An 82,749-nucleotide genomic window follows, 5' to 3' on the forward strand; every position below is an offset into this window, starting at 1 on the left:
GCCCCTCGCCCGCGGCGTCACGGCCGAAGAGTGACCACGCCCCGGCACACCCCGACCGTGCCGCGGCAGCCCCGACCGCCCTCCGGTCGCACCCCGACCGCCCTGCGGCCGCGCCCCGGGTCCGCCCCCGCTCCGGTCACAGCGCCGGGGTGAGCGGCTCGGCCGGGCGCGCGCCGTACGAGCCTCTCGTCCTGGCCTCGGCGATGCGCTCCACGGCCTCCTCGACGACCTGGGGCGGCTGGGTGAACGGCAGGCGCAGGCGGCTCTCCAGCGTGCCGTCCACGCCGAACCAGGTGCCCGGCGCGAGCCGTACCCCGTGGCAGGCCGCCGCGTCGGCCAGCGGGCCCGCGGCGGGCCCGTCGAGCCGGACCCAGAGCGACCCGCCGCCCTGCGGGACCGTGAAGGACCACTCGGGGACCCGCTCCCGCAACGCGGCGACCAGGGCCTGCCGCGACGCGCCCAGGGAGCGCCGCCGCTCGGCCCTGGTCTCCTCGATCCGCTCGAACAGGCGGGTCACGACCAGCTGCTCGAACAGCGGGCTGGCGATGTCCACGGCCGCGCGGAGCACGGCCAGGCGGCGGACCGTGGCCGCGGTGGCGCGGATCCAGCCGATGCGCAGGCCGCCCCACCACAGCTTGGAGGCCGACCCGACGCTGATCACCCGGTTGTCGGTGTCGAACGCGCCCAGCGGCGCGGTCCGGGGCACCTCGTCGATCGCCAGCTCGCACCACGTCTCGTCCACCACCAGCGTGGTGTCGTTCCTGCGGGCCGCGCCGACCAGCCCGGCCCGCGCGGCGTCGTCCATCAGGTGCCCGGTCGGGTTCTGGAAGTCGGGGATCACGTAGGTCAGGCGGGGAGCCGACTGGCGCATCGCGCTGGCGAACAGGTCCAGGTCCCAGCCCTCCTCGGGGATGCCGACCGGGACGATCCTGGCCCCGCGCATCCTGGCCAGGTCGATCGCGTGCGGGTACGTCGGCGACTCGATCATCATAGCGTCGCCCGGCGCGAGCACCATCATGATCACCAGGTGGATCGCCTGCTGCGCGCCCGTGGTGACGAGGATCTGCTCGGGCAGGGTGGCCAGGCCCCGGGCGGTGTAGCGGGCCGCGATCGCCTCGCGCAGCGGCCCGATGCCGACCGGATCGTAGCCCATGCCGAGCCCGTAGCGCGGGTAGTGCTCGCTCGCGTAGGCGATCGCCTCCGGGAGCCCGGCGGTGGCGTGCGGCGCGGCGCAGTGCAGCGGGAGCAGGCCGTCGTCGCCCGCCGCGATCCACGGGTTCTCGGTGCCGAGCGCGCCGGGATCGGGCAGCGCGGTCCAGCTCCCCGCGCCCTGCCGGCTCTCCAGGTAGCCCTGCTCGCGGAGACGGTCGTAGGCGGCGGTCACGGTGGTGCGGCTGACGCCCAGGGCGTCGGCGAGGTGGCGCTCGGCCGGCACGCGCACCCGGACGGGGAGCCGCCCGTCGAGGATCAGCGACCGCACGGCCCCGGCCAGCGCCCGGTAGTAGGGCCGCGCGCCGGGGTCGATCGCGACGAGCCTGGCCAGCTGGTGTCCGCTCAGATACCGGTCCATACAGCACAGCATAAGGCCATTTATGTTGATTGGACCTTTTATCCCTGCCGGGCAGCCGCGACGATTGACCGTGTTATGAGCGAACTCTCCCTTTCCACCCGCACCTCCCTCCCCAACCGTCTCGTCCGGCTCTACGCGGGCCTGATGCTCTACGGCGCCGGCATCGGCCTGCAGATCGAGTCCCACCTCGGCAACGACCCCTGGGACGTGTTCCACCAGGGCCTGTCGGTCCGCTTCGGCCTGTCGATCGGAACCTGGATCATCATCGTGGGCGCCGCCGCGATGCTGCTGTGGATCCCCCTGCGCCAGAAGCCCGGCATCGGCACCCTCAGCAACGTCGTCTTCCTCGGCCTGTTCGCCGACGCGACCATATGGCTGGCCCCCACGCCGGACTCGCTCGCCGTCCGGTGGGCTTACCTGCTCTTCGCCGTCGTGGCCATCGCCGCGGCGACGGCGCTGTACATCGGCGCGGGCCTGGGCCCCGGCCCCCGCGACGGCATCATGACCGGCCTGGTCCGGCTGGGCCTGTCGATCCGCCTGGCCCGGACCCTCATCGAGGTGACCGTGCTGGCGGCCGGCTGGCTGCTCGGCGGCACCGTGGGCGTGGGCACCCTGGTCTTCGCCGTCGCCATCGGGCCGCTCACCCAGTTCTTCATGCCGCGGCTGCGGTTCTCCGGCGCGCAGGCTCAGGAGCAGACTCAGGAGCAGGCCCGGGAGTAGCCCCGCGACCGGCCGGGCGGAGCGGGGCGGGCGCATCCGGTCCACCGTACCCGGCCGGCAAGCAGACAACCTCCGGCCGGAGGACTGACGGCGGGCCCCCCGGGTATTAGCGTCGGATCATGCGGATCGAGGACTACGCCCTCATTGGCGACATGCAGTCGGCGGCCCTGGTCGGCCGGGACGGTTCCATCGACTGGCTCTGCCTGCCCAGATTCGACTCCCCCTCGTGCTTCGGGGCGCTCCTCGGCGACGAGGACCACGGGCAGTGGTGGCTCGGTCCGGCCGAGGGTGGGCGACGCCCCTCCGACCGGCGGCGTTACCGGGGTGACACCCTGGTGCTGGAGAACGAGTGGGACACCTCCGGCGGCACCGTCCGGGTCATCGACTTCATGCCGCCCCGGCAGACGAATCCCGACCTGGTCAGGATCGTCGAGGGGGTGTCGGGCACGGTGGACATGTCCACCGAGATCCACATCCGTTTCGACTACGGCCGGACCGTTCCCTGGGTGCGGCGCACCGGCGACCTGCTGCACGCCGTCGGCGGCCCCGACTCGGTCTGGCTGCACTCCCCCGTGCCGCTGCACAGCGTCGGGTTCTCGCACGAGGGCTCCTTCCGGATCTCGGAGGGCGAGCGCGTGGCGTTCACCTTCACCTGGCACCCGTCCCACGAGGATCGCCCCATCGAGATCGACCCCTTCGAGCAGCTGACCGAGACCGAGGCCCTGTGGCTGGAGTGGGTCGAGCAGTGCTGCTACAAGGGCCCGTGGCGGGACGCCGTGGTCCGCTCCCTCATCACGCTCAAGGCCCTCACCTACTCCCCCACCGGCGGCATCGTCGCCGCCCCCACCACCTCCCTGCCCGAGGACCTGGGCGGGGTCCGCAACTGGGACTACCGCTTCTGCTGGCTTCGCGACGCCACCATGACCCTGGACGCCCTGATCGGCGCCGGATACCTGCAGGAGGCCCGCGACTGGCGGGCGTGGCTGCTGCGCGCCATCGCCGGCCGGGCCGAGGACCTGCAGATCATGTACGGCGTCGCCGGGGAGCGCCGCCTGCCGGAGCTGGAGATCGGCTGGCTGCCCGGCTACGAGGACTCCCGGCCGGTCCGGATCGGCAACGGCGCGGTCAACCAGCTCCAGCTCGACGTCTACGGCGAGGTGATGGGCTCGCTGTATCTGGCGCGCACCTCCGGCATGGAGGCGGACGACCGCGCCTGGACCATCCAGCGGCAGCTGATCGACTACGTCGAGGCCCACTGGGACGAGCCCGACGAGGGCCTGTGGGAGGTGCGCGGCCCCCGCCGCCACTTCACGCACTCCAAGATGATGTGCTGGGTCGCCATGGACCGCGCGATCAAGTACGTGGAGGTCCTCGGCCACAAGGGCGAGGCGGAGCGGTGGCGGGAGGTCCGCGACCGGATCCACGCCGAGGTCTGCGAGAAGGCCTACGACCCGGTGCGCAACACCTTCACGCAGTCGTACGGCTCCCAGGAGCTGGACGCCGCCCTGCTGCTCATCCCGATCGTCGGTTTCCTCCCCCCGGACGACCCGCGGGTGATCGGGACCGTCGAGGCGGTCGAGCGCGAGCTGCTGGCGGACGGGTTCGTGCTGCGCTACCCGGTGGCCAGGGACAACGACGTGGACGGCCTGCCGGGCGGCGAGGGCGCGTTCATCGCGTGCAGCTTCTGGCTCGCCGAGGCCCGGGCGATGATCGGCCGCCGGGACGAGGCGGTCGAGCTGTTCGAGCGCCTGCTGGCCCTGCGCAACGACGTCGGCCTGCTCGCCGAGGAGTACGACCCGCGCTACGACCGCCTGGTCGGCAACTTCCCGCAGGCGTTCAGCCACGTCCCGCTGATCCACACCGCCCGCGCGCTCGGCTGAGCCCGTCCGTGAGGCGAACCCGTCCGGGACGGGCGGCGGCGTGTCACCGGGCGCCGATCACGGAGTACACCCTCACCGGGACCGGGTGACCGCTCCGGGGGCCCGGAAGGCCCTTTCACCGGGTGCCGGGAGGATCTCAGAAAAATCTTGGAACTGACTGTAACAATCCCCCGGGATCGCCTCTCTTATCTGACGACCGACACGATGAGGGGAACGGGAACCACGATGAGCGGCGACTTCTACGTCACGACCACCGACTACTACGACACCGACGGCGACGGCGGCACCGACGTCCAGCTCATCGACACCGACGGCGACTACGTGGCCGACGAGGAGCGCTACGACACCGACGGCGACGGCGTGACCGACGTGGTCTACCTCGACCACAACGGCGACGGCTACACCGACGAGGTGCGCGTCGACCTCAACGGCGACGGCGTCTCCGACTACACCGAGTACCAGGGCCCGTTCCCGACCGCCTGACCACACCATCCGGCATGAGCCCGTGCGACCCCCGGCCAGGGGAGAACCCGGATCCGGGCCGCACGGGCCGCCGACGAGGAAGGCCACCGATGAGAGACCGACGCGCGCTCCTTTCCCTGCTGCTCCTGGGCTGCCTGGCACTGGCCGGGTGCGGCCAGGCGGCGGGGCTGGGCGGAGACGCCGCGGCTCCGGGCGGGGAGGCGGCCAGCACCGCTCCGCCGTCGGCGTCCGCCGGGAAGGGCCAGGGCGGCCAGGACGACGTGCAGCGCCTGCGGCCCAAGGAGCAGAACCGGCCCGGCGCGGCGAAGACGCCGGGCGGGGCCGGATCGGCCGGAGCCTCGGGGGGATCGGGCACGGACGACGAGGCCGGCGGGCAGGACGAGTCCGGCGCGGGGGGCGCGCCGGGTCCGTTCGGGCCCGTCACCCTGGCGCTCGCGCTGGCGGCGGGGGCTCTCGCCCTGATCGCCGCGGGAGTGCTGCTGTGGTTGCGCAACCGCAGGGCCGCGTCCGCTCCCGCCGAGCGGCGGGACGGATCCGGCGTCGCGGGAGCGCCCGGCCCGGTGGCTCCGTTCCCCTCCGCGTCGCCGGCCGCGCCGGCAGGTCCGGTCACCGGGCCCGTGACGGGGCCGGTCACGTACCGGGGACCGGAGGAGGCGACCGCGCAGGTGCGCGCCGTGCCGGCCGGACCGGCGGCGCCGCCCGCGCCCGCCGCACCGTCAGGACCGTCAGGACCCGTCGCGCCGCCGCCCGCGGAGGCCGCGCCGGCCGGGCCGTTCCCGGCGCCGGCCGCGCCGTCCGGATCACCCGCGACGCCTGCGGAGTCGCCCGCCGCCCCTTCGGAGCAGACCGGGACGCCCGTGTCGGGCCCGATGGAGGACGCCCTGGCCGAGGTGGCCGGGAGCGGGATCAGCCAGGCGCTCACCCAGCAGGTGGAGCGTCTTTTCGCCGGTGGGGGCCCCGGCCGGGAGGCTCTGATCGAGGCGTGCATCGGCTACCGGGACCAGATCGCCGAACGGCATCCCCGGCTGGCCGCCACGCTGCTGGAGGGACTGAACCGGGCGGGGGTGCGGGAGATCGTCGCCGACGGGCAGCGCTTCGACCCGCGCCTGCACGAGGCGTTCGGCACCGAGCCGACCGACCGGCCGGAGCTGCACGACGTCGTCGCGGAGACCATCAAGCAGGGGTACGCCGACGGCGACCAGGTGATCCGCGTGCCGCAGGTCGCCGTCTACCGGTACGGGGCGGGAACCCCCGAGCGGCCGGAGAGCCACGGGCCGTCCGGAGGCGACGAGCCGTCCGGGACGGAGGACGCGCGATGAACGTCTCCGCCCGGAGCGCGGCCCGCGGCTCCTCAGGCGAGGCCGGGCTCCGCGAGCTCGCTCTGGAGCTTCTTCCTCGCGCGGTGGATCCAGACCTTCACCGTGTTGAGCGGCACCCCGATCGAGGCCGCCACCTGTTCGTAGGTCAGGCCGCCCGCCCACAGCAGGAGCGCCTCCCGGTGGGAGCCGGGCAGGGTGGACATGGCCCGGCGCAGGTCGGTCAGCTCGGCGACGGTGTCCTCGAAGGGGTCGGTGACCACCGAGTCCTCCGCCAGCTCGTCGAAGATCCCGCCCGCCGGGGAGCGGCGCCGTATCACCGCCAGGGCGGCGTTGCGCGCGATGGCCAGGACCCACGCCCGGAAGGGGGCCTTGCCCTCGAAGGTGGCCAGCCCCTTCCAGGCCGCGAGCTGGGTGTCCTGCAGCGCGTCGAGCGCGTCCGCCCGGTTCTCGGTCAGGTGGTAGCAGACGCCGAAGGCCGGGCGCTGCGCCGTGGCCCACAGCGTGGCGAAGGCGTTCTCGTCACCCGCCCTCGCTGCGACGACGAGCAGGCTCTCGTCGTCAACGGCACCGCTCAGGGACCCACTCGTCATCGGTCGCCATCCTCCCGAGGTGGAAAATCAGCCAATGACATCACGCCGCACGTTTCGCCCGGTATGAGGTAGTCACCCATGATATTGGACCGTAACAATACAGAGTTCGACCCGGCCGGGGGAGAGGCAGACGACCTGGCTGAGCTGCACCGACTTCTTTTCGACACGGTGCCCGCACCGACCGAGGAGGAGAGCGCGGAGATGCTGGCGGAGACGTTCTCCGCGGACGACGCCGACCTCTCCCTGCTGCCCGACTCCGGTGTCTTCTCCGACGCCGGCGCGGACGCCGCAGCCGCCGACGAGCCCGGCCCGTTCGACGCGGACGGCCCCTTCGGCGCCGAGGACCACTGGGACGCCCTGGGCTCCGGCTCCGGCGACGCGGACGGCGCCGACCACGGTGAGGACTTCCACGCGCAGGACGACTCCTACGACGCCTGGGACCCGCTCTTCGGCGGTGACGTGTGACGGCCGTGGCGGCCGGGCCCGCGGAGCTGCTGCGCCGGCTGTGCGACGCCACCTCCGCCCGGCTCGCCGGGGCGGAGCTGCGCGAGCGGGTGGCGCGGATCCGCGCCGACCTCGACGCGCCGCTGCGGGTGGCGGTGGCCGGCGCGGTCAGCAGCGGGAAGTCCACCCTGGTGAACGCGCTGCTCGGGCTCCCGGTCGCCCCGGTGGACGCGGGCGAGTGCACCTTCGTGGTCACCCAGTACGAGTACGGCGCGGACGACGGCCGCATCACGATCGAGCTGACCGACGGCGGCGTGGCCCACTCCCGGCTGCTGCCCGGCCACCGGCTCCCGGACGACCTCGGCGTGGAGGTCTCCCGGATCCGGCGGCTGCGCGTCGCGCTGAACCTGCCGGCGCTCCGCACGGTCACCATCGTCGACACCCCCGGCATGAACACGGTGACGGCCGTCAACGAGCGGGCCGCCCGGAGCATGCTGTTCGGCTCGGGCGAGGAGGACGACCGCGCGCAGGCGATGATCTACGTTCTGCGCTACGTCCAGAAGTTCGACGACACCACCCTCGCCGAGTTCCGCGGCCTCACCGACGCGTGCGGCATGAGCTGCGTCAACACCCTGGCCGTGCTCGGCCAGATCGACCGGCGCGGCGACGAGGACGACCCCTGGCCGACGGCCCGGCGGCTGGCCGCCGGGGGCTACCAGGACCTGCGCACCTCGGTCTTCGACGTGGTCCCGGTGATCGGCCTGCTGGCCGAGACCGCGCGCGCCCACCCGCTGGCCGACGACGAGGTCGCCGCCCTGGTCCGCCTGGCCGCGATGGACGAGGACGACCTGGAGGACTACCTCCTGGACCTGGACGACTTCCGCACCGCGTCCGACCTTCCCGTCCCGGCGGAGGCACGGCGCCGCCTGGTCGAGCGGCTGCACCGCTACGGCATCCGCGCCGCGGTGGAGGCGCTGCGCCGGGGCGAGGCGTCCGACGCCGCCTCCCTCGCCGACCACCTGCTCCGCTGCTCGGGGTACGCCTCGGCGGGCCGGGCCGCGACCGGCTCGGTGGCCGCGGGCCTGGCGCACTTCGCCCGCCGCGCCGACCAGCTGAAGGCGCTGGACGCCGTGACCCGGCTCCGCAAGCTCGCCCGCTCCCCCGCCCTGGGATCGGACCGCGCCACCCTGGACGCGCTGGCGGCCCAGCTCGACGAGAACAGGCCGATCGCGACCGCCCTGGGCGGTCTGCGGATCTTCGCCGCGGCCGAGGCCCTCGGCCGCGGCACGCTGGTGCTGAACGAGGAGATGACCGCCGAGCTGCTGCGCCTGTCCCGCCACGACGACCCCGCCGAGCAGCTCGGCCTGGTCGCGGGGGCCACCCGGGAGGAGATCGCCGCCTCGGCCACCGCCGCCTCCACGCGCTGGCGCACGCTCGCCATGATGAACGAGGGCCGCACCGCCGGCCACCGGGCCAGGGACGTGCTGACCGTCCTGGAGGACATGGCCATCGCGGCCCTGGAGGCGCCCGCCGACCCGGCCGCCGGGAGCGGCGCGCCCCTTCCTCCGGTCCGGGTCGACCCCGCCGCGATCGAGACGCTGCGCACCGCCCCGATGGTCCCCGCCGGGGACAAGCGGGCGCTGGAGCTGCTGCTCGCCGGGACCGAGCTGGCGGCCCAGCTCGGCGCCCCGCCCGGGGCCCCGCGCGCCGAGATCGCCGGCTACGCCGCCGCCCTGAGCGCCCGGTTCCGCGTCCTGACCCACCGGCCGCTCTCGCTGCGGCAGCGGCGGGCGGCGGAGACCCTCTGCGACGCCTACGAGGCCATCTGGTCGCAGCACCACCAGGACGGTTCCCACCCCCGGTGACCGGTCGCCCGGCACCAGATCCCCGACAGGAGAGACGACGATGACCACCCCTGACCCCAACGGCCCGGTGGCCCGGCTGCTGCGCTACGCCAACGAGGTCCACTCGCTGGCCGGCCGGTGCGGCAGGGCGGACCTGGCGGAGGTGCTGGCCGCCGCGGCGGCCCGCTGGAAGGACGAGTGCACCGACATCGTGGTGGCCGGGGCGCAGAAGCGCGGCAAGAGCCGGCTGATCAACACCCTGGTGGGCCACCCCGACCTGGTCCCCGTCGACGCCGACGTGGCCACCAACTGCTTCCTGTCCCTGCGCCGCGGTCCCAAGCTCGCCGCCGTCGTCCACCGGAGCACCGAGGACGGCCCGGTGCGGACGCCGATCACCGTCGAGTCGATCCCCGACTACGCCTCGATGCGCGGCGACGCCGGCAAGCGCCGCGACGTCGTCAGCGTGGACATCACCCTCGACAACCCCCTCCTCGACGGCCTGCGCCTGCTCGACACCCCCGGGGTGGACAGTCTGACCGTGGGGCACCGGCAGGTGACCGTGGCCATGCTCCAGCGGGCCGACGCCCTGCTGTTCACGCTCAGCGCGCAGGACCAGCCGGTGCTCCGGCACGAGCTGGAGTTCCTGGCCGAGGCCGCCGAGCGGGTCCAGGCGATCGCGTTCGTGCTGACCAAGGTCGAGGACTCCGCCAACTGGCGGACCCTGATGGAGGAGAACCAGGCCCGCCTGAAGACCTTCGTCGCCGACGCCGTCGCGGAGAACCCGGCCCGGTCGACCACGCTGACCCCGCTGCTGTCGGCGCCGTGGATCCCGGTGAGCTCCAAGCTCGCCGAGGCCGCCGAGGCCAAGCGGCGGGAGGGGCGCCAGGAGCGCGCGGACGCGCTGCGCTCCCGCAGCGGAATGGACGCGCTGGAACGGCACCTGCGGGGGTTCGCCGACGGCCGGGAGTTCGCGCGCGGCGCCACCGTGGTCAACGCCGCGCTGTCGGTCCTGGGCTCGCTGGGCACCGGGGCCAAGGACGACGTCGCCGCGGGCTCCGACGACGAGAACGACGTGGCGGCCCGGCTGGCCCAGGTGGAGACGGGGCTGGAGGAGCTGACCGAGCTGGCCGCCCGCCGCCGGGCGGGCGCGGTGGCCAACACCTTCCTCGGGCGCGAGGTGGCGGGCATCGTCGCGGCGCGGGCGGCGGAGATCCGCCAGCCGTACGAGAACGCGATCGCCACGCTGAAGAAGCAGGACCAGATCGACCGGTACATGGCGGAGCTGCCGATGAGCGTGCAGCGCTCGCTGGAGGCCGCCTGGTCGCAGATCGTCTACGACGTGGAGGTGCTGGCGCGCACCACCCTGGACGCCTTCGCCCGCGATCTCGGCCTGGACCCGGTGGACCTGGCCGCCGACCGGCGGATGATGCCCAGCTTCTCGCAGGTCCAGGTCAAGGGCGACGTGGGGCCCGAGGCCCCGGAGCAGGTGGACATGGTCCGGGACGTGCTGCCCTCGGCCTCGATCGGCCTGTCCCTGGGCGGCTTCGCCGCGACGCTGCTCGGCCCGGTGGGCTTCATCCTGGTCGCCCCGGCGATCGGCGCGGCCATCTTCATGGGACGCCGCTCGATGGAGAAGGTGCAGCGCAACCAGGCGGCGCTGCGCACCGCGCTCCGCGACCAGTTCTCGCTGGTCTCCCGGGAGATGACGCTCGACCTGGAGCGGATGGTCGCCACCTGGCGGGTGAACGTGGAGCAGGCCGCGGACGAGAGCCTGATGCGGCGCCGCAAGGAGCTGGAGACCCGGCGCGCCGAGCTGAAGGCCGCCTCCGCGCGCTCGGCCGAGGAGCGCAGGAAGGCCCGGCAGTCCGGCCAGGACCGGATGACCTCGATCGACACCCTCACCGCCCGCGGCCTGGAGCTCCGCAAGGAGCTGGCCGCCGCGGTGGCCGCCCTGGGCCGCTGAGGCACGGCTCGCAGAACGGCCCGCGGCACGGCGGGCGGGGCTTTCGGCAGCAGGCCCGTGGACGGGCGGTCACGTCCCCGGGCCTGCTGCCGGAGCCCCTTTTCAGTTCATGCAGTCCTGCCCCTTGAGGACCAGGGCCATCTGGGAGACCTTCCGGCCCGACAGGAGGAAGTAGTAGTGGGCGTTCGGGTTCCTCGGGACGGCGGCGATCGGGAACCCGCTCCCCGCCGTCTCCAGATCGGGGTAGGCCCTGCGCAGCTGACGCCGGGTGGAGCCGATCCCGATCCCCCGTGAGGTCTTGACGCCCTCGCCGACGATGATGACGGCCACGCCGTGCCGCCTGGAGATGAGCACGTCCGGTCCGCCGCGGTGCCGCGGGCCCGTCCTGAACTCCCATTCCGAGCAGTTCGCCCAGTTGCCCGTGCGCACGAGCTTCCCGGTCGCGCGGGCCTGCTCGACGCTCATCCCCAGCTTCACGCCGCGGTGTCCGAACGCCCCCAGTTTCCTCTTCCCGTCCGCGGGCGCGGCCTCCGCCGCCGGTACGCCGCCGGTCAGGAGCATCCCCCCGGCCAGCGCCGCCACCAGCGCCGGACGGCTCAGCCGCCGGGCAGTCGCATGCTTCATCGTGATCCCCCGTGATTACGATCGGACGCTCCAGTCCCGTCCGCCGGAGCGGCACCTGAGCGGACTTTCACGTGTTCCTGTTTGCGCAGGTTAAGCAGGGGATGCCGGTGAAGGCGGGTTCTGGCCCGGCGTGTCGCCGCTGACCGCCCGGCGCGGTCCGTCAGAGCGGCAGGTGCACCAGGGTGGCGGGCTGGTCGCGGACGTTGCCGGCCGCGTCGTCGGGGTGGTGCAGGCACAGCAGGCCCGTGGGGATCCGGGCGACCGGCTCGAACGTCCCCGAGGTGCGGTGCACCTCCCGCGCGCCCCCGGGGGTGACGTGCAGCAGACGGCTCCGCCCCGCGTCCCGCATGGTCATCCACATGGAGTCGCCGTCGGCGACCATCCGCGGGCGCTCCCAGCGGTGGCGGGAGGTGAGGTGGCCCGACAGGGTCGCCGACTGCTTGCCCATCAGGAAGTCCACCGCGTGGGTCCGCTCGTTGAAGACCCCGACCGACCAGCCCCGGGCAGGGCTCACCTGGTCGGCGCTGATCGCGTAGATGTGGTTGCCCGCCGGGAACCAGCGCAGCGCGCCGGCCCGCGGGCGCGGCATGACCAGCGTGGTCCGGCCGTCGGCGGTGTCGGCCTCCAGCCCCGCCGAGCTGGCCGTGAACCACCGCCCCTTGTGCAGGACCACCTGGTGCAGCCAGCTGCGCCCGGGCTCGCGCACGGTCGGGCGCACGACGCCGCCGGGATCGATCAGGCAGAGCACCTGCCACGGCCGGAAGCCCTCGTGGCGGTTGCCGAACAGCGGCTTGTTGCTGCCGAACTGGCCGAGCACCACGGTGCAGCCGGGCGCGCCCACCGAGGGCGCGGGCTCGGTGCCGCTGGGTCCATCCTGGTCGACCAGGCGCCGCATCCGGTTGTCCTCGTTGACGAACCACTGGGCGTAGGGGCCGAGGTCGCGCGGGACGGGCTCGGGGAAGAACCCGCCGCCCAGGTTGAGCTCCATCATCGCCAGATGGCCGGTCTCCCCCCAGGGCAGGCCCATCGTGCCGTCCACCGCGATGACCTGCCGGGGCTGGTAGAAGACCCACGCGACGGGACCGTGGGCCAGGACCGTGGGGTTGCCCCACATCTGCAGCGGGTGCGTGGTCCGCACGGTCAGCTCCGGGGTGAGCGTGCGGACCAGCACCTGCGCCGGTCCCACCTGCTCCACCGCGGCGACGCCCTCGCCCGTGGCGGCCCACTCCACCAGCCTGCCGAAGGGGATCTCCCGGTCGTGGCGCCCGCCCAGGCCGTCCAGCCTGCGCAGGAAGTGGCCGCTGGGGAACGCCTGGTGGACGAAGATCCGGCCGCCCTCGGCGCGGGCCTCCAGGACCCCGTCCATGATCTTCTCGATCCCCGGGACCGCGGGGCCGTCCGCTCCGGCGACCCTGGCCGGGCCCACGGCGTGGCCGGTCGACGGGAGGGGGTGGCCCCCGGTCTGCCTGCCCGCGGGGAGCTGGTGGCCCCCGGTGTGCCCGGCGGCCGGGAGGGGGTGGCCTCCGGTGTGCCCGGGCAAGGAGTGGCCCCCGGTGGAGCGGCTGGGGTCGACCTTGAGCTTCCAGGCGAGCTGGGCGGCGCCGTACGCGACGACGATCTTCGGGTCGTCGTAGGTCCGCACCAGATCGCCGTGGCGCTCGCGCACCACCTGCTGGACCAGCGGCATCCGGCTGGCGCCCCCGGTCATGAACACCGCGCCGAGCTCGTCGGCGCCGATCCCGGCGCCGCGGATGGTCTCGTCCAGGATGTCGACCGTCTTGACGATCTCATCCCCGATGAGCCTCTCCAGGTCCACCCTGGTGATGTGCACGTCCTCGTTGATGCCGACCACGTAGTGGGAGGAGGTGTCGAACTTCGACAGGGCCTCCTTGGCCTCCCGGGCCATCTTGAACAGGTCGGCGGCGTAGCTCGCGTAGCGGCGCTCGGGGTTGGTCGTCACCTGCGTCCACCACTCGGCGTCGAAGCGCTCGATCTGCTCCCCGAGGAAGGCGAACACCCGCTCGTCGAAGCCCTCGCCGCCGATCTCGTCGCTGCCGCCCGGCTCGCCGACGACCTTGAAGTCGCTGCCGTCCACGGTGAGCACGGCGGCGTCGAAGGTGCCGCCGCCGAGGTCGTAGACGGCCAGGTGCGAGCCGGCGGCCACCCGCCCGGCGGAGGCGAAGTAGCGGGCCGAGGCCACGGGCTCGTCGATGAGGACGATCCGCACGCCGCGCACGACCTTCCTGGCGGCGGCCACCAGCACCGCCTTGCGCTCCTCGCTCCAGGCGACCGGGTGGGTCAGCGCGATGCAGTCGGGCGTCGCCCCGTCGAAGCGCCGCCGCCCCTCGCTCACGAACAGCTCCAGCAGCGCCGCCATGGCGTCCACGACGTCCACCGGGACCCCGCCGAGCAGCATCTTGCCGCGGCCGACATACCGTTTGGGGTTGCGCTCGACGCGCTCGGGATTGATCGCGATCCCCCGCTGAGCGATCCGCCCCGCCACGAGGTTTCCGCGCTCGTCGAGCATGACCGCGGAGGGGATGCGCCTCTCCCCCTCCACCTCCAGGATGTCGAAGCGCCCCTCGGCGGCTATCACCCCGGCGGAGAAACTCGTCCCGAGGTCGACACCGAGGCACCACTGCGCCATTTCTCACTCCTCGTCGATGCGAAACCGATCATCCCGCATCCACCGGCCGGTCCCTTCGCGGGGGGCGGGGACCCGGGGAACGGTCCAGGGTGCGCGAAAGGAGCGTCGGAGTGGATCCGGAACAGCAACCATCTTCCTACGACCCACCGAGAGCTCAGGATGTTTCCGCTTTTGGCTGCTTTTTTCAGCTTCTTGCGGTTCCCCCGTCGGGGCGGGAGGCCAGGGCCGCCAGGACCCGGGCGAACTCCGGCGGCGGGGCCACCACCAGCCGGGTCTGTCCCTCCTGGCTGACCAGGTCGGCCCTGATCAGGGTCAGCCGGCCGCCGTGCCACCAGTAGACGTGCGGGCTGAGCGGGTCGTCGCCCCGCTCGAACTCCCGCAGGGCCAGCAGCCGCAGCCGCTCGATCGCGCGGACGACGCCGATCCCCTCGATCGGGTGCACGATCAGGGTCGCCGGGTCGGGCAGCACGACCAGCACGCCGTCGGCGGGGACGGGCAGGTAGTCGTCCAGGCGGCGCAGGTGGGCGGTGGCGCAGGCGGTGGGCCCGGTCAGCCGCCGCACCGGCACGCCGCCGAGGTCCTCCTCGATGACCATGAGCCGCTCGTCCAGGCGGGCGTTGTCCAGGGCCAGCTCCAGCGCCTGGGCGGCGGTGACCGGCCAGCAGCGGACCTCCTCCGGGCGGACCGGGCGCCCGGAGGCGCCGTACCCGACCGTCAGGACCTCGACCAGGTCGGCGGTGATGTGGCGGCCGACCACCCGGGCCGAGGCCAGATCGTCGTCGGACTGGATGCGGGTCCGCAGCAGCGGGCGGACCTGGGACAGGTCGCAGGCGTCCAGCGGTTCGTCCAGCGTGGCCAGGGTGTGCGCCAGGTGCTCGGAGACGAGCATCGGCCAGTCCTCACGGGAGCGGCGGCCCGCCTCGGCGCGCAGGCCCGACAGCCGTACCGTGACCTCGCGCGGGCCGGACAGGGTGAGCGTGCCGCCGTCGGGGGCGAAGGAGCAGGTGTAGCCGAGGGACTCGGCGACCAGTCCCAGCAGGGAGTCGAGGTCGACGTCCTCGATCCGACGCGGGGGCGTCTCGGCCCTCCGGTCGCGACGCCGCCGGAACAGCCTCACGCGTGCATCCCCTCTGCCGGTTTCCTTCCACCCGTACCTTCTAGCGTGCCCCCTCCCGATTGCGGATCGAACAGGTCAGAGAGCACGATTCAGCATCAATAACACCAAGAGCCCCCATGGGCAGCGTGAACTGGGGCGTTCCGTGCCCCACGGGCAATCCGCCGATCACCGGCACCCCGAGCGGTGCGAGCCGCTCCTCCAGCACCGGGTAGGGGTCGCCGCAGTCCACCCACGAGCCCAGCGCGAACCCCGCCGCCCCGTCCAGCGCGCCCGCCTGGAACAGCTGGGTGAGCATGCGGTCGATCCGGTAGGGCGCCTCGCAGACGTCCTCCAGCAGCACGATCCGCCCCCGGGCGTCCATCTGGTACGGCGTGCCGCACAGCGCCGCCAGCAGCGACAGGTTCCCCCCGGTGACCGGAGCCTCCGCGGCGCCCCCGGCGATCACCCGGTCGCCGGTGACGGCCGGGGCCCCGCCGAACAGGGACGCGGTGAAGTGCGCGAAGGTGAGGGGCTCGGGCCCGTCCGGGTCGCTGATCGTGGCGCAGGCCGGCATGGGCCCGAACCAGGACACGACGCCGAGCTCGGCGGCGAACGCCAGGTGCAGGGCGGTGACGTCGCTGGACCCGGCCAGGATCTTCGGCCCGGCCGCCCGCATGGCGTCCCAGTCGAGCAGGTCCAGGATCCGGGTCGCGCCGTAGCCGCCCCGCGCGCACAGCACGGCCGCCACCGCGGGGTCGCACCAGGCGTCCTGCAGGTCGGCCGCCCGCCCGGCGTCGGATCCGGCCAGGTAGCGGTCGCGTTCCAGCACGTGCGCGCCCGTGACGACCTTCAGGCCGAGGTCCCGCAGCACCCCGACGCCGCGCTTCAGCCGCACGGGATCGGGCGGCCCGCAGGGGGCGACCACCGCGACGGTGTCCCCGGGGCTCAGGGCGGGCGGCACGATCGCCGCCCCGGGAGACGCGGCGGGCGGGACGGGCGGGGCGGTCGCGCCGGCGGAGCGCGGGGCGGCGGACCGGGCGGCCTCCGCATCCGTCCTGAGCTCAATGGGCGTGGCCGGTTCGTTCACCCGGGAAACGGTGCCACACTGGGGGTCAGATATGCGACCTCCGACCCACATCCTCGTGGTCAACGGCATCAAGGTCCGCAGGCCGGTCTTCGTGCTCGCCGCCCCGCACTCCGGCGCGGACCTGCTTGCCCGCGCCCTCAAACGGTCTCCCGGCTTCCACGTCACCATGGGGCGTGCCGCGGTGGCCCATGTCGTCTACGCCTTCGCCCGCCGCCCCTCCATCACCCGGCGCGGCCTGGGCGCCACCCGCGTGCTCCGCGACGCCATGGCCGAGGCCTGGCAGATCCTGCCGGGCGTGTGCCGGGAGTGCCCGGCCGCCTGCCGCGAGGCGGGCGGTGTGACGGGAGCCGGCCCGTGCGCCGTCGCCGGGACCGTGGCCCGCTTCGGCGACGCCAGCCCGGACCTGCTCTACAGCGCCCCGGTGCTGCTGCAGGCCTTCCCCGACGCCCGTTTCGTCCAGCTGATCCGGGACGGCCGCGACGTGGCCGCCGACATGCTGACCGACCCGGCGGCGCTGTCCTGGTTCAAGCCGGCCATGCTCACCGACGAGACGGAGTTCCCCAACCCCTTCCTCGGGGTCAACTCCGGCCGGCACGCCGACCGCTGGAAGGCGATGCCCACGGCCGGCAAGTGCGCGCTGCGCTGGCGCGGGGCGGTCCGGCTGTCGGCCTCCCTCCGCCAGGAGTTCCCCCGCGAGCAGCTGCTGACCCTGCGCTACGAGGACATGGTCGCCTCCCCCGGCGAGGCGGTGGACCAGCTCTCCCACTTCCTGGAGACGCGCGTGTCCAAGGTCGCCCTGTACGGCGGGAACGCCCCGAAGGTCGGCGTCTGGCAGAACCGGCTCCGCCCCGAGGACGCCAAGCTGGTGGAGAAGGTCGCCCGCGAGGAGCTCAACCGCCTGGGCTACCAGTAGGGCTCCGGAGACGGGACGCCCGCCGGCCCCGACGGGCCCGGGGCGAGGAGCTCGCCCGCCCGGACGGCCGGGGGCGCCGCCGGGCCCGGGCCGTCCGTCAGTGCTCCCGGCTGAACTGGGTCCGGTAGAGCTCGGCGTAGACCGCGCCCTTGGCCAGCAGCTCCTCGTGGCGGCCGCGCTCGACGATCCGGCCGTCGGAGACCACCAGGATCTGGTCGGCCTCGCGGATGGTGGACAGCCGGTGCGCGATGACCAGCGACGTCCGCCCGGCCAGCGCGGTCTTCAGCGCGCGCTGCACCGCGGCCTCCGACTCCGAGTCCAGGTGGGCGGTGGCCTCGTCGAGCACCACCACCCGGGGAGCCTTGAGCAGCAGCCTGGCCAGGGCCAGCCGCTGCTTCTCACCGCCGGACAGCCGGTAGCCCCGGTCGCCCACCACCGTCTCCAGGCCTTCCGGCAGGGACTCGACCAGCTCGGCGATCTGCGCGGCGCGCAGGGCCTCCCAGATCTCCTCCTCGCCGGCGTCCGGCCGGGCGTAGCGCAGGTTGGCCCCGATGGTGTCGTGGAACAGGTGGGCGTCCTGCATGACGACGCCCACGGTCTCGCGGAGCGAGGCGAGGGTGGCGTCGCGAACGTCCAGGCCGTTGATCCGGACCGCGCCGTCGTTGACGTCGTACAGCCTCGACACCAGCGAGGTGATGGTCGTCTTGCCCGCGCCCGAGGGACCGACCAGCGCCACCAGTTCGCCGGGGCGGGCGGTGAAGCCCACCCCGCGCAGCACCTCGTGGCTCTGCCCGGTGTCGGGCCTGGCCACCGACTCCAGCGAGGCCAGCGACACCTCCGAGGCGGCCGGGTAGCGGAAGACCACGTCGTCGAACTCCACCGTGGCGGGCCCCCCGGGGACGGGCTCCGCCCCGGGCTTCTCGGCGACCATCGGCTTCAGGTCCAGGACCTCGAAGACGCGGTCGAAGCTGACCAGCGCGGTCATCACGTCCACGTGCACGTTGGACAGGCTCGTCAGCGGGCCGTACAGGCGCATCAGGAGCGCGGCGAGGGCGACCAGGGTGCCGACCTCGAACGCGCCGTTCACGGCCAGCACGCCGCCCGCGCCGTAGACCAGGGCGGTGGCGAGCGCGGCCACCAGCCCCAGGGCGACCCGGAAGACCGTCCCGTACATGCCGACGGTGACGCCGACGTCGCGGACCCGCCCGGCCCGGCCGCCGAAGACGGCCGCCTCCTCGTCGGGGCGGCCGTACAGCTTGGTGACCATGGCGCCGGCGACGTTGAAGCGCTCGGTCATCATCGAGCTCATCTCCGCGTCGAGCTCCATCTGCTCGCGGGTGAGCCCGGACATCTTCCGCCCGACCCACTTGGCCGGGAAGATGAAGATCGGCAGCAGCACCAGGGCGACCGCCGTGATCTGCCAGGACAGCGCGATCATCGCGCCGAGCACGAGCACCAGCATGACCACGTTGGAGACGACCGAGGACAGCGTGCTGGTCAAGGCCCGCTGGGCGCCGATCACGTCGGTGTTCAGCCGGGAGACCAGGGCGCCGGTCTGGGTCCGCATGAAGAACGCCACCGGCATGCGCTGCACGTGGTCGAAGACCTCGGTGCGCAGGTTGTAGATCAGGCCCTCGCCGACGCGGGCGGAGAACCAGCGCTGGGCCAGGCCGAGCCCGGCGTCCACGACCGCGAGCGCGGCGATGGCCAGCGCGAGCCAGGCGACCAGGGCGGCGTCCTTGCCGGCGATGCCGTCGTCGATGATCGCCTTCATCAGCAGCGGGTTGGCGATCACGATGACCGAGCCGAGCACCACCAGCGCGAGGAAGGCGGCGATCTGCCGGGAGAACGGCCGCGCGTACCGCGCGATCCGCTTCACCGTTCCCGGCGCGAGCCGCTCCTTCGTCACGGAACTGTCACGCCGCAGCGAGCGCATCGCCTGGGGGCCGAAGCCCCCTCCCATCATCGCCATTCGGTCTCCTCCCCCGGTGAGAGCACCGGGAGAGGCTACGCGATTCCCCCGTCAGCTCCGGGCGAACAGAGCCCGGATCCGGCCCATCTGTTCCTGGCGCTCAGCCGCGCACTGCTCTTCCAGTGTGCGCCCCGGGGCGCCCTGGAGCAGCCGCTTGGTCGCCGTCGCGGCGTCCCGGTTCGTCGACAGCAACGCCGCCGAGAGATCCCGTACGGCCTGCTCCAGCTCCCCGGGGGCGACCACCAGCGCCGCCAGGCCGAGCCCGGCGGCCTCCTCGGCCCCCACCACCCGCGCGGTCAGGCAGATCTCGACGGCGCGGGACACGCCGACGAGATCGACCAGCGGCTTGGTCCCGGTCAGGTCGGGGACCAGCCCGAGCGCGGGCTCCTTCATGCACAGCTTGGCGTCGTCCGCCAGGACGCGCAGGTCACAGGCGAGCGCCAGCTGGAAGCCGGCGCCCACGGCGTGTCCCTGAACGGCCGCGATCGAGACGATGTCCGGCCGCCGCAACCACAGGAACCCCTGCTGCGCCTGCGCGATCCGTCCCTCGAACGCCGTGGCGTCGAGGGTCGCGGTGCTCGCGAAGGAGCCCTGACCGGGCACTCCCTCAGGAGTGAACATCCGCAGGTCGATGCCCGCCGAGAAGGACGGCCCCTCACCTCGGACCACGACGATTCTCACCTGCTGCGGCAGGTTCTCACCGATCTGAGCCAGCGCCGACCAGGTCGCGAACGTCTGTGCGTTCCGCTTCTCCGGCCGGTCCAGCGTGATCGTCGCGATCTCACCGTCCACCTCGTAGCGCAGACCGGCCTCCTCGTAGAAGACCTTCTCCGCACTCCCCCCAGGTGCTGCTTCCGACATCGCCCGTCCTCCCATGTGCGCCGTCCGTCGCACCCGAGCCTATCGACTCTCCAGAATGAGGTTCTACAGGCTCGGGCGGACGGCCGGCGTGGACGAGCGGCTGCGGTCGCGCGTTCCGAGGCGGGGTCAGCGCTTGGACTTGCCTCGGGTGGCGCCGCCGCGCCCGCGCAGAGTCACGCCGGACTCGCTCAGGATGCGGTGGATGAACCCGTACGAGCGGCCGGTCGAAGCGGCCAGGGCGCGGATGCTCTCGCCCGAGCTGTAGCGCTTCTTGAGATCGGCGGCCAGTTTTTCACGGTCGGCCCCGGTCACCCGGGTGCCCTTCTTCAGAGTCTCGGCCACGAGTACCTCCTGTAGTGCCAGACTTCCGCAGCGTTACTCCGCCATGATCAGTCATTTCTGCGGGATCGGCTACCTACTCCTAGGGAAAAGATCCGTACCCGCTCAAATTAAGATCAGGCAAGTGCCACAAGATCGGAAAATTCGTCGCTCCACGCGTCTTCGACTCCGTCCGGTAGCAAGATCACCCTATCGGGCTGCAGAGCGTCGACAGCACCCTCATCGTGCGTAACAAGAACAATCGCCCCGGAATAGGACCTTAGGGCGGAAAGCACCTGCTCCCGGCTGGCCGGATCGAGGTTGTTCGTGGGCTCGTCGAGGAGCAGCACGTTGGCCGACGAGAGCACCAGCGTGGCCAGCGCCAGACGCGTCTTCTCCCCGCCGGAGAGCACGCCCGCGGGCTTGTCCACGTCGTCCCCGGTGAACAGGAACGACCCCAGCACCTTGCGCAGCTCGACGTCGGGGAGCTCGCTCCCGGCCGAGCGCATGTTCTCCAGCACGGTGCGCCCGGGATCGATGGTCTCGTGCTCCTGGGCGTAGTAGCCCGCCTTGAACCCGTGGCCGGGCCTGACCTCGCCCGTGTCGGGCTTCTCGATGCCGGCCAGGATGCGCAGCAGGGTGGTCTTGCCCGCGCCGTTCAAGCCCAGGATGACCACCCGCGACCCCCGGTCCACCGCGGCGTTGACGTCGGTGAAGACCTCCAGCGAGCCGTACGACTTCGACAGCTCGGTCGCCGTGAGCGGGGTGCGCCCGCACGGGGCGGGCTGCGGGAAGCGGAGCTTGGCGACCCGGTCGCCCTGCCGCTCCACCTCCAGGCCGGACAGCAGGCGCTCGGCCCGGCGCTGCATGTCCTGCGCCGCCTTGGCCTTGGTGGCCTTGGCCCGCATCTTGTCGGCCTGCGCCATCAGCGCCGAGGCCTGCTTCTCGGCGTTGGCGCGCTCGCGCTTGCGACGCTTCTCGTCGGTCTCCCGCTGCGCCAGATACGCCTTCCATCCGACGTTGTAGATATCGATCACCGCGCGGTTGGCGTCCAGGTGCAGAACCCTGTTTACCGTCGCTTCAAGGAGGCCGACGTCGTGGCTGATGATGATCAAGCCACCTTGATGTGATCGCAAAAAATCACGAAGCCAGATGATCGAGTCCGCGTCGAGGTGGTTTGTGGGCTCGTCGAGCAGGAGAGTCTCGGCTCCGCTGAAGAGGATCCGGGCCAGCTCCACGCGCCGGCGCTGGCCTCCGGAGAGGGTCTCCAGCGGCTGCGTCAGCACCCGGTCCGGCAGCCCGAGGCTGGAGGCGATCGAGGCGGCCTCCGACTCGGCGGCGTATCCGCCGAGCACGTGCAGGCGGTCCTCCAGCCGGCCGTAGGCGCGCACCGCGCGGTCCCTGGTGCGCTCGTCCGCCGAGGACATGCCCAGCTCGGCCCGGCGCAGCTCGCGCAGCACCTCGTCCAGCCCGCGCGCGGACAGGATGCGGTCGCGGGCGATCACCTGCAGGTCACCGGTGCGCGGGTCCTGCGGCAGGTAGCCCACCGAACCCGTGGTGGTGACCGCGCCCGCGGCGGGGAGGCCCTCGCCCGCCAGCACCTTGGTCAGCGTGGTCTTGCCCGCGCCGTTGCGCCCGACGAGACCGATCTTGTCGCCGGGGTTCACCCGGAACGAGGCGCCCTCGATGAGCAGGCGCGCCCCGGCGCGCAGTTCGATGTCAGAAGCAATGATCATGTTTGGGGAACACTCCCGAGGTGGGGATACACAGGCTCACTACGTCGCTGTGGCCGAACCCGCCGCGCCCTGTGTCTCCCGGCTCTCGGCTCGGCCGTTCCCGCCTCACCGCGGACGGCGCATCAGGCTTTCAGTCGGGAGTGCGCATACGATCAGTGTACGGCGCGCGCACGCCTGCCCTTCCCGCGACGGCGAGGACTTCCCCGGCCAGCCGGGGCTTCCCGGTCAGGCGGGGTCGACGACCTTGATCCGCACCGCGCGGAACTGCGCGGGCGTGCCGGTGAGCACCGCGAGCCGGGGGTCGGGGACGGTCAGGAAGGGACCGGTCTCCAGCGCGAAGATCGGGGCGAGCCGGCGGTCGGGCCGCAGCGCGTCCACCGCGCGCCGGTCGCCGCCCAGGACCACCGCCTCCAGCTCGGCCACGCGCGGCCCGAGGACCCGCAGAGCCACCTCGGCCGCCGCGTCGTGCGCCTGGCTCGCCTGCTTCTCCCTGCGCCGGGCGAAGCGCTGCTGCGACCAGCCCCCCGCGGCGCTGCGGCCGTGCACGAGCCGCGACCCGACCTTGGAGGCGACGAGCCTCTCCCCCTGGAACACCCCGGCCGCGTAGCCGCCGAGCCGGACCAGCAGCACGCCGACCCGGCGCTCCCTGCGCGCGTGGGTGGTCAGGCGGGCCAGCGGCCCCCCGCCCTCCGCCGTCAGCGGCGGGAAGGGCACCGCGCACTCGGCCACCGCCCCGTCCGCGCCCTCGATCCGCACGACCTCGTCGGCGGCGGTCACCTCGATCGGGCCGTGCCGCCCGGCGAACCCGTCGATCCAGCGGCCGAGCCGCTCCGGCCCCACCGAGACCCAGCGTCCTCCCCCCGCGGCAGGTCGTGACGTCATGTCCCGGACCCTACCCGCTCCCGGACGCCCGGCCCGCACGGCGGTCCCGGCCCGCACGACAGTCCCGGCCCGCACGCGGGCACGGGCCGTACCCCGCCTTCCCTACCGAACATGGAGAGAAGAGTCGATGAACATCGATGAACGGCACTTATGTGATGGAAGAGAGTGGTTCATCCTTTCCCCGTGTCGACTAACACGCAGCTCCTCCCGCCGACGACCGCGACGGCCACCGCAGCGGCCCCGCCGGTCTCCGTCGCGGGCATCACGCCGATCGTCGACCTCGACACCGGGGGCGTCATCGCGCTCCAGGCGATCGGCGGCGATCTGGGATACGGCGGCTCAGGCCACGGAGACGTCGTCGCCCTCGCCAGACTCGTCCTCGACATCTCCCGGAATGAGGCCCTGCTCCCCCTCCCCCTGGTCCTCACCCTGCCCACGGCCGCGGTCGTCAGCGGCTCCGCCGCGCTGGCGCCGCTCCACGAGGCCCTGCGCGTGTCCGGGAGACGTCCCCGCGAAGTCATCCTCATGCTCAAGGGCGGCTTCTCCGAGGTCGACCGTCGCGCCCTGATCATGGGCGTGGAGGGACTGCGCGCCGTCGGCTACCTGATCGCGGTGGGAGAGGTGGGCACCGCGCACGTCCCGCTGGACCTGCTCACCGACGTCTCGCCGTACCTGACGGTGCTCTCCCCCGAGCTCATCGCGCGGGTGCCCCGCGACCAGCGCCGCGCCGCGCTGGGCGAGTCCCTGGCGGCCCTCGCCAGGAACGTGGGCGCCCACGTGCTCGCCCCCGGGGTGACGACGGAGGTCCAGCTGGCGACCGTGCGCGGCTGGGGGGTCCGGCTGGCGCAGGGGCCCCTGCTGGTCCCCGGCCCGTCGGGGCGGGTCCACGTGCCGCTCCCGGTCGTCGAGCCGGAACCCGTCCAGCTCCTGCTGGGCCCCCGCGTCCAGGAGTTCCTGCTCCCCGCCGTGACGCTCCCCGAGGAGGCCACCGCCGAGGAGATCGTGGAGATATTCAGCAGCGAGCCGTCCATCACCAGCGTGATCCTGGTGGACGAGTACCAGCGCCCGAAGGGCAGCCTGGACCGCAGCCGCTTCCTGCTCTCCATCGCCAGCCGCTTCGGCCACGCGCTGCACGGCAAGAAGCCCGCGATCCGCCTGGCCGACTCCGTCCGCGCGGTCCCGAAGACCACTCCCGCCATCGCCGCCATGCAGGTCGCCGGGCGCGACACCGAGCGCGTCTACGACGACCTGGTGGTCACCGACGAGGTCGGCCGCTGCATGGGCATCGTCCGCGTCTCCGACCTGATCCGCCAGGTGGCCGCGATGCAGCACTGAGGACGGCGGCGGGGATCCGGCGCCCGGAGATCCCGCGGCGCACCGCCTCGACGGCGAGCCCGTCTTCGGCGGGGATGAGATTTCCGACTGCCGACGCCTTTACAATGTAGATTTTTACGAGAGCGCCTCGGCCCAGCGCGCGGTGTCGGTGATCTGGACGAGCTTGACCACCAGGCCGTCGCGCAGGTGCAGATCGTGCGCGAAGGCGGCCTCGTGGGGACGGCCGGTCTCGCGGGCGGCCCCGCGATAGTGACCGAGGACGACGACGCGGTCCGGCCCGATCCACAGCTCCTCCTCGGGCCGCGGGCAGGTGTCGAGCTTCCGGAAGACCACGCCCCAGCAGTCCCGGAAAATCGCCTCGACGCCCTGGTGCGTGCCGCCGACGCCCAGCGGCATGCCCGCGCTCACCACCCCGACGAAGTCCGGATGGAGGGCGGCCGCGATCTCCTCCGGATCACTGGCGGCGAAACCCTTGTAGAGCCGCTCGACGGCGTTCATGACTCCTCCGGCTCTCCGGGCCATTTTTAGAGAATGCTCTCTAGAACTATGCCTCCAGAACGGCCCTGGCCGCAAGGATCGCCATCCGCTCGGCCGACCCGGGCGGCCTGCGGCCCGCGAGCAGGTGCCTCCTGACCGCCGCGTACGGGATGTCCACCAGCGCGAAGACCATCCGCTCCGGCCCGTCCGGCACGTCCGCCCCGAAATACCGCCGGACCAGGTCGGCCAGCGCCTCCCGGACCTCCTCGTTCAGCCCCCTCAGGTCGTCGGCCAGCTCGGCGGGCCAGGAGTCGAGCAGGTCCTCCCGCCGGTGCAGCAGCAACAACCGCGCCTCGGCCGGGCGCCCGGCGGGCCAGCGGATCACGTGCGCGACCGCCGCCTCCACCGCGGCGCGCGGGTCGGCCCGCCGTACGGCCTCCAGATAGCCCTCCTGGAAGCGGCGGACCGCGCGGATCCACAGGTGCGCCACCAGAAGGTCGCGCGAGGCGTAACGGTGGTAGATCGACCCGCTGGGCGCCCCCAGCCGGGCCGCGATCGCCGAGACCGTCACCGCCGCCTGCCCGCCCTCCGCGGCGAGCTCCGCCGCGGCGTCGAGGATCTGGTCGTTGCCGAACTTCGCTGGTCGTCCCACCCGAGGCACGGTAGCGCCTGATCCCGCGCCGGGCGCGGGGGAACGGTCCGGGAAACCGCCCGGGAAACCGCCCGCGACGACGGTCCGGACGATCCGCGGAGACGTTTCGGAGCACGACCTGCGGAGACGTCCAGGGAAAGGACCCGAGGAGACGGCACGGCACGACGTCGCACCCCCGGCGCGCCGATCGGCGCCCCGCCGGCCCAGGCCGTATGCTACAACTTAGGTATGCCTAATTAATTAGGCATACCTAAGTTGATCTCATGGGAGTGGCGATGGCAGAGGGCAGGCGCCCGCGGAAGGTGACCCGGGGCGAGGTGCTCCGCACGGAACGGCTCACCCCGCACATGATCAGAGTGGTGCTCGGCGGCGAGGGACTCCGCGACTTCACCGCGGGCGAGTTCACCGACCACTACGTGAAGCTGCTGTTCCCCCCGGCGGGGGTGACCTACCCGCGGCCGTTCGACCTGGAGGCGATCCAGCGCGACCTGCCGCGCGAGCAGTGGCCCACCACCCGCACCTACACGGTCCGCGCCTGGGACCCCGAGGCGGTCGAGCTGACGCTCGACTTCGTCCACCACGGCGACAGCGGTCTCGCCGGCCCGTGGGCCGCGCGGGTCCAGCCGGGCGAGGAGATCTTCTTCTTCGGCCCCGGCGGCGCCTACGCCCCCTCCCCCGAGGCCGACTGGCACCTGCTGGCCGGCGACGAGAGCGCCCTGCCCGCCATCGCCGCGTCCCTGGAGCGCCTGCCCTCCGGCGCCCCGGCCCACGTGTTCGTCGAGGTCGCCGGCCCCGAGGAGGAGCAGCCTCTCGGCTCCTCCGGCGACGTGAAGCTCGTCTGGCTGCACCGCGGCGACGCGCCGATCGGCGAGGCCCTGGTCGCCGCCGTCCGCGAGCTCGACTTCCCCGGGGGGACCCCGCACGTCTTCGTCCACGGCGAGGCGAACTTCGTCAAGGCCCTCCGCCGCCACCTGCGCGCCGAGCGCGACATCCCGCTCTCGCAGATGTCCATCTCCGGCTACTGGCGTCTGGGGCGCGACGAGGACGGCTGGCAGTCCACCAAGCGCGAGTGGAACCAGCAGGTCGAGGACGAAGAGGCCGCCATCCTCTCCCCCTGATGGGGGGCGCCACGACGGTCACCGGTCGAGTCGCCCGTGCAGCGCGCGGGCCGCGCGGACGTAGCCGCTCGTCGCCCTGTGCGCGGCGATCCGCGCGACCTCCGGGATCGGGCCGCGCGCGTCCGCCCGGCGGGCGGCCTCGGCGGCGAAGGCGAGCGCCCGGGTGTGGGCGGAGTGCGCCCGCTCCCCCGGCCCCGGCAGGTAGACGGGGAGCAGGCCGGTCATGATCTCCCAGACCTCCCGGTGCGCCCCCTTCCTCGCGCACTCCTCCAGCGACGACAGCGCGTCGTTCAGCTTGGCCGACGTCCTGCGCAGCACCAGGCCGAGCTGGCGGCCGCACTCCGCGGCGGGCAGGCACCCGGCGGCGGCCGCCCGCAGAAACAGCTCCTGGCCTCGCTCGGCCGACCGGTGCCAGCCACGATCGGCCAGCAGGTAGGCGACCGGCAGCGCCAGCCCCTCACCCACCGGTCCGTCCTGGTGGAACAGCCCGGCGACGTATCGGTGGAAGTAACCGGGCCGGTTCCAGCCGTCGAGCAGGTGCGGCAGCAGGTGCATGGCCACCGCCTCCCGGTCGGAGGGCAGCAGCAGCCACCAGGAGTCCATGTGGACGCCGTATTCGTCCCGCCGGTAGGGGGGCGGGTCGGCCAGCAGCACGTCGAGCAGGGGCTGCCCGGCCGGTTCCAGCCGGATGCGGGGGTGCAGCCGGGGGTGGTGCTCGCCCGGCTGCAGGTCATGGGTGTATTCGAGGTCGCCGTGGGACCAGTCCACGCGCGTCACCGGCTCCGGCCGCTCCTTCAGCCATCGCGCCAGCATGACGCCCGCCTCGGAGACCAGCCGCCCCCCGCGCTCCACGATCTCCGGATCGACCTCCCGGGGCAGGCGCAGCAGCGCCTGCTGCAGGTCGGCGGGCAGGGCCGTCGCGCCCGCCCGCTCGTAGCCCTCCAGCCGGGCGACCAGCTCGGCGGGGTCGATGTGGCCGGAGGTCAGGGTCGGCGTGGCCAGCAGGTACGGCGGGAGCGTCCCGGCCTTCAGCGCGGCGTGGACCTCGGCGCAGCGCAGCAGCATGGCCCGGTGCGGCGGCGAGACGGAGTCCGGGCCGGGCAGCCGGTCACGTGGTTCCTCCGGTTCCTCCGGTTCCTCCTCCGGACGCCTCCAGCTCCCCGACGACATCATGGAGATGCCGAGGATCTCCCCTTCGATCGGGAGCCCCTCCTCGAAATGCTCAAGGTTGCCCAGGGGGATGCCCTGCTCTGCGAGAGCGGCGGCGATGTTCTCGCGCGTCTCGGCGGGCAGCCGGCCGAAATCGGTCTCCACGTCGGTCTCCACCCCATCCTCGGCGATGCGCACGCTGAGAACATGATGGGCGTAGGCGGGGGCGCGCTCGGGCTCGGGGACGGGCGGCTCGGCGCCGGGGTCGGCGGCCTCCCGCAGCAGCGCCTCGGCCCACTGCTCGGGCCGGGTCCAGTGGCGGTGGCCGTAGAGCTCGGTCTGCCCCGGCAGCGGTTCCCCGGCCGTCCTCGCTTCCGGTGAGCGCACGAAGCCGTCGAGCCAGCGCTCGAACTCGACGCCGTCGTGGACCCGGGTGTACGTGCCGGTCAGGTCGCCGAGCGCCGGGAGGAACGGCCTGCGGGCGGGCGCCTCGAACGACGGAAGCGGGACCGGCCGGAAGTCGTCGGTCTCCTCGGCCGGCGAGCAGTCCACCTCGCCGTACGCCGCGGACAGCCGTTCCGCCAGGTCCGGGGGAAGGGTGCTCGCCGCCTCGCGCACGGCCTCGGCCCCGACCGGGGAGAAGCGCCCGGCGTGCCGGACGGCCAGCCGTACCGCACGCTCCCGGACCTCGTACGACTCGCTCAGGAACGCCGAGGCCAGCGCGGGCGCCAGGTGGTCGAGGCCGCCGCCGGCGTCCCGGGCCGCCCGGTCGAGCAGGGTCAGCCCGGCGCGGACCAGCTTGCCCTCGGCGCGGAACAGCAGCGCCTCCACCGCCTCGCCGATCAGCCCACCGGTCTCCCCGTCCAGGGCACCGGCGCGGCGCAGCTCCCGCAGCGCCAGCTCGGCCACCGGTCCCGGCGCGGCGGGCAGCAGCCGCAGGTGGTCGCGGGCGCGTTCCGGGCTCGGGGCGGGGTCGAGCAGGTCGTACAGACGTACGAAGAACCGCAGGTCGGCGGCGTCCCCGCCGAGCAGGAAGCGCCGGACGCAGCCGTCGACCAGCAGGTCGCGGTCGAGGCGGCCCGCGTCGGCCAGGTCGCGCAGCGAGCGCAGCCAGGAGTGCCGCTCCCGGTCCCATTCGGGCGCCTCGACCCGGTCCTCGCGCAGCGCCCGGCCCACGCCCTGGGCCTCGAAGATCCGCGGGAGCAGATGCCCGGTCAGCGGGTCGTTCTCCAGGTCGGCCGGCGTGGACACCCAGGCGACCACGAGCGGGTCGTGGTCGGGCGGGACGGCTCCGGTACGGCGCAGCATCTCCAGCGCCAGCTCCGCGCTGTCGTCCCTGGCCCGCCCCCGGGTGGCGCGCAACCGCAGAGCGAGACGGACGGCCAGGTCGGCCTGCCACTCCGGAGGACGGGCGGCGATCACTCCGAGCAGCGGATCGTGATCGCCGTTCCACCGCCAGCGGGTGAAGTCGCGCCGGTAGAGCCAGGTGACGACGGCGGCCGCCGTACTGAGCGTGCCCGCCCCGGCGACCCGCATGGGCTCGATCCAGTCGTCCCGCTCGGCCCAGTCGACCCCGTGTCCGTGTCCAGGCCGGAAGCGGCCCCAGGTCCACCACGACTCATGCGCCTCGCCGCTGGAACGGCCCCGGGCCGTCTCGGCCCGGACGAACTCCTCCCGGGCCCGTTCCTCGGCCGCCTCGGCCACGGCCTCGCGGCGGGCGTGGCGCTCGTGGGCGGCGTCCCTGGCGGCGGCGATGTGGCCGCGCAGCGCGCGGGCCGCCTCCCTGCGCCCCGCCTCGTCGAGCCGGAGCACCTCGGCCGCCACCCGGGAGGCGTCACCCGTGCCGACGGCCTCCCGTACGGTCTCCCAGGCGCTCAAGCGGCCGCCCTCGCCGCGATCGGTTTCGTGCACCGCAGTCGTCATGCGGCACACGCTAGAGATCACCTCCGACAGAACCCGCCCGGGAGACGGCGGACCCCGCGTCCCCCGCCCGACGGGTTCCCCCGCAACGGCGTCGGAGGCAGGCCGCCGGGAAGGGCGTCAGAGACGGCAGGCGTAGATGGCGGTGACCAGGATGGCCTTGGCGCCGATCTCCCAGAGCTGGTCCATGACCTGCTGGTGGCCCTTGCGCGGCACCATGGCCCGGACCGCGACCCAGCCCTCCCGGTGCAGCGGGGAGACCGTGGGGCCCTCCATGCCCGGGGTGAGCGCGATGGCCTCCTCGATCCGCTCGGCCCGGATGTCGTAGTCCATCATCACGTAGTCGCGGGCCACCAGCACACCCTGCAGGCGGCGGATGAGCTGCCTGACCCCCTGGTCCTCCTCGGTGTCCACCCGCTTGATCAGCACGGCCTCGGAGCGCGCGATCGGCTCGCCGAACACCTCCAGGCCCATGTTGCGCAGGGTGGTCCCGGTCTCCACGACGTCGGCGACCGCGTCGGCCACGCCCAGCCGGACGGCGGTCTCGACCGCCCCGTCCAGTTTGATCACCCGGGCCTCGACTTCCTGCTCGGCGAGGTAGCCCTCCAGCAGCCCGGCGTAGGCGGTGGCGATCCGCCGGCCCTTCAGGTCGGCCACGGAGCGGAACCCGTCCGGGGGCGCGGCGAAGCGGAAGGTGGAGCGGCCGAAGCCGAGCGGCAGGATCTCCTCGACCCGGGCGCCGGAGTCGTGGAGCATGTCGCGGCCGGTGATCCCGGCGTCCAGGGTGCCCTCGCCGACGTAGACGGCGATGTCCTTGGGGCGCAGGAAGAACAGCTCGCAGGAGTTCTCGGGGTCGACGACCACGAGCTCCTTGCTGTCCCGGCGCGGGCGGTATCCGGCTTCCTTGAGGATCGTCTGGGCGCCCTCGGACAGGGCTCCCTTGTTGGGGACGGCGAGACGCAGCATGGCGGGAGGATTCCTTACGTGGACGAGTCGGTCTTCTGCGCAAGCGGCCGGGCTGACCGGCTCAGAGATGCTTGTAGACCTCGTCCAGCCCGATCCCCTTGGCGATCATGAGGACCTGGACGTGGTAGAGGAGCTGGGAGATCTCCTCCGCGGCCCGCTCGTTCGACTCGTGCTCGGCCGCCATCCAGCTCTCGGCGGCCTCCTCCACGACCTTCTTGCCGATGGCATGGACCCCGGCGTCCAGCGCGGCCACGGTCCCCGACCCCGCGGGCCGGGTGCGCGCCTTGTCGGACAGCTCGGCGAACAGCTCTTCGAAGGTCTTCATGGTCTCTCTCGGCGTCGTCGGATGTGCCAGCCCAGCCTAACGGGCCCGGCGGGGACGCGTGCGCGCGTGTCCAGCGTGCGAGACCTCTCGACACGGACACCCGCCGGGAGGCTCCTCGGAGCAATGGGGAGCCCGGGGGTGGGAAAGGGCTTGACATGGGGATTCTCAACAGAACCAGGAATCCCCGCCGGGGGCGGGGAACGTCCGGGTCACCGGGCGGGGACGGGGAGAAGGACCGGCACGGGGACCAGTACCGGTCACCCGGCGGCGCCGGGCGGCGTCCGGAGCCGGGCGACGACACGGGCCGGAGCCGCGCCCGGGCGCCGGGCGGCGGCGTGGAGGGCGTCCGCCGCATCCCCTTCGACCCCGGCGCCTCGACCGCGCCCTCCGCGTGGCGGGAGGGCGCGCTGACCCGCATCCTCGAACTGGAGGCCCTGTACGACTGGGTGGAGTACCGCAGCGACTCCGCCGCCCCGTCCGCCGAGACCGCCACGGCCCCGGATCCCCCGCCGGGGTGCGTGGCCGTCACCGCCAGGGACCATCTCGCCTCGGCCCGGCACGCGGCGCAGCACCAGCACGGCTGGTGGCGGTCCGTCAGCGGCGCCACGCACGAGCGGGTCAGCAGCAACTGCGACGCGGCCGAGGCGGACCTGCTCCGCAAGGCTCCGGACGACTACCTCTACGGGCAGCTGCCCAATTTCCTCGCGCACGCCGAGCGCCACCTGGACCGCGACGACATGCGGCTGCGCAGCTTCAGGGCCCTGGTGGAGCGGCTGAACGAGAGGCTGGAGCAGCCCTCCGGCGCGGCGCACCAGCGGCTCCGCCCGGACCGCTCCGACCCTCCGCCGATCACCGGGGCGGAGCGCACCCAGATCGTCGCGGCCGTGCGTGCGGCGAGCTCCCAGGCGGGCCGGGAGCAGATGCGCGTGCGGAGCTTCCGCAACGTCCTCATCGTCACCACCGTGGTCATGACCGTCCTCGCCGTCGGCGTCGCCCTGTTCGGCCTGCGGAACCCGACCGCCATCCCGCTGTGCTTCACCCCCGTGCAGCAGAACGGGGGCCGGCTCATGGTGTGCCCCACGGAGCAGAACGCCTTCACTGCGGCGGAGGACCTCGACGCCGTGCTGGCCAGGACCGTGGACAGGCTGGATCTCCTGACGATCGAGTTCGCGGGGCTCATCGCGGCGGCGATCTCCGCCGCCCTCGCCCTGAAGAACCTGCGCGGGAGCAGCGTGCCGTTCGGGCTGCCGATCGCCCTGGCCCTGCTGAAGCTCCCGATGGGCGCCCTGACCGCCCTGGTCGGCCTGGTCCTCATGCGGGGCGAGTTCGTCCCCGGCCTGAGCGCGCTCGACTCCTCGGCCCAGATCCTGGCCTGGGCCGTGCTGTTCGGCTACGCCCAGCAGCTGTTCACCCGGTTCGTCGACCAGCGGGCCCAGAACGTGCTCGACAGCGTGCGGGGCGCCAAGAGCACCGCCGCGGAGGAGTCACCGGGCGGCCAGGCGGGCGACCGGACCCCCGCGCCGAACGGCCGGGCCCCGGCGCGCCCCGCCTGACCTCCGGGGCACCGGTCCGGGGGCCGTTCCGCGCGGTCCCCGGTCACATGCCGAAGGGCCGGCACGGCGGCTGCCGTACCGGCCCTCCGGGTCGTCAGAAGTGATCAGCGGCCGTAGCGGTGGCCGCCGGAGTGGTCGCCGTGCGGGCGGCCGCCGCGGAACCCGCGGCCGTCGGTGCGGCCCTCGGGGCGACGCTCGCCGCCACGGGACTCGCCCCAGGAGCCGGAACGGCCCTCGGCGCGGTAACCGCCGCGGTCGTCGCCGAAGGAACGCTCACCGCTGCGGTAGCCGCCCTGGCGCTCGCCACGGTAGCCGCCGCTCTGCCGGTCACCCTGCCGGTCGCCGCGGAACGAACCGCGCTCACCGGCCGGACGCTCGGTGCGGTACTGGCCGCGCAGGTCGCTCACGTTGCCGCCGTTGCCGCGCCCCTCACCGCGGTAGCCGCCGCGGCTCTCGCCGGACCGCTCGTCGCCGGCGGAGCGCTCACGGGGCTGGTAGCCCTCGCCGCCGTGGCCGGGACGGTCACGGAAGCGACGCGGGCCGCGGCCGCCACCGCCGCCGAAGCCCTCGCGGCGCTGGCGCTGCTTGGCGACCGGAGCCGAGGGCTCCCAGACCGGGATCGGCTCGCCGCTGGGCATGCGGGCGCCGGCGACCTCCGAAAGGCGCGGGTGGCCCGGGGTGGCCTTGAGGCGGAACGGCTTGATGCCCGCGCGGCGGGTCATCGCGTCGGTGGAGCGGCGCTCGTTGGGGAGCACCAGCGTCATGACGGTGCCCTTCTCCCCGGCGCGGGCCGTACGGCCGCCGCGGTGCAGGTAGCTCTTGTGGTCCTGCGGCGGGTCCACGTGCAGCACCAGGCTGATGTTGTCCACGTGGATGCCGCGGGCCGCGACGTCGGTGCAGACCAGGACGCTGATCGCGCCTTCCTTGAACTCCGCCAGGATGCGGGTGCGCTGGTTCTGCCGCTTGCCGCCGTGCAGGCCGCCGGCCTTGACGCCGACCTGGGCGAGCTGCTTGCACAGGCGGTCCACGCCGTGCTGGGTGCGGACGAAGATGATCGTCCGGCCGTCGCGGTTGGCGATCTCGGCGGTCACCGGGAACTTGTCGTCGCGGTGCACCTCCAGGACGTGGTGCTCCATGGTGTCCACCGGGGAGGTGGCCGGGGCCAGGGAGTGCGTCACCGGGTCGGTGAGGAAGCGCTTGACCAGCTTGTCCACGTCACCGTCGAGGGTGGCGGAGAACAGCAGGCGCTGGCTGCCGGCCGGGGTCTGCTGGAGCAGGGCGCTCACGACCGGGAAGAAGCCGAGGTCGCACATGTGGTCGGCCTCGTCCAGGACGGTCACCTGGACGTCCTCCAGGGAGCACTCCCCCTGCTGGATGAGGTCGGTCAGGCGGCCCGGGGTGGCCACGACGATCTCGACGCCGCGGCGCAGCGCCTCGATCTGGCGGCCCATCGACATGCCGCCGACGACGGTCTTCATGCGCAGGGACAGACCGCGGCCCAGCGGCTCGAGCGCGTCGGTGACCTGCATGGCCAGCTCGCGGGTCGGGACCAGGATGACCGCGCGGGGGCGGCCGGGGGCCGCCTTGACGCCGGCGACGCGGGTCATGGTGGGCAGGCCGAAGGCCAGCGTCTTGCCGGAGCCGGTCTGGCCGCGGCCGAGCACGTCGATCCCGGCGAGGACGTCGGGGATGGCGATGCGCTGGATGGGGAAGGGGCTGTCGATGCCCTGGCGGGACAGCGCGGCCACGAGGGGCTTGGGCAGGCCGAGCATGGCGAAGTCGGGTCCGCTGTCGGCGGTCTCGGCGTCGTCGGATTCCGCGAGCCCGTCGAGCTCGGGAAGGTCGCTGAGCTCGTTGAACTCGTCGTTCTCGGGCAGGACAGCGTCAAGCATGGTCACGAAGATTCGTGCCTTTCGATAGAAGTACGTGGCACGTCACTTCTGCGAAAGGACGAGCCTGGACGCGCGGCAGGTGGCCGCGCTCGATCGACGCCCACGGAAGGGGGCGGTGGTGCGGTGCATGTCGAGGCGCACCGCACGGGGCGGGTCAATCTTACCCGCACGCAGTCAAACCACGATCAAGCATTCCCGGCGTTCGCAGTGCCGGGCCAATCGGGGCGCCCACGCCATGGGGCGGGCGCTTGTCCGTCATGGAGCAACGCTCCTGGCCGGGCTTTTCTTCCCGGCAGGGGGCATCCTCTCACACATTCCGGTACGGCTCACAACCCGCGGGCCGTGAACCGTACCGGAGACAGGTGTGTCAGACGTTGAAGCCGAGCATCCGGAGCTGGTCGCGCCCCTCGTCAGTGATCTTGTCCGGACCCCACGGCGGGAGCCAGACCCAGTTGATCTTCACGTCGGAGACCATGCCCTCCAGCGCGGAGTGCGCCTGCTCCTCGATGACGTCGGTCAGCGGGCAGGCCGCGCTGGTCAGCGTCATGTCGATGGTCGCGATCGGAGCGGTCCCGGCCTCGGCGGGGTCGAGGTTGACCCCGTAGACCAGACCGAGGTCCACGACGTTGATGCCGAGTTCGGGGTCCACGACGTCCTTGAGGGCCTCCATGACCTCGTCAAGGTTCGTCTCCCCGTCGTACGCCGAGGTCGGCGTCTCCACGGGCTTGCTCATCTGGCCTCCTTCGCCGGTGTCCGGGCGGGCCGGGTCCCGGTGTTCACAGCTCGCTCGTTCACGACGCGCTCCTGGCGAGCGCGTCCTTGTAGGCCATCCACGCCAGCAGCGCGCACTTGACCCGGGCCGGGAACTTGGCGACCCCGGCGAACGCGACGGCGTCGCCGAGCACGTCCTCGTCCGGCTCCACCTGGCCCCTGCCCTGCATCAGCCGGGTGAACTCGTCCACCACCGCGAGCGTCTCCCCCACGGTCGAACCGGTGGCGAGCTCGTGCAGGACCGAGGCCGCCGCCTGGCTGATCGAGCAGCCCTGGCCGTCGTAGGAGACGTCCTCGACCTTGTCCCCGTCCCCCAGCCTCACCCGCATGGTGATCTCGTCGCCGCAGGTCGGGTTCACGTGGTGGACCTCGGCGTCGAAGGGGTCGCGCAGGCCGCGTCCCTGGGGGTGCTTGTAGTGCTCCAGGATCAGCTCCTGGTACATCGACTCGGCGATCATAGGCTTGCGCTCACTCGTGGCTCGGCTGCTGGCTCGGTCATCGCTAGGCGAAGACCTTGCGCACGTGGTGGAGGCCGCGGACCAGGGCGTCGATCTCGGCCGGGGTGTTGTAGAGGTAGAAGGAGGCCCGCGTGGTGGCGGGGATCCCGAACCTCAGGTGGAGCGGGCGCGCGCAGTGGTGCCCCACGCGCACGGCCACGCCGAACTCGTCGTCCAGGATCTGGCCGACGTCGTGCGGGTGGATCCCGTCCAGGGTGAACGACACCGTACCGCCGCGGTCTTCCAGGTCCGTCGGGCCCACCACCCGCAGGCCGGGCACCTCGCCCAGCGCCTCCAGCGCGTAGCGGGTCAGCTCGCGCTCGTGGGCGGCGATGGCGTCCATGCCGACCGAGGACAGGTAGTCCACCGCCGCGCCCAGGCCGACGGCCTCGACGATCGGCGGGGTGCCCGCCTCGAACTTGTGCGGCGCGGGCGCGTAGGTCGAGCGGTCCATCCAGACCGCCTCGATCATCTCGCCGCCGCCCAGGAACGGGGGCATGGCCTCCAGCAGCTCGGCGCGGGCCCACAGCACGCCGATCCCGGAGGGGCCGACGGCCTTGTGCCCGGTGAACGCCAGGAAGTCCACGTCCAGCGCGGCCACGTCCACCGCCTTGTGCGGGACCGACTGCGAGGCGTCGAGCATCATCAGCGCGCCCACCTGGCGGACCCGCTCCAGCACCCGGGCGACCGGGTTGACGGTGCCGAGCACGTTCGACTGGTGCGCGATCGACACGATCTTCGTGCGCTCGGTGACCAGCTCGTCGAGGTCCGACAGGTCCAGCCGGCCCTCGTCGGTGACCGAGAACCACCTCAGCGTGGCGCCGGTACGGCGGGCCAGCAGCTGCCACGGCACGATGTTGGAGTGGTGCTCCATCTCGGAGATGACGATCTCGTCGCCGGGCCCCATCGTGAACCGGGGGTCCTCGTTGATGGGGTTGCCGAAGGCGTAGGCCACCAGGTTGAGCGCCTCGGAGGCGTTCTTGGTGAAGACGATCTCGTCGCGGCTCGGCGCGCCCACGAAGGCCGCGACCTTCTCCCGCGCCGACTCGTAGGCCTCGGTGGACTCCGCGCCCAGCACGTGCATGGCGCGGCCGACGTTGGCGTAGTGCACGGCCAGGTGCTCGCGCATGGTCTCGATCACCTGGAAGGGCTTCTGCGAGGAGTTGCCCGAGTCGAGGTAGACCAGCGGCCTGCCGCCGGGCAGCTCGCGGGAGAGGACCGGGAAGTCCTTCCTGATCCGCTCCACGTCGAACACGGTGTCCATGGGTCGCTTACCGCTCCTCATCCGCTACGCGGAGGCCTTGGTGTACGCCTCGTAGCCCTCGGCCTCCAGCTTGTCGGCGAGCTCGGGGCCGCCCTCCTCCACGATTCGCCCGCCGGCGAAGACGTGGACGAAGTCCGGCTTCACGTAGCGCAGGATGCGGGTGTAGTGGGTGATGAGGAGGACGCCGGTCTCGCCGGAGGCGCGGAAGCGGTTGACTCCCTCGGAGACCACGCGCAGGGCGTCGACGTCCAGGCCGGAGTCGGTCTCGTCGAGTACGGCGATCTTCGGCTTGAGCAGCTCCATCTGGAGGATCTCGTGGCGCTTCTTCTCACCGCCGGAGAAGCCCTCGTTCAGGTTGCGCTGCGCGAAGGAGGCGTCGATGGACAGCGCGTCCATGCCGGCCTTGAGGTCCTTGGCGAACTCGCGGAGCTTGGGCGCCTCGCCGCGCGCGGCGGTGACCGCCGAGCGCAGGAAGTTGGAGACGCTGACTCCGGGGACCTCGACCGGGTACTGCATGGCGAGGAACAGGCCGGCGCGGGCGCGCTCGTCGACCGAGAGCTCCAGGATGTCGACGCCGTCCAGCAGGACCTGGCCGCCGGTGATGGTGTACTTCGGGTGGCCGGCGACGGCGTAGGCGAGCGTGGACTTGCCCGAGCCGTTGGGGCCCATGATGGCGTGGGTCTCGCCGGCCTTCACGGTCAGGTTGACGCCGCGCAGGATCTGCTTGTCCTCGACGGCGACCTGGAGGTCACGGATCTCAAGCGTTGACACTTATGACTCCTTCGAGAGCGAGACGAGAACGTCGTCGCCGTCGATCTTGACTCGGTAAACGGGAACGGGCTTGTTGGCGGGCGGGCCGGTGGGCTTGCCGGTGCGCAGGTCGAAGCACGAGCCGTGCAGCCAGCACTCCAGGGTGTCGTCGTAGACCTCGCCCTCGCTGAGCTTGACCTCGGCGTGGGAGCACACGTCGTGCAGGGCGTGGACCTCCTCGCCCTTGCGGACCAGGGCGACCGGGGTCTCCCCGACCTCGACGCCGATCACGCCCCCGTCGGGGATGTCGGCGACCTTGCAGATCTTCTCGAACGTCATCCGGCGAGCCCCGCCTCGACCTTGCTCATCACCCGGTCGCGGAGCTCCTCGACCTCGATCTTCTCGATGAGCTGGCCGAAGAAGCCCCGGATCACCAGGCGGCGGGCCTCGTCGAACGGGATGCCGCGAGCCTGGAGGTAGAAGATGTGCTCGTCGTCCAGGCGGCCGGAGGCGCTGGCGTGACCCGCCCCGGCGACCTCGCCGGTGAGGATCTCCAGGTTCGGCACCGAGTCGGCGCGGGCGCCGTCGGTGAGCAGGAGGTTCCGGTTGAGCTCGTAGGTGTCGGTGCCCTCGGCCTCGACCCGGATGATCACGTCGCCGATCCAGACCGCGTGCGCGTCCTCGCCCTGCAGCGCGCCCTTGTAGACCACGTTGCTGCGGCAGTTGGGCTGCGAGTGGTCCACCAGCAGGCGGTGCTCCAGGTGCTGGCCGGCGTCCACGAAGTACAGGCCGGTCAGGTCGGCGTCGCCGCCCGGGGCGGTGTAGGAGACCGACGGCGAGAGCCGTACCAGGTCGCCGCCCAGGGTCACCACGAAGCTCCGGAACGTCGCGTCCTTGCCGAGCTGGGCGTGGTGGTGGGAGACGTGCACCGCGTCGTCGGCCCAGTCCTGCAGGCTGACGACCTTGAGCGTGGCGCCGTCGCCCACGACGAACTCGACGTTGTCGGCGTAGACCGCGCTGCCCCGGTGGTCGAGGACGACGACGGCCTCGGCCATCGCCTCCAGCTTGACGAGGATGTGGCCGTAGGCGACGCCGTCGCCGCTGCCGGTGAGCGTGATCGTCGTCGGCCTGGAGGCGACCGCCTCGCGCGGGACCGTCAGGACCGTGGCCTTCTCGAAGGCGGTGTAGGCCTGGGCGCTGACCCGGTCGGCGGGCACGTAGGCCTTGCCGAGACGCTGGTCGTCGCGGCCCACGGTCTCCACGGTCACCTCGGGGGCGGCGTCCACCGTGACGTTCACCGCGCCGGAGGCGGCGGCGGTGCCGTCGTGCAGGCCCTTGAGCCGCGACAGCGGGGTGAAGCGCCACTCCTCCTCGCGGCCCGTCGGGACCGCGAAGTCGGCCAGCTCGTAGGAGGCCTTCTCGTGGAGCGTCGACAGCGGCTTCTCGTTCAGGCCCATCAGCCGACGGCCCCTTCCATCTGCAGTTCGATCAGGCGGTTCAGCTCGAGGGCGTACTCCATCGGGAGCTCGCGGGCGATCGGCTCGACGAAGCCGCGCACGATCATCGCCATCGCCTCGTCCTCGTCCAGGCCTCGGCTCATCAGGTAGAACAGCTGGTCCTCGGAGACCTTGGAGACCGTGGCCTCGTGGCCCATCGACACGTCGTCCTCGCGGACGTCCACGTAGGGGTAGGTGTCGGAACGGCTGATCTGGTCGACCAGGAGCGCGTCGCACTTGACGGTGCTGGCGCTGCCGTGGGCGCCCTCCTCGATCTGGACCAGACCGCGGTAGGAGGTGCGGCCGCCGCCGCGGGCGACGGACTTGGAGATGACGGTGGAGCTGGTGTTCGGCGCCAGGTGCACCATCTTGGCGCCGGCGTCCTGGTGCTGGCCCTCGCCGGCGAAGGCGACGCTCAGCGTCTCGCCCTTGGCGTGCTCGCCCATGAGGTAGACGGCCGGGTACTTCATCGTGACCTTGGAACCGATGTTGCCGTCGATCCACTCCATGGTCGCGCCCTCGTAGGCCACGGCGCGCTTGGTGACCAGGTTGTAGACGTTGTTCGACCAGTTCTGGATGGTCGTGTAACGGCAGCGGGCGCCCTTCTTCACGATGATCTCCACGACCGCGGAGTGCAGCGAGTCGGAGGAGTAGATCGGCGCGGTGCAGCCCTCGACGTAGTGGACGTAGGAGTTCTCGTCCACGATGATCAGCGTCCGCTCGAACTGGCCCATGTTCTCGGTGTTGATCCGGAAGTAGGCCTGGAGCGGGATCTCCACGTTGACGTTCGGCGGCACGTAGATGAAGGAGCCGCCGGACCAGGTCGCGGTGTTCAGCGCGGCGAACTTGTTGTCGCCGACCGGGATGACCGAGCCGAAGTACTCCTTGAAGAGCTCCTCGTGCTCGCGCAGGCCGGTGTCGGTGTCGACGAAGATGACACCCTTCTCCTCAAGGTCCTCGCGGATCTTGTGGTAGACGACCTCGGACTCGTACTGGGCGGCGACGCCGGCGATGAGCCGCTGCTTCTCCGCCTCGGGGATGCCGAGCTTGTCGTAGGTGTTCTTGATGTCCTCGGGCAGCTCGTCCCAGGAAGCGGCCTGCTTCTCGGTGGAGCGCACGAAGTACTTGATGTTGTCGAAGTCGATGCCGGTCAGGTCGGAGCCCCAGGTCGGCATGGGCTTCTTACCGAAGAGGCGCAGGCCCTTCAGGCGCAGGTCCAGCATCCACTCCGGCTCGTTCTTGAGCGCGGAGATGTTACGGACGACCTCCTCGGACAGGCCGCGCTTGGCGGCGGCGCCCGCCGCGTCCGAGTCGGCCCAGCCGAACTTGTAATTCCCGAGGCCTTCCAGCTCCGGGCGGTCGGTGACAGTCACCTTCCGGTCTCCTTGCTCGATTCGTCGATCGTTCTATGACGGGGCGGGCTCACGTGGGTGGTGCACACCCCGTCGCCGTGGGCGATGGTCGCGAGCCGCTGCACTGGCGTGCCGAGGATCTGCGCGAACGCCTCCGTCTCGGCCTCGCACAGCTGCGGGAACTCCGCGGCCACGTGCGCCACCGGGCAGTGGTGCTGGCACAGCTGCTCGCCACCGAGAGCGGCCTTGCTCGCCGAGGCGGCGTAGCCGTCGGCCGAGAGGGCCTCGGCCAGGACCCGCACCCGCTGGTCGGCGGGGACGCCGTCCATCTCGGAGCGCAGGCGGCCGACCAGGCCGGACACCTGCGCCCGGGCGAACTCGGCCACGGCTTCCTCGCCCACGCGCTCGGCGAGGAAGCGCAGCGCGCTGCCCGCGAGACCGTCGTAAGCGTGCTCGAAGGCGCTGCGCCCGGCATCGGTGATGGCGAACAGTTTGGCCGGTCGCCCGCGTCCTCGCTGGCCGCGCGGGCGCGCCGTACGGGGCTCGATCATCCCGTCGGCGAGCAGGGCGTCCAGGTGGCGGCGGACGGCGGCGGGGGTGAGCCCGAGTCGTTCGCCGAGGGCGGCGGCCGTGATGGGTCCGTGCTCCAGGATGAGCCGGGCGACACGCGCGCGCGTGCCGCTCTCGGCGGGCACCGCGGAAGGCCGCACGGCGGCGGTCTCCTTGGTGCCTGACATCCCGGTCACGTATTTCACAACATCAGTGTGGCGTAATTCCTTCCCCAGCGCCAAACCGATGTGAGCTTTCCGTGAAATGAGATCCGTCACTCAGGTAAGCCTTACCTAAGCTGCGGAAACGTCGCCGGCGCACTGCGGCCGGAACCGGCGGAATGACGTCATCGGATCCCAACGCGACAGTGACGGGAGTCTGTTCCCATCACCTGTGAAGCCACCGCCACGGAACCCCTCCGCACTCCTCCGCCAAAAGATCCTTTACACGGACTCGTGCAGCGCGATGACGGCGAACGGGGCGAACTGCGGGTCGGCGATCACCGCGACCGGACCGACGGGGGTGTTCACCGGCTCGCTGAAGACCTTGCCGCCCAGCTCCCGGACCCTCGCCACGGCGGCGTCGGCGTCGGCCACCACGAAGTACGTCCTCCAGTGCGAGGAGACCTCCGGCGGGAGGTCCGGCCCCATGGGGACCACCCCCGCCACGGATCGGCCGTGCGCCCGCCACCGGACGTACTCGACGCCCTCGGGCCCGGTGTCCGCGGTCTCCCAGCCGAACACCTCCCCGTAGAAGGCCTTCGCCACGGCCGTGTCGCGGGCCGACAGCTCGGCCCAGCCGAAGGTGCCGGGCTCCCCGGCGAGCTCGGCCCCGTAGTCCTCCCCCGCCTGCCAGACCAGGAAGAAAGCGCCCGAGGGGTCCCGGAAGGCGGCCAGCACCCCCCGATCCATGATCTTCACCGGTTCCACGACGACCGACCCCCCGGCGGCGCGCACCCGGGCGGCCGTCGCGACGGCGTCGTCGGTGGCCACGCTCGTGTTCCACATCGCGTGCGCGCCGCGGCCGATCCGCGGATCGAGGCCGGCCACGAACTTGCCGCGCAACGTGAACCGGCCGTAGCCGGTCTCCGGCGGACCCTCGTCGAACATCACGTCCCAGCCGAAGAGCTCCCGGTAGAAGCGGGCCGCCGCCAGGACGTCGGTGCTCGACAGTTCCACCCAGCACGGGACGCCGGGCGGGTACCCGCTCCGCTCGGACACGCCGGCACCTCCCTCGCACCGCCTCCCGGGGACGCCTCCAGCGTCACACGCGCCGGCGAGGGCCTCCCAGCGGCCGCCGGGAGACTTGGCCGGATCGTCCCGAAGCCTTTTACCCGACATGGGAGGGTCCGGACGCGAGGGCGCGAGAGGAACCGGACCGGGGAGTCCCTAGACTCGTGGCCATGGACTCCCCAGCCGTCGAGATCATCGATCTGGTCAAGCGATACGGCCCGACGACCGCGATCGACGGCCTGTCCCTGCGCGCCGCCCGCGGCGCGGTCACCGCGATCCTCGGCCCCAACGGCGCGGGCAAGACCTCCACGATCGAGATCTGCGAGGGCTTCCGGCGAGCCGACGGCGGCACCGTCAGCGTGCTCGGGCTCGACCCGGCGCGGACGGAGCTGCGGGCCAGGGTGGGCGTGATGCTCCAGGCCGGGGGCGTCCCCCCGGCGATGCGCTGCGGGGAGTGGCTCCGGCTGGCGGCCCGCTTCCACGCCCGCCCGCTCGACCCGCAGGCGCTGCTGGACCGGCTGGGGCTGGCCGAGCACGCCCGCACGCCGTACCGCAGGCTCTCCGGCGGCCAGCAGCAGCGCGTCTCGCTGGCCGCGGCCGTCATCGGCCGTCCCGAGCTGGTCTTCCTCGACGAGCCGACCGCCGGGCTGGACCCGCAGGCCCGGCACGCCTGCTGGGACCTGGTGGGCGAGCTGCGCGCCGCCGGGGTCTCGGTGGTGCTCACCACGCACCACATGGACGAGGCCGAGAAGCTCGCGGACCACGTGGTGATCATCGACCGCGGGACGGTGGTGGCCGAGGGCACGCCCGCCGCGCTCACCGGCGCCGAGCGGCAGCTGCGCTTCCGCGCCCGGCCCGCGCTCACCCTGGACGAGCTGCTCAACGCCCTGCCCGCGGGGAGTTCGGCCAAGGAGTCCCCCGCGGGGCACTACATCATCGAAGGGCAGGTCGGCCCCGAGCTGCTGGCGACCGTGACGGCCTGGTGCGCCGCCGAGGGCGTGACGGCCGACGACCTCAGCATCGAGCGCCGCACCCTGGAAGACGTCTTCCTCGAACTGACCGGCCGGGAGCTGCGATGACCACGGCGAACGACAGGCCCGCGGGCACCGCGCTGGACTTCACCCCGGCCCCGGGCGCCGCGCCCCTGTCCCGGATGGTCGCGGCGCAGGCCGGCGCGGAGATCCGGGCGATACTCCGCAACGGCGAGCAGCTGCTGCTCACGATGATCATCCCGGTGCTGCTGCTCGTCGGGTTCTCCGCCGCGCCGCTGGTGAACGTGGGCGAGGGCCCCCGGGTGGACTTCATGGCCCCCGGCGTCCTCGCGCTGGCCGTGATGTCCACCGCCTTCACCGGGCAGGCCATCGCCACCGGCTTCGAGCGGCGGTACGGCGTGCTCAAGCGGCTGGGCGCGACCCCGCTGTCCCGGGGCGGGCTGATGCTGGCCAAGACGCTCGCGGTGATCGCGGTCGAGACCGTCCAGATCGCCGTCATCACCGGGGTGGCGCTCGCGCTGGGCTGGCGGCCGGGCGGCTCCCCGCTGGCGGCGCTGGCCCTGCTCCTGCTCGGCACCGCCGCGTTCAGCGGGCTCGGCCTGCTGATGGCGGGCACGCTGCGCGCGGAGGCCACGCTCGCCGGGGCGAACCTGGTCTACCTGCTCCTGCTCGGCTGCGGCGGGGTCGTCTTCCCGCTGTCGACCTTCCCCGACGCGATGGAGAAGGCACTGGAACTCCTGCCGATCTCCGCGCTGGCCGGCGGGCTCCGCTCCGTCCTGACCGACGGCGCCGGGCTGCCGGTGGCGGCTCTGACGGTCCTGGCGGCCTGGGCCGCCGTCTCGCTCCTGGCCGCCTCCCGGACCTTCCGCTGGGAGTGACCGCCCGCCGGAAGCGAGCGTTCCCTGGGAGTGAGCGTCCACCGGGAGCGGTCGTCCCCGGGCGGCACTCCGTCTCGGATCATGGACGCGGAAGGCCTGAGTGATCCCCATGGGGCAAGCCTTAGTAAGGTGCGTAGAACCATGTAGCGCCTGAGGAGTCCGATGACCGCCGACGCCCTTCCGGGACCCGCAGAGCCGTACAAGACAGGACCGGCCAGATCGGGGGCCGTGCTCAAGGCCGCCTCGGACGCCATCCCGCCCTCCGGCCTGGTGATGCTGGCCATCCTCTCGGTCCAGCTCGGCGCGGGCTTCGCCAAGGACCTGTTCAGCCAGCTGGCGCCGAGCGCGACGGTGCTCCTGCGGATCGCGATGAGCGCGCTGATCCTGGGCGTGATCGCCCGTCCCCGGCTGAAGGGGCTGACCCGGGCGGACCTGGGGGTGGGCGTGGCGTTCGGCGCGACGCTCGGCCTGATGAACCTGTCGTTCTACGAGGCGCTGGCCCGGCTGCCCATGGGGATCGCGGTGGCGATCGAGTTCCTGGGCCCGCTCGGGGTGGCGGTGGCCGCCTCCCGGCGGCGGCTGGACCTGCTCTGGGTGGTGCTGGCCGGCTCCGGCATCGCGCTGCTCGCGCCCTGGGGCCAGGCGACCGGCCTGAGCTGGGTCGGGATCGGCTTCGCGCTGGTCGCCGGGGCCTGCTGGGCGGCCTACATCCTGCTGTCGGCCGCCGTCGGGCAGCGCTTCCCCGGCACCGGGGGCGTCTCCTTCGCGATGATCGTGGCCTTCCTGATGATCGCTCCCGTCGGGATCAGCACGGGCGGAAGCGATCTGCTCCGGCCCGAGCTGCTCCTGATCGGCCTGGGCGTCGGGCTGCTGTCGTCGGTCATCCCCTACACGATCGAGCTGGAGGCCCTGCGCCGGATGCCCAAGCGGGTGTTCGGCATCCTGATGAGCCTGGAGCCGGCGGCGGCGGCGCTGGTCGGGCTGGTCGTCCTGGGCGAGGTGCTGAACGTGCGCGAGTGGGCCGCCATCGGCTGCGTGGTCATCGCGAGCGTGGGCTCGACGCGCAGCGCCCGCTGACCGGCCCTCGACGCTCAGCGCCCGCCGATCACTCCGGGCGGCTGGCCCAGATGCCCCGCACGTGCCGGATGTGCTGGCGCATCAGCCGCTCGGCTCCCCCGGCGTCGCCCGCGCGCAGCAGGCCGAGCAGGTCGAGGTGCTCGCGGGCGGAGTCGGTCAGCGCGCCCCGCTCGTGCAGGGGCGCCAGGCCGTACAGCCGGGCCCGGTTGCGCAGGTCGCGCACCACCTCGACGAGGTGGCCGTTCCCCGCCAGCGCCAGCAGTCCGACGTGGAAGCGGATGTCGGCGTCCACGTAGGCGAGCAGGTCGCCCTCCTCGGCCGCCTCGACGATCCGCTCGGCGAGCGGGCGCAGCTCCTCGAAGCTCTCGGCGCGGGAGGCGTCGGCCAGGCGCGCCACCGTGGGGACCTCGACGAGCTGACGGATCTCGGTGAGCTCGTCCAGGTCGCGCTCGGACAGCTCGGTGACCCGGAAGCCCTTGTTCCGCACCGCCTCGACCAGGCCCTCCTTGGTCAGATCGAGCATCGCCTCGCGGACGGGAGTCGCGGAGACGCCGAACTGGGCGGCCAGCACCGGCGCGGAGTAGACCACGCCGGGGCGCATCTCCCCGGTGATCAAAGCGGCCCGCAGGGCGTGCGCCACCTGCTCCCGCAGGCTCTGCCGCTCGCCCACGACCGGCAGGTCGAGCCTGTCCGGTGCCGAAGGAGCCATCCCAGCGCCTCTCATCTCGCTCGTCTCCGCACCTCGCGGGCGGCGGCCCATTGTCTCAGACCTGGTCCGGGACCCGTCTCCGCCGCGCCTCCGCCCCGGCCCCGGATCCGTCCCCGCGGCGGGCGCCCGCGGCCTCAGGCCCCGCCCAGGTACGCCTCCACCACCCGGGAGTCCTCGCGCAGCTCGGCGGCGGGGCCGCCGAGCACGCACGTCCCGTTCTCGATCACGTATCCGCGGTGGGCGACCCGCAGGGCCGCGACCGCGTTCTGCTCGACCAGCAGGACCGAGGTTCCCTCGGCGTTGATGCCCGCGACGAGCTCCATGACGGAGGCGACCACCAGCGGGGCCAGGCCCATGGAGGGCTCGTCGAGCAGGAGCAGCCGGGGCCCGGTGACCAGCGCCCGGCCGATGGCGAGCATCTGCTGCTCGCCGCCCGACAGGGTGCCGCCCCGCTGCCGGCGCCGCTCGGCCAGGCGGGGCAGCAGGTCGTAGACGCGCTCGATCCGGCGGCGGACCTCGGCCTGGTCCCGGACGAGGTACCCGCCGAGCTGGAGGTTCTCCTGGACGGTGAGGGCGCTGAAGACCCTCCTGCCCTCGGGGACGTGCACCAGCCCGCGGGCGGTGATCCGGTGCGGCGGGTCGCGGGTGATGTCGGCGCCCTCGAAGAGGATCGCCCCGCCGCTGGGCCGCAGGAGGCCGGAGACCGCCGAGAGCGTGGTGGTCTTGCCCGCGCCGTTGTTGCCGAGCAGGGCGACGACCTCCCCCGCGGCGACGGTGAGCGACAGGCCGCGCAGCGCGTGCACACCGCCGTAGTGCACGTCCAGCCCGCGGATCTCAAGCATCCGGCTCGCCTCCCAGGTAGGCCTCGATGACGGCCGGGTCGCGCCGGACGTCCTCGGGCCGGCCGTCGGCGATCTCCCTGCCGAAGTTGAGCACGACCACGCGCTCGGAGACCTCCATGACCAGGCCCATGTCGTGCTCGATGAGCACGATCGCGACGCCGAGGTCCCGGATGCGCCGGATCAGGTCCACCATCCCGGCCTTCTCCCCGTGGTTGAGCCCGGCGGCGGGCTCGTCCAGCAGGAGCAGCCCGGGACGGCGGGCCAGGGCCCTGGCGATCTCGGCGCGGCGCTGCTCCCCGTACGGCAGCGCCCGGGCGGGGCCGTACCGGTCGCCGCGCAGGCCGACGAAGTCCAGCCAGTGGTGGGCCTGCTCGGTGCACTCGCGCTCGGAGCGGCGGTAGCGCGGGGTGTGCAGCAGGGCGTCCAGGACGCTCTGCCGGAGCCACAGGTGGGTCCCGGCGCGCACGTTGTCCAGGACCGACAGCTCGCCGAACAGGCGCAGGTTCTGGAAGGTCCGCGCGACGCCCAGGCCCGCGACCGCGGAGGGCCGCAGCCCCCGCAGGTCCCGGCCGCGCAGCGTGATCCGCCCCGCGGTGGGCCGGTAGAAGCCGGTGACGCAGTTGAAGACCGAGGTCTTGCCCGCGCCGTTGGGCCCGATGAGCGAGACGATCTCCCCCTCCGCCACGGAGAGGCTCAGCCCGTCGACGGCCAGCAGCCCGCCGAAGGACAGGCGCAGCTCCGCCACGTCCAGCAGGGTCACTTGAGAGCCTCCTCGGATCTGAGGGCCTCGTCGGATCTGAGGGCCTCCTTGGAGCGGGCGGGCCACAGCCCCTGCGGGCGCACGAGCATGAAGCCGATGAGCAGGACCCCGAAGAGGAAGAAGCGGTAGTCGGCGAGGTCGCGCAGGACCTCGGGGAGGAGGCTGATCACGATGGCGCCGAGCACGACGCCCGGGACGGATCCCATGCCGCCCAGGACCACGGCCATCAGCACCAGCGCCGACTGCAGGAAGGTGAAGCTGGCCGGGGAGATGGCCGACAGGTGGGCGGCGAACAGCACTCCGGCCAGCCCGCCCCAGACCGCCCCGGCGATGTAGGCGGCGAGCTTGACCCGGTAGGTGTTGACGCCCGTGGCCTCGGCGGCGTCCTCGTCCTCGCGGACGAACCGCCAGGCCCGGCCGAGACGCGAGCGGCCCAGCCGGGCCGCGCCGAGGACGGCCAGGGAGACGACCGCCACCGTCAGGTAGTAGAACGACACCGGGCCGTCGGTGAGGTGCGGGATGCCGTAGACGCCCGAGGGGCCGCCGGTGACGTCCAGGTTGTTGGCGGTGATCCGGATGATCTCGCCGAAGCCGAGGGTGACGATGGCGAGATAGTCGCTGCGCAGGCGCAGCGTCGGCGCGCCGATGACGATCCCGGCCAGCACGGTGACCGCCAGGACCGCGGGCACGGTGGCCAGCAGCGGCAGGTCGAAGCGGGTGGCCAGCACGCCGCTGGTGTACGCGCCGACCGCGAAGAAGGCGGCGTAGCCCAGGTCGAGCAGGCCGCAGTAGCCGACCACGATGTTCAGTCCGGCGGCCAGCATCACGAAGATCGCCGCACTGGTCATGATCGAGAGGGCGTACGGCGTGGCGTTCACGAAGGGCGCCAGGAGCGCGACGAGCAGCCCCGCCGCCCCCGCCCACCGGTTCTGCAGCAGCCGCGACACCCGCGTCGGGGGCCGGTCCACCCCTCGGCGGCGCACCTTCGGCCCGGCCGCCCCGGTTTTCACACCCGCTCCGTGACGCGCTCGCCGAGCAGGCCGGTGGGCCGCACGGTCAGGAACAGGATCAGCACCCCGAAGGCGAACACGTCGCGCCACTCCCCGCCCAGCCAGAAGGTGCCGAACGACTCCAGCAGCCCGAGCAGCAGCCCGCCGAGCATGGTGCCGGGGATGTTGCCGATCCCGCCGATGACCGCCGCGGTGAACGCCTTGAGCCCGATGAGGAAGCCCATCAGGAAGTCGATCTTCCCGTAGTAGGCCCCGGCCATCACCCCGGCGGCCCCGGCCAGGGCCGAGCCGAGGAAGAAGGTCCGGGAGATCACCGCGTTGACGTCGATGCCCATGAGCGCGCTGGTGCGCGGGTCCAGCGCGATGGCCCGCATGGCGCGGCCCTCGCGGGTCCGGGTGACCAGCAGGTTCAGCCCGATCATGAAGACCACGGCCACCGCGATCAGCACCAGCTGCTGCGGGGTCAGCCGGGCGCCGAGGATCTCCAGCGGGGTGCCGCCGAGCCGTACCGGGTAGACCCGCGGGTCGGCCCCGGCGACGGCGCGCATGCCGTACTCCAGGGCGAAGGACGCGCCGACGGCCGTGATCAGCAGGGAGAGGCGGGGGGCGCGGCGCAGCGGCCGGTAGGCGACGCGCTCCAGCGCGACCCCGGCCAGCCCGGTGATCGCCATGGTCGCCAGGAGCACGCCGAGCAGCAGCGGGAGGGAGAGCGAGGACGGAACGCCGCCGGCCGCGCCGAGGACGGCGAAGCCGGTGAACGCGCCGAGCATGTACAGGTCGCCGTGGGCGAAGTTGAGCAGTTTGATGATCCCGTAGACCATGCTGTAGCCCAGCGCCACCAGGGCGTAGAACGAGCCGACGAACAGGCCGTTCCAGACGAGCTGCGTCATGCGGCCTCCCGCGCCGCGGGAAGTCCTGCGGGGCTCACCGGAGGGGATCCTGCAGGGTGAACGCGCCGTCCTTGACCACGAGGATCTGGAAGCCGCCGTTGGCCAGGGTGTGCTCGGGGGTGAACTTCAGCGGCCCGGAGAACATCGCGAAGCCGTCGACCGCCTCCAGCGCGGCGATGACCTTGGCGCCGTCGGTGCCGCCCGCCTTGGTGATCGCCTCGGCGGCCAGCCGTACCGCGTCGTAGGACTGGTTGGAGTAGGGGCCGGGGTCGGCGTTGTACTTCTTCTTGTAGGACGCGATCCAGTTCTCGGCGCCCTGGAGGGTGTCCGGGGTCTGGGTCATGGTCGCGTAGACGCCCTCGGCGGCCTCGTTCCCGGCGATCTCGGCCAGCTTCGGCGAGACGGCGCCGTCGGCGACCATGAGCGCGCCCTCGTATCCGGACTGGCGGAGCTGGCGCGCGATCAGCCCGCCCTCCTGGAAGTACCCGGTCCAGTAGATGAAGTCGGGCTTCTTGGCGAGCACGTTGGTGATGTTGGCGCTGTAGTCGCTCTCCTTGGGCGTGACCGCCTCGGTGATCACGACCTGGTCGCCGAGCAGGCCCTGGGCGCGCACGGCGATGTCCTTGGAGTAGCTGGTGTTGTCGTGCATCAGCGCGACGCTCTTCGCGCCCTGCTTGGCGATCCACTTCTGGGCGGCCTCGGCCTGCTGGGAGCCGGTCCCGTTGATCAGGAAGACGTGCTTGAGCTTCTGGTCGACCAGCTCCTGGGAGTTGGCCGCCGGGATGATCATCGGGATGTTCGCCCGGCCGAAGATGGGCAGGGTGGGAAGCGTGGCTCCGGAGCAGTAGCCGCCCACCGAGACGTGCACGCCCTCGGTGACGAGCTTGTTGGCCGCGGCCGAGGCCGACTGCGGGTCGCAGGCGTCGTCGGCGGTCTTCAGCTGGAGGGTGCGGCCGAGCACTCCGCCCTTGGCGTTGATCTCGTCGACGGCGAGCTGTGCCGCGTTGCTCATGTAGGGGCCGATGGCCGCCTCGCTGCCCGACTGCGGGATGAGCATGCCCAGGACGATCGGGCCTTCCTCGGTGGCGGCGTCGTCCCCGTCGCCGAGCAGGCCTTGACCGCACCCGCTGAGCAGGAGGGCGGCGAGAGTGAGTGACGCGAGGGATTTCAGGGGGATGGCGCGCATGGGGCGGCTCCTCACATCGAGTGATGTGTGACATTGCACGCGCGCGACGTGCTCCCGTCAAGAGGTGGGACGAGAGTGGCGGGTCATGAATTGTCCGCCCGCGCCGGGCCGCCGCACGGATCGGCGGGAGGGGACGGGCGCAGCGCAGGCTCCCGGCCCCGCGGAGCCTCGCCGGGCGTCACGACGCCCGGGTCCGCCCCGCGGCGATGACCAGGATGGCGCCGAGGACGGACAGGGTCAGGTTGGCGAAGATCTCGTAGCCGGTCAGGAAATCCACGTTCGGGATGACGAAGCGGTTGAAGGCGTTGAGGAACGGGCCCAGGAACGGCTGGACGGCCAGGTGGTCGACGGTCCCGCTGATACCCGCGGCGACCAGGTAGAGCCCGAGGAACTGGACGGCTTTGCTCATGCCCCAACGGTATGGATCTCTCTCCGGAGGAGGGATCGGTCATGGGGATCCCGCGGCCCGACCAAAGTCGCCGCCCCGGGACTCCGCGATCGACCAAAGTATCGGCCCCGCGTCCCGAGACCCGATGGCGGGACCGGAGGGCCCGGATGACAGATCCGATGCTGGTCGATATAGCCTGTGTCAGCCAACATAGAAATGAGGAGGCTCTCCATGCGCTGGGTGACCTACGCCGCGGACACCGGAGACCGCGTCGGCGTGATCGGCGGGGACCGGATCCATCCCGTCCCGCCGGGTGTCCATCTGATCGAGCTCATCAGCCGGGGCGCCGGGGAACTGCGAGCGGCCGGCGAGAGGGCCCTGGCCTCGGCGGCGCAGGCGGTGCCGCTGGCCGGGGCCAGGCTGCGCGCGCCGATCCCGCGCCCGCCCTCGGTCCGCGACTGCCTGTGCTTCCTGGACCACATGCGCAACTGCCGGCAGGCCGCCGGTCGGCCGCGTGCGCTCGAAGACGCCTGGTACGAGATCCCGGCCTTCTACTTCGCCTGCCCCTCCTCGATCGTCGGCCCGTACGACGAGGTGACGATCCCGCCCGGCAGCGCCTGGTTCGACTTCGAACTGGAGATCGCCGCGGTCATCGGGCCCGGCGGCCGGGACCTCACGCCGGAGCAGGCCGAGGAGCACATCATCGGCTACACCGTCTGCAACGACTGGTCGGCACGCGACCTGCAGCTGCGCGAGAGCCCGATGGCCATCGGCCAGGCCAAGGGCAAGGACGGCGCGACCACGCTCGGCCCGTACCTGGTGACCCCGGACGAGCTGGAGCCCCACCGCCGCGACGGCCGGCTGGCCCTGCGGGTCGAGGCCACCGTCAACGGCCGGGCCGTCGGCTCGGGCCGTACCGACGCCATGGACTGGAGCTTCGGCGAGATCGTCTCCTACGCCTCGCGCGGTGTCGACCTGCTGCCCGGCGACGTGTTCGGCTCGGGCACCGTGCCCGGCTGCTGCCTCGTCGAGCACCTGTCCCTCGCCGACCCGGCGGCCTTCCCGGGCTGGCTGCACGACGGCGACGTCGTGGAGCTGGCGGTCGAGGGGCTGGGCCGCACCCGCCAGACCGTCCGCGCGTCCGCCCCGCCGCACCCGCTGGCGCGCAGGCGCAACCCCGACGAGAGGCCGCGGCGGCCGCGCGTCAACCGCGCCCCGTCGAAGCTGCCCTACACGCGCGGGCTGCACGAGGTCGGCGCGGGCGTGTGGGCCTGGCTGCTGCCCGACGGCGGGTACGGCTGGAGCAACGCGGGCCTGATCGCGGGCGAGGGCGCCTCCCTCCTGGTCGACACCCTGTTCGACCTGCCGCTGACCGCCGAGATGCTCGACGCCATGCTCCCGATCACCGGCCGACACCCGCTCGCCCGCGCCGTCATCACCCACTCCGACGGCGACCACACCCACGGAAACCAGCTGCTGGGCGAGCACGTCCAGATCATCGCCGCGGAGGCCACCCGCGCCGGGATGCGGCACGGGATGCCTCCGGAGATGCTGACCGCCGCCCAGGTCGTGGACATCGGCCCGGCGACGCCGTACTTCCGTGAGCGCTTCGGCGCCTTCGACTTCAGCGGCATCCGCCCGCGGCTGCCCGACCTGACCTATGACCGGGAGCTGACCCTGGACGTCGGCGGCCGCGAGGTGCGGGTGATCGACCTCGGCCCCGCCCACACGAGTGCCGACTCGGTCGTCCACGTGCCCGACGCGGGCGTGCTCTTCTCGGGCGACCTGCTGTTCGTCGGCTGCACCCCGATCGTGTGGAGCGGCCCGATCGCCAACTGGATCACCGCCTGCGACCGGATGATCGCCACCGGCGCGCACACGATCGTCCCCGGCCACGGCCCGGTCACCGACCCCGACGGGATCCGCGCGGTGCGCGGCTACCTCACCCACGTGGTCGAGCAGGCGGACGCCGCCCACGCCCGCGGCCTGTCCCTCGCCGAGGCGGTCGAGGCGGTGGACCTGGACGAGTACGCCGACTGGCTGGACGCCGAGCGGATCGTGGTCAACGTGCACCGCCGCTACCGCGAGCTCGACCCCGCCACACCCGAACTGGACCAGCTGACGCTGATGGCCATGATGGCCGAGAGGGGACTCTCGTGAAGCTGCCCGAGACCGCGCACACCTCCCGCCCGTGGCGCGTCCACGAACTCACCGGCGACTTCTCGATCGAGGACGTGTGGTCGTTCCGCACTCCCGGAGCCGGGCCCGGCGACTTCCCGGCGATGCTCGCGGCGATGCGGGCCGCCGGAGGCCTCGCCCGGCAGACCGGGCCGTCGCGGTTCCTGTTCGCCCTGCGGTGGAAGCTCGGCGCCCTCCTCCGCTGGGACGCGCCGTCGGCGGGCGTCGGCGCGCGGGTGGCCTCGCTCCGCGACCGCCTGCCCGCCGACCTCCGCGACGCTCCCCGCGGCCCGGACAGCGAGAGCATGCCGCTCAAAGCGGTCTACGAGCTCGACATGGAGGCCGCGCGCGAGCTGGCGAACAAGACCGTGCACACCGTGATGCATCTCGGCTGGGTCCGGGGGGCGAACGGCGACCACGAGCTGCGGATGGCCGTCCTCGTCAAGCCCAACGGCTGGTTCGGGCGGCTCTACATGGCCGCCATCGCGCCCTTCCGGTATCTCATCGTCTATCCGGCTCTGACCCGGCAGTGGGAGCGGGCCTGGCGCGAGCACGCGGAGGCGGGGCGCCGGGATCCGAGGCGGCCTCCGGGACGGTGAAGGCGCACGGCAGGCGTTTGTAACCGTTGACGAAGCTGGACAGCAGCCGGTCGGGCTCGCCGGCGGTGATGTCGGGCAGGCGGGCGAACAGCTCGCGGAACATCACCGTGATCTCGCGGCGGGCCAGGTGCGCCCCCAGGCAGAAGTGCGGCCCCGGCCCGCCGAAGCCGACGTGCGGGTTGGGGTGGCGGGTGATGTCGAAGGCGTCGGGATCGGTGAAGACGGTCTCGTCGCGGTTGGCGGAGGCGTAGAACAGCATCACCTTCTGCCCGGCCCGGTAACGGTGGCCGTTGATCTCGACGTCGCGGGTGACGTTGCGGCGCATGAAGACGACGGGGCTGCTGTGGCGCACGATCTCCTCCACGGCCCCGGCGATGCGCCCCTCGAAGTCGGCCAGCAGCAGGCGCCGCTGGTCGGGATGGTCGGTGAACAGCTTCAGGCCGTGGGCGATCGCGGTGCGGGTGGTCTCGTTGCCGGCCACCACCAGCAGCAGGAAGAACGCGGCGAACTCACGCGGGCTCAGCCGTTCTCCGTCGATGTTGGCGTTGACCAGCGCGGAGGTCAGATCGCCGGTCGGCGCGCTCCGGCGCCGCCGGCCGAGCCGGGCGGCCAGCCGGTGCAGCCGCCATCCGGCCAGCGCCACCGTGGCCAGGACCCGGATCACGCCCAGCGGTGAGACCTTCACCCGGGCGCCGGTGTAGTCCGCCGTCTCGCCGACGTACTCGGGATCGGTGTAGCCGACCACGATGTTGGTCAGCCTCACCACCCGGGCGTGGTCGCGGGGCGGGATGCCGAGCATGTCGCAGATCACTTCGACCGGCAGCCGCATCGCCACCCGGGCCACGAAGTCGCCCGGGCCCGCCGCGACCAGCTCGTCGACGATCCGCGCGGCCCGCCGCGCGATGTCGTCCTCCGCTTGGGCCAGCATCCTGGGGGTGAACGCCCGGGAGACGATCCGGCGGATCTTGGCGTGCCGCGGGTCGTCCATATCGATCATCGAGGTGAAGTATCCGCTCATCCAGCCCGGCATGTCGGTGGGGCTGGTGGCGCTGGGCTCGCTGCTGAAGGCGTCGGGACGGCGGCTGGCCTCCACCACGTCGGCGTGCCGGACCAGCGCCCAGGAGCCGGGGTCGCGCCGCAGGAAGGGGACCTTCGGCAGCCGGAAGCGCAACGGGTGCGGCTGGGCGCGCAACAGCGCGAAGGCCCGGGCGCGCTCGGCCGGCGGCCGGGCCCAGAACCTCAGGTCGCTCAGGTCGATGGAGGCCACCGTGAGGGGAGGAGAGGATGCCGGCTCTTGCGTGGTCACAGGCGACCGCCTTTCCCTGCTCGGGCCGAGGGACGCATTTCTGGTGCTCGCCGACACCAGAAATTCTGGTGTCAACCATCACCAGATTTGGCCGCCGCGTCAAGGGCTACGGCACAATCGGATGCCGTGACCTCCTCAACCTCCTCCGCGCGCCCCTACCGCGGGATGCCGGCCGAGCAGCGCCGGGCTCAGCGCCGCGCCGCACTGCTGGAGGCCGGCCTGGAAGTGCTGGGCCGCCACGGCTGGGCCGCCGCGACCGTCCGGGGCGTGTGCAAGCAGGCCGGCCTGAACGACCGCTACTTCTACGAGAGCTTCACCGACCTGGACGCCCTGCTGCTGGCCGTCGTCGACGACCAGGCCGCCCGGGGCACCGCCGTGATCCTGGCCGCGGCCTCGGCCGCCCCCCACCGCCTGCGCGCCCGCGCCCGAGCGGTGGTGGAGGCCATCGTGGACTTCCTGTCCGCCGACCCGCGCCGAGGCCGTGTCCTGGCCCATGAGTTCTCGGCCCACCCGCTGCTGCAGCAGCGCCGCCGCCGCATCATCCGGACCCTGGCGGCCATCTTCACCGCCCAGGTCCACGAACTGCTGGACGAGGTCCCGCTGTCGGCCACCGATCTCCACCTGACCGCCCTGACCGTCACCGCCGGCCTGTGGGACCTGCTGACCGACTGGTTCCGCGGCGACCTGGACACCGGTCGCGACCATCTCATCGACTACGTGGTGGCCTTCCTGCTGACCACCACCGAACTGGCCCCGGCCCTGCAGCACCGGCTGCAGTGATCCCCGATCCGGCACGGCCCCGGTCACAGGCCCCGGCTCACGGGCTCCGCTCGCAGGTTCCGGTCACAGGAGGAAGCCCGCGGGGAAGGGGTCGCGGGGGTCGAGGAAGTACTGGGCGGTGCCCGTCACCCACGCCCGTCCGGTGATCTGCGGGACCACCGCGGGCAGCCCGGCCACGGACGTCTCCCCGGCGAGCCTGCCGGTGAACCGGGTGCCGATGAACGACTCGTTGACGAAGTCCTCCCCCAGGGCGAGCTCGCCGCGGGCGTGCAGCTGGGCCATCCGGGCGCTGGTGCCCGTGCCGCAGGGCGAGCGGTCGAACCAGCCGGGGTGGATGGCCATGGCGTGCCGGGAGTGCCGGGCGTCCGAGCCGGGGGCGGCGAGGTAGACGTGGTGGCAGCCCCTGACCCGGTCGTCGAGCGGGTGCACCGGCTCGTCCTCCTCGTTGATCGCCTCCATGATCGCCAGCCCCGCCTCCAGGAGCCGCTGCCCGTGCGCGCGGTCGTACGGCAGGCCGAGCGCCTCCAGCCCCACGATCGCGTAGAAGTTGCCGCCGTAGGCCAGGTCGTAGCCGACCTCGCCGAACCCCGGCACCTTGACCACCCGGTCCAGGCCGGCGCTGTAGGAGGCCACGTTCGTGATGGTCACCTCCACGGCGGCGCCGTCCTCCACCCGCACCTCGGCCGTCACCAGGCCCGCCGGGGTGTCCAGCCGGACGGCGGTGACCGGCTCGGCCACCTCGACCATCCCCGTCTCCACCAGGACGGTGGCCACGCCGATGGTGCCGTGCCCGCACATCGGCAGGCAGCCGGAGACCTCGATGAAGAGCACGCCGTAGTCGGCGTCGGGCCGGGTGGGGGGCTGCAGGACGGCCCCGCTCATCGCCGCGTGACCGCGCGGCTCGTACATGAGCAGCGTGCGGACGTGGTCCAGGTGCCGGACGAAGTACTCCCGCCGCTCCGCCATGGTCGCGCCGGGCACGACCCCCACCCCGCCGGTGATCACCCGGGTCGGCATGCCCTCGGTGTGGGAGTCCACCGCGTGGAAAACCCTTTTCGTCCTCATTTTTCTCCTCCCGGGAGACGTTCTCAGCGCAGGCCCGAGGCGAGGACCTTCTCGGTGGCGGCGCGTACGGCCGCGTCGTCCCCGGGACTCAGCGGGAGCCGGGGCGGGCGGCAGGGGCCGCCGCGGCGCCCGGCCAGGTCCATGGAGAGCTTGATGGCCTGGACGAAGCGCGGGCGGGAGTCCCAGCGCAGCAGCGGGTGCAGCGTCCGGTACAGCGGAAGCGCGGTCGCCAGGTCCCCCGCGGTGGCGGCCCGGTAGAGCGCCGCGCAGGACTCGGGCAGCGCGTTGGGGTAGCCCGCCACCCACCCCGCCGCCCCGGCCACCGCCAGCTCCAGCAGCACGTCGTCGGCCCCGGCCAGCAGGTCCAGGCCCGGCGCGAGCTCGGCGATCTCATAGGCCCGCCGCACGTCCCCGCTGAACTCCTTGACGGCCGCGATCAGGCCCTCGGCGTGCAGCCGGGCCAGCAGCGCCGGGGTCAGGTCCACCCGGGTGTCGAAGGGGTTGTTGTAGGCCACCACCGGCAGGCCCGCCCGCGCCACCTCGCGGTAGTGCTCGATCACGGTCGGCTCGTCGGCCGGGTAGGCGTTCGGCGGGAGCAGCATCACCGCGCCGCAGCCGGCGTCCCGGGCCTGCTCGGCCCAGCGGCGGGCCTCCCGCGCGCCGTACGCGGCGACCCCCGGCATGACCCGGTCCCCGCCGACGGCCGCCACCGCGGTCTCCACCACCCCGGCCCGTTCCTCCGGCGTCAGGGTCTGGTACTCGCCCAGCGAGCCGTTCGGCACCACGCCGTCGCAGCCGCTGTCCACCAGCCACCGGCAGTGCCCGGCGTAGGCGTCGTGGTCGACGGAGAGATCGTCGCCGAACGGCAGCGCGGTCGCCGTCATCACGCCGTGCCAGGGTTTCGCGCGGGTCGTGGTCATCGGGATCACCCTTCCGTGGGGGGATGAGACACTTCGGCAGGAGTACCGGGTGGGCCGGGACGGGGCGGTTCGGCGGCCGTCCCGGCGAGGTCGCCGAGCCGGACGGGCTGGGCGATCGGACGGTGGAAGGCCGCAGGCCCCGCGCCGGGCCGGGCTTCCCCGCCGCCCTGTCCGCCCGCTCCCGCCCGGGCGTCGCCGGCCGGGGAGCCGCCCGCCAGGCAGGAGACGGCGTAGCCGCACATCCGGCCCTGGCACCAGCCCATCCCCGCGCGGGACAGCAGCTTGACCGAACGCGCGTCGGTGGCGCCCAGCTCCAGGGCCTCCCGCACGGCGGCCAGCGGCACCTCCTCGCACCGGCAGACCGGGGTGTCGTCGCGGAGCCAGCCCCGCCAGCCGGGCCGCACCGGGTAGGCCTCCCCCAGCGCCCGGGCGAAGGCGGCCAGGCGGTCGCGCCGCCGGGACAGGACCGGGTCCGGCGGGACGCGGCGGCCCAGGTCGGCGGCGACGGCCCGGCCCGCGAGCCGCCCCTCGGCCTCGGCCAGCACGGCGCCGCCGACGCCGGTGGTCTCCCCGGCCGCGTAGACGCCGGGCACGCTGGTGCGCATCCCCGCGTCCACGGTGACGGCGAGATCTCCGTAGGGGTCGGCCCGCAGGGCGCAGCCGAGCTGGACGGGCAGGTCGAGCTGGGCGACGAAGCCGTAGCCGCAGGCGAGGGTGTCGCACGCGACCGTGCGGGTCGCGACCGGGTTCCAGTCCCGGTCCAGGTCCGCGATCGTGACGTGGGTCAGGGCGCCGTCGCCGTGCGCCTCGACGACGGCCTGGCGGCCGCGGTAGGGCACCCGGTGGCGGGCCAGGCGCGCGCCGTACCCGAACGCCTCGGCGAGCTTGCCCGCGGCCAGGAACGGGTGCCGGGCCAGGCCGGTCCGGCCGCCCGCCTCGTGCACGCCGAGCACGTGGGCCCCCGCGGCGGCCAGCCCGGCGGCGACCGGGAGCAGGAACGGCCCGGTCCCGGCGACCACGACCCGGCGGCCCGCGACGACGAGGTCCCCCTTGAGCAGCGCCTGGGCGGCGCCCGGGGTGAGCACGCCGGGCAGGTCCCAGCCGGGGAACGGCAGCGGCCGGTCGTGCGCGCCGGCGGCGATCAGCAGCCGCCGCGCGGTGACCGTGCGGGGCCGTTCCTCCCGGTCCCCCGCCAGGCAGCGTACGGTCACCGCCCCGCCGTCCCGCTCGACCGTCCAGACGCGGTGGCCGGTCAGCACGTCCGCCCGCCCGGCGAGGTCCTCGCACTGCCGGGTGAACCGGTCGAGGCCGTGATGGAGCGCGCCGGGCCGCCCGGCGCGGAAGCCGGGGGCCGGGCGGCGGAAGTACTGGCCGCCGAGGCGCGGGGCGGCGTCGATGAGGACCACGCCGAGCCCGGCCAGCGCGGCGGTCAGCGCGCCCGCCACCCCGGCGGGCCCGCCGCCGATCACCGCGAGGTCGTAGTCCGGGGTCATCGGCCCACGCCGCCCTCTCCTGCCCCGTCACCACCGGGAGAACGCGTCCCCTCCCGTGCATGACCCGCGTCCCCCTCTCCCGACCCGGCGGTGCGGGTGGAGACCCGGTCTCCGGGGCGCGCCTCGGTCAGGCATGCGCGCAGGGAGGGGGCTCCGTTGACCGTCACCAGGCAGTCGAAGCAGACGCCGATGCCGCAGAACAGCCCGCGGGGACGGCCGCCGGACCGGGTGGTCCGCCAGGAGCGGATGCCCGCGCCGTACAGGGCGGCGCCGATGGTCTGGCCGGGGATCACCGGCACGGTCCCGCCGTCCACCTCGATCGCGAACTCCGGCTCGGGGCGCGCGCGCACCAGCCGGTGCGCCGGGTTCACAGCCGCGCCTCCGCCGTCCGCGGTCGCGTCCGCGCCGCTCATGGGCGTCCCTCCGCCACGGCCGTTCCTCCTCGCGGGTCATGGGCGTTCCTCCGTCGCGGCCGTTCCTTCTCGGAAGTCATGGGAGTCCCTCCTCGAAGCGGTCCGGGCGGAAGGGGGTGAGGTCCAGATCGGGGCGGTGCCCGGTCAGGAGCTGGGCGATCAGATGGCCGGTGGCCGGGGCCAGGCCGATGCCCGCGCCCTCGTGACCGCAGGCGTGGTAGAGGCCGGGGGCCCGGGGATCCTCGCCGATCACCGGGAGATGGTCGGGGCAGTAGGGGCGGAAGCCGCAGTAGGCCCGGATCGCCCGGCGCTCGGCCAGGGCGGGGAAGAGCGCGACGGCCTGGGCGGCGAGCCTGCCGAGCACCGGCACGGAGAGGGTCCGGTCGAAACCGGTCCGCTCGCGGCTGGCCCCGATGAGCACCGTCCCCGCCGGGGTGCCCTCCACCACCGCGGAGGTCTCCAGGCCCGCGGAGTCGCTGGCCACGGCGGTGACGTAGGCGGCGGTGTAGACCTTGTGCCTGACCAGCGGCCGGTCGAGCGGCTCGGTGACCAGGACGAACCCGCGCCGGGGCAGGATCGGCACCCGCGCCCCGGCCAGCGCCGCGAGCTCGCCGCCCCACGTCCCGGCGGCGTTGACGACGGCCCCGGCGAGGATGTCGCCGCGGTCGGTCCGCACGCCCGTCACGCGGTCGCCGTCGCGCAGGAACCCGGTGACGGTGACGCCGGTGCGCAGGGCCGGGGCGCCGCCGCCGAACCGCTCGGCGCCCCGGCGGAGCAGCCGCGCGGCGGCCAGCATGGGCTGGACCTGGGCGTCCTGCGGGTAGAACACGCCTCCCGCCAGGTCCGCGGCCAGGTGGGGCTCGTAGTCGCGCAGACCGTCCGCGGTGACCGCGACATGCTCGACGCCGTGCTTTCCTGCGAGGTCCGCGAAGGCCGTGAGCTCACGCAGCACCCGCGCGTTCTCGGCGACCACCAGGCCGCCCTTCTCCTCGAACTCGAAGCCGCCCCCGCCCTCGGGCCCGGTCCCGCCCCCGGATCCTCCCGCCGCTCCGGTCCCGTCCCGGCCGCCGTCCCCGTCCGGGGAGGCCGCCAGTTCGCGCCAGAGCCGGTTGGACAGGAGCGCGAGATCGAGTTCGGGGCCGGGTTCCTTGTCGGAGACGAGGACGTTGCCCTCTCCCGCGCCGGTCGTGCCGCCCGCGACGGGGCCCCGGTCCACCACGGCCACGTCCAGCCCGGCCCGCGCCGCGTAGTGGGCGCACGCGGCGCCGATGATCCCGGCGCCGACGACCACGATGTCCGGCACGGCCACCTCGATTCCGCGACGCCGCGATTCCGCAATGCCGACCCCTGTAAAATGTCACATACTTCTGCGTGGATCAATGGCCCGGTCACGACGCGGCGGGGCGGCGGTCATGGCACAGCGGGACGGCGGCAGGGCAGCGACGGGACCGCCGCCCCCGCCACCTACGATGAGACCCGTGACGCAGCTCCTCGACCGTTCCCGCAACCCTGTCGCGACCCTGTTCCGCAGCGTGTGGTCGCCCACGCCGGAGACCATGCGGTGGTGGGCCCTGGCCGCGATCGTCGTCAACGCCGGGATCACGGTGACGGGCGCGGTGGTGCGGGTGACCAAGTCCGGGCTGGGCTGCCCGACCTGGCCCCAGTGCACCCCGGACAGTTTCGTCCCGGCCGCCCACGAAGGCATCTCGCCGGTCAACACGGTGATCGAGTTCGGCAACCGGCTGCTGACCTTCCTGGTGCTGGCCGTGGCGGTCGCCTGCGTGATCGCCGCGCGGCGGCTGCCGTCCCGCCGCCGCGGCCTGGTCCGCCTGGCCTGGCTCCAGCCGTACGGCGTGGCCGTCCAGGCGCTCTGGGGCGGCGTGGTGGTGCACACCCTGCTCCACCCGGTCACCGTGAGCGTGCACTTCCTGTTCTCCGTCGGCATGATGGCCGCGGCCTGCGCGCTGCACGCCCGGGCCGGGGAGGGTGACGGGCCGCCGCAGCGGCTGGTCCACCGCGACCTCCGCACCCTCGGCTACGTCCTGGTTGGCGCGGTGCTCCTGCTCATCGTCGCGGGCATGGTGGTGACCGGCACGGGTCCCCACTCCGGCGACGATCTGGCCTCCCGCTTCCCCTTCGACATCGAGACCGTGGCCAGGATCCACGCCGACGTCGCCTACCTGGTGGTCGGCCTGACGTTCGCGCTGCTGTTCGCGCTGCACGTGACCGACGCGCCGGGGCCGGCCCGGCGGGCGGCGCTGACGCTGATGGGCGTGGAGCTGGCGCAGGGGGTCATCGGTTACGTCCAGTACTTCCTGGCGGTGCCAGCCTTCCTCGTCGGCCTGCACGTGCTCGGCTCGACGCTCGTGTGGATCTGCACGCTGCGGGTGGTGTCCGCGATGCGGGTCAGGGGCCCCCTGGAGCAGTCGGCCGAAAATTCGGACAAACTAGACACAGTTCCGGTCTAGCGGCCATAATAATCCGATGCCCTCCCTCCCCTGGAAACTCCCGGCGCCCTCACTCTCCCGGAAGGCCCTCCGGCGCTCCTTCCAGGCGGTGGTGCTCCTGAGCGTGCTGGCGATCCTCCCGCTCACCTGGGCCTGGCTGTCCAGCGCCGGGCACCGTACGGTCGCCGACTCCTCCCCCGGCTGGATCTCCGAGGTGCCCGAGGCCCCGGCGGCGCTCGTGCTCGGCGCGGGCGTCCGCGGCGCCTCCCCCACGCCCATGCTGGCCCGGCGGCTGGACATCTCCGCCCAGCTGTACCAGGCGGGCAGGGTCCGGGCGATCCTGCTCTCTGGCGACAACAGCAGGAAGGACTACGACGAGCCGACCGTGATGCGGGACTACCTGATCGCGCGCGGCGTCCCCGCCCGGGCGCTGGTCCTGGACTACGCGGGCTTCGACACCTGGGACTCCTGCATCCGGGCCCGCGACGTGTTCGGAGCCACCCGGGTGACCGTGGTCACCCAGCTCTTCCACCTGCCCCGGGCCGTGGCGCTGTGCCGCGCGGCGGGCCTGGAGACGCACGGCGTGGGCGACGACTCCACCAAGCAGTGGGCCGCCGCCACCTACGCCTACGCGGCCCGCGAGTTCGTCGCCGCGACGAAGGGGTTCATGGACTCGGTGGTCCTGGACTCCACCCCCGTCTTCCCCGGCCCCCGCGAGACGACCCTGGACGCCGCGCTCCGGCCGGAGGGCTGAGCCCCCGGCCCGCCCTCCGGAGGGCGGGGGTCCCGGAGACGGCGGACCCCCGGCCGGGGAACGCGGGCCCTCAGCCGGGGAACTGGGTGCCCTGCCCCTGGACGGGGAAGTTGCGGCGGGCCTCGGCCATGCACGCCAGCAGGGCGTGCTGCTCGTCGTTGAACGTGCGCTCGTCGATCACGTGGCGCGCGGCGCGCTCGTGGAGCAGGCCGAGCTCGGTGGCGGCCAGCTGGTAGTCGCTCATCGCCCGCAGGCCGGGCCGCCCGCCGTACGTCATCGCCCATTTGCGGGCCTGCCTGCGGCCGGGCAGCGAGGCGAGCATGTGGAGGTCGTACGGCGCGACCAGGCCGGTCGGCTGGTAGGCGGGCAGGTAGGCGTGGATCAGGCCGACGATGCGCCGGCGGTCCTGGAAGATGATCCCGATCATCGAGAACAGCACGATCATCAGCAGCAGGTAGGCGACGGCCAGCCCGGGGAAGCCCGCGTAGGAGGCGAAGCCGTTCCAGATGCCGTGCAGCAGCATCGCGCCGATCCAGCCCGCCGCGATCACGCCGACCCGGCCGGGGCCGTGCCGCTGCGCGGTGTAGGCCACCGCGATGCCGATCATCGAGGTGAACAGGGGGTGAGCGAACGGCGACAGGATCCCCCTCAGCACGACGGTCACCGCCAGTCCCTGCGCGCCCATCTCGTCGAGTGCGGACACGTAGTAGCTGACGTTCTCGCTCATCGCGAAGCCGAGGCCGACCATGCTCGCGTAGATGATGCCGTCGGTGGGGCCGTCCAGCTCCGCCCGCTTGAACCGCAGCAGGCCGAGCAGGACCAGCCCTTTCATCGTCTCCTCGACCACCGGCGCGCCGAAGGTCGCGGCGACGTTGCGCGCGTCGGCCTCGCCGATCAGGTCGGCCTGCCCGAGATAGACCAGGTTGAGCGTGTTGATGACGCCGGCCACCAGGACGGCCACGCCCGCGCCCCAGCCGAAGGCGAAGATCAGGTTGCTGCGGGGCTCGGGCTCCATGCGGTCCAGCGCGAGCACCGCCGCCAGCAGCACCGGGACCGGGGCGAGCGCCAGCGCCAGCGCGATGAAGAAGAACACCGGGTCGCCGTTGAGCACGTCGAAGGAGAACGACACCAGCGCGCACAACCCGGTCACGACGAGCCCGGAGATCAGCCCGACGGAGGGGCGGTCCTTGAACACCCATCGGGGATCACGGCTCGACATGGAGAAACCGTAACCGATCGCCGCGCGCGTGTCCCCTCGCCCCACTCTCCCCGGCGCCGGGGCGCCTCGGGAGACGGCTCCGGAGAGCCGCTCGGAGCAGTCCGGAGCGGCTCGGAGCGGCATGGAACGACTCGGAGCGGCGCGGAACCGCTCAGACCAGCATGGAGTCGATCGCCACGGCGAGGAAGAGCAGCGCCAGGTAGGCGTTCGACCAGTGGAAGAAGCGCATCGGGCGCAGGTCGACCCCGGTCTTGCCGGCGTTGAGGCGGGTCAGCAGCGCGTGGGCCTCCCACAGGCAGACCGCGCCGAGGACGGCGGCCACCGCCGGGTAGAGCGCGGTGGTGCCCGCGATCGGCCACAGCAGCAGCGAGCAGGCGACGGTCGCCCAGGTGTAGGCGATGCTCTCCAGCACCACGCGGCGCTCGGTGGCGACCACCGGGAGCATGGGGACCTTCGCCGCGGCGTAGTCCTCCTTGTAGCGCATGGCGAGGGTCCAGGTGTGCGGGGGCGTCCAGAAGAACACCACGCCGAACAGCACCACCGGGGCCCAGTCGAGGCTGCCGGTGACGCCGGCCCAGCCGATCAGCACCGGCATGCAGCCGGCGAGCCCGCCCCACACGATGTTCTGGGCGGTGCGCCGCTTGAGGATCATCGAGTAGACGAGGACGTAGAACAGGTTCGCGGCCAGCGAGAGGCCGGCGGCGAGCCAGTTGACCGTGAGCCCGAGGCCGAGGGTCGACAGCACGCCGAGGACGAGGCCGAAGATCAGCGCGTTGACCGGCGGGACCTGCGCGCGGGCCAGCGGGCGGCGGCGGGTGCGGCGCATCCTCGCGTCGATGTCGCGGTCGACGTAGCAGTTCAGCGCGTTCGCGCTGCCCGCCGAGAGCGTGCCGAACACCAGCGTGTTGACGGCGGTCCACAGCGGCGGCAGCCCCTTGGCCGCCAGGAACATCACCGGCAGCGTCGTGATCAGCAGCAGCTCGATGATCCGCGGCTTGGTCAGGGCGACGTAGGCCTTCACGACCTCGCCGAAGGAGCGCGGCGCGGCGTTCTCCGCCGCGTCCTCCTCAGACCTCGCGAACGGGGCCTTCGGCTGCTCGGCCGTCGGTTGCTTGTCGGTCAGCACCATCTACGGCGCTTCCTGCACGTGCGGGGTCAACGCGTAACCTCTGATCAGACAGGTCCGGGATGCGAACGGTATGCGGGCGTCATCCGGCTCCATGGTCGGCATTTCGTGGTCCTCACTGTAGTTGCACCCGGGGCCGGTCCCGGCACGGGGGCGCAATCACCCGGCACGTCATCCCGTATGGGGTGGTTCGTCCACTCTCTTCTCACTCCTGATAACTCCCGGCGACTCGCCTGCCGGACCTTGCGCCACGGCGAGCGGGCCGAACCGTTAGGGTCCGGTGTGGGCGGGAAATGCCACACCAACGGCACCATTACAACTAGATCCGGAGATCGAGCACTTGAGCAGCGAACTCGTGCCAGCCCTCGAATGGAGCGACCTCGACCGACAGGCGGTCGACGTCGTCCGGGCCCTGGCGATGGACGCGGTAGAGAAGGCGGGATCGGGTCACCCCGGCACCGCGATGAGCCTGGCCCCCGCCGCATACCTGCTTTTCCAGCGCACGATGCGGCACGACCCCTCCGACCCCACGTGGGCGGGCAGGGACCGGTTCGTGCTGTCCTGCGGGCACACCAGCCTGACCCTCTACATCCAGCTCTACCTGTCGGGGTACGGCCTGACCCTGCACGACCTGGAGATGCTGCGGCAGTGGGACAGCCTGACCCCCGGTCATCCGGAGCACGGCCACACGGCCGGGGTCGAGACCACCACCGGCCCGCTCGGCCAGGGCATCGGCAACGCGGTCGGCATGGCGATGGCGGCCCGCCGCGAGCGCGGCCTGTTCGACCCGGACGCCGAGCCCGGCGCCAGCCCGTTCGACCACATGATCTGGTGCTTCGCCTCCGAGGGTGACATCGAGGAGGGCATCAGCCACGAGGTCAGCGCCCTGGCCGGTCACCAGAAGCTGGGCAACCTCGTCGTCCTCTTCGACAGCAACCACATCTCCATCGAGGACGACACCCAGATCGCGCTGAGCGAGGACGTCGTCAAGCGCTACGAGGCGTACGGCTGGCACGTCCAGACGGTCGACTGGACCCAGACCGGCGAGTACGTCGAGGACGTCCAGGCGCTGAACGAGGCCCTGGAGGCCGCCCGCCGGGTGACCGACAAGCCGTCCTTCATCCGGCTGCGCACCGTCATCGGCTGGCCCGCGCCGAACAAGCAGAACACCGGCAAGATCCACGGTGCGGCGCTGGGCGAGGCGGAGATCGTCGCGACCAAGAAGATCATGGGCATGGACCCGGAGAAGTCCTTCAACGTCCCGGACGCGGTGCTGGAGCACGCCCGCCAGGTCGTGCAGCGGGGCCGCGCCGCCCGCGCCGAGTGGGACACCGCCTACGAGCGCTGGCGGGCGGCCAACCCCGAGCGCGCCGCCGAGTTCGACCGGATCTCCCGGCGGGAGTTCCCCGAGGGCTGGTGCAAGGCGCTGCCGACCTTCGAGACGGGGTCGTCCGTCGCCACCCGCAAGGCCTCCGGCGAGGTGCTCAACGCGCTCGCGCCGGTCCTGCCCGAGCTGTGGGGCGGCTCGGCCGACCTGGCCGAGTCCAACAACACCACGATGAAGGGCGAGCCGTCCTTCATCCCCGAGGAGTTCCAGACCAAGGAGTTCCCCGGCGGGCCGTACGGCCGGACGCTGCACTTCGGCATCCGCGAGCACGGCATGGGCTCGATCCTCAACGGCATCGCCCTGCACGGCGGCACCCGCCCCTACGGCGGCACGTTCCTGGTCTTCAGCGACTACATGCGCCCCGCCGTACGGCTCGCGGCGCTGATGAAGCTGCCGGTCACCTACGTCTGGACGCACGACTCGATCGGCCTGGGCGAGGACGGCCCCACCCACCAGCCGGTCGAGCACCTGTGGGCGCTGCGCGCGATCCCCGGCCTCGACGTGGTCCGCCCGGCCGACGCCAACGAGACCGCCGCCGCCTGGCGGGTCGTGCTGGAGCACACCGACCGTCCCGCCGCGCTGGCGCTGACCCGGCAGAACCTGCCGGTCTACGAGGGCACCGCGGACGCCTGCAAGGTCGCCAAGGGCGGCTACATCCTGCAGGACGCCTCCGACGGCCAGCCCAAGGTGCTCCTGATCGGCACCGGCTCCGAGGTCGAGCTGGCCGTCAAGGCCCGCGAGATCCTGGAGGCCGAGGGCATCCCCACCCGGGTCGTGTCGATGCCGTGCGTCGAGTGGTTCCAGGCCCAGGACTCCGCCTACCGGCAGACCGTGCTGCCCCCGGCGGTGCGGGCGCGCGTCGCCGTCGAGGCGGGAATCGCACTGGGCTGGCGGGAGTTCGTCGGTGACGAAGGGGTAGTGGTGAGCCTGGAGCACTTCGGCGCGTCGGCTCCTTACAAGACCCTGTTCGAGCAGTTCGGCCTCACCGCCGAGCGGGTGGTCGCCGCGGCCAAGGGCAGCCTGGCCAAGACCGGGGCCGACAAGGGCGAGACGACGGGAAACTGAGCATGAGCGAGATCATCAAGAACCTTTCCGGGCACGGCGTGTCCGTCTGGCTGGACGACATCAGCCGCGAGCGCCTGCGCACCGGCAACCTGGAGACCCTGATCCGCGAGAAGGGCGTGGTCGGCGTCACCTCCAACCCGACGATCTTCGCCTCCGCGCTGAGCAAGGGCGACGCCTACACCACCCAGCTGCACGACCTGGCCGTCCGCGGCGTCGAGGTGGAGGAGGCCGTCCGGGCCATCACCACCTACGACATCCGCTGGGCCGCCGACGTTCTGCGCCCCGTCTACGACGCCACCGGCGGCATCGACGGCCGCGTCTCCCTCGAGGTGGACCCGCGCCTGGCCCGGGAGACCGACAAGACGATCGCCGAGGCCCGCGCGCTGTGGTGGATGGTCGACCGGCCCAACCTGATGATCAAGATCCCGGCGACCGTCGAGGGCCTGCCGGCGATCACCCGGGCCCTCGCGGAGGGCATCAGCGTCAACGTCACGCTGATCTTCTCCCTGGAGCGCTACCGCGCGGTGATGGACGCCTGGCTGGCCGGTCTGGAGCAGGCCAAGGCGGCCGGCCTGGACCTGTCCGCGATCGAGTCGGTGGCCTCCTTCTTCGTCAGCCGCGTCGACACCGAGATCGACAAGCGTCTGGACAAGATCGGCTCCCCGGAGGCCGCGGCGCTCAAGGGCAAGGCCGCGGTCGCCAACGCGCAGCTGGCCTACGCCGCCTTCGAGGAGGTCGTGGGCTCGCCGCGCTGGCAGGCGCTGCAGGCCGCCGGGGCCCGTCCCCAGCGCCCGCTGTGGGCCTCCACCGGCACCAAGGACCCCAGCTACCCCGACACCCTCTACGTCGACGAGCTGGTCGCCCCGGGCACGGTCAACACCATGCCGGAGAAGACCCTCGACGCCGTCGCCGACCACGGCAAGATCACCGGCGACACCGTCCGCGGCTCCTACGAGCAGGCCTGGAACAGCATGGCCGCGCTCAAGGACGCCGGCATCGACTACGACGACGTGGTGCGCGTGCTGGAGGAGGAGGGCGTCGAGAAGTTCGAGGCGTCCTGGAACGAGCTCCTGGCCACCGTCGCCGCCGAGCTCCGGAAGGCGTGACGACATGGCTGCGACGCCCACGTATGTGACGATCGCCGAGGAGCGCCTGGCCGAGCAGACCGCGGAGACGATCCAGCGGCTCGTCTCCGCCGGGGTCCACGAGGCCCTGTCGAACGGCGACCCGGCGCTGTGGGGCGAGGACGCCCGCGCCGAGGCGGCCGTCCGCCTCGGCTGGCTCAACCTCCCCCTCACCAGCAGGGAGCTGCTCCCGGAGATCGGCAAGCTGGTCGAGCGGGCCCGCGCCGAAGGCCTGGACCACGTGGTCCTGGCGGGCATGGGCGGCTCGTCCCTCGCGCCCGAGGTCATCTGCAACACCGCGGACGTGCCGCTGACCGTGCTCGACACCACCGACCCGGGGCAGGTCCGCCGCGCCCTGGCCGACCGGCTCGACCGCACCGTCGTCGTGGTGGCCAGCAAGAGCGGCGGCACCGTCGAGACCGACAGCCACCGGCGGGTCTACGAGAAGGCCTTCCGCGACGCCGGGATCGACCCGGCCGACCGGATCGTCGTGGTCACCGACCCCGGCTCGCCGCTGGAGCAGGCCGCCATCGAGGCCGGCTACCCGGTCATCCTGGCCGACCCCAACGTCGGAGGCCGCTACAGCGCCCTGTCGGCGTTCGGCCTGGTGCCCAGCGCCCTGGCCGGGGCCGACGTCGAGAAGCTCCTCGACGACGCCGCCGAGGTGCGCCCGCTGCTCGCCCAGGCCGAGGGCAACCCCGGCCTGGACCTGGGCGCCGCCCTGGGCGCCGCCGCGCTCGCCGGGCGCGACAAGCTCGTCCTCGAGGACAGCATGTCGGAGATCACCGGCCTGCCCGACTGGATCGAGCAGCTGGTCGCCGAGTCCACCGGGAAGTCCGCCAAGGGCATCCTGCCGGTCGTCGGGGCCGACCCGAACGAGACCGACGACGAGCTGGTCGTCGGGATCGAGTCCGGCGGCGCCGTGACGGTCGGCGGCCCGCTGGGCGCCCAGTTCCTCATCTGGGAGTACGCCACGGCGATCGCCGGCCGGGTCCTCGAGATCGACCCGTTCAACCAGCCGAACGTGACCGAGTCCAAGGAGAACACCGGCGCGCTGCTGGCCGCCGGCGACCTCCCGGCCGGCACGCCCGCCCTGGTCGACGGGCCCGTCGAGGTGTACGGCGCCGAGGCCGAGGGCGCCAAGGACCTGCGGGAGGCGCTCACCAGGGTGCTGGAGGCCATCCCGGAGAACGGCTACCTGGCGATCATGGCCTACCTCGACCGGGAGGCGGCCTTCGACGCACCCGTGGCCGACGGCGCCTCCTTCGACGACATGACCGACGCCTGGAGCGCGGCCGACCCGGTCACCCTGCGCAGCCTGCTCGCGGTCAGGACCGACCGGCCCGTCACCTTCGGGTGGGGTCCCCGGTTCCTGCACTCCACCGGCCAGTATCACAAGGGCGGGCCGCAGAACGGCGTGTTCCTGCAGATCACCGGGGCCAACGAGAGCGACCTGGAGGTCCCGGGCAAGCCGTACACCCTGGGCCGGCTCCAGCTCGCCCAGGCGCTCGGCGACCAGGGCGCCCTGGTCAAGCGCGACCGTCCGGCCGTACGGCTGCACCTGACCGACCGCGCGGCCGGGGTCGCGCACCTGCTCGCGGCAGCGCGGGAGCTCTGATGACCGAGGGAAGCCCGGGGACGACGGGGACTGCGGGAAAGACGCGCGCCGGAGGGACCGCGGTCACCGCGGTCACCGGCTCCGCCGAGGAGTCCGCGTCCGTCGCGGCGTCCGTCGCGACCACCGCCATCACCGAGGCGGCCGTGGCCGCCAACCCGCTGCGCGACCCGCGGGACAAGCGCCTGCCCCGCGTGGCGGGGCCGTGCGTGCTGGTGCTGTTCGGCGTGACCGGTGACCTGGCGCGCAAGAAACTGCTCCCGGCGATCTACGATCTGGCCAACCGGGGGCTGCTGCCCCCGGGCTTCTCTCTGGTCGGGTTCGCCCGCCGCGAGTGGCGCGATCAGGACTTCGCGCAGCTCACGTACGACGCGGTCAAGCAGCACGCGCGCACGCCGTTCCGCGAGGAGGTCTGGAAGCAGCTGTCGGAGGGCATCTTCTTCTGCCCCGGGGAGTTCACCGACGACGGCGCGTTCGACGCGCTGGCGATGATGCTCAAGGAGATCGACGAGACCCGGGGCACCGGCGGCAACTACGGCTTCTACCTGTCGGTGCCGCCGAAGTTCTTCCCGGTCGTGGTCCAGCAGCTCAAGCGGACCGACCTGGCGCACGGCCCGGAGGGGGCCTGGCGCCGCGTGGTGATCGAGAAGCCGTTCGGGCACGACCTGAAGAGCGCCCACGAGCTCAACGCGATCACCAGCGCGGTCTTCCCGGAGAGCTCGGTGTTCCGCATCGACCACTACCTGGGCAAGGAGACCGTCCAGAACATCCTGGCGCTGCGGTTCGCCAACAACCTGTTCGAGCCGATCTGGAACCGCGGATACGTCGACCACGTCCAGATCACGATGGCCGAGGACATCGGCATCGGCGGCCGGGCCGGCTACTACGACGGCATCGGCGCGGCCCGCGACGTGATCCAGAACCACCTGCTCCAGCTGCTGGCGCTGGTGGGGATGGAGGATCCGACCTCCTTCGACGCCGACTCGCTGCGCCGGGAGAAGGAGAAGGTCCTCAAGGCGGTGCAGCTCCCGCAGGACCTGGCGCGCTCCACGGCGCGCGGGCGCTACGCCACCGGCTGGCAGGGCGGCCAGCCGGTCGTCGGCTACGCCCAGGAGGAGGGCATCCCCTCCGACTCCATCACCGAGACCTACGCCGCCATCAAACTGGAGATCGCCAACCGCCGCTGGGCCGGGGTCCCGTTCTACCTGCGCACCGGCAAGCGGCTGGGCCGCCGGGTGACCGAGGTCGCCGTGGTGTTCCAGAAGGCGCCGCACCTGCCGTTCAGCAAGGACGACACCGAGATCCTCGGGCACAACGCGCTGGTGGTCAGGGTCCAGCCGGACGAGGGCATCACGGTGCGGTTCGGCTCCAAGGTTCCGGGCACCGCGATGGAGGTCAGGGACGTCTCGATGGACTTCGCCTACGGCGAGTCGTTCATGGAGTCCTCCCCGGAGGCGTACGAACGGCTCCTGCTGGACGTGATGATCGGTGACCCGCCGCTCTTCCCGCACCAGCGGGAGGTGGAGCTGTCGTGGAAGATCCTCGATCCGATCGAGGAGTTCTGGGCCTCCCAGGGCGTGCCGGAGGACTATCCCGCGGGCAGCTGGGGCCCTGCCTCGGCCGACGAGATGATGGCCCGCGACGGGCGCGTCTGGAGGAGGCTGTGATGACGGGCTTCACGCTCGGCTGGAGGGCGCGGCGATGACGAGCTTCATGCTCAGCGACACGACCGCCTCGAAGATCTCCGCCCAGCTCACCCACCTGCGCCACCAGATGGGCAGCCCCGCGGTGGGCATGGTGCTGACGCTGGTGGTGGTCTGCGACGAGGGCGAGCAGTACGACGCGGTGCGCGCCGCGACCGAGGCCGCCCGGGAGCACCCCTCCCGGATCCTCGTCGTCATCGGCCGCGACCCGGCCGAGCCCAACCGGCTCGACGCCGAGCTGCGCGTCGGCGAGTCCACGCCCGGCGAGGTCATCCTGCTGCGCCTGTACGGCGAGCTGACCGAGCACGCCGACTCGGTGGTCAGCCCGCTGCTGCTCACCGACACGCCGGTGGTGGTCTGGTGGCCGCGGCACTCCCCGGACGTCCCGGCCAAGGACTCCGTCGGCGTGCTCGCCCAGCGCCGGATCGTCGACGCCCGCCCGGCGGCCGAGCCGGTGAAGGCGATCGCGGGCCGCGCCCGGAGCTACGTCCCCGGCGACACCGACCTGGCCTGGACCCGGCTGACCCCGTGGCGGAGCCTGCTGGCCGCCGCGTTCGACCAGCCGGTGGGCAAGGTCAAGAAGGGCGTCGTGGAGGCCGCGGCCGGCCACCCCAGCGCCCCGCTGCTGGCCGCCTGGCTCGGCGAGCGGCTGGGCGCCCCGGTGAAGGTCGCCGACTCCCCCGGCCCCGGCCTGACCAGGGTGACGCTCTCCACGGCCGCCGGCGACGTCACGATCACCCGCTCGGACGCCCGGCTGGCCACGCTGTCCCGCCCGGGGCAGCCGGACCGCCAGGTCGCCCTGGCCCGGCGGCCGACCTCGGAGCTGATCGCCGAGGAGCTGCGCCGGCTGGACCCGGACGAGGTCTACGAGGCCGCGATCCGGCGGGTCGCCCGCAGCCACAAGGGATGACCCGGGGAGCGTCTCGCGGGCCGGCCCCCGGGACGCTCCCTCCCCCGAACCCCACGATGTGAGAAAGAGCGTGCTGTGAGTGTTCCCAACGTCGTCGTCCACCGCGACGCCGACATGCTCGCCAAGGCCGTCGCCGCCCGGGTGATCACCCGGCTCGTCGACGCCCAGTCGGCCAAGGGATCGGCCTCGCTGGTCCTGACCGGCGGGACCGTGGGCATCGCCACGCTGGCCGAGATCGCCGCCAGCCCGGCCCGCGACGCCGTCGACTGGCGCAACCTGGACATCTGGTGGGGTGACGAGCGTTTCCTGCCCTCGGGTGACGCCGAGCGCAACGAGACCGGCGCCCGCAAGGCCCTGCTCGACCACGTCGACGTCGATCCCGCGCGCGTGCACGTGATGCGCGGCCCCGACGCGGGGATGACGGCCGAGGAGTCCGCCGACGCCTACGCCGAGGAGCTGCGCCGCGCGGCCCGCCCCGAGGATCACGGCCCGGCGCCCTCCTTCGACGTGCTGCTGCTGGGCATGGGCCCGGACGCCCACGTCGCGTCGCTGTTCCCGGAGATGCCTGCGCTGTACGACACCCGCCCGGTGGTGGCGGTGCACGGCTCCCCCAAGCCGCCGCCCACCCGGATCTCGCTGACGCTCCCGGTGATCCAGGCCGCGCGTGAGGTGTGGGTGGTCGCGGCGGGCGCGGACAAGGCGGGCGCCGTACGGCTGGCGCTGTCGGACTCCGGCCCGGTGCAGGTACCGGCGGCGGGCGCCCGCGGCCGCCAGCGCACCCTGTTCCTGCTGGACCGCGGTTCCGCCGCCAAGATCCCCGCCTCCCTCGGCCGGATCTCCTCCCCCTGACCTGGACGGCCGGCCCCGCTCGGGGCTGGTCGCCCATGTCGTTCCACACCTGCTGGACCGTGCCGAAGGCGCGGACGGAACCGGCGTCCGCCGATGAGCGGCCGTGCCGGGCCGCCATCGCGGCGGCCCGGCCCTGGTACATGGTCAGGATCAAGCATCGGCGCCCCACCTGGCGGAATGGATCCCGGCGGCAGGCGACGACAGCGGCCGGAGCAATCTGGAGCAGGAATAAAAAATCCCTTCCGGCAAGCCGTCCCGGGAAAAATCGATGAGAATACTCGCCGCGACATCGGGACCGAAACAGCGGCGAGTGACCGTACCGGGCTTCACGGAAAATCGGTCGTACCACATTCCGGAATTCGCCGAGTCCCCATGGCACAACAGGACAGAAACGACCAGGCGCCCGCCTGAAGTGGGAAGACAATCACGCCGTGCCCGCCCGTCCACACTGCGCACCGGGCCGGAAAACCACAGCGCAAAGGTGGGGGCCGCGAATTCGATTAGCCGCCCATCCGCATTGGATCGATGCATCGACGGCCCGATCCCGCCATAAATGATCACTGTCGGTGATCTTTGTTGAGGGTCCTTGTAGAGCAATCCGTGATCACTTACTTTCCAGGTGATCACCTCGCTCACCCCCCCCGAGGAGCCGCACGTGCGCCGATTAGCGATCACCACTGCCGTCGCAGTGGCCCTGCTCCCCCTGTTATCCCCGGCGACATCCGCCTCAGCGTCCGCCTCCACCGCCGAGGAGCCGGACCCGGTCCCGGTCCAGCAGGTCGGTCCCGGTCAGTACTTCTCCGACACCAACACCTTCAAGATCAGCGAAACCGACGTGTCGGCCGGTCTGATCGGCCGCAAGCACGGTGTGATCGTCGTGGACGGCGGCCTGGCCCGTCCGCAGTCGGCCCCCGGCTCCCGTCCCGACCTCTCGGTCTTCGGGCCGGGCTGGCAGGCGGAGTTCCTCGGCGGGGCGATCAGCCGGAAGCTGGAGGTCCAGAGCGGCGCCATCCTCGTCACCGACCTCGCCGAGGGGGAGACCGTCCGCTACGGGCTGCGCAGCAGCGTCTCGTTCCCCGGCGGCGGCGGTGTCCAGCGGTACGAGGCCCCCGACGGGTCCAAGGTCACCGAGACGACCCGCTGGGATTCGGCGGCCGGGGCGATGCGCACCTCGATCTCCGAGACGATCGCGATGAACCTCGGCGACCAGCAGCCGGAGGAGGGCGACGACACCTTCACCGACGCCGGCGGCGCTCCGCTCAGTTCGGCGGCCCTCAACCTCACCTACAGCTGGAACCGGCTGGACGGCCTGCAGAGCGCCGACGCCTGGAGGGTGACGGGCCTCGGCAACACCGCCTACGGCGCCTCATCGGTGGGTTACGACTCCCAGGGACGGGTCAGCACCATCAGGGAACCGGCCTCCGGTGAGACCCCCGAAGCACTGCTGACGGTCCACTACGCCACGGCGACCACCGCCACCGCCACCTCGTTCGGCGACTACGCGGGCCGGCTCAAGGAGATCACGCTCACTTCCGGCCCCACGGCCCCGCAGACCGTGGCCCGCTACGGGTACGACCCGTCCGGCCTGCTGCGCACCATGACCAACCCCAGCACGGACGCCTCCCCCCAGGCGACCTACGCCTACGACGCGATCGGGCGCCTGACGTCGATCAACTCGCGGAACCAGGGCGGCTGGGAGCTGTCCTTCGCGACGGGCACCGCGGCTCCCACCGTGACCTCGACCGATCCCGGGCGGCCGGTCCCCGGCAGTCCCCTTCCGGACCCCGCCCCCGACGCCACCGGACCGGCTCCGGGCGATTTCCTCCCGGGCGACATCTCCGGCCCGCAGGCCAACCCCCGGGCCTGCTACTACGCCGCGACCTGGCTGTGGTACACCAGGGCCGAATGCTACGCGGCCTGGGTGGCGCACTACGGCTGGAGGAAACCGGCCTGGAAGCGGCTCCCCACCGGCTACTGGGTCGTGGGCATCAAATACGACCACTGCACGTGGGCTCTGGACCGGCCGTCGGGCTTCGACTTCCGCTCGGCCTGCGACATGCACGACTACGGTTACGGGCTGATCGGCAACGTCTACAGGCACTACATCCGCTGGCTCGACATCGGCCGCAAGCTCGATGTGGACGGCCTGTTCTACGTCACGCTGCGCGATTACACCTGCTCCGCGTACTCCGGATCGGCCAGGAGGTCCCTCTGCAGGAGCTACGCGTACACCTACTGGAAAGCGGTCAAGGCGCGGGGCAATCCCAAGAACGGTGCGGACAAGACCCCGATCGACACCTGACCCCGCTGAACCACGCCTGAGCGTGACGGCCGGACGGCGGGCAGGCCCGCCGTCCGGCCCACGCTGCTCGCGCGCCGGCGCGCACATGGATCTCTTCGCTTTTAGGCGGACGTGCAATGAAGAAATTGATCATCTCCTGCGTCGTCGTGACGCTGGCGGTCACAGGAATCACACCAATCGCAAGCGCGCCGGTCAACGCCGCGTCGGCAAGCACGAATGAGCGGACCCTCCCGGCGCCACCGCAGGTGGATCCGGAGTTACGGAAGCGGGTCGCCGGCGGTGGCAAGGTCAGGGTGAACGTGGTCACCGAGACCCGGAAGGACATGCCGGACGCGGCGAGCTCCGGTCAGGTGCTGCAGAGGTTGTCCCGGCTGCCGGTGGTCACCTTGCGCGTCGACGAGGCGGCGCTGGAGCGGCTGGCCGGCCTGCCCGGGGTGGTGAGCGTGACGGAGGACCGGCCGGTGCCGCCGGTGCTGACCGAGAGCGTCTCCCTGATCGGCGGGGATCGGCTCCGGGAGGCGGGCATGACCGGCGTGGGGAGCGTGGTGGCCGTGCTGGACACCGGCGTCGCCGTCAACCACCCCTTCCTCCGGGGCCGGGTGGTCGCCGAGGCGTGCTTCTCACCCTCCGACCCCGACTACTTCGCCTCCAGCCTCTGCCCCAACGGCGCCGACCAGCAGGAGGGACCGGGGTCGGCGAACGCGGAGAGCGGGCCGTGCGCGGACGCGGCCCTCGACTGCGACCACGGGACGCACGTGGCCGGGATCGTGGCCGGCAACGGCCAGGATCTGGCCGGAGCCCCGGCGGCCGGTGTCGCCCCCGCGGCCGAGATCGCCGCGATCCAGGTGTTCAGCAAGTTCGAGTCGGAGGACTTCTGCGGACCCGGAGTCGCGTCGTGCGTGCTGAGCTTCACCAGTGCCCAGCTGGCGGGACTGGACAAGGTCCTGCAGCTCAAGGAGGCCGGGACACCGGTGGTGGCGGCCAACCTGAGCCTGGGCGGGGGCCGGTACACCGCGCCGTGCGACGGGGACCCGCGCAAGCAGGCCATCGACGATCTTCTGGCGGCCGGGGTGGCCACGGTGGTGGCGGCCGGGAACGACGGGTTCGGCGACGCGGTGAACGCGCCCGCCTGCGTGTCCTCGGCGGTCACGGTGGGCAGCACCACCGGCCAGGACGAGGTGTCCGGCTTCAGCAATCGCGGCCCGCTGCTGGACGTGTTCGCCCCCGGGACGGCGATCGTCTCCTCGGTGCCCGGCGGCGGATGGGCGCCGCTGAGCGGCACCTCGATGGCCGCTCCGCATGTGGCCGGGGCCTTCGCCGTACTTCGCCAGGCCTTCCCCGGTAAAACCGTCGCGGAGCTGGAGACGGCGATGAAGACCACCGGTAAGGCCATCGCCTATACGGGTGCCACCACTCCGCGGCTCCAGCTCGACGACGCGGCCCTGGGCGCGGGACCCGGGCCGGAGCCGACGCCCCCTGCCACCTTCGGCAACTGGACCTCCTACGACATCCCCGATCCGGGCACCGCGGAGTCATCGGTCCAGGTGGACGGCGTCCCCGGCAACGCGTCGGCCACCCTCAGGGTCTACGTCGACGTGCATCACGCCTGGCGGGGTGACCTGAAGATCGACCTGATCGCTCCGGGCGGCAGGGCCTACCCGCTGAGGGTGGTGAACGCCCAGGACGGCGGAGACGTCATCCACGAGACCTACCAGGTGAACGCCAGCTCCTCAGTGGCGGCGGGAGTCTGGAAACTCCGTGTCCAGGACGTCAAGGGAGGCAACAAGGGGTACATCTTCGGGTGGTCGTTGATGTTCTCCCAGTTCGACAACCGGACCTCCTACGACATCCCCGACCGGGGCACCGTGGAGTCGCCCACCGTGGTGGACGGGATCTCCGGTAACGCGCCGGCCGTCGTAATGGTCTACGTCGACATCCATCACACCTGGCGGGGCGATCTGAAGATCGACCTGATCGGGCCGGACGGCAAGGTCTACCCGCTGCGGGTGCCGGCGCCCAAGGACGGCGAAGACATCATCCACGAGACCTACCGGGTGAGCACGAGTGCTTCACCGGCGAACGGGACGTGGAGGCTCCGCGTCGAGGACGTCGCGGCGGGCGACACAGGTGCCATCTACGGGTGGATGCTGGCGCTCTAGGCGTCAGCGGTCATGAGCAAGGAGACCGCGGAGTGGGTCGTCGAGTTCCAGAGCGGGCTGGCGCAGCTCAACCTCCCGGCCGGCGGGCCGCAGCAGCAGCCGCCGCTCCCGTGAGGGCGCGGGGCGGGTCAGCCGCCGGTCAGGGCGGCGGTGACGGCCTCGGTCAGGCGGTGCTCGGCGTCGCGGGCGCTCATTCCGCGGTCGACCGTGAGCTGCTCCCAGACGGGGACGGAGGTCATCGCCCAGGCGAGGTCGGCGGCGGTCTCCGGATCCAGGCCGGGGCGGAGCAGGCCGGCGGCGCCGAGCCTGCGGGTGGCCGTCAGGAAGCCCTCGCGGAGTTCGCCCATGCGGTCGTCCCAGGCGGCGGCGGTGTCGAGGTCATCGCGGCGGGAGGCCAGCAGCGCCGAGGCGACGGGACGGATCCTGTCCGCGTAGCGGAGCCAGGCGAGCAGGAAGGCGCGCAGCGCCTCGGCGGGGTCGGGCGCGGCCAGGGCCCGCTCACAGCGCGGGCGGATGCCGTCGGCCTCGTCCATGTTCCGCACGAGGGCCATGAACAGGCTCGCCCTTGAGGTGAAGTGGAGGTAGACCGCCTGGCGGGAAACTCCGGTCTCGCGGGCCACGTCGGCCATCGTGAACCCGGTGCCGCGGTCGATGATCAGCCGTTCGGCGGCCCCGAGGATGCGCAGTCGCGTACTTGACACGTGTCAAGCATAGCCCTAGCTTGACACGCGTCAAGCACACGATCCGGCGGAGGAGAACCCATGAGCAGCACCCACCCGGCGGCCGTCGCCGCGCTCGCCGCGATGGAGGCGGTCGGCGCCGGCGACCGGGCCGCCTGGCTCGCCTGTTACGCCCCCGACGCCGTGCTCCACGACCCGGTCGGCGGCTCGCCGCTGGACCCCGGGGGGAACGGGCTGAAAGGGAGGGAGGATCTCGAACGGTTCTGGGAGCTCACCGTCGCCCCCAACGACGTCCGGTTCGACGTCACGGCCGTGCATCCCGCGGGCGACGAGGCCGCGGTCACGGCCTCGGTGGCGATCCGGTTCCCCGGCGGCGCCCGGGCGGACTACGACGGCGTCTTCGTCTACCGGGTCGGCGGCGACGGGCGGATCGTCTCGGTGCGCGCGTACTGGGATCTGCGGCGGGTGCTGTCGGCGCTCGGGCTCTGAGCCGTACCGGCGTCCGCATTCAGGCTCTGAGCCGTACCGGCGTCCACATTCAGGCTCTGGGCCGCGTCCGCCCGCGGGGCGCGTCCCGGTTCCGGGACGGGCCCGCCGCTCAGAGCGCGTCGATCTCGGCGAGGAGGGCCTGCTTGGCCCCGGGGTCGAGGTAGGAGGCGGTGACGGCGTTGCGGGCCAGGGCGGCCAGGGCGGCGCGGTCGAGGCCGAGGACGTCGGCGGCCACGCGGTACTCGTCGGTCAGCGTGGTGGCGAACATGGGCGGGTCGTCGCTGTTGAGGGTGACGAACAGGCCCTCTTCCAGCAGGCGCGGGAGCGGGTGCTCCTTGATGTCGGCGACCTGGCCGGTGCACACGTTGGAGGTGGGGCAGACGTCCAGGGGGATCTGCGTCTCGCGCAGGCGCGCCACCAGGCGGGGGTCGTCCAGGCAGGAGATGCCGTGGCCGATGCGCTCGGCGCCGAGGTGGTCGACGACCTCCCAGACGGTCTCGGGGCCGGTCATCTCCCCCGCGTGCGGGACGCTGTGCAGACCGGCGGCCGTGGCGGCGCGGAAGGCGTCCCGGAAGGCGTCGCGGTGGCGCACGCGCTCCTGCTCGATCCCGGCCAGGCCGAAAGCTACCAATGCCTGGGGAGGTTCCTGGAGGGCGTGGTCCAGGGTGATCCGGGCGGCCTCGGCGCCGTACTCGCCGGGGATGTCGAAGATGTAGCCGATCCGGACGCCGTGCTCGTCGAGCGAGCGGCGGGCGGCGATGTCCAGCGCCTCGGTGACGGCCCGCATCGGCATGCCGACGACGTGGTGGGCGTACGGCGTGACCGTCACCTCGACATAGCGCCCGTTCTGCCCGGCCAGGTCCCTGGCCAGGCCGGTCACCAGGGTCGCCACGTCCTCGGGCTCGCGGACCAGCGCGTTGACCGCCCCGTAGACCCGGGCGAAATCCGCGAAATCGCGGAAGACGTAGAACGCCCGCAACTCCTCCTCGGTGGTCGGCACGCGGCTGCCGGGGTGGCGTCGGGACAGCTCCAGCACGGTCGGCACGGAGGCGGAGCCGATCAGATGGACGTGGAGCTCGACCTTGGGGAGGGCGTCGATGAACGCGTGGATCGTCATGCCGCCGACCCTAGGCGTCTCCTGCCAGTGGCGATAGAGATTCAGCTCGAATATAACATTAGAATGTAAATTTTAATCGCCTCCCTGCCGGGGAGGAACAATCCGCACCGCCGACGATGAAGACGGCCGGGGCGAGGACCGCGCCCGGCTTTCGAGTGCCGCCGCGATCTCCGCCGCGGCGAAGGCCGCCCGAGCCGGCGAGAGCCGGCCGTACCCGATGACCAGGGCGGGCCGGAGGCGGCGGCGGGCGTAGCGCGACAGAGGCATCACGAGCACGCCCCGGCGCTCCAGGCGGTCGGCGACATCGCGGTCGTCATGGCCGGGCGGCAGGGGGAGCACCAGGTGCAGCCCCGCGGCGATCCCTCCGACGGGACCGGCGTCGCGGATGACGGAGTGGCCTCGCAGGGCCGTGAGCACCGCCTCCCGGCGCTCGCGGTACAGCGCGCGGGCGCGGCGCAGGTGCCTGTCGTAGTCTCCGGCGTCGATGAGCCGGGCGAGCGCCAGCTGGTCGAACACGCCGGGGCCCGCGCCCGACCTTCCGAGGGCCTCGGTCACCGGGTCTCTCAGGCGCGCGGGAGGAACCATCCATCCCATCCGCAGGCCCGGGTGCAGGGTCTTGCTCACGGAGCCGAGGTAGGCGACGTTGTCCCGGTCGAGGGCCGCCAGCGCTCCGATCGGCTTGCGGTCGTACCGGAATTCGGCGTCGTAGTCGTCCTCCAGCACGACGGCCGAGCGCTCCGCCGCCCACGCCAGCAGCGCCCGCCGCCGTCCGGCCGACAGCGCGGCGCCGGTGGGGAACTGGTGGGCGGGCGAGCAGAGCACCGCGTCCGGGCCGGTCCGCCGTAACCGCCCGACGTCGATGCCCTCGCCGTCGACGGCCACCGGCTCGATCGCCAGCCCCGCGTGGACGGCCGCGTCGTCGAACCGCCTCCAGCCGGGATCCTCCACCGCCAGCAGCGACGCGGAGCGCCGGGCCAGGACGCCCGCCAGCAGCCCCACCGCGTGTGTGGTGCCGCAGGTGATGACCACCTCCTCGGGCGAGACCGCCACCCCCCGGGTCCGTCCCAGGTAGCCGGATACGACCTCACGCAACCGCCGCACGCCCTCGGCCGGGGGAAACACGTCCGGGCCCCCGCCGGCCATGAGGACGTGATGCGTCGCCCGGCTCCAGGCCGCGGCGGGGAACCGCGCCACGTCGGGTGCTCCCGGCCGCAGATCGGCCACGACCGCGGAGGGCGCCCGCACGGAGGGTACGGCCGGCGGGACGGCCGGTCGCGCCGGCACGTCCGGCGCCACCCGCGTGCCCGACCCCTGCCGCGCCGTGAGGTGCCCTTCGGCGACGAGCTGTCCGTACGCCTCGTTGACGACCCAGCGCGAGCAGCTCAGCTCCTCCGCGAGCGCCCGGCTCGGGGGCAGCGCGTCGCCGGGGCCGAGGCGGCCCGTCAGGATGGCGCCTCTGATCGCGGCCGTCAGGCGCTCGTGCAGCGCCCGCCCGTCGTCGGGCACTTCCAGGAGGAGACCGGTGATGCGATTGGCCCGGTTTGGCGGCATGCAAGTGGACTGTATCACCGGACCAGTTCGCCCTAGCCTCTGGATCGGCCCTGTTCCGGGGCCCGTATCCCTGAAGATCACTGAGGATCACCGAGGAGCTCTCCATGACATCGACGACGACAACGACGGCATCGACGACGGCATCGACGACGGCATCGACGACGGCATCGACGACGTCCCCCTTGACGGTCATCGCGCGGATGCGCGCGAAGGACGGTCGGGAAGCCGCCCTGCGCGACGCCCTGACCGCCCTGGTCGCACCGACCCGCCGGGCGCCGGGCTGCCTGACCTACGACCTCCACACGGAGGTGGGAGAGCCCGCCCGCTTCTGGTTCTACGAGGTGTGGCGCCGTCCCGAGGACCACGCCGAGAACCTGAAGTCCCCGCATATCACCGATTTCATCGCCCAGACCGCCGACCTGCTCGACGGCGGCCTTGAGGTTCACTTCCTCGACTGACGGGACCGGCTCGGGGGCGATCGGCGGCTGCCGCTCGTGCCCGGCGAGCCGGTAGCCGCCG

The 82,749-nt window shown here is 72.7% G+C and carries 75 protein-coding genes (1 of these 75 cut by a window edge); 30 read left to right on the forward strand and 45 right to left on the reverse strand.

From position 1 onward, the window contains the following. Positions 1-34 carry the end of a trimeric intracellular cation channel family protein gene (locus tag Plo01_RS17105; RefSeq protein ID WP_203891571.1) on the forward strand. 581 nt of this gene lie to the left of the window's left edge, so 34 of the gene's 615 nt are visible here — the last part of the coding sequence; its start codon lies beyond the left edge, outside the window; it ends in the stop codon at positions 32-34. A 102-nt stretch (positions 35-136) separates the two neighbouring features. Here Plo01_RS17105 and yczR read toward each other — a convergent pair whose 3' ends face one another. After that, entirely contained in the window at positions 137-1,570 is a 1,434-nt protein-coding gene (gene yczR, locus Plo01_RS17110; RefSeq protein WP_203891572.1) for a MocR-like transcription factor YczR, read from the reverse strand. A gap of 75 nt (positions 1,571-1,645) precedes the next feature. Here yczR and yczE point away from each other — a divergent pair, with 75 nt between their 5' ends. The 4 genes from yczE to grpE all read left to right on the forward strand — a co-directional run bounded on the left by yczE (position 1,646) and on the right by grpE (position 5,972). Beyond that, positions 1,646-2,290 (forward strand): membrane protein YczE, encoded by a 645-nt coding sequence (gene yczE, locus Plo01_RS17115; RefSeq protein WP_203891573.1) that lies wholly within the window; start codon positions 1,646-1,648, stop codon positions 2,288-2,290. A gap of 119 nt (positions 2,291-2,409) precedes the next feature. Beyond that, positions 2,410-4,170 (forward strand): glycoside hydrolase family 15 protein, encoded by a 1,761-nt coding sequence (locus Plo01_RS17120; RefSeq protein WP_203891574.1) that lies wholly within the window; start codon positions 2,410-2,412, stop codon positions 4,168-4,170. A gap of 204 nt (positions 4,171-4,374) precedes the next feature. Beyond that, the gene (locus Plo01_RS17125) at positions 4,375-4,653 is read left to right on the forward strand and encodes a hypothetical protein (RefSeq protein ID WP_203891575.1); all 279 of its coding nucleotides are present in this window, start codon (positions 4,375-4,377) and stop codon (positions 4,651-4,653) included. Between the two features lie 89 nt (positions 4,654-4,742). Continuing rightward, entirely contained in the window at positions 4,743-5,972 is a 1,230-nt protein-coding gene (grpE, locus tag Plo01_RS40990) for a nucleotide exchange factor GrpE (protein WP_203891576.1), read from the forward strand. Positions 5,973-6,004: 32 nt separating this feature from the next. On the opposite strand, the gene Plo01_RS17135 is transcribed toward grpE, so the two are convergent. Then, positions 6,005-6,562: an RNA polymerase sigma factor gene (locus tag Plo01_RS17135; protein ID WP_203891577.1), complete on the reverse strand. Its 558-nt coding sequence runs from the start codon at positions 6,560-6,562 to the stop codon at positions 6,005-6,007. Between the two features lie 168 nt (positions 6,563-6,730). Between Plo01_RS17135 and Plo01_RS17140 the strand changes: the two genes are divergently transcribed. The 3 genes from Plo01_RS17140 to Plo01_RS40995 are packed head-to-tail and all read left to right on the forward strand — an operon-like array spanning position 6,731 to position 10,813. Then, a complete protein-coding gene (locus Plo01_RS17140) occupies positions 6,731-7,027 on the forward strand; it encodes a hypothetical protein (RefSeq protein ID WP_203891578.1) in 297 nt (98 codons plus the stop codon). Beyond that, positions 7,024-8,871: a dynamin family protein gene (locus tag Plo01_RS17145; RefSeq protein WP_203891579.1), complete on the forward strand. Its 1,848-nt coding sequence runs from the start codon at positions 7,024-7,026 to the stop codon at positions 8,869-8,871. Before Plo01_RS17140 ends, Plo01_RS17145 begins: the two co-directional genes overlap by 4 nt. A 40-nt stretch (positions 8,872-8,911) precedes the next feature. Next, entirely contained in the window at positions 8,912-10,813 is a 1,902-nt protein-coding gene (locus Plo01_RS40995) for a dynamin family protein (protein ID WP_203891580.1), read from the forward strand. 102 nt (positions 10,814-10,915) lie between these two features. Here the strand turns inward: Plo01_RS40995 and Plo01_RS17155 are convergent, their stop codons facing one another. The 4 genes from Plo01_RS17155 to Plo01_RS17170 form a co-directional block, all read right to left on the reverse strand. Beyond that, positions 10,916-11,437 carry a hypothetical protein gene (locus Plo01_RS17155; protein WP_203891581.1) on the reverse strand — a complete coding sequence of 174 codons (522 nt, stop codon included), beginning with the start codon at positions 11,435-11,437 and terminating at the stop codon, positions 10,916-10,918. Positions 11,438-11,597: 160 nt separating this feature from the next. Then, entirely contained in the window at positions 11,598-14,084 is a 2,487-nt protein-coding gene (locus tag Plo01_RS17160; RefSeq protein WP_203891582.1) for an Hsp70 family protein, read from the reverse strand. A 184-nt stretch (positions 14,085-14,268) separates the two neighbouring features. Beyond that, entirely contained in the window at positions 14,269-15,201 is a 933-nt protein-coding gene (locus tag Plo01_RS17165; RefSeq protein WP_203891583.1) for a hypothetical protein, read from the reverse strand. Between the two features lie 40 nt (positions 15,202-15,241). After that, positions 15,242-16,267: a S66 peptidase family protein gene (locus Plo01_RS17170; protein WP_239316500.1), complete on the reverse strand. Its 1,026-nt coding sequence runs from the start codon at positions 16,265-16,267 to the stop codon at positions 15,242-15,244. Between the two features lie 31 nt (positions 16,268-16,298). On the opposite strand from Plo01_RS17170, the gene Plo01_RS17175 reads away from it, so the two are divergent. Continuing rightward, on the forward strand, positions 16,299-17,180 hold the full coding sequence (locus Plo01_RS17175; RefSeq protein ID WP_203891584.1) for a sulfotransferase family protein: 882 nt from the start codon (positions 16,299-16,301) through the stop codon (positions 17,178-17,180). Positions 17,181-17,277: 97 nt separating this feature from the next. Here Plo01_RS17175 and Plo01_RS17180 read toward each other — a convergent pair whose 3' ends face one another. The 5 genes from Plo01_RS17180 to Plo01_RS17200 form a co-directional block, all read right to left on the reverse strand. Then, positions 17,278-19,152 (reverse strand): ABC transporter ATP-binding protein, encoded by a 1,875-nt coding sequence (locus tag Plo01_RS17180; RefSeq protein ID WP_203891585.1) that lies wholly within the window; start codon positions 19,150-19,152, stop codon positions 17,278-17,280. 51 nt (positions 19,153-19,203) lie between these two features. Then, a complete protein-coding gene (locus Plo01_RS17185; protein ID WP_203891586.1) occupies positions 19,204-20,013 on the reverse strand; it encodes an enoyl-CoA hydratase/isomerase family protein in 810 nt (269 codons plus the stop codon). 126 nt (positions 20,014-20,139) lie between these two features. Continuing rightward, on the reverse strand, positions 20,140-20,355 hold the full coding sequence (locus Plo01_RS17190) for a helix-turn-helix domain-containing protein (protein WP_068924102.1): 216 nt from the start codon (positions 20,353-20,355) through the stop codon (positions 20,140-20,142). Positions 20,356-20,468: 113 nt separating this feature from the next. Continuing rightward, positions 20,469-22,067, reverse strand: coding sequence for an ABC-F family ATP-binding cassette domain-containing protein (locus Plo01_RS17195; RefSeq protein WP_203891587.1), 1,599 nt, complete (start codon positions 22,065-22,067; stop codon positions 20,469-20,471). 225 nt (positions 22,068-22,292) lie between these two features. Beyond that, positions 22,293-22,949 (reverse strand): acVLRF1 family peptidyl-tRNA hydrolase, encoded by a 657-nt coding sequence (locus Plo01_RS17200; RefSeq protein ID WP_203891588.1) that lies wholly within the window; start codon positions 22,947-22,949, stop codon positions 22,293-22,295. A 183-nt stretch (positions 22,950-23,132) separates the two neighbouring features. Between Plo01_RS17200 and Plo01_RS17205 the strand changes: the two genes are divergently transcribed. Then, positions 23,133-24,284: an EAL domain-containing protein gene (locus tag Plo01_RS17205; RefSeq protein WP_239316502.1), complete on the forward strand. Its 1,152-nt coding sequence runs from the start codon at positions 23,133-23,135 to the stop codon at positions 24,282-24,284. Between the two features lie 114 nt (positions 24,285-24,398). Here the strand turns inward: Plo01_RS17205 and Plo01_RS17210 are convergent, their stop codons facing one another. Together Plo01_RS17210 and Plo01_RS17215 are read right to left on the reverse strand one after the other, a co-directional pair. Next, positions 24,399-24,782, reverse strand: coding sequence for a nuclear transport factor 2 family protein (locus Plo01_RS17210; RefSeq protein WP_203891589.1), 384 nt, complete (start codon positions 24,780-24,782; stop codon positions 24,399-24,401). A gap of 46 nt (positions 24,783-24,828) precedes the next feature. Beyond that, a complete protein-coding gene (locus Plo01_RS17215; RefSeq protein WP_203891590.1) occupies positions 24,829-25,413 on the reverse strand; it encodes a TetR/AcrR family transcriptional regulator in 585 nt (194 codons plus the stop codon). A 275-nt stretch (positions 25,414-25,688) separates the two neighbouring features. On the opposite strand from Plo01_RS17215, the gene Plo01_RS17220 reads away from it, so the two are divergent. After that, complete coding sequence (locus Plo01_RS17220; RefSeq protein WP_203891591.1) at positions 25,689-26,531, forward strand: siderophore-interacting protein; 843 nt, start codon at positions 25,689-25,691, stop codon at positions 26,529-26,531. Between the two features lie 18 nt (positions 26,532-26,549). On the opposite strand, the gene Plo01_RS17225 is transcribed toward Plo01_RS17220, so the two are convergent. From Plo01_RS17225 to Plo01_RS17235, 3 genes are all read right to left on the reverse strand, one after another. Further along, entirely contained in the window at positions 26,550-29,603 is a 3,054-nt protein-coding gene (locus tag Plo01_RS17225; protein WP_203891592.1) for a DUF7824 domain-containing protein, read from the reverse strand. A 117-nt stretch (positions 29,604-29,720) separates the two neighbouring features. After that, positions 29,721-30,566, reverse strand: coding sequence for an ATP phosphoribosyltransferase (hisG, locus tag Plo01_RS17230; RefSeq protein ID WP_203891593.1), 846 nt, complete (start codon positions 30,564-30,566; stop codon positions 29,721-29,723). Positions 30,567-30,627: 61 nt separating this feature from the next. Further along, complete coding sequence (locus Plo01_RS17235; protein ID WP_068924109.1) at positions 30,628-30,891, reverse strand: phosphoribosyl-ATP diphosphatase; 264 nt, start codon at positions 30,889-30,891, stop codon at positions 30,628-30,630. A gap of 155 nt (positions 30,892-31,046) precedes the next feature. On the opposite strand from Plo01_RS17235, the gene Plo01_RS17240 reads away from it, so the two are divergent. After that, a complete protein-coding gene (locus Plo01_RS17240; RefSeq protein WP_203891594.1) occupies positions 31,047-32,444 on the forward strand; it encodes a hypothetical protein in 1,398 nt (465 codons plus the stop codon). Positions 32,445-32,548: 104 nt separating this feature from the next. On the opposite strand, the gene Plo01_RS17245 is transcribed toward Plo01_RS17240, so the two are convergent. The 10 genes from Plo01_RS17245 to Plo01_RS17290 all read right to left on the reverse strand — a co-directional run bounded on the left by Plo01_RS17245 (position 32,549) and on the right by Plo01_RS17290 (position 42,235). Continuing rightward, the gene (locus tag Plo01_RS17245) at positions 32,549-34,336 is read right to left on the reverse strand and encodes a DEAD/DEAH box helicase (RefSeq protein ID WP_203891595.1); all 1,788 of its coding nucleotides are present in this window, start codon (positions 34,334-34,336) and stop codon (positions 32,549-32,551) included. Between the two features lie 367 nt (positions 34,337-34,703). After that, positions 34,704-35,069, reverse strand: a complete 366-nt coding sequence (locus tag Plo01_RS17250; RefSeq protein ID WP_203891596.1) for a metal-sulfur cluster assembly factor — start codon at positions 35,067-35,069, stop codon at positions 34,704-34,706. A gap of 58 nt (positions 35,070-35,127) precedes the next feature. Beyond that, positions 35,128-35,565, reverse strand: coding sequence for a Fe-S cluster assembly sulfur transfer protein SufU (gene sufU / locus Plo01_RS17255; protein WP_203891597.1), 438 nt, complete (start codon positions 35,563-35,565; stop codon positions 35,128-35,130). A 43-nt stretch (positions 35,566-35,608) separates the two neighbouring features. Continuing rightward, positions 35,609-36,868, reverse strand: a complete 1,260-nt coding sequence (locus tag Plo01_RS17260; protein WP_239316504.1) for a cysteine desulfurase — start codon at positions 36,866-36,868, stop codon at positions 35,609-35,611. A 24-nt stretch (positions 36,869-36,892) separates the two neighbouring features. Further along, complete coding sequence (sufC, locus tag Plo01_RS17265; protein WP_203891599.1) at positions 36,893-37,639, reverse strand: Fe-S cluster assembly ATPase SufC; 747 nt, start codon at positions 37,637-37,639, stop codon at positions 36,893-36,895. After that, positions 37,640-37,957 (reverse strand): Rieske (2Fe-2S) protein, encoded by a 318-nt coding sequence (locus Plo01_RS17270; RefSeq protein ID WP_203891600.1) that lies wholly within the window; start codon positions 37,955-37,957, stop codon positions 37,640-37,642. Next, positions 37,954-39,075: a Fe-S cluster assembly protein SufD gene (sufD, locus tag Plo01_RS17275; protein ID WP_203891601.1), complete on the reverse strand. Its 1,122-nt coding sequence runs from the start codon at positions 39,073-39,075 to the stop codon at positions 37,954-37,956. The genes Plo01_RS17270 and sufD overlap by 4 nt, the downstream gene beginning before the upstream one ends. Beyond that, on the reverse strand, positions 39,075-40,487 hold the full coding sequence (sufB, locus tag Plo01_RS17280) for a Fe-S cluster assembly protein SufB (RefSeq protein WP_203891602.1): 1,413 nt from the start codon (positions 40,485-40,487) through the stop codon (positions 39,075-39,077). Before sufB ends, sufD begins: the two co-directional genes overlap by 1 nt. Next, on the reverse strand, positions 40,484-41,203 hold the full coding sequence (locus tag Plo01_RS17285; protein ID WP_203891603.1) for a helix-turn-helix transcriptional regulator: 720 nt from the start codon (positions 41,201-41,203) through the stop codon (positions 40,484-40,486). Before Plo01_RS17285 ends, sufB begins: the two co-directional genes overlap by 4 nt. Before the next feature lie 255 nt (positions 41,204-41,458). Next, positions 41,459-42,235 (reverse strand): VOC family protein, encoded by a 777-nt coding sequence (locus Plo01_RS17290; RefSeq protein ID WP_203891604.1) that lies wholly within the window; start codon positions 42,233-42,235, stop codon positions 41,459-41,461. 182 nt (positions 42,236-42,417) lie between these two features. On the opposite strand from Plo01_RS17290, the gene Plo01_RS17295 reads away from it, so the two are divergent. The 3 genes from Plo01_RS17295 to Plo01_RS17305 all read left to right on the forward strand — a co-directional run bounded on the left by Plo01_RS17295 (position 42,418) and on the right by Plo01_RS17305 (position 45,194). Next, positions 42,418-43,326, forward strand: coding sequence for an ABC transporter ATP-binding protein (locus Plo01_RS17295; protein ID WP_203891605.1), 909 nt, complete (start codon positions 42,418-42,420; stop codon positions 43,324-43,326). Beyond that, positions 43,323-44,117, forward strand: coding sequence for an ABC transporter permease (locus Plo01_RS17300; protein ID WP_203891606.1), 795 nt, complete (start codon positions 43,323-43,325; stop codon positions 44,115-44,117). The genes Plo01_RS17295 and Plo01_RS17300 overlap by 4 nt, the downstream gene beginning before the upstream one ends. A 162-nt stretch (positions 44,118-44,279) precedes the next feature. Next, positions 44,280-45,194 (forward strand): EamA family transporter, encoded by a 915-nt coding sequence (locus Plo01_RS17305; RefSeq protein WP_203891607.1) that lies wholly within the window; start codon positions 44,280-44,282, stop codon positions 45,192-45,194. A gap of 28 nt (positions 45,195-45,222) precedes the next feature. Here the strand turns inward: Plo01_RS17305 and Plo01_RS17310 are convergent, their stop codons facing one another. The 7 genes from Plo01_RS17310 to Plo01_RS17340 form a co-directional block, all read right to left on the reverse strand. Beyond that, positions 45,223-45,903 carry a GntR family transcriptional regulator gene (locus Plo01_RS17310; RefSeq protein ID WP_203891608.1) on the reverse strand — a complete coding sequence of 227 codons (681 nt, stop codon included), beginning with the start codon at positions 45,901-45,903 and terminating at the stop codon, positions 45,223-45,225. Between the two features lie 134 nt (positions 45,904-46,037). Then, positions 46,038-46,745, reverse strand: a complete 708-nt coding sequence (locus tag Plo01_RS17315; RefSeq protein ID WP_203891609.1) for an ABC transporter ATP-binding protein — start codon at positions 46,743-46,745, stop codon at positions 46,038-46,040. Continuing rightward, on the reverse strand, positions 46,738-47,505 hold the full coding sequence (locus Plo01_RS17320; RefSeq protein ID WP_203891610.1) for an ABC transporter ATP-binding protein: 768 nt from the start codon (positions 47,503-47,505) through the stop codon (positions 46,738-46,740). The genes Plo01_RS17315 and Plo01_RS17320 overlap by 8 nt, the downstream gene beginning before the upstream one ends. Beyond that, positions 47,502-48,515, reverse strand: coding sequence for a branched-chain amino acid ABC transporter permease (locus Plo01_RS17325; protein ID WP_203891611.1), 1,014 nt, complete (start codon positions 48,513-48,515; stop codon positions 47,502-47,504). The genes Plo01_RS17320 and Plo01_RS17325 overlap by 4 nt, the downstream gene beginning before the upstream one ends. Continuing rightward, positions 48,512-49,405: a branched-chain amino acid ABC transporter permease gene (locus Plo01_RS17330; RefSeq protein WP_203891612.1), complete on the reverse strand. Its 894-nt coding sequence runs from the start codon at positions 49,403-49,405 to the stop codon at positions 48,512-48,514. The genes Plo01_RS17325 and Plo01_RS17330 overlap by 4 nt, the downstream gene beginning before the upstream one ends. A gap of 34 nt (positions 49,406-49,439) precedes the next feature. After that, entirely contained in the window at positions 49,440-50,591 is a 1,152-nt protein-coding gene (locus Plo01_RS17335) for a branched-chain amino acid ABC transporter substrate-binding protein (RefSeq protein WP_203891613.1), read from the reverse strand. 178 nt (positions 50,592-50,769) lie between these two features. Further along, positions 50,770-51,000, reverse strand: a complete 231-nt coding sequence (locus Plo01_RS17340) for a hypothetical protein (protein ID WP_203891614.1) — start codon at positions 50,998-51,000, stop codon at positions 50,770-50,772. A gap of 210 nt (positions 51,001-51,210) precedes the next feature. Between Plo01_RS17340 and Plo01_RS17345 the strand changes: the two genes are divergently transcribed. Both Plo01_RS17345 and Plo01_RS17350 read left to right on the forward strand, forming a co-directional pair. Next, entirely contained in the window at positions 51,211-53,139 is a 1,929-nt protein-coding gene (locus Plo01_RS17345; protein WP_203891615.1) for a fumarylacetoacetate hydrolase family protein, read from the forward strand. Next, complete coding sequence (locus tag Plo01_RS17350; RefSeq protein ID WP_203891616.1) at positions 53,136-53,756, forward strand: DUF2867 domain-containing protein; 621 nt, start codon at positions 53,136-53,138, stop codon at positions 53,754-53,756. The genes Plo01_RS17345 and Plo01_RS17350 overlap by 4 nt, the downstream gene beginning before the upstream one ends. Here Plo01_RS17350 and Plo01_RS17355 read toward each other — a convergent pair. Then, positions 53,659-55,062, reverse strand: coding sequence for a cytochrome P450 (locus tag Plo01_RS17355; protein WP_203891617.1), 1,404 nt, complete (start codon positions 55,060-55,062; stop codon positions 53,659-53,661). The genes Plo01_RS17350 and Plo01_RS17355 overlap by 98 nt on opposite strands. A 126-nt stretch (positions 55,063-55,188) precedes the next feature. On the opposite strand from Plo01_RS17355, the gene Plo01_RS17360 reads away from it, so the two are divergent. Beyond that, positions 55,189-55,842 carry a TetR/AcrR family transcriptional regulator gene (locus tag Plo01_RS17360; RefSeq protein WP_203891618.1) on the forward strand — a complete coding sequence of 218 codons (654 nt, stop codon included), beginning with the start codon at positions 55,189-55,191 and terminating at the stop codon, positions 55,840-55,842. Between the two features lie 63 nt (positions 55,843-55,905). Here Plo01_RS17360 and Plo01_RS17365 read toward each other — a convergent pair whose 3' ends face one another. From Plo01_RS17365 to Plo01_RS17385, 5 genes are all read right to left on the reverse strand, one after another. Beyond that, complete coding sequence (locus Plo01_RS17365; RefSeq protein WP_203891619.1) at positions 55,906-56,907, reverse strand: proline racemase family protein; 1,002 nt, start codon at positions 56,905-56,907, stop codon at positions 55,906-55,908. A 23-nt stretch (positions 56,908-56,930) separates the two neighbouring features. Continuing rightward, positions 56,931-57,827 carry a dihydrodipicolinate synthase family protein gene (locus tag Plo01_RS17370; RefSeq protein ID WP_203891620.1) on the reverse strand — a complete coding sequence of 299 codons (897 nt, stop codon included), beginning with the start codon at positions 57,825-57,827 and terminating at the stop codon, positions 56,931-56,933. 5 nt (positions 57,828-57,832) lie between these two features. Further along, on the reverse strand, positions 57,833-59,320 hold the full coding sequence (locus Plo01_RS17375) for an FAD/NAD(P)-dependent oxidoreductase (RefSeq protein WP_203891621.1): 1,488 nt from the start codon (positions 59,318-59,320) through the stop codon (positions 57,833-57,835). Continuing rightward, positions 59,317-59,733: a (2Fe-2S)-binding protein gene (locus tag Plo01_RS17380; RefSeq protein WP_203891622.1), complete on the reverse strand. Its 417-nt coding sequence runs from the start codon at positions 59,731-59,733 to the stop codon at positions 59,317-59,319. The genes Plo01_RS17375 and Plo01_RS17380 overlap by 4 nt, the downstream gene beginning before the upstream one ends. 76 nt (positions 59,734-59,809) lie before the next feature. Continuing rightward, entirely contained in the window at positions 59,810-61,042 is a 1,233-nt protein-coding gene (locus tag Plo01_RS17385; RefSeq protein ID WP_239316506.1) for an NAD(P)/FAD-dependent oxidoreductase, read from the reverse strand. A gap of 160 nt (positions 61,043-61,202) precedes the next feature. On the opposite strand from Plo01_RS17385, the gene Plo01_RS17390 reads away from it, so the two are divergent. Then, positions 61,203-62,201 carry a COX15/CtaA family protein gene (locus Plo01_RS17390; RefSeq protein WP_203891623.1) on the forward strand — a complete coding sequence of 333 codons (999 nt, stop codon included), beginning with the start codon at positions 61,203-61,205 and terminating at the stop codon, positions 62,199-62,201. A 16-nt stretch (positions 62,202-62,217) separates the two neighbouring features. After that, positions 62,218-62,934, forward strand: a complete 717-nt coding sequence (locus tag Plo01_RS17395) for a SanA/YdcF family protein (protein WP_203891624.1) — start codon at positions 62,218-62,220, stop codon at positions 62,932-62,934. Between the two features lie 70 nt (positions 62,935-63,004). Here the strand turns inward: Plo01_RS17395 and Plo01_RS17400 are convergent, their stop codons facing one another. Together Plo01_RS17400 and Plo01_RS17405 are read right to left on the reverse strand one after the other, a co-directional pair. After that, the gene (locus tag Plo01_RS17400; protein WP_203891625.1) at positions 63,005-64,153 is read right to left on the reverse strand and encodes a PrsW family intramembrane metalloprotease; all 1,149 of its coding nucleotides are present in this window, start codon (positions 64,151-64,153) and stop codon (positions 63,005-63,007) included. A 151-nt stretch (positions 64,154-64,304) separates the two neighbouring features. Continuing rightward, complete coding sequence (locus tag Plo01_RS17405) at positions 64,305-65,282, reverse strand: heme o synthase (protein WP_203891626.1); 978 nt, start codon at positions 65,280-65,282, stop codon at positions 64,305-64,307. Positions 65,283-65,697: 415 nt separating this feature from the next. Between Plo01_RS17405 and tkt the strand changes: the two genes are divergently transcribed. The 6 genes from tkt (at position 65,698) to pgl (ending at position 73,932) form a co-directional block, all read left to right on the forward strand. After that, positions 65,698-67,731 carry a transketolase gene (gene tkt / locus Plo01_RS17410; protein WP_239316530.1) on the forward strand — a complete coding sequence of 678 codons (2,034 nt, stop codon included), beginning with the start codon at positions 65,698-65,700 and terminating at the stop codon, positions 67,729-67,731. 2 nt (positions 67,732-67,733) lie between these two features. Continuing rightward, a complete protein-coding gene (tal, locus tag Plo01_RS17415) occupies positions 67,734-68,837 on the forward strand; it encodes a transaldolase (RefSeq protein WP_203891628.1) in 1,104 nt (367 codons plus the stop codon). 4 nt (positions 68,838-68,841) lie between these two features. After that, the gene (locus Plo01_RS17420) at positions 68,842-70,473 is read left to right on the forward strand and encodes a phosphoglucose isomerase-related protein (protein WP_203891629.1); all 1,632 of its coding nucleotides are present in this window, start codon (positions 68,842-68,844) and stop codon (positions 70,471-70,473) included. Next, complete coding sequence (gene zwf / locus Plo01_RS17425) at positions 70,473-72,137, forward strand: glucose-6-phosphate dehydrogenase (RefSeq protein WP_239316510.1); 1,665 nt, start codon at positions 70,473-70,475, stop codon at positions 72,135-72,137. Before Plo01_RS17420 ends, zwf begins: the two co-directional genes overlap by 1 nt. A 34-nt stretch (positions 72,138-72,171) precedes the next feature. Then, the gene (gene opcA / locus Plo01_RS17430; RefSeq protein ID WP_203891630.1) at positions 72,172-73,083 is read left to right on the forward strand and encodes a glucose-6-phosphate dehydrogenase assembly protein OpcA; all 912 of its coding nucleotides are present in this window, start codon (positions 72,172-72,174) and stop codon (positions 73,081-73,083) included. A 75-nt stretch (positions 73,084-73,158) separates the two neighbouring features. Next, complete coding sequence (gene pgl, locus Plo01_RS17435; protein WP_203891631.1) at positions 73,159-73,932, forward strand: 6-phosphogluconolactonase; 774 nt, start codon at positions 73,159-73,161, stop codon at positions 73,930-73,932. 150 nt (positions 73,933-74,082) lie between these two features. Here pgl and Plo01_RS17440 read toward each other — a convergent pair whose 3' ends face one another. Continuing rightward, positions 74,083-74,568: a hypothetical protein gene (locus tag Plo01_RS17440; RefSeq protein ID WP_203891632.1), complete on the reverse strand. Its 486-nt coding sequence runs from the start codon at positions 74,566-74,568 to the stop codon at positions 74,083-74,085. Between the two features lie 19 nt (positions 74,569-74,587). Between Plo01_RS17440 and Plo01_RS17445 the strand changes: the two genes are divergently transcribed. Together Plo01_RS17445 and Plo01_RS17450 are read left to right on the forward strand one after the other, a co-directional pair. Beyond that, positions 74,588-76,234, forward strand: coding sequence for a phospholipase A2 (locus tag Plo01_RS17445; RefSeq protein WP_203891633.1), 1,647 nt, complete (start codon positions 74,588-74,590; stop codon positions 76,232-76,234). 293 nt (positions 76,235-76,527) lie between these two features. Further along, entirely contained in the window at positions 76,528-78,393 is a 1,866-nt protein-coding gene (locus tag Plo01_RS17450; protein ID WP_203891634.1) for a S8 family serine peptidase, read from the forward strand. Between the two features lie 128 nt (positions 78,394-78,521). Here the strand turns inward: Plo01_RS17450 and Plo01_RS17455 are convergent, their stop codons facing one another. Continuing rightward, positions 78,522-79,094 carry a TetR/AcrR family transcriptional regulator gene (locus Plo01_RS17455; protein ID WP_203891635.1) on the reverse strand — a complete coding sequence of 191 codons (573 nt, stop codon included), beginning with the start codon at positions 79,092-79,094 and terminating at the stop codon, positions 78,522-78,524. A 60-nt stretch (positions 79,095-79,154) separates the two neighbouring features. Here Plo01_RS17455 and Plo01_RS17460 point away from each other — a divergent pair, with 60 nt between their 5' ends. Continuing rightward, positions 79,155-79,562 carry a nuclear transport factor 2 family protein gene (locus tag Plo01_RS17460; RefSeq protein ID WP_203891636.1) on the forward strand — a complete coding sequence of 136 codons (408 nt, stop codon included), beginning with the start codon at positions 79,155-79,157 and terminating at the stop codon, positions 79,560-79,562. Positions 79,563-79,671: 109 nt separating this feature from the next. On the opposite strand, the gene add is transcribed toward Plo01_RS17460, so the two are convergent. Further along, the gene (gene add / locus Plo01_RS17465) at positions 79,672-80,679 is read right to left on the reverse strand and encodes an adenosine deaminase (protein WP_203891637.1); all 1,008 of its coding nucleotides are present in this window, start codon (positions 80,677-80,679) and stop codon (positions 79,672-79,674) included. A gap of 72 nt (positions 80,680-80,751) precedes the next feature. Further along, positions 80,752-82,230, reverse strand: coding sequence for a MocR-like pyridoxine biosynthesis transcription factor PdxR (gene pdxR, locus Plo01_RS17470; RefSeq protein WP_203891638.1), 1,479 nt, complete (start codon positions 82,228-82,230; stop codon positions 80,752-80,754). Positions 82,231-82,334: 104 nt separating this feature from the next. On the opposite strand from pdxR, the gene Plo01_RS17475 reads away from it, so the two are divergent. Next, positions 82,335-82,688, forward strand: a complete 354-nt coding sequence (locus Plo01_RS17475; protein WP_203891639.1) for a putative quinol monooxygenase — start codon at positions 82,335-82,337, stop codon at positions 82,686-82,688. The last annotated feature ends 61 nt before the right edge of the window (positions 82,689-82,749 follow it).

Source organism: Planobispora longispora, from assembly GCF_016863135.1.
Taxonomy (GTDB): Bacteria; Actinomycetota; Actinomycetes; order Streptosporangiales; family Streptosporangiaceae; genus Planobispora; species Planobispora longispora.

What these genes read in the sequence shown, in the direction of transcription:
- Plo01_RS17390 (WP_203891623.1), top strand. Translation starts at nt 61,203, where the DNA reads ATGAGACCCGTGACGCAGCTCCTCGACCGTTCCCGCAACCCTGTCGCG.
- Plo01_RS17245 (WP_203891595.1), bottom strand. Translation starts at nt 34,336, where the DNA reads ATGCTTGACGCTGTCCTGCCCGAGAACGACGAGTTCAACGAGCTCAGC.
- Plo01_RS17240 (WP_203891594.1), top strand. Translation starts at nt 31,047, where the DNA reads ATGGGGATTCTCAACAGAACCAGGAATCCCCGCCGGGGGCGGGGAACG.
- Plo01_RS17405 (WP_203891626.1), bottom strand. Translation starts at nt 65,282, where the DNA reads ATGGTGCTGACCGACAAGCAACCGACGGCCGAGCAGCCGAAGGCCCCG.
- Plo01_RS17260 (WP_239316504.1), bottom strand. Translation starts at nt 36,868, where the DNA reads ATGGACACCGTGTTCGACGTGGAGCGGATCAGGAAGGACTTCCCGGTC.
- Plo01_RS17420 (WP_203891629.1), top strand. Translation starts at nt 68,842, where the DNA reads ATGGCTGCGACGCCCACGTATGTGACGATCGCCGAGGAGCGCCTGGCC.
- Plo01_RS17125 (WP_203891575.1), top strand. Translation starts at nt 4,375, where the DNA reads ATGAGGGGAACGGGAACCACGATGAGCGGCGACTTCTACGTCACGACC.
- Plo01_RS17300 (WP_203891606.1), top strand. Translation starts at nt 43,323, where the DNA reads ATGACCACGGCGAACGACAGGCCCGCGGGCACCGCGCTGGACTTCACC.
- Plo01_RS17270 (WP_203891600.1), bottom strand. Translation starts at nt 37,957, where the DNA reads ATGACGTTCGAGAAGATCTGCAAGGTCGCCGACATCCCCGACGGGGGC.
- Plo01_RS17395 (WP_203891624.1), top strand. Translation starts at nt 62,218, where the DNA reads ATGCCCTCCCTCCCCTGGAAACTCCCGGCGCCCTCACTCTCCCGGAAG.
- tal (WP_203891628.1), top strand. Translation starts at nt 67,734, where the DNA reads ATGAGCGAGATCATCAAGAACCTTTCCGGGCACGGCGTGTCCGTCTGG.
- Plo01_RS17380 (WP_203891622.1), bottom strand. Translation starts at nt 59,733, where the DNA reads ATGAGCGGCGCGGACGCGACCGCGGACGGCGGAGGCGCGGCTGTGAAC.
- Plo01_RS17285 (WP_203891603.1), bottom strand. Translation starts at nt 41,203, where the DNA reads ATGTCAGGCACCAAGGAGACCGCCGCCGTGCGGCCTTCCGCGGTGCCC.
- grpE (WP_203891576.1), top strand. Translation starts at nt 4,743, where the DNA reads ATGAGAGACCGACGCGCGCTCCTTTCCCTGCTGCTCCTGGGCTGCCTG.
- sufU (WP_203891597.1), bottom strand. Translation starts at nt 35,565, where the DNA reads ATGATCGCCGAGTCGATGTACCAGGAGCTGATCCTGGAGCACTACAAG.
- Plo01_RS17175 (WP_203891584.1), top strand. Translation starts at nt 16,299, where the DNA reads ATGCGACCTCCGACCCACATCCTCGTGGTCAACGGCATCAAGGTCCGC.
- Plo01_RS17210 (WP_203891589.1), bottom strand. Translation starts at nt 24,782, where the DNA reads ATGAACGCCGTCGAGCGGCTCTACAAGGGTTTCGCCGCCAGTGATCCG.
- Plo01_RS17460 (WP_203891636.1), top strand. Translation starts at nt 79,155, where the DNA reads ATGAGCAGCACCCACCCGGCGGCCGTCGCCGCGCTCGCCGCGATGGAG.
- opcA (WP_203891630.1), top strand. Translation starts at nt 72,172, where the DNA reads ATGACGAGCTTCATGCTCAGCGACACGACCGCCTCGAAGATCTCCGCC.
- Plo01_RS17155 (WP_203891581.1), bottom strand. Translation starts at nt 11,437, where the DNA reads ATGAAGCATGCGACTGCCCGGCGGCTGAGCCGTCCGGCGCTGGTGGCG.
- Plo01_RS17195 (WP_203891587.1), bottom strand. Translation starts at nt 22,067, where the DNA reads ATGATCATTGCTTCTGACATCGAACTGCGCGCCGGGGCGCGCCTGCTC.
- Plo01_RS17250 (WP_203891596.1), bottom strand. Translation starts at nt 35,069, where the DNA reads ATGAGCAAGCCCGTGGAGACGCCGACCTCGGCGTACGACGGGGAGACG.
- Plo01_RS40995 (WP_203891580.1), top strand. Translation starts at nt 8,912, where the DNA reads ATGACCACCCCTGACCCCAACGGCCCGGTGGCCCGGCTGCTGCGCTAC.
- Plo01_RS17160 (WP_203891582.1), bottom strand. Translation starts at nt 14,084, where the DNA reads ATGGCGCAGTGGTGCCTCGGTGTCGACCTCGGGACGAGTTTCTCCGCC.
- Plo01_RS17135 (WP_203891577.1), bottom strand. Translation starts at nt 6,562, where the DNA reads ATGACGAGTGGGTCCCTGAGCGGTGCCGTTGACGACGAGAGCCTGCTC.
- Plo01_RS17365 (WP_203891619.1), bottom strand. Translation starts at nt 56,907, where the DNA reads ATGAGGACGAAAAGGGTTTTCCACGCGGTGGACTCCCACACCGAGGGC.
- zwf (WP_239316510.1), top strand. Translation starts at nt 70,473, where the DNA reads ATGACCGAGGGAAGCCCGGGGACGACGGGGACTGCGGGAAAGACGCGC.
- Plo01_RS17315 (WP_203891609.1), bottom strand. Translation starts at nt 46,745, where the DNA reads ATGCTTGAGATCCGCGGGCTGGACGTGCACTACGGCGGTGTGCACGCG.
- Plo01_RS17340 (WP_203891614.1), bottom strand. Translation starts at nt 51,000, where the DNA reads ATGAGCAAAGCCGTCCAGTTCCTCGGGCTCTACCTGGTCGCCGCGGGT.
- Plo01_RS17120 (WP_203891574.1), top strand. Translation starts at nt 2,410, where the DNA reads ATGCGGATCGAGGACTACGCCCTCATTGGCGACATGCAGTCGGCGGCC.
- Plo01_RS17330 (WP_203891612.1), bottom strand. Translation starts at nt 49,405, where the DNA reads ATGACGCAGCTCGTCTGGAACGGCCTGTTCGTCGGCTCGTTCTACGCC.
- Plo01_RS17200 (WP_203891588.1), bottom strand. Translation starts at nt 22,949, where the DNA reads ATGACGTCACGACCTGCCGCGGGGGGAGGACGCTGGGTCTCGGTGGGG.
- tkt (WP_239316530.1), top strand. Translation starts at nt 65,698, where the DNA reads ATGGACGCGGTAGAGAAGGCGGGATCGGGTCACCCCGGCACCGCGATG.
- Plo01_RS17225 (WP_203891592.1), bottom strand. Translation starts at nt 29,603, where the DNA reads ATGACGACTGCGGTGCACGAAACCGATCGCGGCGAGGGCGGCCGCTTG.
- hisG (WP_203891593.1), bottom strand. Translation starts at nt 30,566, where the DNA reads ATGCTGCGTCTCGCCGTCCCCAACAAGGGAGCCCTGTCCGAGGGCGCC.
- Plo01_RS17235 (WP_068924109.1), bottom strand. Translation starts at nt 30,891, where the DNA reads ATGAAGACCTTCGAAGAGCTGTTCGCCGAGCTGTCCGACAAGGCGCGC.
- Plo01_RS17185 (WP_203891586.1), bottom strand. Translation starts at nt 20,013, where the DNA reads ATGTCGGAAGCAGCACCTGGGGGGAGTGCGGAGAAGGTCTTCTACGAG.
- Plo01_RS17310 (WP_203891608.1), bottom strand. Translation starts at nt 45,903, where the DNA reads ATGGCTCCTTCGGCACCGGACAGGCTCGACCTGCCGGTCGTGGGCGAG.
- Plo01_RS17400 (WP_203891625.1), bottom strand. Translation starts at nt 64,153, where the DNA reads ATGTCGAGCCGTGATCCCCGATGGGTGTTCAAGGACCGCCCCTCCGTC.
- Plo01_RS17305 (WP_203891607.1), top strand. Translation starts at nt 44,280, where the DNA reads ATGACCGCCGACGCCCTTCCGGGACCCGCAGAGCCGTACAAGACAGGA.
- Plo01_RS17295 (WP_203891605.1), top strand. Translation starts at nt 42,418, where the DNA reads ATGGACTCCCCAGCCGTCGAGATCATCGATCTGGTCAAGCGATACGGC.
- Plo01_RS17375 (WP_203891621.1), bottom strand. Translation starts at nt 59,320, where the DNA reads ATGACCCCGGACTACGACCTCGCGGTGATCGGCGGCGGGCCCGCCGGG.
- sufD (WP_203891601.1), bottom strand. Translation starts at nt 39,075, where the DNA reads ATGGGCCTGAACGAGAAGCCGCTGTCGACGCTCCACGAGAAGGCCTCC.
- Plo01_RS17335 (WP_203891613.1), bottom strand. Translation starts at nt 50,591, where the DNA reads ATGCGCGCCATCCCCCTGAAATCCCTCGCGTCACTCACTCTCGCCGCC.
- Plo01_RS17220 (WP_203891591.1), top strand. Translation starts at nt 25,689, where the DNA reads ATGGCAGAGGGCAGGCGCCCGCGGAAGGTGACCCGGGGCGAGGTGCTC.
- yczR (WP_203891572.1), bottom strand. Translation starts at nt 1,570, where the DNA reads ATGGACCGGTATCTGAGCGGACACCAGCTGGCCAGGCTCGTCGCGATC.
- Plo01_RS17180 (WP_203891585.1), bottom strand. Translation starts at nt 19,152, where the DNA reads ATGGCGATGATGGGAGGGGGCTTCGGCCCCCAGGCGATGCGCTCGCTG.
- Plo01_RS17345 (WP_203891615.1), top strand. Translation starts at nt 51,211, where the DNA reads ATGCGCTGGGTGACCTACGCCGCGGACACCGGAGACCGCGTCGGCGTG.
- Plo01_RS17475 (WP_203891639.1), top strand. Translation starts at nt 82,335, where the DNA reads ATGACATCGACGACGACAACGACGGCATCGACGACGGCATCGACGACG.
- yczE (WP_203891573.1), top strand. Translation starts at nt 1,646, where the DNA reads ATGAGCGAACTCTCCCTTTCCACCCGCACCTCCCTCCCCAACCGTCTC.
- pdxR (WP_203891638.1), bottom strand. Translation starts at nt 82,230, where the DNA reads ATGCCGCCAAACCGGGCCAATCGCATCACCGGTCTCCTCCTGGAAGTG.
- add (WP_203891637.1), bottom strand. Translation starts at nt 80,679, where the DNA reads ATGACGATCCACGCGTTCATCGACGCCCTCCCCAAGGTCGAGCTCCAC.
- Plo01_RS17370 (WP_203891620.1), bottom strand. Translation starts at nt 57,827, where the DNA reads ATGACCACGACCCGCGCGAAACCCTGGCACGGCGTGATGACGGCGACC.